This window comes from Klebsiella sp. P1927, from assembly GCF_018204675.1.
GTDB classification, from domain to species: Bacteria; Pseudomonadota; Gammaproteobacteria; order Enterobacterales; family Enterobacteriaceae; genus Klebsiella; species Klebsiella pneumoniae.
In genome coordinates, this window is record NZ_CP073377.1 from 4,414,570 (window position 1) to 4,529,217 (window position 114,648).

Sequence of the window (114,648 nt, forward strand, 5' to 3'; positions counted from 1 at the left end):
AACCGGGAAACGAGCGAAGAACAGTTGCTTAACGACCTCAGCATGGTCGACCTGCTGGTGATCGATGAAATTGGGATGCAGACGGAGTCTCGCTATGAAAAGGTCATTATCAATCAGATAGTTGACCGGCGCTCATCCTCCAAACGACCTACCGGGATGCTCACCAACAGCAATATGGAAGAGATGAACAAACTGCTCGGCGAGCGGGTGATGGACCGTATGCGGCTCGGCAACAGCCTGTGGGTTATCTTCAATTGGGAAAGTTACCGGCACCGCGTTACAGGCAAGGAGTATTAAGAGATTTCCGGGCGACGACGGCGTTATACTAAAGCGATTATTCAGTCACGCTTATGAGTCCGTCTATGAAATCGTTTAAAAATAGCGTTATTGCCGCGCTTGCCGTTAGCGCGTTTACCCTCTCTGGCGCCCACGCCGCCTCCTGGCAGGATTCCCTTAACAGCGCTGCCAGCCAGCTCAGCGGCAGTAACGCCCAGGCCAGCGGCGGCATGTCCGTCTCCTCGCTAACCAGCCTGCTTAACGGCAGCAGCCAATCCCTGACCGCCAGCAGCATGAATAATGCGGCCGGGATCCTGTCATATTGCGCGAAACAGAAGCTGGCCTCCGTGACCAGCGCCGATAACGTCAAAAATCAGGTGCTGGATAAACTGGGGCTTAGCACGCCGGAAAAACAAAAACAGGACACCAGCTATCTGGATGGCCTGCAGGGGCTGCTCAACAGCAAAAACGGCCAGCAGTTGGACCTGAATACGCTCGGCAATAGCTCGCTGGCGAAACAGGTAAAAACCAAAGCCTGCGATCTGGTCTTAAAACAGGGTGTTAATTTCCTCTCCTGATCCTGACTGACAAGGCCGCATTTGTTGCCTTCGCGGCGGCGCCGCGGCCTGAAACGCTTTTTTTTGCAGTTTTCCTGTTCCGTTTTCCCATTTCACCCGATGCGATGCCGATCAAAAAAGGCAACTTCTAAACCAATTCTGAATAACTGCACACTTTCATGACGCTAGAATTGCAGCAAGATGGCGCTGCAATTACAGTGGGGCTTGAAAAGTAATCTGTTCTGCCAGCCGATAACTGGCATTAATGAGGATGAGCTGTGTCAGAGTTGTTATCCATCGCCTTATTTTTAGCTTCGGTGGTGCTGTATGCCTGGAAAGCGGGTCGTAACACCTGGTGGTTTGCCGCCACGCTCACGGTGTTAGGCCTGTTCGTGGTGCTGAATATCACCCTCTACGCCAGTGACTACTTCACCGGCGACGGCATCAACGACGCGGTACTCTACACTCTGACCAACAGCCTGACCGGCGCCGGGATCGGCAAATATATACTGCCGGGGGTCGGCGTGGCCGTCGCACTGGTCGCCGTCTTTGGCGCCCTCGGCTGGGTGCTGCGCCGCCGTCGGCATCATCCTCATCACGTCGGTTACAGCCTGGCGGCGCTACTGCTGGCGCTGGCCTCCGTTGATGCCAGCCCGGCCTTCCATCAGATCAGCGAGCTGGTGAAATCCCAGTCACGCGAGGGCGATCCAGACTTTGCCGCGTACTATAAAGAGCCGTCGAAGCAAATCGACAATCCGCAGCTGAACCTGGTCTATATCTATGGCGAAAGTCTCGAGCGCACCTATTTTGATAACGACGCCTTCCCCAACCTCACCCCTGAGCTTGGCAGAATTAAAGATGAGGCCATTGATTTCAGCAATACCATGCAGCTGCCGGGGACCGATTACACTATCGCCGGCATGGTCGCCTCACAGTGCGGCATTCCGCTGTTCGCGCCGTTCGAAGGTAATGCCTCAGCCTCAGTCTCCAGCTTCTTTCCACAGAATATTTGCCTTGGCGATATTCTGAAGAACTCCGGTTACGAGAATTACTTTGTGCAGGGGGCTAACCTGCGCTTTGCCGGCAAAGACGTGTTTCTTAAATCCCACGGCTTCGATCATCTGTACGGGGCGGAAGAGCTAAAAACTACGGTGGCGGATCCTACCTACCGCAACGACTGGGGCTTCTATGACGACACTGTGCTCGACGAGACCTGGAAAAAATTCGAAGAGCTGTCGCAGTCCGGGAAACGCTTCTCGCTCTTCGCCCTGACGGTGGATACCCACCATCCCGACGGTTTTATCTCACGCACCTGCGAGCGTAAACGCTATGATGTGGACGGCAAGAAAAACCTCTCTTTCAGCGCCGTTAGCTGCAGTCAGGAACATATCGCCGCGCTGATAGAAAAGATTAAAGCCTCACCCTATTTCAAAAACACGGTCATCGTGGTCTCTTCCGATCACCTGGCCATGAAGAACAGCGCCTGGGATTATCTCAACAAGCACGATCGCAGCAATCTGTTCTTCGTCCTGCGCGGCGATAAACCGCAGCAGGAGACCCTGGCGGTGAAACGCAACACCATGGATAACGGCGCGACGGTGCTGGATATTCTCGGCGGCGATAACTATATCGGCCTCGGGCGTAGCAGCCTCTCCGGCCAGTCGCTCTCCGGTATTTTCATGAATATGAAAGAGAAAGTCCTGGCATGGAAGCCTGACGTGATCCGCCTGTGGAATTTCCCCAAAGAAATGAAGAATTTCACCATCGACTCGCAAAAAAATATGATCGCTTTCTCCGGCAGCCATTTCCGCCTGCCGCTGCTGCTGCGGGTATCTGACCAGCGCGTAGAACCGCTGCCGGAGAGTGAATACTCTGCGCCGCTGCGCTTCCAGCTGGCCGATTTCGCGCCACGGGATAATTTCGTGTGGGTCGATCGCTGCTATAAAATGGGCCAGCTGTGGTCGCCTGAGCTGGCGCTCTCCACCGACTGGTGCGTCTCGCAGGGACAGCTGGGGGGTGAGCAGAAGGTCCAGCACGTTGATAAGCCGCAGTGGCACGGCAAGACCGCCTTCAGGGACACCCTTATCGATATGGAGCGCTATAAGGGCAACGTCGATACGCTGAAAATTGTCGACAACGATATTCGCTATAAGGCCGACAGCTTCGTGTTTAACGTCGCTGGCGCCCCGGAAGAGGTTAAACAGTTCAGCGGTATTTCGCGTCCCGAGTCGTGGGGGCGGTGGTCCAATGCTCAGTTGGGCAGCGACGTGAAGATTGAATATAAAGAGCCGCTGCCGGAGAAATTTGATCTGGTGATCACCGCCAAAGCTTATGGCCCAAACGCTAATAAGCCGATTCCGGTGCGAGTTGGAGAAAGTGAGCAAGTGCTCACTCTGGATAATGACGTGACTACCACGACGCTGCATTTTGACAACCCAACGCGCAGCAACACGCTGATCATCACCCCGCCGGACCCGCAAACCACTAACGAGGGCAATATCCTCGGCCACTCCCCGCGTCAGTTGGGGATCGGCATGGTGGAGATCAAAGTGGTGAAAAGCGAAGGCTAACGCAATCCTGCCCGGCGAATTTTCGCGCCGGGCAGCGGTTGTCGTGGCAGGACGTTAACCACACAGCGGCTGTAGTTCATCAGCCGACAGTCCGGTGATCTTCTGTACCATCTCTTTGTCGAGGCCATTCTGTAACATACTGCCGGCAATGCGCAGCGCCTCGCGTCGGCTGCCTTCCTGCAAGCCCTCCAGGTGCCCTTCTTCCCGGCCTTCCAGTCGGCCTTGTTGCCGACCTTCCTGCTTAAGCTTTTGCGCGATAGACATCAATGTCTCCTCATACTGTGGCAGACGGCGGGCCAGCCGGCGGAGAAACACGCCCGGCTCGGCCGTATTACCGTACTGCAGCATATAGTGAAACAGCATTCTCAACTGCCGACGGTTAGTGTATCCCAGCATCACAACGGCCGCCAACGACTCCGTTATGCCGCTGAGATCGCGCTGGCGAATATGTTTTTGCATCAGCTCCAGCAAGGCGACTCGCCGATGTTGCACGATGTCATCGTCCGGCATCACCGTCACGTCGATCAATGGAAACGGACAGCCATACAGCGTCTTCGCCAGCTGCGGGTCGGCAAATTCATCCAGCCAGTTGAGGGAAAAAGGATACGGACTGGTTGCACCGTGATAAAAAAGCATCGGCACCACCAGCGGCAGCGTTTTGTGCCCGGCATCCAGGTGGCGCTGCATTGCGGCAATCGCATAGCGCATCAGGCGAAAGGCCATATGGCTATCCGGTGAGCTCTGGTGCTCTATCACCACGTAAACATACCCCGTGCCGCAGGTGGTCTGCACCGACCAGAGGACATCTGAATACCAGGCGCGCAGATCCTCATCAATAAAGCTCGCCGATTGCAGCCTCAGGGTAGAGAAATCGCACCGCTGAAGGATCGCTTCGGGAAGGTAGAGGGTGAGGAAATCAGTCGCTGTCTCCGGGTGACGAAGAAATCGCTTAAAGACCGCATCGTGCGGCGTCGAGGTCATCCGTTTTTTCATGGCCATCCGCTTGCCTGAAAGAGAAGGTAAGCCGGACTCTATCATCGGTTTTTACCCGGTTGGGTTTGACGACAATTTTCTGGGAAGCGCCTCGGAGAATAGCATGGCGGCCAGCCCGGCTGGCCGCCATCAACACGGCTTAGTAATCAAACTGCCGGTAGTAACGGCGGATATTGAGGTCGTGGCCGGTATGGTGTTCAAAGTGGGCCGCCAGCCGGTCCACCAGCAGGGTGGACACCACGCACGGCGCCATAATCCAGCGGAACGCGTCATCAATGCCGTTCAGCGGATAGTCGCGCGGGTCGATAACCACCAGATGCTCAGTTATTTTTTCGGCAAAACGCTCGACGCGTTCGTCCAGCGCCCGGCATCTCCCCTCGCCTTTCACCAGAAACAGCGGAACCTCTTTTTCCAGCAGCTCCAGGGTGCCGTGGAAAAATTCAGCGGAGCTCACCGACTTCGTCCGCTTCCACTGCATCTCTTCGAGAATACACATTGAGAACAGATAGACCTCGCCCCACATTTCCGCGCCGCCAATCCACATCATATAGTCGCAGTCATGGTATTGCGCGGCAATGCTATCCGCTCGGGGATCGAACTGGCGTTTCGCCTGCAGGAGATTTTCCGGCAGTAACTCGAGCTGGCTGGCAAATCGCGCATAATCAGCAAACTCGCCGTGACGAAAAATGACGCGGAAGAATAACCAGTACAGCAGCATATATTCATATTCCACGCCATTTTTGTGGCACATCGGAATATGCCAGCTGGCGGCGGCAGCCAATGGCGAGTCGGCGTGACGAGTAATAGCTACCACGCGGATCCCCTGTGCCTTGCACCATTCGGCAATGGCGACCGACTCTTTGGTATCGCCGGATTTAGATAACGTAACGACAACCGCATCTTTATTTAATTTTTTATGTCCGCGATGGATTAACTCCGCGGCCTGTTCAAGATATACCGGCACGCTGGTTAATTCCTTGGCAAATTCATTAATTGCCATCATCGGCGCCAGGGAACCACCTACCGAAGCAAAAAATAATGCGCTACAGCCGCTGTCATAAATATCGTCGGCTACGGTTTCAGCCTGTTTACGCGCAGCGATGATCTCGCGAGCACTGGTCAGGTACTCGTCCTGATTAAAACCCAACATAGTTTTCTCCTGAATATTCAGATTTTACTTTTTAAGACGCGGTCAAAATCGTCGAAAATACGTTTAGCCAGATCGATGCCTTTCAGTCCTGCGGTATGCCAGGCGAGCATCTGCACTGGGACAATCAGCAGCAGAGGCGCCAGGTGATGCTCGCACGGACAGTTTAGCGCCAGCGTTTGAGCATCCTCTTCGTCACCCAGCGTCAGGGTAAAGGCCCGGCCAATGGACGGCGCCAGATAGTCGCGCAGCGCCCGGGTTCGCGCGTCCGGCGTATCTTCAATAAACAGCATCACATGGCGGGCATTGGCTTCCAGATAGGGGCCATGCATATAGGCTTCCAGCTCAAAGCCGCTGGAAGGCACGCGCACCGTCTCGGTAAATTTGGTTTCGAACTCCTTCGCCACGCCAACCAGCGCGCCGTAGCCGGTGGCGACAAAGCGCTCGCCGCTGCGCAGCGTTTCGCTATGGCGGTCAATAAAGCGCGAGGTGCGGACGATAACCTCCGGGATCGCCGCTACCAGCCGCTGCAATTCAGCGAGATAGTGCTGCTCCTCGACCTCGCTGGCTTTCTCCTGCTTACGAGCAATGATCAGCGCTATCAGCAACAGGTTGAGCACCGTCGCGCTAAAGCCGCGGGTCACAAACCCTACGCTCTCGATCCCGGTATTAATATCCAGAACGCCATCGCTAGCGCCTCCTATCGGGCTTTGCGGATCTGAGGTCATGGCGAAAACCGACTTGCCGGAAGCCTGTACCTTACGCATCGCCTCCAGCGTCGACGCGCTTTTTCCGCTCTGTGAAATCGCCACCACCAGATCGGCATGCGGGTCGATCGCGTCGTAATGGGTGAAGTTGTACGGCTCTTTAATGTCAAGCAGCACACCGAAGCGTTGCTCAAAGAAATAGCGCGCGCACAGCGCGGCATTCAGCGACGATCCGGTCGCGAGCAATAATATCCGCCGTACCGGGTGCTGGCGGGCGAAGGTTTCAATCGGCGCTAGCTTTTGTCGGTAGTCGCGCAGGATCTGCGCCAGGCAGGCTGGCTCTTCACTGATATATGTCATCATTGTTGGTCGCATAGCTCACTCCCGTTAAAACAATCCGATCCACGAACCCAGAATGCCCACCAGCGCCATGCCGCCTATAATTGAGAGCGGTTTAACTTTCCGTCCCAGTAGCCAGTAGACGATGCCAAAACTCACCAACGGCAGCATGCAGGGCAGAATGTCGTTGATAATGTCCTGTACCTGGGTTTTGGCCTCCCCGGCGCCGAAGGAGAGAGGAATGGTGATATCGATCATTGAAGCGGTCATCGCCCCGACTACCATCAGACCGATAATCGACGCCCCGTAGGTCAGGCTCGCCATCATTCCGCTCTTCTGGATCCGCTGCAGGACCCCGGTGCCCAGTACGTAGCCCCAGCGGGTAAAACACCAGCGCACCAGAATGTGCGGCACGTTAAACACCAGCAGAAACAGGATCGGCCCGAGGATGTTGCCCTTCAGCGCCAGGCTGGTGCCGATCCCGGTGGCGATGAGGCGCAGCGTCCCCCAGAAGAAAGAGTCACCCAGCCCGGCTAACGGTCCCATCAGTGAGGCTTTGACGTTATCAATCGCAGTGGCATCCATGTTTTTCTGCTGACTGTTTTTCTCTTCCATCGCCGTGGTGATCCCCAGCAGCAGGGTGACGATATGCGGCGTGGTATTGAAAAAAACCAGATGCCGCTTCAGCGCTGCGGCCAGCTCCTCTCTGCGCGGATAGAGCTTCTTCAGCACCGGGATCAACGCGTAAACAAAGGCGAGATTCATCTGCCGCTCATAGTTCCACGAGAACTCCATCTGGAAAGAGCGCCAGAACACCCGGCGTAAATCGCGCGGCGTAATCCGGGTTTCTTCCTGCGCCTGCGGCTGCAGGGTCTCTTCAGAAATCATCTTCGTCGTCATCGCTGACTCCTTGTTCTGTCGTGATACGAGGTGAATTCAACGCGGTGACGTTAACCATGACTACCGCCACGATGGCGCCGAGAATGGCGATACCGGTCACCGGGATTTTCAAATAGGCCATCAGCACAAAACCGAGGAAAAAATACGGCGCCACTTTCTTGTTAATCAGCAGCCTGGCGAGCATCGCGAAGCCGAGGGCCGGGATGATGCCGGTGGCGACGCTGAGCCCATGTTTGATAAATTCCGGGATCGTATCGAGCAGGGATTTCACCGCGTTGCTGCCCACCAGGAATGAGACGGTGACCACCGCGGCAAGCATCAGCGACAGGCCGAATCCGGCAATCAAATGCATCCGCTCAATGCCGCGGAGATCTGCCCGTTCCGCATACCCGTCCGCCTTCTGGCTAAGCATTGGAATGAACATCCCCAGATAGATGTTTTTCAGGATCAAAGTCAGCGTGGCGATAGGCAGGCCAAGCAACAACGCCGTTTCTGTGCCTGCGCCAGAGGTAATGGCGAACGCCACGCCGAGAATACCGCCGGTCACGACGTCGGGCGGGATCGAGGCGCCAACGGAGAAAGAGCCGATAAACGCCAGCTCCAGCGTCGCGCCCATAATGACGCCGGTCTGTACATCCCCCAGCACCAGCCCGGTCAGCAGCCCGGTGACGATAGGCCGTGAAATTAGCGACGTCCCTAAGGCATATTCCGATTGCGCGATAAACGCCACCAGACCCAGTAAGAGAGCCTCTACCATAATCTGTCCTCCGGAATTACACGCATTCCGCAAAAAGCTGTTTGCGATCGTTCGGGACCTGGCGAATCTCCACTTCGACGCCCTTGCCCACCAGTTGTTGTAGCTGTTCTATTTCTGTCGGCAGTAAATTAATCGCCTTAGAGATATTTTTACTGCCCTCTTTAGCCTTTATTCCGCCAAGATTTATGCTTTTTATTTCGTCGATGGCGCTGGCAATACGCCAGGCGTCATTAACCGACTCCACAACAATAAATAAATTATATTTATCGGTAACCCCGCTTTTTATTGCCTCAATAGAATCATTTATATTTTTAATCACCAGCTTCACCGAGGGCGGTTTGGCAAGCTTAATGGTGGTTTTCCGCAGCTCATCGCCAGGGACGCTATCGTTGGCGATTAAAATACAATCGGCGCCGACATATTGGGTCCAGGAAAAGGCCACCTGGCCGTGAAGTAATCGATGGTCTACCCTTAATAATGTAATCATCATGCTTCCTCATTTCAGAAGTCTTTATCCATAGTCATCGCGCTGGCAATCGTTTGATTGCAGTACTGAATGCTCTCTTTGGCGTTTGTTAATGCCTCGGTAATTAATTTTTCGGTATTGTCTTCCGCTGCGGAAATCAGCAAGTCAATAATTAACGGCAGATTTAAACCGGATAATAAATGGAAATGTGGGCGAGATAAAAAACGAACAAACTCGTTATTCACGCTACCGGCAAAAATATCCGTAATTACGATCAGCTCATCCTGCGCCGGGAAACGCGCCACTAGCGCTTCCACCTGCTGCGTCAGATCGACCTCTTCTTCCACGTAGGCACACAAGGTATGTATATCGGGTTGTTTACCGAGGATCAGTTCCACGGAGTTCAACAAACCGTTAGCAAAGCTGCCATGGCTGGCAAAAATATAGTGTCGTTTCATCCTTACCTCGAAAGCGCATTCCACTGCTTTCTTAATTGCAACCGACGTGCCAGAAACAGTGGCGCGTCGGCTAACGTAAGGATAAAAAAGAAGAGATGTGTTAAAAGTCTTGATCTTCCTGAATAAATTCCGTTTCCCGCGTCAGGATATCGTGAATGTAGCAGAGCTCTACAACGGGAATTTTGACACTATACCCGCTCTCTATGACACTAAAGGCCTCGCGTAGCGTAGCCAGCTCGCGATCCGGACACTGCCCTCCAGTGTATTGGGCTGGGGAAGCGTGACGAATTAATCGCTCTATCAAACAGCTTATATGCACATACAGCGCGACCTTACGATCGTTAGGTACATCGCGCCCGGCCAGATGCTCATAGCGCAGCAAAAACTGCTCAACCTGGTTGATCACCTTAGCCGTATCGAGGATCGTCACCGACTCGATCACCCGGCGCAGCGAAAAGTTTTTCAGGATCAGGTTGTTGATCTCGCTGACCTGCTCCGCCGTCGCCAGTTCGCCAAAAATGCGCATCAGCGGACGACTCCCTTCGCCAGAGATCAGCGAATCCAGCGAGATCCAGGGTAGATCGGCAAGATGCGGATCCAGGGTGCCGACGATCGCCAGCACCTCATAGCGGCTTAGCATCGGCTCCCGTCGCGCGGGATCGGCAAGGGTCTCCACATCGCAGGCCACAATATCAATGCCAAGCGCTTCAGGAATGCTGGCTTTTAACAGCGCCGACAGATTCGCCGCCGCGCCCAGACCGGTCGCGCAGGTGGTTAAAATCGCCCGCGGCTTATCGGTTTGCGGGTAATAGAGCTGGTGCTCAACCGCAAGGTCATCGCCGATCTCGCGGACGATATCTTCCAGCATAACGCCCTGCAAAATGCGCTCCCCGACGTACATCGCCATACCGGTGGAGACATTGTTGATGATCGCCATCGGCGTACTCAGGCGACGATTAAAATGGCGGTGAATGGCGTTCAGCGATCCCATGTCGACCAGGATTATCAATCCTGATGCCAGAGCATGGCTCTCTATGTAGGCCATCACCTGGTTAGCGATAGCCTCCGGCGTCACGTCCAGCGGCATATCGAATGACTCAAAGAGCTGGCTTTTCAGCAAGCGGTTCGCCACGTTGGCGATGCTGCTGGCGGTAGCGTAACCGTGAGCGAGAATTATCGCCCGGGTCACCTGCTGCTGGCTGATGGCGCCATTCTTGTGGAACCACAGCACTAACAGCAGCAGGTCGATACGCTGGGGTTCAATATCCAGCTTCAGCGTCAACGCACCGAGGATCGCTTCGCAAAAGCGATACAGCAGCGGAAACTTCTGTACCAGGAAGTCCTCCAGCTGGCGGGCTTTTTCATTGTTTATCGTGGACTGCGGCTGTCGGGATCGGTGGATCAGGTAGTGGCTCAGCGCGTAGAGGCAGTTGCCGTTAAACTGGATATTGAAGCGCTTTTCCAGGCGATAATACTCCTCCCGAACCTGATGAGCGATCAGCAGCAGCATCTGCGAGCTACTGGAGTCATGATTATCAAAGATCAGCCGATCGAAGAGGGTTTCAATCTCTTCCCCCATGCTCCTTTGCGCCTCTTCCCAGACCGTTTTTTTATTCAGCACCGCTTCATACTGCGCCAGAACCCGACACTGAACGTCATAGATCAGCCCCTGTACCGGGTCGCGCGCACGCAGCAGCCAGACCAGGCTGGTCTGCGGCTCGATCAGCAGCGGCTCCTGCTGGCCCATCGCTTCGCTGAGCGCTGGCGTCGCGGCCATGACATTCTCCGGCAGATCGTGCAGCGTCACGGTCAACATTTCGCGGCCCGGAGACCTGGCCCAGGCTGACGCCACGGCGTACTTCACCACATTCTTCAGCTCGCCGACGTTGCCCCGATAAACATACTGCGTCAGGACCTGCAACAGTCGCGGCGTTAGTTGCAGCCGGGCGGCAAGCGTGCGCGCCTCCTGCCAGAAAAACTGTAGCGTTAGCGCCTCCTTCTCCTCGCGGCTACGGTGTTGAAGATCGGGCAAGCTAACCAGGATCGGAATTCGGCGCAGGAAGGTGGTGAGAAAAGTGCTGTGAATATCTTCGGTGGTGGCAAACACCAACCGCAGCGAAATCGGCAAGCCTTGCGCGGTCTCCCCCACCCGGTAGATCTCCTTACGATCCAGCCAGGTGAACAGCTTCTCCTGTCCCTGAGCATCCAGGCGATGGACCTCATCGAGAAACAGCATCCCGCCGTTTGCCGCCTCAAACGCCCCCGCTTTATCGCTCTGCGCACCGGTAAACGCGCCTTTGACGTAGCCAAACAGGTTGGCGGCCAGCAGCTCCGGATTACTCGCATACTGCGCGCAGTTAAAGCTCACAAAGGGGGCATCGGGCGCCAGCAGCCCCTGGGCGATGGCGAACTCATGCATCAGCTCAGCCATATAGCTTTTGCCGGTCCCGCTGTCGCCGGTAATAAGCAGCGGTAGCCCGCCGTTAGGATAAAACAGCGCGGTTTTCATCTGCTCAATCGGTTTACGCAGGCTGCCGTCATGCCCGGTCAGCAACGAAAAATGGTCCGCCTGCTCCGGCTGGCGGTCGCTCTCCGCGAGTAACTCCGCCATGCTGGCATACTCACTGCGGGAAAGCGGGTAGAACTGCTGGCAAAAGGCTTTTTTATGCAGAAAATAGACCGGCCGGGTGTTGATTTTCACCAGCACGTCCTGAGCGACCAGCTGATTGAGATAATGGCTGGCGGTATTTCTTTGCATCGCGAAACACCGGGCCAGCCAGCTGGCGGTAAAGACTTCGCTCAGGTTATCCGGATCGAAAAAATCGGTCTGATTTTGCAAAAAAGCCAACAGTTCCGTTTTACGCATCGCATCCCCCTCTTCGCCATTACGAAGGGATATGATGCGGGAAATCCGCCAACCGTTGGCGCTTAATTCATTTTTTGCGGTTCAGAGCACAAAAAAAAACGACGCCCCAATCCGCGGGCGCCGCACAACAAACCGACTACAACCGCGACAGGGCCTCGCGCATCCCCGCGCGCAAAATCATTTCCAGATAGCGCGTGACCTGGTCGGCAAGGCAGGGAATGGCCGTCAGATCCTCACCCCAGTGCGCAGCATCCTGCAGGACTTCTGTGACCAGTTCATGCAGCGGGCTGCCGTTCGCCACCTGAGCCCATCCTTCAGCAAAGCGGGTTAACCAAACTTCGTCATCCTGTAGCGGATACGTCTGTCCGTCACGCTGACCGCGATAGAAGGCGATGAGCGCCGCCAGAGCAAACGTTAGCCGCGGCGGGATCGCGCCGTGTTGGCGGATAGTCGTCAGCAGCTGCGGCAGGATCCGGGTACGAAACTTAGTCATGCCGTTCAGGGCGATGGCGAGCAATTGATGGCGAATATAGGGATTAAGAAAGCGCCCGGTGACCGCATCGGCAAACTGACGAAGCTCCTCGGCCGGTAAATCGAGCGCCGGGATAATCTCTTCATCAATCGTCTGCTGGACATAATGGCGAACGGCTTTGTCCCGCATCGCTTCGCCAACCGTATCCACCCCACACAGCCATGCTACCGGCACCAGCGCGGTATGCGCGCCGTTAAGAATGGCAACCTTGCGCGCTTTATAGGGCCGGATATCCTCTACGATACGAATATTCAGCGGGCAGCGATCCAGCCGCAGCATTTCCGCCAGCCCCTGCGGCCCCTGGATTACAAATAACCAAAAGTATTCGGCAGTATCCAGGAAAGCATCATGGTAGCCGAGCTCCGCCTCCAGCTTTTCCGCTTCCTCGCGCGGATAGCCGGTGACGATGCGGTCAACCAGCGTTGAACAAAATGTATTGGCAGTTTCAACCCAGTCGCTGAATGCCGTTGGCAACTGCCATTCTTTAGCATAGCGCAGCACCAACGCCTTCAGTGCTTCGCCATTATAGTCAATCAGTTCACAAGGGATTATTGTCCAGCCCTTATCCGCTGCGCCGTTGAAATGACGGAACCGCTCAAGAAGCAATTGGGTCAGCTTCGCCGGGAAGCTGACCGGCGGCATATCGTCAGGCCGGTCCCCGGCGTGATAGCTAATCCCCGCTTCGGTGGTGTTTGAAAACACAAATGTAATCTCCGGGTCACGAGCCAGCGCCAGGTAGCCAGCAAAATCCTGCCAGGGATTGATCTCATTATTTACGGAGCGGATAATCCGCGCCTCGCTCACCGCCTCGCCGCGTTCATTCAACCCGCGGATCACCGTGGTATACAGCCCGTCCTGAGTATTTAACGACGGCGGAAAAACGGTGTTGATCGGGCGAACAATGGTGACGCCCGTCGCCAGATCGGTTTTCTCATTCAGCAGATCCAGCTGCCAGTCAATAAATGCCCGCAGGAAATTGCCCTCGCCGAACTGAATCGCACGGGTCGGATACTGAGGTCCTGGAAAGTTTTGTCGGTTTAAGGTTTTCATGAGCTTCCCTGCTAAAAATGAATAACGCCTTTGATCAGCTGACGATTGTTAATCACGTCGCTTTCGTAAATTTCCGCCAGCGATTTGAAGTCGTAACGGTGGGTCAGCATCATCCTGGCGGTCACTTTCCCTTCAGTCATCAGCCGCCCGACCTTGGCAAAATCCTCTTCTGTCGCATTACGACTCCCCATCATCGTCGTCTCTTTCTTATGAAATTCCGGGTCAGAGAACTGCAGCTCCCCCTTAAACAGACCAACAAAAATGATGCTGCCGCCGTGACGGATTAAATTAACGGTGTTGTTCATTGCTTGCTGATTTCCCGTCGCGTCAATCACTTTCTGCGCCAGAGAACCGTCAAACGTGGCCGACAGTTGCTCGGTAAACAGTGGATCGGAGGGATCGAGGGTGGTCAGGCCGAGATGTTGTGCCACATGATCGCGCCGCGCCGGGCTGGTATCCGCCACCACCACCTGTGCGCCGTCAGCCTTAGCGATCGCCGCTGCCCCGAGCCCAATCGGACCCGCGCCGACCACCAGTACCTGATCTCCCGGCTGGATCGCTGCGCGACGCACCGCGTGGGCGCTAATGGCGAATGGCTCAATCAACGCTACAGCTTCAGGGTCGACATCATCCACCACCAGCAGATTGTTTACCGGAACGCAGAGGTATTCGCTAAACCCGCCGTCGCGATGCACCCCGATCACCGAAATGTTCTCACAGCAGTTTGTCCGGCCGCTCAGACAGGCCGGGCAGTGGCGGCAGGCGACATAGGGAATCACAGCAACCTGTTGGCCACTCTTCAAATTAAGAATATTTTTACCCAGCCCAATTATCTCACCGCATATTTCATGACCAAGAACACGCGGATAGCTAAAAAAAGGCTGATTGCCGCCCCATGCATGAATATCTGTCCCGCAAATCCCCACCGCCTTTATTTTAATGAGCACTTCATCATCGCCGGGAATGGGAATCTGGCGTTTTTCCCAGTGTAATTTTTTAGGTTCCTGACATACTAAAGTATTCATCGACGTCATAATTATTGCCTCCGTATTTGTTGGCTTAGATATCGATGAAAAATAGAAGTAGAGTAAAAGTCATTGCAAAATCTGTGAAATATCGCGCACAAAACTGTTTTAAATCCGGTTTTAATGGATAAAAAAGGAAAACGTTATGAGTCGCTCACAAAACCTTCGTCACAATGTTATTAACCAGGTCATCAACGACATGGCGCGCGGCTTTATCCCCTCGCCGCTCCCCTCGCAAAGCGCACTGGCGGAAATGTATAACATCAGCCGCACCACGGTGCGCCATATCCTTTGCCACTTATGCGAGCGCGGCGTCCTGAGCCAGGTCAATCACGACTACCAGATCCTTCGTCAACCGGAAGTACAGGACGGCTTCGATAGTTCCAGCGCCTCGCTGGCCGAACAAAACCGTCTCTTTGAACAAGCGTTTTTCACCATGATTAACCAACGCCAGTTACGCGCCGGAGAGCGATTCTCCGAACTGCAACTGGCGCGTGCCGCGGGCGTCAGCCCGGTCGTGGTCAGAGAGTTTTTACTGAAATTCAGCCGCTACAACCTGATTGAAAGCGAAAAACGCGGCCAGTGGAACATGAAGAAATTTGAGCAATCCTGGGCCGAACAACTGTTCGAATTGCGGGAAATGCTGGAAACTCACGCACTTCAACACTTTCTTAATCTGCCGGACAGCGATGCCCGCTGGCTGCAGGCCAAAACCCTGCTTGAGCGCCACCGCACTCTGCGGGACAGCATTGGCGACAGCTTTAGTATGTTCTCCCAGCTCGATCGTGATTTTCATTCGCTGCTGCTTTCCGCCGCGGATAATATATTTTTTAATCAATCCCTTGAGATTATCTCCGTGATCTTTCACTTCCACTATCAGTGGGATGAAAGCGACCTTAAACAGCGCAATATCATCGCTATTGACGAACATATGACTATCCTGAGCGCACTCATCTGTCGCAGCGATCTGGATGCCAACCTGGCGCTACGTAACCACCTGAACACTGCGAAGCAATCCATGATTAACTCTATCAAGCAAAGTGAATCGCTGGCGCATTAAGTACCGATTAAAAACAGAAAATGATTAGCAACAGCACAAATCCAAAAACGTAATCCGGCGCCCTCAAAAAGGTTATTTATGCTGAAAACAAGTCGACTTACTTTACTGTGAAATATGTGGGTGGTCTTTAAACCATTCGTTGTTACTTGGCGTTCAAACATAATAATCAGGAGTCAGGCGTGGAATCACAAAATATAACCATAGACCCGCAGACCGACTTTAAAGAGGGGAAAGCGGAACCCCTTTCAGTTCCCTTAGAAAATACACTACAACGTAGCTCTCGTATTAAAAAGATTCAAACAACGGCAATGATTCTGTTATTTCTGGCGGCGGTGATTAACTACCTCGACCGAAGTTCATTGTCCGTGGCAAACTTAACGATTCGCCAGGAGTTAGGGCTCAACGCCACTGAAATCGGGGCGCTGTTATCGGTTTTTTCTCTAGCCTATGGCATTGCGCAACTGCCCTGCGGCCCTCTGCTGGACCGCAAAGGTCCACGCATCATGCTAGGGCTGGGTATGTTTTTCTGGTCACTATTTCAGGCGCTCTCCGGGATGGTGCACAGCTTTACCCAGTTCGTCCTGGTGCGCATCGGCATGGGGATCGGCGAAGCGCCAATGAACCCCTGCGGCGTCAAGGTGATCAACGACTGGTTTAATATTAAAGAGCGCGGTCGCCCAATGGGCTTCTTCAACGCCGCCTCGACGATCGGTGTCGCGGTCAGCCCACCAATCCTTGCCGCAATGATGCTGATGATGGGCTGGCGCTGGATGTTTATCACTATCGGCATACTAGGGATCTTTATCGCTATCGGCTGGTATATGCTTTATCGCAACCGGGAGGATCTCCCCCTCACCGCCGATGAACAGGCGTACCTTAACGCCGGAAGCGTCAACGTTCGCCGCGACCCGCTGAGCTTTGCCGAATGGCGCAGCCTGTTTAAAAACAAAACCATGTGGGGAATGATGCTCGGCTTCAGCGGCATCAATTATACCGCGTGGCTGTATCTGGCCTGGCTGCCGGGCTACCTGCAAACAGCGTATAACCTCGATCTGAAAAGTACCGGATTTATGGCCGCAATTCCTTTCCTGTTTGGTGCCGCCGGTATGCTGATCAATGGCTACGTCACCGACTGGCTGGTCAAAGGCGGCATGGCACCGATCAAAAGCCGCAAGATCTGCATCATTGCCGGGATGTTCTGCTCCGCGGCGTTTACACTGATCGTGCCGCATGCCACTACCTCTTTCGCGGCGGTGTTGTTAATCGGTATGGCGTTGTTCTGCATTCATTTTGCCGGAACGTCCTGCTGGGGATTGATCCACGTCGCCGTGGCATCAAGAATGACGGCTTCCGTCGGCAGTATTCAGAATTTCGCCAGCTTTATCTGCGCTTCATTTGCACCGGTGGTGACCGGATTTATTGTCGATACCACCCATTCCTTCCAGCTGGCGCTGGTTATATGCGGCTGTGTGACCGCTCTCGGCGCGCTGGCCTACATTTTCCTGGTTCGGCAGCCAATTAGCGATCCGCGTAACGACTAAATCTTAACGCCCTGCCGACCGCAGGGCATTCATCGTTGCGCTCATCTCATACTGTTGTAGTGTCAAAGCGGCATAGCCGGCCGCGGCAAACAGCGGCGTAAAAGTTTCCGGGACCGTCACCGAAGTACCAATGCCCGGGAACTGCTGCGCCAGCGCCTTCAGCAGCTCACGCGCCAGCCCCTGGCGGCGGGCGGCGGGCTCCACCCACAAAAACGACAGTACAGGGCGCGAGCCCGCCGTCGTTAGAACCGCGAAGGCGCGCTGTTCCAGCGTCACGACCTGACATGGCAGAGTGGCGAAGGTAAGCGGATCCAGCAGCCAGGGAAGCTGGCTGTTACTCTCCTCAATGGCGCGCCGAAGCAGGGACAGGGTGGGATAAAGCTGCAATACGCCCGGCACCGGGGGCAGAAGTTCTGTACTCAGGTAGCCGCAGAGCCCATAGCGTCGCGTAAAGCCCAGCGACTGATACAGCGCGACGGCCGCATGGTTATCGCGGATCACCTCCAGGAATACCGTCTCGATCCCCTGCTGTTGCAAAAGCATCAGCAGCTCCTGCATCAGTTTCCGGCCCAGGCCTTTGCCGCGCCAGGCCGGGCGCAGGGCAAAGGCCGCCAGGCGAGCGGCACTCCCCCGGCGCGCGACGATCGCGATCGCCGCCGGTTCATCTCCGGCCAGCCAGACGCGGGAATCGACCAGGCTCATCCCCTCGGCGCTAAAACGCTGAACAAATCCCTCTACCGACTGGGTAACAGGCACCAGGTAGGCTTCAAAACAGGCGTTGAGAATATCCGTTAACTGCACGCTGCTGAACTGCGTGGCGGGAACGGCGGTCAGCTCCATACTTTTCTCCCGAAGGCTGCTATGCTGAGATGATGAAAACTAACACTATAACTGCCGGTGCCGTATTACGCCTGACTCAGGAGAGCGATATCGCCCTTCTGCCCGCCATTGAACGTTCTGCCGCCCAGGCATTTCGCCAGATCCCTTCTCTCGCCTGGCTGGCGGACAGCGAGGTGATTAGCGTTGCGCGCCATCATGATTATCTGGAAACGGAGCATAGCCTGCTGGCGGTAGCCGCCGGGCAACCCGTTGGCTTTATTCTGACCGAACCGCTCGACGATGCGTTATTTATCGTCGAAGTCGCCGTCCACCAGGCCTGGCAGCAACAGGGCATCGGCCGGATGCTGCTGGAGCGGGTTATTGAGAGCGCACGGCAGATGGGCTACCCGGCGGTAACCCTCACCACCTTCCGCGAGGTGCCGTGGAATGCGCCGTTTTATACCCGTCTGGGATTCGCCATGCTCGATGAGCTGACCCTGCCCGCCGGGCTGGCAGCAAAAAGGGAACAGGAGACCCGGCACGGCCTGCCGCCCGAGTCGCGCTGCGCCATGCGCCTGGCGTTGTAGACTTCAGCACTGATTTCAGCGGCGCAATATGGTACAAAGTACCATTCAAAACTTACCCGTTGTTACCGTATGTCCTGGTCAATCGATATTATTTCCTGCATAACAGATCGCTTTGTGGAACTCACGGCGACCGAAAAACGCATTGCGCAGTTTATTCTCGATGATGTCGCGGCGGCGGCGGAGCTGCCCATCGCCGAGATAGCGCGTCTGACGCAAACCAGCCAGGCTTCGGTCACCCGTTTTGCCCGGGCGCTCGGCTGTAAAGACGTCCGCGAGCTGAAGATGAAGCTTGCGCAATCTCTTGCGGTCGGCCAGCGGTTTATCCTCGATGTTCCGGATCTCGAAGGCGTCCAGGGGATCTATGAGTCAATCATCAGCGTACTGGAGACCAACCGGCGGGCGCTGGATATCGAGGCGCTGAAGCGCGCGGTGAGCTGGCTGAGCGATGCGCGGCAGATCCTCGCCCTGGGGATGGGCGGCGGTTCGACCATCTGCGCTCAGGAAATTCAGTATCGCCTGTTTCGCCTCGGTCTGCCGGTAGTCAGCCAGAGCGATGGTCTGCTGGTACGCATGATGAGCTCGGCGGTGACGCCGCAGGATGTGGTGATCGTGCTTTCTCTGGGCGGCTATACCCGGGAAATCATCGAGAGCGCGGCGATTGCCAGCCAGTACGGCGCGAAGGTTATTGCGATTACCCCCGCCGGAACGCCGCTGGCTGAACAGGCGGATCTGGTGCTACCGCTGCTGGTACGGGAAAACGACTATATCTTTAAGCCCAGCACTTCCCGTTACGCGATGCTGGCGATGGTCGATGTGCTGGCCACCGAACTGGCGATGGCCAACAAACCCCAGGCAAAAGGCAAATTACGCCGTATTAAGCTGGCGCTCGACAGCCACCGCGGCGGCGTCGATCGGCAGCCGCTGGGGGACTAACTTTTACTGGCGGAGATAAACCTCTCCGCCTGCTCGCGGGTACGTTCCACGGCCTGTCCGGCGCGATAAAGATCGCTGCCCAGACCGGCACCGGCGCACCCCGCCTGTATCCAGGTCGCCAGACTTTCCGGCGTCACGCCGCCGACCGCCAGCACCGGAACCTCCGGCGGCAACACCGCTTTCAGCGCGCGAATATAGTCCGCGCCGAATGCTGATGACGGAAAGATTTTCAGCCATTGCGCCCCGGCATCCAGCGCACTAAACGCCTCGGAGGCCGTCGCGCAGCCGGCGCACACCAGCATCCCCTTATCTACCGCGCGGCGGATCACCGCCGGGGCCGTATTGGGCGTCACGATAAGTTTCGCCCCAGCTTCAGCGAGAAAATCAACCTGTTCAACCTTCAGCACCGTTCCCGCGCCAATCATCGCCCGCTCGCCAAACTGACGCACCATCGCCGGAATACTTTGCTGCCAGTCCGGCGAATTGAGCGGGATTTCGATATAGCGAAAGTCTGCATTTATTAGCGTCTCAATATGATCTGCCGCCTCAGCGGGTTGAATGCCGCGTAAAATCGCCACCAGCTTAATCTTGTCCATCAATCATCCTCGCTATACCCGAAAGAAACGCCGCCTCGCCGGAGCAACAGGAAACGGCTAACCCACGCGCCGCCATCGCCTGCTGATAACGGGCGTTGAGCGAGTGCTCACCAACCAGCACCACGCGGCTGGCGCGATAGCGTTCGCTGAATGTCGCCACCTCCGCGCCAATCAACAGCCCGGAGAGATAATCGCTCACCGAAGTCGCCGCCAGCGAGCCTAACACCCGCGCGGCGCGGGCGCTAAAAAGCCCGGACAATAACGCCGGCTGATTTAACCCTTTTTCTATACCGAGGGCGAAAGAGGCTTCATCCGGGAACTGCGCAGGCAGTTGCTGGCCGAGCAGCGAATGGTTAAGCAGCAGGTGATGCAGTTCGCCGGTCATCGCCGTGGCGAACTGGCGCACCACGCCGTTTTGCACCTGCACCCATTTGCAGTGGGTGCCGGGCATCACGTAACACTCCGCGGGCATCAGTTGCCAGGCGCCCAGCAGCTGCGTTTCTTCACCGCGCATTACGTCGTAATCTGCAGCCTGCGCCACTTTCAGCCCCGGCACGATCCACACTTTTTCCGCCACCTCATATAACTGACCGTTGAGTGCCTCCAGCGCCAGCGGGCAGGCCAGATAAGGCACCGGTTGCCAACCGGCATCGCTGCCGATCATGCCCGCCATCACCACCGGCAGCGCGGGGTCGCCGCGCCACGGCGCCAACTGCTGCTGAAATACCGCTTCGGCGCGCTGCCCGTTCAGACGCGTGACGCCGCAGGGCAGTTTCAGCTTGTCGATGCATTCGCCATCACGCATCCGCCATGCCCGCAGCTGGGTGGAGCCCCAATCGACGGCAATATACTCGTTCATGATTGCCCCTTACCCGCGTGAGGTATGACGTTTGCCAATCGGCAGCGGCGGCGGCGTTGGGCGGCTTTCACGCTCGCGGGTAATCATCTCCAGCGCCTGCTCGCGGCTCATGCTGCTGGCCGGGGTCAGTAACGTCACCACAACCGAGGCCACCAGGCTCGTCAGCACCGCCGGAATACACGGGTTGCCCCAGAACGCCAGCCAGTCGCTATCCACCAGCACCGCAACCGATGCCCCGGCGCCGCCGGCCAGCGCGGCGACCGCGCCCTGCCAGTTAAAGCGTGTCCAGAAACGGCCAAGCATGGTGCAGATAAACATCCCGGACATAATCATCGAGATCATTTTGGTGATGTAGCTGATGATGTCGTTGGAGGTCAGGGCAAACAGCAGCGCCAGCGCAATCACCAGAACCAGGAAGATCCGCGACAGGCGAATCGCTTTCTCCGGCGCGGGCATATGGCCGGTCACCAGGGTGTAGAGGTCGCGCAGCATAATGGACACCGCGGCGATGGCATCAGAGCTGCCGGAAGACATATTGGCCGACATGCCGGCAATCAGGATCGCCATCGCCAGCACCGGCGGCAGCACCTGGGTGGCAAACAAGAAAGCGAAGCCGCTGTTCTCCAGCTGCGGGTTCATGGTCCATACCGCCATACCGATGATCGCCGGCAGGAAGGAGAAGCCCAGATACAGCAGGCCGGTAATGGTAAAGGACTGGCGCACCGAGGAGACGGTCTTCGCCGAGTAAATACGCTGGCGATAAGAAGGCGTCGCCAGCACGCCGACGCCGATCACCATCGCCAATGATAGCGCCGGCAACACGCCTAATTTATCGACCGCGAACAGGCTTTGCGCCGCCGGATCGACGGCCTGCTGAATATGGTTCCAGCCGCCAACGTGATGAACCGCCAGTATCGCCATTAAAATAAAGCCCACGAACAGCACGATCGATTGAATGGTATCGATCCACACCACCGCGGAATAGCCGCCAATACCGACATAAACCACAAAAGCCAGCGCGATAATAATTTTCGCGACATTAATATCAATGCCGCTGGCCCACGCCAGGTATAATCCGCCGCCTAATATATGCGCCCCCAGCCAGCCTATAGAGGCAATAAAAATAAGTATTGCGACGAGGTTTTTTATAATTTTACTGCCGCCAGTGTAATACGACATTTCTTCACTCATGGTCATGAAGCGAAGTTTACGTACCGGCGCGAATAACCATGCCACCAGCAGAATCCCCACCGCGCCGCCGAGGCCGTAAAGCATCCCGGCCCAGCCGTTGCTGTAGCCAAAGCCGACGGCGCCGACGCTGGAGCCGGTCCCCACCATGGTGCCGACCGTCGAACCGAGAGTGAGGATCATCGGCAGCGAACGACCGCCAAGTAAAAAGTCTTCGCCGGTTTTCTGTTTGCGCGAAACGTACCAGCCTAAGGTAATCATCGCGCAGGCATAAACGGAAAACCAAATCATAAATGACATATTATTCATGGCTCACATCCAGACGTAATAAATAATATTCGTGCCGCTGAATATTATGAGTTAACAGGAACCATGCCTGAAAAAAGGCATAGCGAACCCAGTGGCACCGATTTATTTATTCACTCTGGTGCCGATATCACACTTTTTTGATGCTCCCTCCCGCAAAGGGAGGGATTTATTTTAGGTTTCGAGCGTTATTGTCGCGCAGCGTTAAAACAGGTCACATCCACTTCGACTTTACAATCCACCACCAGGTCCGCTACGCAGCAGATGCGGGCAGGCGGGTTGTCGCCAAAGAACTCGCGAAATACCTTATTGAACGACTGAAAATAGCGCGCATCGGTGAGGATCACTTTAACATGCACCACGTCGGCCAGGGTGTAGCCCGCTTCGGTCATGATATCTACGCAGTTCTGAATCGCCAGACGCGACTGGTCGACAATCCCGCCTTCCACGACTTCGCCATTTTTCATCGGCGTCTGGCCGGAAACGTACAGCCAGCCTCCCGCTTCCACCGCCCGCGCGAACGGCAGGTGCTGCCCGCCGGTACCGGTACCACCTTCTACGCCATAACGCTTGATACTCATACTCAACTCCTTAGTCCATCCGACGACGCAGGAAACGCCCTGCCCGTCCGGTAATTTTCTTATCACTGCCGTAGCTCATCACGCCGTTGACCATCACCGCCTCAATGCCGTCCGCCGGTCGTTTCGGGTCGGAGAAACTGGCGACATCGCGCACCGTCTGCGGGTCAAACAGCACCAGGTCGGCAAAGTAGCCAATTTTCACCAGCCCGCGATCCGCCAGCTGGAAGCGCGCCGCCGACAGCCCGGTCATCTTGTGTACCGCGGTAGTCAGCGGGAATAGCTGCTCGTCGCGGCTATAGTGGCCGAGCACCCGCGGGAAGGCGCCCCACAGGCGCGGATGCGGCATCGGATCGTTCGGCAGCCCGTCAGAGCCAATCATGGTGACCGGATAGCGCATCACCCGCCGTACGTCCTGCTCATCCATGTTGTGATAAATAGCGCCCGCCGGCATCAGCCGCGCCGCGGCGTCGTGCAGGCTCACCTGCCACTCATCGGCGATCTGCTGCAGCGTTTTCCCCGCCTGCTCCGGCTGCGCTTCAGACCAGGTAATCACGATATCAAACTCGTCGGTCACCTGTTTCATATCCAGCGTCGATGAGCTGGCTGAATAGGGATAACAGTCGCAGGCGATATCCTGCTGCTGGCGCATCTCATCGAAAAACGCCAGCGTCTCTTTGGTACGCCCCCAGTTTTTTGCCCCGGCGCACTTGTGGTGCGAAACCACCACCGGCACGTTGCCGTGACGGCCAATACGGAAGGCTTCGTCCAGCGCCTCGAGAATCGGCTCAAACTCTGAACGTAAATGGGTGGTATAGACGCCCTTCCCGGCCGCCAGCTCTTCCGCCAGCGCCATCACCTCCTCGGTGGTCGACTGGAAGGCGCTGGCGTAGGCCAGCCCGGTACTGAGCCCTAATGCTCCCTGGCGCAGCGCATCGCGTAGCTGTACGCGCATGCCGGCGATTTCCGTCTCGTTCGCCGGACGAAACAGATCGTCCATATGGTTATTGCGCAGCGCGGTGTGACCGATTAACGTACCGACATTCAGCGACGGTCGCGCCGCCTCCACCGCATGGGCATAAGCCTCCACGGTGGGATAGATAAAGTGTTGCTGCTCGCCGAGGAGATTCATCGGGTCCGGCACTTCCCCCCGCATGGTGGCGGTCGCCGCACTGATCCCGCAGTTGCCGACGATCACCGTCGTCACCCCCTGGCTGAGCTTCGGCAAGTACTCCGGCATGCGGATCACGTTGATATCATCATGGGTATGCACATCAATAAAGCCCGGCGCCAGTACCCGCCCCTGGCCATCAATCACCTGCTCCGCCGCAACGTCCAGCGCCGGGGCGATAGCCATAATTCGATCGCCCTTCACCGCCACATCAGCACGGTATTGCGGCCCGCCGCTCCCGTCGATCACCGTGACGTTTTTGAAAAGCCAGTCAACTTTCATAGCAATTACTCCCTTTCGACATGCCGATAAGTTAACCATTTACAAGCGCAAAAAACAGTGGAAAACTACGCAAAAATCAGATCGTTTTGTGATACTTTTATTCAAAACGAATAACATTTTTATATTAAAAATATATTTATCAAATAGTTATAAATGATACCCAGCGACTAACCGATTATAAACCCTGAAAGGATAGTGTTATGAAATACCATTCAGCACCGCTCATCCCGCACAAATCCGCCCTCATGTCCGCGCCGGCTAATCTGCTGGCGGAAGAGGTCTGTCTACCCGCCGCGCTGCTAAAAAAGTCGGCGCTGGAAAATAATATTTCATGGATGCAGCGCTACGCCGACGCCCGCGGCGTATCGCTGGCGCCGCATGGTAAAACGACAATGACGCCATGGATATTTCAGGCGCAGCAGCGAGCGGGGGCGTGGGGGATCGGCGTGGGCAGCGCCTGGCAGGCTAGCGCGGCAATGGCCAGCGGCATCCAACGCGTCCTGATGGTTAATCAGCTGGTCGGCAAAGCCAATATGCAGGTGGTCGCGCAGCTAAAAGCCCACTATCGGGCGGTGGATTTTATCTGCTGCGTCGATAGCGAGGTCAACGTGCGCGCCCTCTCCACATTCTTCGCAGACCAGGGACAAACGCTGGATGTGCTGATTGAACTTGGCGTGCCTGGCGGGCGCTGCGGCTGTCGTAGCGTCAATGACGCGCTGGCGCTGGCGCAGCGGGTAAGCGACCTGCCGGGGTTACGGCTACGCGGACTGGAACTGTATGAAGGGGTGCTGCACGGCGACGATCCGCAGCCGCAGGTGGAAGCGCTGTTACAGCAGGCCGCGGCGCTTGCCTGCCGCATGGAGCCGCTGGTTGACGGCGAATTTATTCTCACCGGCGCGGGCACCGTCTGGTATGACGTGGTATGCAACATCTGGCTGGCGGCGGCAAAACCGCGCCGCTGCCGTATCGTCATCCGCCCTGGCTGTTATATCACCCACGATCGCGGGATCTACGATCTCGCCCAACAAGAGCTGATCGCCCGCGATCCGATTGCCTGCGATCTCGCCGGCGATCTTACATCAGCGCTGGAGCTGATGGCGATGGTGCAATCGGTGCCGGAGGCGGATCGCGCGGTGGTAAACTTCGGCAAGCGCGACTGCGCTTTCGACGCCGGGCTGCCGCAGCCGATCGCCCATTATCGTAATGGCCAGGAGTTAGCGCTGCGCGCGGAGTCGATCGTCAGCACCGGCATCATGGATCAGCATTGTATGCTGCGCCTGGCGCCGGGCAGCGATGTGCAGGTCGGCGATATTCTGCTGTTCGGTACCTCGCACCCGTGTCTGACCTTTGATAAGTGGAAGACGTTGCTGCTGGTCGATGACGACTACAACGTGCTGGACGAGCTCGACACGCTGTTTTGACAGGCATCCGGATAGCGGCGCTTCGCGCCTTACCCGGGCTACACAACCCGCGAAGTTCGGTAGCCCGGCTAAGCGTAGCGCGAGCCGGGGGATGTATCGGGTAGCGGCGCTTCGCGCCTTACCCGCCCCGGCGCAAGGCGCAAATCTCATCATGCAATGAACGACTGATAATGACCCCCTGCCGTTCACTCTGCTGGCGGCAGGCAAAACGCCGCTCGCCCGGCAGCCGCGCCCCTTGTTCCTGCATACCCATGAACAGCGTTTCGGCGCGCGCCAGCTGCTCTGGTGCCTGTGCGCCGAGAAAACGCTGCGGATCCAGCGCCAGAATCAGCTCGCCGCCGTAGGGGAGACCGCCCGCGCCGTTATCCCACGCCAGCGATTCGGCGCTGGTCATATCGCCGATAAGCGGCCCGGCCAACAGCTCAACCATTGCCGCCAGCGCTGAGCCCTTATGGCCGCCGAAAGTCAACATCGCGCCGTTCAGCACCTCTGCGGCATCGGTCGTTGGCTGTCCCTGACTGTCGATTCCCCAGCCTTCCGGTAGCGCTTTGCCGGCGCGCTGATGCAGCTGGATCTCGCCGCGCGCCGCGGCGCTGGTCGCCATATCAACAATAAACGGCGGCTTATCCCGCCGCGGCCAGCCGAAGGCGATGGGGTTGGTGCCGAACAGCGGACGTGTGCCGCCCGCCGGGGCGACCCAGGCGTGGCTTGGCGTACAGGCCAGCCCTACCAGCCCTGCCTCGGTCAACGGCTCAATATCGGCAAACAGCGCGGAAAAATGAACGCAGCGATTAATTGCCAGCGCCGCAATGCCATTGTGGCGCGCCTTCTCCAGCAGCAGCGGCAGCGCGCGCTCGTAGGCCAGCAGTGAAAAAGCGCCCCCGGCGTCCGCCCGCGCAATCCCCGGCGCCTGGTCATGGATCTGCGGCTCGGCATCGGGCGATACCTTACCTTTGCGCAGGGTATCGACAATGCCCAACAGCCGCCACAGGCCGTGGGAAGCGCAGCCGTCGCGCTCCCCGGCGGTCACATTGCGGGCAATCGCCGCCGCGTGGTCGGCGCTAAATCCATTGGCGCTGAGTACCTCCAGCGCCAGGTCATAAGCTTCAGGTAACGATAGAGTTACCGACTCCATACTGTTCTCCTTTACTCTTCTTCGTCTCCGCTAAAGTTAGCCTGCGGCAGGCAGCTGCGCGCGCCCCAGTAGTAAATCCCCAACGACATCGCCGCCATCCGGGAGGTGAACGGCGCGCGGCTGATTGCCCGCCCCTCCGCGCACAGCGTGCTGTTTGAAACCGCCGACGGCGGCGGCGTGGTTTACTGGCAGAAACTGATCCTCTGCTGCAGCGCGGGCGGCCTGCAGGCGGTGGCGGATACGATGAACCAGGCCGGAGGCGACGTGACGAATATCATTGAGCAAGCGCCGCTCCCGGCGCTGGCAGCGCTTCGCCGACGCCATAAACCGCGCCTTCCGGCTGGCGGAATCTTTGAAAAACGCGGCGACGCCGGAGAGCCTGCTGTGCCGTTGCGAAGATGTGCGCTGCGGCGACGTGGCTGCCGCCGACGACTGGCTGCAGGCCAAACTGACCCAGCGCCCGCTGGCTGTATGGCTGGCCGCTGCCGCAGCCGAGAGAGCCGCTGTCCCCCGCCCGCGCGGAAACGCTTATTGCCCTCGCCAGGCTGAGCGCCGAGCCGTAACCGCTACTCTTCTTCATCGCCGCGCCCGGCAGGGACGCCAAGCGCAATAAACTCCTCCAGCAGGGAGGTCAGTTGCTGCAGCTTTTCCGTGGTGAACTGGGCCTCCAGCAGGCGATAGGTTTCTTCCACCTCCGCCTGGGCGCTTTCGTACAGCGCAGTTCCGGCAGGCGTCAGCGAGACGTACAGCTTGCGCTGATCGTTAACTGGCTTTAAGCGCAGCACCAGCCCATCCCGCTCCATGCGCGTCAAAATACCGGTCAGACTGGGGCGCAGGATACAGGCGCGAAAGGCCAGATCGTGAAAGTCCATCGACGGACGTTCGGCGAGAATTCGCACGATCCGCCACTGCTGTTCGGTGAGATTGTGCCGTTTGACGATCGGTCGAAAGTAGGCCATCGCCGCTTCACGCGCCTGCAACAAGGCAATGGTTAATGAATCATGCATAGTATCCCCTCAACAGCCTCACCAAAAACTTATTAATAACTTAATAATTAGCGTTAATCCTGCCATGTACAACCGGTTTCTGCACCTGAAAAGTACCAGTCTTTTCCTGAAAAATATTCAAGTTATTGATTTTCAACAAATAAGTAATTGCTATGTAAATATTGTGTTAATCCGATCACAAAACATTCACTTCCAGTTGCTAAACCTCAGCGCAAAGCATAAAAGATGATCATTAATATATTAACGAAATCCCTTTGAACCGAAATCTGTCCCAGAGGAGTGGTGAATGAAAGGTACCATCTTCGCCGTTGCGCTCAATCATCGCAGCCAGCTCGACGCCTGGCGCGAGGCGTTTCAACAGGCCCCCTACAAGACGCCGCCGAAAACCGCGGTCTGGTTTATCAAGCCGCGCAATACCGTGATTGGCGATGGCGAAGCCATTCCCCATCCGCAGGGCGAGACCGTACAAAGCGGCGCGACGGTGGCGCTGATTGTCGGCAAAACCGCGCGTAAAGTGGCGGCGGAAGAGGCGGCGAACTATATCGCTGGCTACGCGCTGGCTAACGATGTGAGTCTGCCGGAAGAGAGTTTTTATCGTCCGGCGATCAAAGCCAAGTGCCGCGATGGCTTCTGCCCCATCGGCACGCTATCGGCGGTACGCAACGTCGACGATCTGACCATCATCACCGAAATTAACGGCCGCGAGGCGGATAGCTGGCATACCGGCGATCTGCAGCGTAGCGCCGCGCAGCTGCTGAGCGCCTTAAGCGAGTTCGCTACCCTCAATCCCGGCGACGCGATCCTTATCGGCACGCCCCACTCCCGCGTCACGCTGCGCCCCGGCGACCGCGTACGTATTCTCGCCGACGGTTTCCCGGCGCTCGAAAACCCGGTTGTCGCAGAAGGAGAGCTGGCATGAAACAGGCACGCATTGAATGGCAGGGACAGGTACGCGACGTGCTGGTCAATGAACGCGACCAGGTGCGCCTGGACGATGGCACGGTATTAAAAGAAGGGGAATTCCGCTGGCTGCCGCCCGCCAACGGCACGCTGTTCGCGCTGGGGCTGAATTACGCCGACCACGCCAGCGAGCTGGAATTTAAACCGCCAACCGAGCCTTTGGTATTCATCAAAGCGCCGAACACCTTTACTGGCCACCAGCAGCAGTCGGTACGCCCGGATAACGTCGAATACATGCACTACGAAGCCGAACTGGTGGTGGTGATTGGGAAAACCGCGCGCCGCGTCAGCGAAGCCGAGGCTATGGATTATGTCGCCGGCTATACCGTGTGCAATGACTACGCGATCCGCGACTATCTGGAAAACTACTACCGCCCGAACCTGCGGGTGAAAAGCCGCGACACCCTGACGCCGATCGGCCCGTGGATCGTCAGCAAAGAGGCGATCCCGGATCCGCATAATCTGGCCCTGCGCACCTGGGTCAACGGCGAGCTGCGCCAGCAGGGCACCACCGCCGATCTGATCTTCAGCATCCCGTTCCTCATCGCTTATTTAAGCGAATTTATGACCCTGCAACCGGGCGACATGATCGCCACCGGCACGCCGAAAGGGCTATCCGACGTGGTACCGGGCGACGAGGTGATCGTTGAAGTCGAGGGCGTGGGCCGCCTGGTCAACCATATCATCAGCCAGCAAGCGTATGAGGAGACACTGTCATGAAAAAGATTAACCATTGGATCAACGGTAAAAACGTTGCCGGCGCAGACTATTTTCATACCACCAACCCGGCCACCGGCGAGGTACTGGCGGAAGTCGCCTCCGGCGGCGAAGCCGAAATCAACCAGGCGGTAGCGGCGGCGAAAGAGGCCTTCCCGAAGTGGGCTAACCTGCCGATGAAAGAGCGCGCGCGCCTGATGCGCCGCCTGGGGGATCTTATCGATCAGAACGTCCCGGAGATCGCGGCGATGGAAACCGCCGATACCGGCCTGCCGATCCACCAGACCAAAAACGTGTTGATCCCGCGCGCCTCACACAATTTCGAATTTTTCGCCGAAGTATGCCAGCAGATGAACGGCAAGACCTATCCGGTCGACGACAAGATGCTGAACTACACCCTCGTGCAGCCGGTTGGCGTCTGCGCGCTGGTGTCGCCGTGGAACGTGCCGTTTATGACCGCCACCTGGAAGGTGGCGCCGTGCCTGGCGCTGGGGAATACCGCGGTGCTGAAAATGTCCGAGCTGTCGCCGCTGACCGCCGATCGTCTGGGCGAGCTGGCGCTGGAAGCCGGGATCCCGGCTGGCGTACTCAATGTGGTGCAGGGCTACGGCGCCACCGCCGGCGACGCGCTGGTGCGCCATCATGATGTGCGCGCCGTCTCCTTCACCGGCGGCACCGCCACCGGCCGCAACATCATGAAAAACGCCGGTCTGAAAAAGTACTCCATGGAGCTGGGCGGAAAATCGCCGGTGCTGATTTTTGAAGATGCCGATATCGAGCGCGCGCTTGACGCCGCGCTGTTCACCATCTTCTCGATCAACGGCGAACGCTGCACCGCCGGCTCGCGCATCTTTATTCAGCAGAGTATCTACCCCGAGTTCGTTAAACGCTTCGCCGAGCGCGCCAATCGCCTGCGCGTAGGCGATCCGACCGATCCGAACACCCAGGTCGGCGCGCTGATTAGCCAGCAGCACTGGGAGAAAGTGTCCGGCTACATTCGCCTCGGCATCGAAGAGGGGGCCACCCTGCTGGCCGGCGGCGCGGATAAACCGTCCGACCTGCCGGCGCATCTGAAAGCCGGCAACTTCCTGCGCCCGACGGTGCTGGCGGATGTCGACAACCGTATGCGCGTCGCCCAGGAAGAGATTTTTGGCCCGGTCGCCTGCCTGCTGCCGTTCAAAGACGAAGCGGAAGGGCTACGCCTGGCGAACGATGTGGAATACGGCCTGGCGTCGTATATCTGGACCCAGGACGTCAGCAAAGTGCTGCGTCTGGCGCGCGGTATTGAAGCCGGGATGGTGTTCGTCAACACCCAGAACGTGCGCGACCTGCGTCAGCCGTTCGGCGGCGTGAAGGCCTCCGGAACCGGCCGCGAAGGCGGCGAGTACAGCTTTGAAGTGTTCGCCGAAATGAAAAACGTCTGCATCTCGATGGGCGACCATCCGATCCCGAAATGGGGAGTCTGATATGGGTAAGTTAGCGTTAGCAGCAAAAATCACTCACGTGCCGTCGATGTATCTGTCTGAGCTGCCGGGGAAAAACCACGGCTGCCGTCAGGGCGCGATCGACGGGCATAAAGAAATTGGCAAGCGCTGCCGTGAAATGGGCGTCGATACCATTATCGTGTTTGATACCCACTGGCTGGTCAACAGCGCCTACCACATCAACTGCGCCGACCATTTTCAGGGCGTCTACACCAGTAACGAACTGCCGCATTTCATTCGCGACATGACCTACGACTACGACGGCAACCCGGAGCTGGGCCAGCTTATCGCCGACGAGGCGGTGAAGCTCGGGGTGCGTGCCAAAGCGCACAATATTCCCAGCCTGAAGCTGGAGTACGGCACCCTGGTGCCGATGCGCTACATGAACAGCGATAAGCACTTCAAGGTGGTATCTATCTCCGCTTTCTGTACCGTTCACGACTTTGCCGACAGCCGCAGGCTGGGCGAAGCGATCCTCAAAGCCATTGAAAAATACGACGGCACCGTGGCGGTGCTGGCCAGCGGTTCGCTGTCGCACCGCTTTATCGACGACCAGCGCGCCGAAGAGGGGATGAACAGCTACACCCGCGAATTTGACCATCAAATGGATGAGCGGGTGGTGAAGCTATGGCGCGAGGGCAAATTCAAAGAGTTCTGCACCATGCTGCCGGAGTATGCCGACTACTGCTACGGCGAAGGCAACATGCACGACACGGTGATGCTGCTCGGCCTGCTGGGTTGGGATAAATACGACGGCAAGGTGGAGTTTATCACCGAGCTATTCGCCAGCTCCGGTACCGGCCAGGTTAACGCCGTGTTCCCGTTGCCAGCGCAGGCGTAAGGGGGCCCCATGCCGCATTTTATCGCCGAATGTACCGACAACATCCGCGAGCAGGCCGATCTGCCTGGGCTGTTCGCCAAAGTCAACGAGGCGCTGGCCGCCACCGGCATCTTTCCGATCGGCGGGATCCGCAGCCGCGCCCACTGGCTGGATACCTGGCAGATGGCCGACGGCAGGCAGGATTACGCCTTCGTGCATATGACCCTGAAGATCGGCGCCGGGCGCAGCCTGGAGAGCCGTCAGGACGTGGGAGATATGCTGTTCGCGCTGATCAAATCCCACTTCGCGACGCTAATGGAGAGCCGCTATCTGGCGCTGTCGTTCGCCATGGAAGAGCTCGACCCGACGCTGAACTACAAACAAAACAACGTGCACGCGTTATTTAAATAATGTGCAAATTGCCCGGTGGCGCTGAGCTTACCGGGCCTACAACGGCCATGAATTTGTAGGCCGGATAAGCGAAGCGCCATCCGGCAATGCAATGCCACAGGAATCTCTATGCTCGATAAACAGACCCGTACCCTGATTGCCCAGCGGCTGAACCAGGCCGAAAAGCAGCGTGAACAGATCCACGCGATCTCGCTGGATTATCCGTCGATCACCATTGAGGACGCCTACGCCGTCCAGCGCGAGTGGGTCGAGATGAAGATCGCCGAAGGCCGCGTGCTCAAAGGCCACAAGATCGGCCTGACCTCTAAAGCGATGCAGGCCAGTTCGCAGATCAGCGAGCCGGACTACGGCGCGCTGCTCGACGATATGTTCTTTCACGACGGCAGCGATATTCCCACCGACCGCTTTATCGTGCCGCGTATTGAAGTCGAGCTGGCCTTCGTGCTGGCCAAACCGCTGCGCGGCCCGAACTGTACGCTGTTTGATGTCTACAACGCCACCGACTACGTTATCCCGGCGCTGGAGCTTATCGACGCGCGCTGCCACAACATCGACCCGGAAACCCAGCGTCCGCGCAAAGTGTTCGACACCATCTCCGACAACGCCGCCAACGCCGGGGTGATCCTCGGCGGCCGGCCGATTAAACCGGACGAGCTCGACCTGCGCTGGATCTCCGCCCTGCTGTATCGCAACGGCGTAATTGAAGAGACCGGCGTCGCCGCGGGCGTACTCAATCATCCGGCCAACGGCGTGGCCTGGCTGGCCAACAAGCTGGCGCCGTACGATGTCCAGCTCGAAGCCGGGCAGATTATCCTCGGCGGCTCCTTCACCCGCCCGGTCCCGGCGCGCAAGGGCGATACCTTCCACGTCGACTACGGCAACATGGGCGCCATCAGCTGCCGGTTTGTCTAGGAGAAACACCATGAATAACGCCTTTAAAGACGCCTTAAAAGCGGGCCGTCCGCAAATCGGCCTGTGGCTTGGGCTGTGCAGCAGCTACAGCGCCGAACTGCTGGCCGGCGCGGGCTTCGACTGGCTGCTGATCGACGGCGAACACGCGCCCAACAATGTACCAACGGTGCTGACCCAGCTGCAGGCCATTGCGCCCTACCCCAGCCAGCCGGTGGTGCGTCCGTCGTGGAACGATCCGGTGCAGATCAAACAGCTGCTGGACGTCGGCGCGCAAACCCTGCTGGTGCCGATGGTGCAGAATGCCGAAGAAGCGCGGCTGGCGGTCAGAGCCACCCGCTATCCGCCAGCCGGCATCCGCGGCGTCGGCAGCGCGCTGGCCCGCGCCTCACGCTGGAATCGCGTCCCGGATTATATCCACCGGGCCAATGACGCCATGTGCGTGCTGGTACAGATTGAGACTCGCGAAGCGCTGAAAAATCTGCCGCAGATCCTCGATGTCGACGGGGTAGATGGTGTGTTTATCGGCCCGGCGGATCTCAGCGCTGATATGGGCCACGGCGGCAATCCGCAGCACCCGGAAGTGCAGGCCGCCATTGAAGATGCCATCCAGCAAATCCGTCAGGCCGGTAAAGCGCCGGGGATCCTGATGGCTAATGAACAGCTGGCGAAACGCTATCTCGAACTGGGCGCGCTGTTCGTCGCCGTCGGCGTCGATACCACCCTGCTGGCCCGCGGCGCAGAAGCGCTGGCGGCCCGGTTTACCCACAACGCAACCACCACAACCGATAACAATAAATCCGTCTATTGAACGGATAATGTGGAGCGCAACATGACTACCTCTACCCTGCAACACAATGATAATAAAGCCGTTGAAGTAGAAAACCGAGTGATCAAAAAGCTGTTCCGCCGCCTGATTACCTTCCTGTTTGTTCTCTTTGTTTTCTCATTTTTGGATCGAATTAATATCGGCTTCGCCGGTCTGACGATGGGTAAAGATCTCGGCCTGACCTCCACCATGTTCGGCCTGGCGGCGACGCTGTTCTACGTCACCTACGTGCTGTGCGGGATCCCCAGCAATATCATGCTGGCGAAAGTTGGCGCGCGCCGCTGGATCGCCGGGATCATGGTGGTCTGGGGGATCGCCTCGACCTGCACCATGTTCGCCACCAGCCCGCATACGCTGTACATCCTGCGCATGCTGGTCGGCATCGCCGAGGCCGGTTTTCTGCCGGGGATCCTCGTCTATCTGACCTGGTGGTTTCCGGCCTACCATCGCGCCCGCGCCAACGCCCTGTTTATGATCGCCATGCCGGTGACCATGATGCTCGGCTCGATACTTTCCGGCTATATTCTGGCGCTCGACGGCCTGTGGAACCTGAAAGGCTGGCAATGGCTATTTCTGCTGGAAGGCCTGCCGTCGGTGGTGCTCGGCGTCGTCACCTGGTTCTTCCTCAACGACACGCCGGATAAAGCCAACTGGCTGGATAACGAAGAGAAACAGGCGCTGAAGGCGATGATCGATCGCGAACGGGAACATGCGGCGATCGTCCCGGCTTCGCCGCGTTCCACGCTGCGCGAAGTACTGACGCCAGCGGTGCTGATGTATACCCTCGCCTACTTCTGCCTGACCAATACCCTCAGCGCCATTAATATCTGGACGCCGCAGATCCTGCAGAGCTTCAACACCGGCAGCAGCAACATCATGATTGGCCTGCTGGCGGCGATCCCGCAGTTCTGCACTATTTTCGGCATGATCTGGTGGAGCCGCCGATCCGACCGCCGCAAAGAGCGCAAGATGCATACCATCCTGCCCTACCTGTTCGCCGCGGCGGGTTGGCTGCTGGCTTCGGCAACGCACCATAGCCTGATCCAACTGATCGGCATTATTATGGCTTCGGTGGGATCCTTTACCGCGATGGCCATTTTCTGGACCACCCCGGATCGGGTGATCAGCCTGCAGTCACGCGCGGTGGCGCTGGCGGTGATCAACGCTATCGGCAACGTCGGCTCTGCCGTCAGCCCGCTGTTGATCGGCATTTTGCGTGATACCACCGGCAGCTTTAGCTCCGGGCTGTGGTTTGTCGCCGGATTACTGATCGTCGGCGCGCTGGTGCTTACCCGCATTCCAATGAGCCAGCGTGAGGACGCCGCCGCCGCGCCGGGATTAGCGGCGCAAAAAGGCCACTAAGGAGCGGGTATGTGCCAGCATTCAATCGCCAACATCGACATCAATAAAGATTACGACGAGAGTCTGGGTACCGAAGAGGTGCACTACCAGTCGTTCTCCCGCATGGCGGCCTTTTTTGGCCGCGACATGCAGGCGCATCGCCACGACCGCTATTTCCAGATGCACTACCTTGATACCGGACAGATTGAGCTGCAGCTTGATGACCACCGCTATTCGGTGCAGGCGCCGCTGTTTGTGATAACGCCGCCCTCGGTGCCGCACGCCTTTATTACCGAGTCCGATAGCGATGGTCACGTGTTGACGGTCCATGAGGAGCTGATCTGGCCGCTGCTGGAGGTGCTTTATCCCGGCACGCGGGAGACCTTCGGCCTGCCGGGGATCTGCCTGTCGCTGGCGGATAAACCCGACGAGCTGGCGGCGCTGGCGCACTACTGGCAGCTGATTCGCCGGGAGTCCACCGCCCAGCTACCGGGGCGGGAGCATACCCTGGCGCTGCTGGCGCAGGCGGTCTTTACCCTGCTGCTGCGCAACGCCAGGCTCGACGATCATGCCGCCAGCGGGATGCGCGGCGAGCTGAAATTATTCCAGCGCTTTAACCAGATGATCGACAGCCACTACCATCAGCACTGGACGGTACCGGATTACGCCAGGGAGCTGCATCTAACCGAATCGCGGTTGACCGATATCTGTCGCCGCTTTGCCAACCGTTCGCCGAAGCGGCTGATATTTGACCGTCAGCTGCGCGAGGCGAAGCGCCTGCTGCTGTTTTCCGATAGCGCGGTCAATGAGATTGCCTGGCAGCTGGGGTTTAAAGACCCCGCCTATTTTGCGCGCTTTTTTAGCCGCCAGGTCGGCTGCTCGCCCAGCAGCTACCGGGCGCAAAAAGTACCGGTGTCGTAATACCCCGGCGGCGCTGCGCTTGCCTGGGCTACAGACCGTAGGGCGGGTCAGCGCCGCGCCAGCCGGTAAAAGTTGCAGAGATCACAAAATTCACTCCCGCCTGAAAAGTACCCGCCGTTGTCGCAAACGTCCCTTCACGACAAGCGCCATAACCGCTTCAATTAAACAACAAAAACAAAACATATATTTAACATTATTATTCCGATAAATACTGAAGAGGCCCCTATGAAACCTGAAGATTTCCGCGCCGACGCGAAACGCCCGTTAACTGGCGAAGAGTATTTAAAAAGCCTGCAGGATGGCCGCGAAATTTATATCTACGGCGAGCGCGTGAAAGACGTCACCACGCATCCGGCCTTCCGTAATGCCGCGGCCTCCGTCGCTCAGCTGTACGATGCGCTGCACAAACCGGAGATGCAGGATTCCCTGTGCTGGGGCACCGATACCGGCAGCGGCGGCTACACCCATAAATTCTTCCGCGTGGCGAAAAGCGCCGACGATCTGCGCCAGCAGCGCGACGCCATCGCCGAATGGTCGCGCTTAAGCTACGGCTGGATGGGCCGCACCCCAGACTACAAAGCCGCCTTCGGCTGCGCGCTGGGCGCCAACCCGGCGTTTTACGGCCAGTTCGAGCAGAACGCCCGCAACTGGTACACCCGCATTCAGGAAACCGGCCTGTACTTTAACCACGCTATCGTCAACCCGCCGATTGACCGCCACAAGCCAGCTGATGAAGTGAAGGATGTCTACATCAAGCTGGAAAAAGAGACTGATGCCGGGATCATCGTCAGCGGCGCGAAAGTGGTCGCCACCAACTCGGCGCTGACCCACTACAACATGATCGGCTTCGGCTCCGCACAGGTGATGGGCGAGAACCCGGACTTCGCGCTGATGTTCGTCGCGCCGATGGATGCCGAAGGCGTCAAGCTTATCTCCCGCGCCTCCTATGAGATGGTCGCCGGCGCGACCGGATCGCCGTACGACTATCCGCTTTCCAGCCGTTTCGACGAGAACGACGCGATTCTGGTAATGGATAAGGTGCTGATCCCATGGGAGAACGTACTGATTTATCGCGACTTTGACCGCTGCCGCCGCTGGACCATGGAAGGTGGTTTCGCCCGCATGTACCCGCTGCAGGCCTGCGTGCGCCTGGCGGTAAAACTGGACTTTATCACCGCCCTGCTGAAACGCTCTCTGGAATGTACCGGCACCCTCGAATTCCGCGGCGTGCAGGCCGACCTTGGCGAAGTGGTGGCGTGGCGCAATATGTTCTGGGCGTTAAGCGATTCTATGTGCTCGGAAGCGACGCCGTGGGTCAACGGCGCATGGCTGCCGGATCACGCCGCGCTGCAGACCTATCGCGTGATGGCCCCGATGGCCTACGCCAAGATCAAGAACATCATCGAGCGCAACGTCACCAGCGGCCTGATTTATCTGCCGTCCAGCGCCCGCGATCTGAACAACCCGCAGATCGACCAGTATCTGGCGAAGTACGTGCGCGGCTCCAACGGTATGGACCACGTTGAACGTATCAAAATCCTCAAACTGATGTGGGACGCCATCGGCAGCGAATTCGGCGGCCGCCATGAACTGTATGAGATCAACTACTCCGGTAGCCAGGATGAAATTCGCCTGCAGTGTCTGCGCCAGGCGCAGAGCTCCGGCAATATGGACAAAATGATGGCGATGGTCGACCGCTGCCTGTCCGAGTACGACCAGAACGGCTGGACGGTGCCGCATCTGCACAATAATGCTGATATCAACATGTTGGATAAGCTGCTGAAGTAATTCACAGCGGGAGGTCATAATGCAATTAGATGAACAACGCCTGCGTTTTCGCGATGCCATGGCCAGCCTGTCGGCTGCGGTTAACGTTGTCACCACCGCAGGCGAAGCCGGCCGCTGCGGCATTACCGCCACGGCGGTATGCTCGGTGACGGATACGCCGCCATCGGTGATGGTTTGTATCAACGCCAACAGCGCGATGAACCCGGTGTTTCAGGGTAACGGCAAGTTGTGCATCAACGTGCTGAACCACGAACAGGAAATCATGGCCCGTCATTTCGCCGGGATGACCGGGGTGACGATGGAAGAGCGGTTTGCCCTCAGCGGCTGGCAGCAGGGCGCGCTCGGGCAGCCGGTGCTGAAAGGTTCGCTGGCCAGTCTCGAAGGCGAGATTAGCCAGGTGCAAACCATTGGTACCCACCTGGTGTATCTGGTGGAGATCCGCAATATTACCCTGAGCCCGCAAGGGCACGGCCTGATTTACTTTAAACGCCGTTTCCACCCGGTGATGATGGAAATGGAAGTCGCAGTCTAAAATCCGCGCCCAGGTTTACTTATCGCCCGATACGTAAACCTGGCGCTTAATATGCGTCATCTCACCCGCCAGCCTTATTCAACAGCGCGACATGAAGCCCAATCAAAACGTCCACCGCCGCGGAAATTTTGTTCCCGGTAGTCAGCAGGTAATGTTAAGTGCCAGCCTTTTCGCCTGGCGGTACAGGCAATAACCGGAAATTGCGAATAATCTATAGCGTCATGAATAAATTGTTGTTTACCTATATTTGTTAAAAAAGCGTCTCCCCGATTCCAGATGGCTTTTTTTAACTTGATATTCCAGGTCTGATAGCTTTCACCAGCAATTGTATAACCTTCACCTTCAGGCGCTTTTTTGGTCCAGTCAATCTCGCCGCCATCGTATAAATATTGCCATACAGCATAGCGTTCAAGGGTAAACTGGCTGGGTAAAGTACTGACATTTTTAGAATCGATTTTATCGAGTAATTGCGGATTCGCTAACAGTAGCGCCATGGCTTTATGCATGTAACCCAACATAATATCGGGATGTTCGGGCACTCCCTCTTCTGCTTCAAACAAAGAGATATAAGCGAGATAGAGCGCATCATCACGCACTTTTTGACCGTTCGCCGCGGCGTTGGCGACGATTTTCGCCGCCCGATATTGTAAACTTCCCCAGGATTCCTCACCGCTAACAGGCCTGTAGCGATTATTGTATTTTTCTCCCGTCAGGTAGCCCTGAGCTGCATTTAAATCGTTAGCGTTTAACGCCGATTTAGCGCGCTGATGGTCGGATAAGGTCATTATATTGCGCCCCGTATTTCTGGCAATATAATACGACTGACGACAATCAGAAAGGATCATAACCATAATGACCATGGCAATACTTCTAAAAAAAATCTTATATATTCTCACCGTTAAGTCCTTTAATTTATTTATAAATATAATGTTTGGAAACTTGTCTCGGTTCGATGTATAGCAAAACGGTTACCCGACCTTTTTTATAAGTACGTTGCCAGGTTGAACATTTTTTTATTTTATTCAGATCTAATCTTTTATTATACCACTCCTGCTGTTTTGCAATGCAGGCGGAAAGACTTTGATAGAATTTCCCTTTTTCTGCAATGAACTCTTCTTTGATTGTCGCTGGCCCATATTCTCGATCAAGAACCTTAACTTCCTCATTATATAAGGCGAGTGCTTCCCGGCCATCATCAACTTTATAGGCCTGCTGACTGGAATCAACATCAGCGCTAACAAAAACACTTTTCAGCCCTTTATTCTTATCAAAATAAAGCTTCATCTCCTGATATTTCAACGCCCCCACTTCCTGGGGAGTCAGCGTTGAGATAATCAGATCCGGGTCTTTTCCGGCATAATTGATATCTGATACCTCCAGAGAATATAAAGGCGTGTTTCTGGCCTCATCGTAACTCATCCCCCAGCGCAAATTATAAGGGGCTGCCGGCTCATCAACAGCCTGATGTATCTCTCTTGCATGAGCATATGTTAAGTAAAAAGCACTGGCGATGATCATTATCTTTACAAATTTCATAACTCGAATTCCCTTTGTTAAACGCTATCCATACGACATGGCAAAGTCAGCATAATATCAAAATACCTCTACTTGAAATAAAGATAGTGATCTGCGGGTGATAAAAATCGTTATCCTCAGTTTGAAAGCATATCTTTGAGATGCGCAGAATAATATTGTGAGCTTAATCACACATTTACGCGCTCTCGTACTCATATCTAACCGCTTACCCCCGCAAGTAACCGCTTAACCCCCTATACAACCACTCACCGATTTACCCAACTTTACGCGCGCGCTGTTCTGGCAAGATCGAAGGCAGCCTAGCTAATCAATACCTCCATCAACCCTAACTTAAAACCATACGGCTTCGGCCAATTATTCATCTAATTAACGCCAGGTTTTACTATGGATACCAAAAAACTATTCAAGCACATACCCTGGGTGATTCTCGGAATCATCGGGGCATTTTGCCTCTCAGTCGTCGCCCTACGCCGCGGTGAGCACGTCAGCGCCCTGTGGATCGTCGTCGCATCGGTTTCTGTGTACCTCGTCGCCTACCGTTATTACAGCCTGTACATCGCGCAGAAGGTGATGAAGCTTGACCCGACGCGCTCCACGCCGGCGGTCATTAATAACGATGGCCTGAACTATGTGCCAACCAACCGCTACGTGCTGTTTGGCCACCACTTTGCCGCGATCGCCGGCGCTGGCCCGCTGGTTGGCCCGGTACTGGCCGCGCAGATGGGCTATCTGCCGGGCACCCTGTGGCTGCTGGCCGGCGTGGTGCTGGCGGGCGCGGTACAGGACTTCATGGTGCTGTTTATCTCCTCGCGGCGTAACGGCGCCTCGCTGGGCGAGATGATTAAACAGGAGATGGGGCCGGTTCCGGGCTCTATCGCCCTGTTCGGCTGCTTCCTGATTATGATCATCATCCTCGCGGTGCTGGCGCTCATCGTGGTGAAAGCGCTGGCGGAAAGCCCGTGGGGCGTGTTTACCGTCTGCTCGACGGTGCCTATCGCCCTGTTTATGGGGATCTACATGCGCTTCCTGCGCCCAGGCCGCGTCGGTGAAGTGTCGGTTATCGGTATCGTGCTGCTGGTGGCCTCTATCTGGTTCGGCGGCGTGATTGCCCACGACCCGTACTGGGGCCCGGCGTTGACCTTTAAAGATACCACTATCACCTTTACCCTGATTGGCTACGCGTTCATTTCCGCGCTGCTGCCGGTATGGCTGATTCTGGCGCCGCGCGATTATCTGGCCACCTTCCTGAAAATCGGCGTAATCGTCGGCCTGGCGCTGGGGATCGTTATCCTCAACCCGGACCTGAAAATGCCGGCAGTGACCCAGTACATTGATGGTACCGGTCCGCTGTGGAAAGGCGCGCTGTTCCCGTTCCTGTTTATCACCATCGCCTGCGGCGCGGTCTCCGGCTTCCACGCGCTGATCGCCTCCGGCACCACGCCGAAGCTGCTGGCCAACGAAACCGATGCCCGCTTTATTGGCTACGGCGCGATGCTGATGGAATCCTTTGTTGCAGTCATGGCGCTGGTCGCCGCCTCGATTATCGAACCGGGCCTTTATTTCGCGATGAACACCCCGCCGGCAGGCCTGGGCATCGTCATGCCGAACCTGCATGAAATGGGCGGTGAAAACGCGGCGATGATCGCAGCGCAGTTGAAAGAAGTCACCGTCCACGCGGCGGCGACCGTCAGCTCCTGGGGCTTTGTGATTTCACCTGAGCAGATCCTGCAGACGGCGAAAGATATCGGCGAACCTTCGGTACTGAACCGCGCTGGCGGCGCGCCGACGCTGGCCGTCGGTATCGCCCACGTATTCCATAAAATCATCCCGATGGCGGATATGGGCTTCTGGTACCACTTCGGTATCCTGTTTGAAGCGCTGTTTATCCTCACCGCGCTGGATGCGGGTACCCGCGCAGGCCGCTTTATGCTGCAGGATCTGTTGGGTAACTTCGTGCCGTTCCTGAAAAAAACCGACTCGCTGGTCGCCGGGATTATCGGTACCGCCGGCTGCGTCGGGCTGTGGGGCTACCTGCTGTATCAGGGCGTGGTCGACCCGCTGGGCGGCGTGAAGAGCCTGTGGCCGCTGTTCGGGATCTCTAACCAGATGCTGGCCGCCGTGGCGCTGGTGCTTGGCACCGTGGTGCTGGTCAAGATGCAGCGCACCAAATATATCTGGGTCACCGTTATCCCGGCGGCATGGCTGCTGCTGTGCACCACCTGGGCGCTGGGCCTGAAGCTGTTCAGCAGCAACCCGCAGATGGAAGGCTTCTTCTTTATGGCTCAGCAGTATAAAGAGAAGATTGCCGCCGGCGGCGAGCTGACCGCGCAGCAGATCGCCAACATGAACCATATCGTGGTCAACAACTACACCAACGCCGGCCTGAGTATTCTGTTCCTGGTGGTGGTGTATAGCATCATCTTCTACGGCATCAAAACCTGGCTCAATGTCCGCAACAATAAGGTGCGTACCGACAAAGAGACTCCGTATGTGCCGGTACCGGAAGGCGGCGTGAAGACCTCGTCACATCATTAACCCTGATGCCGGATAGCGCTACGCGTATCCGGCCTACCAAAAGCGCATTAACGTAGGCCGGATATGGCGCTAGCCGCCATCCGGCTTTATTCGTTATCTGGAACTTATAATGTTTGGTAACTTAGGTCAGGCAAAAAAATATCTCGGTCAGGCGGCAAAAATGCTGATTGGCATTCCGGATTACGACAACTACGTCACGCATATGCAAACCAACCATCCGGATCAGCCGTACATGACTTATGAAGAATTCTTCCGCGAACGCCAGCAGGCCCGCTACGGCGGCGACGGCAAAGGCGGCGTACGCTGCTGTTAATGGAGGCAATAATGGCACCGATTGCAGTCACCCTACTCACCGGTTTTCTCGGCGCAGGAAAAACCACCCTCCTGCGCCATATCCTCAATGAGCAGCACGGTTTCAAAATCGCCGTGATTGAAAACGAATTCGGCGAAGTCTCCGTCGACGATCAGCTCATCGGCGACCGCGCCACGCAGATTAAAACCCTGACCAACGGCTGTATCTGCTGTACACGCTCCAACGAACTGGAAGACGCCCTGCTCGATCTCCTCGACAGTCGCGATCGCGGCGAAATCGAGTTTGACCGGCTGGTGATTGAATGCACCGGCATGGCCGACCCGGGGCCGATTATCCAGACCTTTTTCTCCCATCAGGTGCTCTGCGAGCGCTATCTGCTGGACGGCGTGATCGCCCTGGTTGACGCCGTCCATGCCGACCAGCAGATGGATCAGTTCACCATCGCCCAGTCGCAGGTCGGCTACGCGGACCGGATCCTGTTAACCAAAACCGACGTCGCCGGCGACACCGAAAAGCTGCGTGAACGGCTGGCGCGCATTAACGCGCGGGCGCCGATTTATACCGTCATTCACGGCGATATCGATTTAAGCCAGTTGTTTAACACCAGCGGTTTTATGCTGGAAGAGAAGGTTGTCAGCGCCACACCGCGCTTTCATTTTGTGGCAGAAAAACAGAATGACGTCTCGTCGATTGTGGTCGAGCTCGACTATCCGGTGGATATCAGTGAAGTTTCACGGGTAATGGAAAATCTGCTGCTCTCCTTCGCCGAGCAATTGATGCGTTATAAAGGCATGCTGTGGATCGACGGCGAGCCAAATCGCCTGCTGTTCCAGGGCGTGCAGCGCCTCTACAGCGCCGACTGGGATCGCCCGTGGGGCGATGAAACGCCGCACAGCACGCTGGTGTTTATCGGCATTCAGTTGCCGGAAGAGGAAATTCGCGCGGCGTTTGCCGGTTTACGACGCTAACCTGCCCGCCTGCGCCCTAAGGCGCAGGCCCCCTTCTCTCTGAGACCTCGTCAAAAACAGGGACCAAACGTCGGCAGCGCGTCGAAAAATGTAAAGCAACGTTTTAATAAGTAACAGTAGAAACATTTTTGGAAATTATAAGAAACTGAATGAATAGGCCCCTTAATAATTAATGACTGCTCTGTTCAGTTTCTGTTTAGCCCACCAATTAAACCACGGCTAAACAGGCTAAATTTGATGATTGACCTCGCCGTAACCCAACGTCATTACAACATTTTCAAAACACCTTCCTGACAAAACCAGCATAAAAAATCGACGCAAGTCACATTTGCAGAGGTAAACATCGCTTGTTAAGGTGCCCTCAGACAACTTTATTGACGAGGAGTAAACCATGAGAAAGCTTAACATCCTTATTCTTGCAGCCCTGACCGCGGTCTCTGGTTCCGCCATGGCGGTGGGGTTTACCGTTGAACAGGGTAAAAACTTCACTAATCTGAATATGGAAATGGGTAAATCCTCTTCTGGCCTGTACGCCGAAAGCCACTGGCTGAAGAATACCGATGATGGTAGCCAGACCGGCGGCGTGGGCGCGGGTTACAACCTGGAAGTGGGCCCGGTGATGCTCAACGCCGGCGCGAAAGCCATCTACCTCGGGCCGAAAAAAGGCGATAACGGCGTCGCGTTTCCGGTCGGCGGCGGGGTGAACGTGACCCTGACCGACAGCATCCACGTGTTTGGCGAAGGGTATGTCGCGCCGGATGGTCTGAACAACAGCGTGAAAAACTATGTTGAAGCGAACGGCGGCGTGAGCTGGTCTCCGATTGGTCCAGTGACGTTGAAAGTGGGTTACCGCCATGTGAGCGTTGACGGTAAAGAGGGTCGCCCGAACCACACCCTGATTGATGGCGCCTATGTGGGCGGCGGGGTCACCTTCTGATTATGATCAACGCCCCGCGATAAAGTTAAGGTGCGCTGAGCATTAGCCATAAAAAAACCTGCCGAATGGCAGGTTTTTTTATGGCCGGGTCATAGGCTTAGCGGCGCACCACCACCAGCTTCTGGTTCACAAACTCTTTGATGCCGAGATCGGAGAGCTCCCGTCCGTAACCGGAACGCTTCACGCCGCCAAACGGCAGCTCCGGCGCGGTATCGGTGAGCCAGTTGATATAAACCATTCCGGTTTCAATGGCGGAGGCCATCCGTTTGGCGCGTTCGATATCCTGACTGAACACCGCACCGCCCAGACCATAGTGGGAATCATTGGCCAGCTGGATTGCCTCCTCATCGTTTTTCACCACGTAGATCTGCGCCACCGGGCCAAAGAACTCTTCGAAGTACGCCGGATTATCACGGGTGATACCGGTCAAAATGGTGGGTTCAAAGAAATTGCCTTCTCGAGCCACCGCTTTGCCGCCCAGATGCAGCTTAGCGCCATTTTTCACCGCCTCGTCCACCTGTTTGCTTAGGGTATCCAGCGCATCTTTGGAAGAGAGCGGCCCCAGCGTGGTGCTTTCATCCAGCGGATCGCCGATTTTCACCTTGCGAAACGCCTCGCTAAATTTTGTCAGGAACGCATCCGCGATATTTTCGTGCAGGATAAAGCGCTTGGCAGCGGTACACACCTGGCCGGCGTTGTTCAGCCGCGCCTGGACGCCGATTTTCACCGCGCGCTCCAGGTCGGCATCGTCCAGCACGACAAACACATCATTGCCGCCCAGTTCCAGCGTTGATTTCTTAATATGCTTCGCCGCCTGCGCCGCCACCACGCTGCCGGCTTTCTCCGACCCGGTGAGCGCCGCGCCCTGCACGCGATCGTCGGCGATAATCTTCGCCACCTGATCCTGGGAGATAAACAGGTTGGTCCACGCCCCCTCCGGAGCGCCGGCCTCACGCACCAGATGGGCAAAGGTCTCCGCGCAGTGCGGCACAATGCTGGCGTGTTTGGCGATAACCGGGTTACCGGCCGCCAGGTTTGGCGCAAGGACGCGAATCAGCTGGTAATAGGGGAAGTTCCACGGCTCCACCGCCAGTAAGACGCCAATGGGATGGTGCTCAACCCAGGCTTCACCCAGTTCGGAGGGATACTTCACCGGCGCCAGGAACGATTTGGCGTTATCGGCGTAATAGCGGGCGATCTGAGCGCAAAGTTTCACTTCGCCGCGGCTCTGCTTAATGAGTTTCCCCATCTCCTGGCTAGCGATTTTTGCCAGCTCCTCCGCCCGGCTATCGATCAGATCCGCCAGCTTATGCAGTACCGCCAGCCGCGGTTCAATATCGCCTTTTGCCCAGGCAGAATGGTAGAGCGCATCCGCCTGCTGCAGCGCCGCCTCCACGTCCGCATCGCTGTGCGCCGGGTACGTTTTAATAAGCTGATTGTTCGCAGGATTCACCGTCTGATAGGCCATATCGCATGTCTCCTTGTTATCGCTACTAAGGCAGTCAAAAATGCCGTTAAGGATATTAAGGGTAGTCGAGATGGCTGGCGATGCGGGTAAAGTTAGGTATATCCGGAATATTCCATAACGAGGCTAACCGGGGCGACCGTCAGGCCGCCCCGGCGTTATCAATGCGCCAGCGCGGCGATCTCGTCGGCGGTCAGGCCGGTGATTTTCACCACCGTCTCGCGGGCAATGCCGTCGGCCAGCATCCTCTGGGCAATGCGCAGCGCCTCGGCATGCTGTCCTTCTTGTCTGCCTTCAAGCCGGCCTTCCCGTTTGCCTTTTCTGCGGCCCACTTCCTGTAATCTTTCAGCAATAGTCATCAATCTCTCCCTGTGCTGAGGAACCCGTTGCGCCACTTCGTGGATAAACCGGCCAAAGCGGCGCGCGTTGCCAGTCTGCAGCAGATAATTAAACAGCGTTTTTAGCTGTCTGTCATTAGCGTCCCCGCTAAGTAAAATCGTCGTCAGTTGCTCAACAATGCCCATTAAATCGCGCTGGCGAATATGCTTCTGTATCAGCTCGAGTAATGCCACGCGCCGGTGGCGAACGATCTCATCGTCGGGGATCACCGTGACATCCACCAGCGGAAAGGGCGAGATATAAAGCTCACTCGCCAGCTGTGGATCGGCAAAACAGTCCAGCCAGTTGAGTGACCACGGGTATGGCGTGGTCGCTCCGTGATAGAAGAGCATCGGCACCACCAGCGGCAGTTTTGTATGACCGCCATCAAGATGGCGCTGCATCGCGGCGATGGCGTAGCGCATCAGGCGGAAGGCCATCTGCGCATCCGGCGAGCTCTGATGTTCGATAACCACATAAATGTAGCCCTCGCCAGAGGCGGTTTTGAGTGACCACAGCACATCGGAGTACCAGGCCCGCAGGCTCTCCTCGATAAAGCTTGCCGATTCCAGCTGTAAGGTATCGAGGTCGCAGCGCTGACGCAGCGCAGGCGGTAGATGGATCGCCAGAAAATCGCGCGCGGTGTCGGCCTGAGTGAGGAACTGTTTAAACACCGCATCATGCGGCGTCGAGGTGGTGCCCTTTGCCATCGGCTCATCCCTGCCTGCTTATCCTGCAGGGACTCTACCTCCCATGAATATCTCTGGCACCCCCGGAAACCGGGATTTTACATTCCGCTACGAAAACATATTTCCCCGGACTGCAAGCGTGACATCCTTTTTCGACGCGGTACGCAAATCCAGGCGGGCGACAGCCTCGGCGCAGCATGCTATAAACGGCTTATCCCCGCAGCAAAGGCCAAAGCAGTGAACCATACCCGAGATATCCCCCAAACCTTCTGGCGAGACGATCGTCTGCCGTGGCTGGAGCTGCGCAGCACCTGGCGCAGCCGCCAGGCCTATAAGCACCACAGCCACCCCCAGCTCTCGGTGGGGGCGATTATCGAGGGGGAAACGCGCTGCCTGTGCGCTGGCCAGGAGTACCTGCTGCAACCCGGGGATCTGATCGTGATCCCGCCGCACGCGCCGCATAGCTGTAATCCGCTGCATGGCAGGCCGCGCAGCTATCACATGCTTTACCTGGACGCGACATGGTGCCACGCGCAGCGCCCGGATATTCCCCCTGGCGCCAGTATCACCTCGCCGCAGCCGCTGCTGCGCGACAGCCCTCTCTTTGCCAGTTTCCAGCAGGTTGTCGCCCTGATGAGCCGCGGGAGCCTTGAACAACTGCCCGCCCGGCTGGCGCAACTCCTGCACGCGCTGCCGCTGTGCGCCGCCGCGCCGCAGGCGCCACATCACGCCAGCGCCCTGCTGTTTCAGCGCCTGGCGATGGATCTGCCGGCGTCGCCGTCGCTGGATAAGCTGGCCCACGACAGCGCGCTTCGTAAAGAGACCGTTATCCGCGCCGTGAAACAAGATACCGGCCTGACGCCCGCTAGTTTGATCAACATGGCGCGCATCGAATATGCGAAAACGCGCTTACGCGCCGGGGATCCTATCGCCGACGTCGGCTATCAGGCTGGCTTTGCCGATCAGAGCCATTTCCATAAAACCTTTGTCAGCTATACCGCCGCCACGCCGCGGCAGTATGCGCAAAGCAGATCAATATCTGACAATAAGTAATACGCCACCTGGCGTAGGGTGGCCTCTGCACCATTATCGAGGCCACTATGCATACCTTATCGACGCTCTTTCCCGCCGTCTTCCCGGCGCTAGCCCTGTCCCACTTTGTCGCTCTGCTCAGTCCGGGCCCTGATTTTTTTCTGCTGGTCGGCTACGCCGTGCGCTACCGGATCCGCGGCAGCATCGGATTGTGTCTCGGCATCGCCGCAGGCAATGCGCTGTATATTGTGCTCGCCATCGTCGGCTGGGGGCTTCTGCGCCAGGCGCCGCTGCTTTTTTTGCTCATCGAGCTGCTGGGGGCGGGCTATTTATTGTGGATTGGCAGCCTGCTGATACGCAGCCGTCCCGCGACGCTGGCGATGGAGAGCGTTCGCGCAGCGCGTCCGGGGTTCGGCAGGCAGCTGCTGCTAGGGCTGGGGTCATCGCTGCTCAACCCCAAAAACGCCCTGTTTTATCTGGCGCTGATGACTTCCCTGCTCGGGGCGGCTGTGACCCTGCTTCAGCAAACGGTGAGCGGGCTGTGGATGGTCAGCGTGGTGTTCTTCTGGGATTTACTGCTGGTGAGCGCGATTGCGCTGCCACAGATACAGCGCCGCCTGGGCGCCATCGTCTGGCGAGTCGAGCGGGCGGCGGGGGCGATCCTGATGCTCTTCGGCCTGGGGATTATCTGGCGATTTTTGCACGACCTCGCCGTCAGGCTATATGCTTAAGCATATGGAAAAACTCGCTGAACTGAAACGCGCCAAACTGCTGGCGCTGTCGCTGCTGCTGATTGCAGCCGCCATTTTTATCACTACCCTCGCGCTACCACCGTCGCCCTGGGTCGGTGCGCTAAAAGCTATTTCCGAAGCGGCGATGGTCGGGGCGCTGGCCGACTGGTTTGCGGTCGTGGCTCTGTTTCGCCGTATTCCGCTGCCCTTTGTCGCCCGCCATACGGCGATTATTCCGCGCAATAAAGACCGCATCGCCGACAACCTCGGCCGCTTTGTCGAGGAAAAGTTCCTTGATACCCCGTCGCTGGTCGCGCTGATCCGCCGCTATCAGCCAGCCCTGATGCTCGGCAACTGGTTCAGCCAGCCGGAGAACGCCCGGCGGGTCGGCCAGCACCTGCTGCAGGTGATGAGCGGTTTTCTCGAACTGACCGATGACGCGCGCATTCAACGTCTGCTGCGACGCGCGGTGCATAAGGCTATCGATAAGGTCGACCTGACGCAGACCAGCGCCATGATGCTGGAGGGGCTGACCCGCGACAATCGCCATCAAAAGCTGCTCGATTCGCTGATAAACCAACTGATTGCCCTGCTGCAGCGCGACAGCTCCCGCGCCTTTATCGCCCGCGGCATCGTACACTGGCTGGAGACCGAACACCCGCTGAAGGCCAAACTCCTACCCACCGAGTGGCTCGGCGAGCACAGCGCTGAGATGGTCACCGACGCGGTGAATACCCTGCTGGACGAGGTGACTCACGACCGTACGCATCAGATCCGTCAGACTTTTGACCGCGCCGTGCAAAAGCTTATCGATAACCTGAAATCCGACCCGGATATGGCGCAGAAGGCCGATAACATCAAAGCCTGGCTAAAAAATGATGAGACCTTTAACCACTATCTTGGCGAAGTATGGGGCGACCTGCGCGGCTGGGTAAAAAACGATATCAGCAGCGACGACTCACGTATTAAGCAGCGTATCGCCGAGGCGGGGCAGTGGTTCGGTGAAACCTTACTCCGCGACGACGCGCTGCGCGAATCGCTTAACGAACACCTGGAGCAGGCGGCGCACCGGGTGGCGCCGGAGTTCGCCGCCTTCCTCACCCGCCATATCAGCGACACAGTGAAGAGCTGGGACGCCCGCGATATGTCGCGGCAGATCGAGCTCAATATCGGTAAAGATCTGCAGTTCATCCGCATCAACGGTACCCTGGTGGGGGGAACCATCGGCCTGTTGTTGTGGCTGCTCTCGCAGATCCCCTCGCTGCTGCATCTGCATATTGGTTAGCAATGATACTATCCGAACAATAGCGCTGATAAATATTCCACAGGGAGGGCGAGATGATGCACAGGATTTCCCACTGGCTGAGCCGACACGCCGCCGCGCTGTTCTTCCCGGCGGCGTTAATTCTATATGATTTTTCCGCTTATCTCACTACCGATCTGATCCAGCCGGGGATCCTGCACGTGGTGCGGGATTTCAATGCTGATGTGGCGCTGGCTCCGGCCTCGGTGAGCCTGTATATGGCCGGCGGCATGGCGCTACAGTGGCTGCTGGGGCCGCTCTCTGACCGGATAGGACGGCGTCCGGTGCTGCTCACCGGCGCGCTGATTTTCACCCTCGCATGCCTGGCGACCCTATTCACCACCTCCATGACGCAGTTCCTGATTGCCCGCTTCGTGCAGGGCACCAGCATCTGCTTTATAGCCACCGTCGGCTACGTCACCGTACAAGAGGCCTTTGAGGAAAAAAGATCGATCAGACTGATGGCTGTGATCACCTCCGTCGTGCTGGTGGCGCCGATCGTCGGTCCGCTCTCCGGCGCGGCGCTGATGCATTTCATTCACTGGAAAGCGCTGTTCGGCATTATCGCCGCCATGGGATTGGTGGCCTGGCTCGGCCTGCTGTTGACCATGCCGGAGACGGTGCGCCGCGGCGATGTGCCGTTCAGCCCCGTGGGCGTGCTGCGCGATTTTCGCAACGTCTTTCGCAACCGCATCTTTTTACTCGGCGCCGCCACGCTGTCGCTGAGCTATATTCCGCTGATGAACTGGGTGGCGGTATCGCCGGTGATTTTAATGGACGCCGGCGGACTGACCACCAGCGAGTTCGCCTGGAGCCAGGTGCCGGTCTTCAGCGCCGTTATCATCGCCAACCTGTCGGTGGCGCGCTGGGTAAAAGACCCCACCCGCCCGCGCTTTGTCCTCAGCGCGGTGCCGGTACAGATGCTCGGCCTGGCCATCCTGATCGTTGGCAATCTGGTATGGCCCCACGTCTGGCTGTGGTCGGTGCTCGGCACCTGCTTCTACGCCTTCGGCATCGGGCTGATTTTCCCGACGCTGTTTCGCTTTACCCTCTTTTCCAACGACCTGCCGAAAGGCACGGTCTCCGCCTCGCTGAATATCGTGATCCTCAGCGTCAGCGCGTTATCAATTGAAGGCGCGCGCTGGCTGTGGTTCCATGGCGGCAGACTCCCCTTCCACCTGTTGGCGGTGGCCGCCGGGATTGTCGCCGCCTGCTGCCTGGCCGGACTGTTACGCCACCAGCGCGGACAAGCGGTGATCGAAGCCCGGCAGTCGTGAGCCCTTTTACGGAGAAAGCCCCATCATGAATGACATTGAACTCAGCCAGGCGCAGCGCGACCTGCTGCGCGACAGGCTCAGCAAGTACTGCGCAGAGACCTTCGACCTCGAACTGGAGCAGTTTGACGCCGAATTTTTCGTCGACTTTATCGCCAAAGAGCTGGGGCCGCTGTTTTACAACGCCGGTATCGAAGAGGCCATCCGCACCCATCAGGCATGGAGCGAGCGTATCCAGGAAGAGATGGATTTGAAAAAGGTCTATTAACACCGCGTACAGACGCAGGAGATCAATAAAACCCTGCATACACCATGGCTATAATGGCGACTCTTTCAGCATCTCCCGTGTACGGGGAAGGAAAACCATGTCGCTTATCACCGATCTACCCGCCATTTTTGACCAGTTCTCAGAAGCTCGCCAGAAGGGCTTTCTCACCGTCATGGATCTTAAAGAGCAGAACGTACCGCTGGTGGGCACTTACTGCACCTTTATGCCCCAGGAGATCGCCATGGCGGCGGGCGCCGTTGTCGTCTCGCTGTGCTCAACCTCCGATGAAACCATCGAGGAAGCGGAAAAAGATCTCCCGCGCAACCTCTGCCCGCTTATCAAAAGCAGCTACGGCTTCGGCAAAACCGATAAATGTCCCTACTTCTATTTCTCTGACCTGGTGGTTGGGGAAACCACCTGCGACGGCAAAAAGAAAATGTATGAGTACATGGCCGAGTTCAAGGCGGTCCACGTCATGCAGTTGCCGAACAGCGCCAGCGATGCCGCCTCGCGCGCACTGTGGAAAACGGAGATCCTGCGCCTGCAGCAGGTGATTGAGGCCCGATTTGGCACGCCGATTAGCGAGGCGGCGCTGCGCGAAGCCATCGTGTTGAAAAATCGCGAGCGCCGGGCGCTGGCCCACTTTTATCGTCTCGGGCAGCTCAATCCGCCGGCGCTCAGCGGCGGCGACATCCTGAAAGTGGTGTACGGCGCCACTTTTCGTTTCGACAAAACCGCCCTGATTGATGAACTGCATGCCATGGCGGAGCGCATCCATCAGGAGTGGCAGCAGGGTAAACGGCTGGAACCTCGTCCGCGGATCCTGATCACCGGCTGCCCGATCGGCGGCGCGGCGGAAAAAGTGGTCCGCGCCATCGAGGAAAACGGAGGCTGGGTGGTCGGCTATGAGAACTGCACCGGCGCGAAAGCGACCGAGCGCTGCGTGGCGGAAGAGGGTGACGTCTACGACGCCTTAACCGATAAATATCTCGCCATCGGCTGCTCCTGTATCTCCCCCAACGACCAGCGTCTGCAGCTGCTGAGCCAGATGGTGGAGGAGTATCAGGCCGACGGGGTGATCGACGTCATTTTGCAGGCCTGCCATACCTATGCCGTGGAATCGCTGGCGATTAAACGCCATCTGCGCCAACAGCACGATCTTCCTTACATGGCGATTGAAACCGACTATTCGACAGCGGACCTCGGCCAGCTCAGCACCCGCGTCGCCGCCTTTATCGAAATGCTGTAAGGAGCTGGCGTGAACTATACGGTTGGCATTGATTCCGGCTCCACCGCCACAAAAGGCATCCTGCTGGCGGACGGCGTCATCGTGCGCCGCTTCCTCTGCCCCACCCCCTTTCGCCCCGCCGACGCCATCCACGAGGCCTGGGAGACACTGCGCGCTGGCCTCACGGAGACGCCTTTTTTAACCCTCACCGGCTATGGCCGCCAGCTGGTGGATTTTGCCGATAAGCAGGTGACGGAGATCTCTTGTCACGGCCTCGGCGCCCGCCTGCTGGCGCCGGACACCCGCACGGTGATTGATATCGGCGGCCAGGACAGCAAAGTTATCCAGCTGGACGCCGGGGGCAACCTCAGCGACTTCCTGATGAATGACAAATGCGCCGCCGGCACCGGCCGCTTTCTGGAAGTCATTTCACGCACCCTCGGCGCCAGCGTCGAACAACTGGACGCCATTACCGACGGCGTGGAACCGCACGCCATTACCAGTATGTGCACGGTGTTTGCCGAATCGGAGGTCATTAGCCTGCGGTCGGCCGGCGTCGCGCCGGAGGCGATTCTGGCCGGGGTGATTAACGCCATGGCCCGGCGCAGCGCGAACTTTATTGGCCGCTTATCGGCGCAGGGGCCGCTGCTGTTTACCGGCGGCGTCAGCCACTGCGCCGCCTTTGCCCGGATGCTGGAAAGCCATGTCGGCATGGCGGTGACAACCCATCCCGACGCCCAGTTTGCCGGGGCGATCGGCGCGGCGCTGATCGGCCAGCGCCAGCGGAGGCGCGGATGACAACGTTTCTGTTTTTATTTCACTCCACGGTGGGGGTGGTTCGGATGCGCAAAGCCATGCAGGCGGCGGGAGTAGCCTTCGAGGTCAAAGATATACCCCGCCAGCTGCGCAGCGGCTGCGGGCTGTGCATCCTGCTGGAGGGGACGGAAGCCGATGCGCGAGGCTGGATCGTCCCGGAACAGACGGCGGCGCTGTATCAGCAGAACGGGGAAGCATGGCGCTGTCTCGCCACCTTCCCACCTGCAGGTTAATCGCTCACCACAAAACGCGTCGCCGCGAAACAGTTCAGCAGGCGGTGCATGAGAAAAACCAGGGTCAGCGTCACCACCAGCGAGACCGTCACCGAGGTGATGCGGTACAGATCGCTGAACACCAGATCCTGATACGGATGTAAATTCTGGCCGAACATAATGCCGATGGTAGTGATGCTGGCGAAGCCCACCCCGGCGCCCACTTTCTCCATCACGTGTAGGCGGGCGCTGAAGGCCAGCCCGAGACCAATCAGCGGCATCATCAGGATCATGTGGTTGCTGAAATCATAGATAATCAGCTGCACCACCAGTATATAGAGACAGGCCAGCACCACCCCGACGACGCGCCAGATCGAGCTGATCACCGCCCCACGATAGTGCATCGGGAACAGGATCAGGATCCCGGCCATCAGCGCCGACAGCGAGTCGCTGAGATCGCAGATCTGAAACACCACAAAGATGATCGTCGCTACCGTACCGGAGAGCAGCGACTCATGACGGATGCGGGCGGCGTCTTTCTCAATCCGCGGCGGCGGCTTGCGCGGTTCGACGTCCGGGATCAGGTAATGCAGCAGCGCGCTCAGCGCCACGGCCATCACGCAGGCTTCCATATTGGAGAACATCAGGGTGTGCCAGTTGCTGGTGGGATAGCTCATAAAGTTGAGCATCGTGCTCTGGCACACCACCCCCATTGATCCCAACAGGAACAGCGGTCCCTGGCTCATAAAGCGGAAACGCATCACGTACAGGGCAAACACCACCAGGGTCATGATCACCGGCCACTGCGACAAATAGCCGACAATTAGCACCATTTCGACACAGTTTACCGCCGCGCTAAATATAAACTGGCGGGCGACGTGCAGGTTGAACATCGGTACCAGCGACATCAGCATCAGCGGATAAACGACGAAAAATACGCCGTACTGTACGTCGTAGAAGGTGGAGATGCTGAGCGCAATGGTCCCGGCCACGGCGATACGCACCGTCTGGCGAAAATCATTCGCCGTGTAGACGATATTGCCGTGCGGGGTAAAGACATGCGCCAGGGTATTAATAGACATAGTGCAACCAGCTCACCAGGTGGATCTGCAGGCCGGCGAAGGTGCGGGCAAAAGGTCCCTCGCTATTGTACAGCTGCACCGTAGCGCGGGCGCCGGTCGGCAGCGGTTTGTCCAGCGGCTGATCCAGCGCGACGTGAATGCGCATCCGCTGGGCGTCGCGCACCCAGCGGGTGGACTGCTCCGGCTGCGACAGCTGGCCGTTCACCGCCTCCTGTCCCGCCAGAATCCCGGCGTCGCTGCTGGTCACGTGCGCCGGGAAGACTTGACCCGGCAGGGCGTCAAAGACCACCGCCGCATCGGTATTCACCGCGGTGTGGCGCAGGCTTTTTTCGCGGAAGTCGGCGACGATGTCAGTGTTGTTGTTAACCAGCGCCAGCACAGCCGTCGCCGCGGTGGCGTAGATCCCCGGGTTCAGCTGCAGGTTGCTGACCATGCCGTCAGTTTCCGCACGCACTTTGGTCCAGGCCAGGTTCAGCTGCGCCTCCTCCAGCGCGTTGCGGTATTTCTGCAGGGTGACGTTGCGCTTATCGTCGCGCTCGCCGCGCTGGATCAGCAGGTTCTGGATCTGCGCGTTCAGCGCCGAGACCGACTGCTCGCTGGTCTGCCAGGTGGTTCGCACCTTATCGAGGTCGGACTGCGAGACGTTCTGCATCGTACTCAAGCGCTGGTAGCGATCGAGCGTGACCTTATCGTTACGCGCGGTGTACTGCGCAGTGCGCAGGTTGGCGCGGGCGGCGGCGATTTGCGCGTCCAGCTGCTGGTTGCTCAGTTTCGCCTGCTCGAGGGCGATCTGCGCCGCTTCAACTTTATTAATGAATGGCGTTGGGTCGAGCTCATACAGCAGGTCGCCCTTTTTCACCTGGCTGTTGTTGTGCACGTAGACGTGCGAGACATAGCCGGAGACCCGCGACGAAACCGGGGTCACCACGCGCATGACGGTGGAGTCCGGCGTCAGCGGGATCCAGATATCGGCAACGATAAACCAGGCGAATATTCCCAGAAAAGCGGCAATACTCACCCGTACCCAGCGGGCAAATTTTTGTTCAGGCGTCATCATAGTGTGTTAGATCTTGTTATCTTCTTCGCGGATATTCCGCAAACGGCAGGCGATTTGATTTAACGTGGCGCTGAAGGTAGCGAGATCGGCCTCCGGGATGGTCTGGGTTACGCGCTCCTGATAGGTCTCGATCACGCAGCTCAGTTTTTCCAGAATAGCCCGCCCCTCAGCGGTCAGCGTCAGCAGGCGAATGCGTTTGTCATATGGCGATGTGGAACGCACCAGATAGCCCTGCTTTTCCAGTAATGAGAGGGTGCGCATTAGCGGCGGCAGTTCAATGCCCTGCACCTCCGCCAGTTCGCTGACCGAGACGTTGTCTCCCAGCTGATGCAGTTGCATCAGCACCGTCCAGCTGGACTGGGTGAGTCCGGTATCGGTGATAGCGGAGTCAATAATGGCGCGCCACTGGCGCACCACCATAGCCATCCGCATCCCCAGCGGGCGGCGGGCAAACAGTTCGTCTTCAGTCACGGGGCTTCCTCTCATTATTGAGAAGAAAATAATACTTATCAGGGTAAGTATCAAGAAACGGAAGGTCGTGCCGCATCAATTGATAAATTTCGTGAATGTATCCCGGCGGCACTTTGCGCTCACCGGGATAATGAAGAAGGTTTGCCTGTAAAAAACCGCACGTTTTAATTGATCTGGTCCCGACGCAGGCCGATATCTTTCAGCTGTTCGTCGCTCATTTGCTGCAAAACTCTGCGCGTTTGCTCCTGAAGCCACCATTTTTTGATAAACCGCACCAGCAGTACGAAACCGATAAATGGCTGTCTTGCCCTGTTCTCGTGAAATTCCATCCTCTACCTCCTCACCTTGCCAGAGGCTTTATCTTCACGGATTTGGGGGTAAGGAATACAGATTCACAAAACGCTTTTCTTTAACATACAGATTAGCTAAAACGTACACCAGAGCCCAATTTTTACGCCCATCTGTACTGGTTATTCCATCTGTATGGCGGCAATTAAGGATACAGCATGACCCGCTACCAACATCTCGCTACGCTGCTGGCCGAACGCATCGAACAGGGCCTGTATCGCCATGGCGAAAAGCTGCCGTCGGTGCGCAGCCTGAGCCAGGAGCACGGCGTCAGCATCAGCACCGTCCAGCAGGCCTATCAGCTGCTTGAGCAGCAGCAGATGATTGTGCCGCAGCCGCGATCGGGCTATTTCGTCGCCCCGCGCAAAGCCCAGCCGCCGGTGCCGCCGATGTCGCGTCCGGTCCAGCGCCCGGTGGAGATAACCCAGTGGGATCAGGTGCTGACCATGCTTGACGCCCGCTACGATAAATCGATCATCCCCTTCGGCGGCGGCTCGCCGGACGTGACGCAGCCAAGCCTGAAGCCCATCTGGCGTGAACTGAGCCGGGCTATCCAGCACAACCTCACTGAGGTGTTGAACTATGACGAACTGGCCGGGCGTCGCGAGCTACGGGAGCAGATCGCCCGCCTGATGCTCGACGGCGGATCGGTGGTAACTGCCGACGATCTGGTGCTCACCAGCGGCTGCCACAGCGCGCTGTCGCTGGCCCTGCTGTCGGTGTGCCAGCCAGGGGACATCATCGCCGTGGAATCCCCCTGCTACTACGGCACCATGCAGATGCTGCGCGGGCTGGGATTAAAGACGATTGAGATCCCCACCGATCCGGAAACCGGGATCAGCATCGAGGCCCTGGAGCTGGCGCTGGATCAGTGGCCGATCAAAGGGGTGATCCTCGTGCCAAACTGCAATAACCCGCTGGGCTTTATCATGCCGGACGCCCGCAAGCGCGCGGTGCTGAACCTTGCCCAACGCTACGATATCGTTATTTTCGAGGATGATATTTACGGCGAGCTGGCCACCGAATACCCGCGCCCGCGCACGATCCACTCCTGGGATATCGACGGCCGGGTGATGCTCTGCAGCTCCTTTACCAAAACCATCGCCCCCGGGCTGCGTATCGGCTGGATCGCCCCCGGGCGCTACTACGACAAGCTGCTACAGATGAAGTACGCCGCCAGCGGGACCAACGTCCCCTCCACTCAGCTGGCGGCCTGCAATTTTATTCGCGAAGGCCACTACCACCGCCACGTGCGGCGGATGCGGCAGATCTATCAGCGCAATATCGAGATCTACACCTGCTGGCTGCGGGAATTTTTCCCCTGCGGGATCTGCGTCACCCGGCCGAAGGGCGGTTTTATGCTGTGGGTTGAGCTCCCGGAGCAGGTAGATATGGTCTGCGTCGCCAAGCAGCTGTGCCGGCTGAAGATCCAGGTCGCGCCGGGCTCGCTGTTTTCGGCAGCGGGCAAGTATCGCAACTGCGTCAGGATCAACTGCGCCCTGCCGCCGACCGAAAAACATAAAGCGGTGATGGTGAAGCTGGGAGAAGCGGTGAAGGTGGCGATGGAGTGAATTTAACCTGTTCTCCCCGGTGGCGCTGCGCTTACCGGGGCTACGGGTGATCTAACGTCTGCGTAGCAGCTTCACTGTTCAAAAAACACCATCCCCTTATACGGCTGCTCGCGGCAGGCGGCCAGCCGCTGGGCGAGACTGCCGACGTGCAGCTCCAGCTTATGGCCATCGGGATCGAGGAAATAGTGCGAGGCACCTTCGCTACGGTTCAGCTTCCAGACCGCCACGCCGGCAGCCTCAAGGCGGGCGGCGAAGCTAGCAAAATCGGCTTCGCTAATACTAAACGCATAATGGGTGTAGTCGCTCTCTTCCGGCGGAGTAACGCGCCGCTGCGGATCCAGCGACAGGCACAGCCACAAATCGCCGCAGGAGAGATAAGCCCCGCTGTCCCAGCGGGCATGCAGCGTCATGCCCAGCAGCTGCTGATAAAACGCCACGCTCGGCGCCAGCTGGCTGACTGCCAGGGTCAGGTGATTCAGTCCACTCAGCATGTCTGTTCCTCCAGTGAATTCACAATGAACTGACGCAGCCATTGATGCGCCGGGTCGCGGTGCCAGCGCTCGTGCCACAGCATCAGCATCTCAAAGCCGGCGACCGCCAGCGGCGGCTCGACGACCACCAGCCCGCTCTGCCCGCGCACCAGCCGCTCCGGCAGGACCGCCACCAGATCGCTATTGCGCAGGGTCTCCAGCATAAACAGGAAATGTGGCACGGAAAGGACAACCCGCCGCATCAGTCCGAGGTTCGCCAGCGCGATATCGGTCGCCGCGCTGAAGCCGCCCCCGTCCGGGGAGACGATCACGTGCTCCAGCTGACAGAACGTTTCCAGGCTAAGCCCAGGCCGCAGCGCCGAATGTTCCGCCCGGCCAGCCAGCACGTAGCGTTCGCGAAACAGCAGGCGCTGATGCAGCCCCGGCGGCGCGCCCTCGCGGGTATGAAAGAAAAGATCTACTGTATCGCTGGCCGCCTGCTGCTCCAGCCGCGCCGGCTGCAGTTCGAATACCGCCAGCCGACTGCCGGGAGAGGCCTGGCGTAACCCAGCCAGCATCGGCAGGAGGATCGCCGAGGCCATATAGTCCGTCGCCGCCACCCGCCAGGTCTCCGCCGCCGTGGCCGGATCAAAAGGGCTGACCGGCGCCACCGCCTGCTCCAGCGCGGCTAATGCGGCGCGCAGCGGCTGGCGAAGCTCATCGGCGCGGGCGGTGGGCTGCATGCCGCGCGGGCCCGGCATCAGCAGCGGATCGGCGAAAATCTCCCGCAGCCTGGCGAGCTGAATACTTACCGAGGGCTGCGACAGATTCAGCCGCTGCGCCGCCCGGGTAACGTTGTTTTCGCTAAGCAGCACATCCAGGGTGCGCAACAGATTGAGATCCAGACGCTGTAAATTAATCACGACTATACCGGGAATTTAAGTAATTAATTTCTACTATAGCGTCAGCTTTCCTACTCTGCAGCTCTCCATACGCCAGAGGTGATATTATGAAAGTACTGCTGATTTACGCCCATCCGGAACCGCGCTCGCTCAATGGCGCGCTGAAAAATTTCGCCGTCCGCCATCTGCAGCAGGCCGGGCATGAAGTGCAAGTCTCCGATCTCTACGCCATGCGCTGGAAGGCCGGGTATGACGCCGACGACAGCGGCGCCCCGCCGGTCGGCGAGTTCTGGCGGCCGACCCTCGATTCCAAACAGGCCTTTGCCCAGGGCACCCAAAGTGCGGATATCGCAGCCGAGCAGGAAAAGCTGCTGTGGGCCGATACGGTGATTTTCCAGTTCCCGCTATGGTGGTTCTCGATGCCCGCCATCATGAAGGGCTGGATCGACAGGGTGTACGCCTGGGGCTTTGCCTATGGCGTCGGCGAGCACAGCGACCGCCACTGGGGGGATCGCTACGGGGAAGGCACTTTCGTCGGCAAGCGGGCGATGCTGATCGTCACCGCCGGCGGCTGGGCGGAACACTATTCACCGCGCGGGATCAATGGCCCCATCGACGACATCCTGTTCCCCATTCAGCACGGTATGCTGTTCTACCCCGGCTTTGAGGTGCTTCCGCCGCTGGTGTTCTACCGCACGGATAAAACCGATGCCGGGCAGTTCGCCGATCAGTGCGCCGCCCTGGCCGAGCGGCTGGACACGCTGTGGCAAACCGAGCCCATTCCATTCCGCCGCCAGAATCATGGCGATTATCTGATCCCGTCGCTGACGCTGCGCCCGGAGCTGGCGCCAGGGCAAAGCGGCCTGGCGGTGCATTTGCGTAGCGAATAACTGGCTATCCCGTCTTCGCCCCCGAGGACGGGTCATTTACCCGGCTCTCTCCAGTCCCAGCATGCCTCGCGCCTGGATAAAGCACAGCAGCAATACGCCCCACAGCGCCATCGTCAGATAGGGGCTGATACCGAGGATATTGAACCCACTCTCAATAATCTGCAGCAGGAACAGCGCGAGCACCATCCCAACGATGCGCCCGCTACCGCCATCCGGATTCACGCCGCCAAGCACCGCCGCGAGGATCGACACCAGCAAATACGATTCCCCATAAGATGCTTTGGCTGAGTTCAGCTTCGACATCATCAGAAACGCAGCCACCGCGCAGAGCAGGGCCGAGATGACATATACCCACATCAACACCCGCCGGGTATTGATCCCGGAATAATGGGTCGCCCGTTCGTTGGATCCGATCAACATGATCGCCCGACCCAGCGGGCTTTTCTCCAGCAGCACCCACAGCCCGGCCGCCACCACCGCAAAAAGCCACATTGGCAGCGGAATACCGAACCACTGGGCGTGATTCAGCCACAGCACCCACTGCGGATAGTTAGCGATGGCGCTGCCGCCGGTGATCAGAATATTTATCCCTTTGAGCAGGGTCATCATGCCAAGGGTAGCCAGGATCGGCGAAACGCGGATCCCGGCGATCAATATCCCGTTGCACAGGCCAATGATCATCGCCGCCCCTCCGCCGGCCAGCAGCGTCGCCAGCGCGGTAGCGCCCCCAGGCGGATAGCTCGTCGCCACCCAGGCCATCACCAGCGAGCAGGCGTTAGCCGTCGCGATAATTGACAAATTAATGCCGCCGCAAAGCATAGTCATGGCCATCGCCAGCGCCAGGATCCCCAGCACCGGCATTTGCGAGGCAATCGACTGGAAATTGCTGACAGACCAGAAGATGTTTGGCATGGCGATGCTAAAGGCGATAACCATCAGCAGCAGCAGGCCGATCAGGTAAAACTCAACGTTGTTGCGCCACGATTTTTTCATAACAAGCTCCGGTTCTGATGCTGGCTCCATGCCGTTACGCTGATGCTGACGACGATGATCGCCCCAGTGATCAGGGTCTGCCAGTAGGAGGAGACCCCTAGCAGGTTCAGGCCGTTCTGCATCACCGCCAGTAAAATCACCCCCAGCAGCGTACCGGTGAGAGTTCCGCGCCCGCCAATCAGGCTGGTGCCGCCCAGCACCACCGCCGCCAGCACCGTCAGCTCATAGCCCAGCAGTGAATCCGGCGCAACGGTCATCACTGTCCACGCCTGCACGACACCTGCGGCCCCCGACATTAGCCCCATATAGCCATAAACGAACAGCTGCAGGCGGAGCACGCTGAAGCCGACGCGGCTGGCGGATTCCCGGTTGCCGCCCATGGCATAGATCTTGCGGCCAACGGTAGTGAAATTCATGATAAACGCGGTCAACAGCACCACGACGATCATCGTCAGCAGCGGCAGCCCCAGGCCGTAATCGTAACCATCGGCATCGGTATATTTGAACAGCATAACCCCCTTTTCAAACCACGGAGGGAAGTCGTAGAGCCAGACACCTTTGCTTAACCACAGCAGCAAACCGTAGAAAATGTTGAGCGTAGAAATGGTGATAATGATCGAGGGGACCCGCAGACGATTAACCAACAGCGCGTTCACCAGCCCCAGCAGCACGCCGATGCCGCCGGCAAGCACAAAAGCCACCGCGAAGTTGCCGCCTACTTTTTGCAGCATCACCACCATGCCGTACTGGGCGATAATGGTCATAGCCGGGAAGGAGATATCAATCCCGCCGGCGATCAGCACCACGAACAGACCACAGGCGAGAATGGTCAGCATCGCATAGTTATTAGCGAGGTCGTAAAGATTGCCGAAAGTGAAAAATTCCTCACTGCGCCAGCCCAGCAGCAGGCACAGCGCAATAATGAACATGCCTAACCAGAATTCATGTCGTTTCAACAGATTAGCCATTGACCACCTCCGCTATCTGCTGCTGGGTACTGCTGTCCGGCAGGAAGCTATGGGTCAACTCGCCCTGCTTCATCACCAGGATGCGATGACTCTGGTACCACGCCTCTTCAATCTCGTCGCAAATCATCAGCACGGCGATACCATGGGCAGCCAAATCGCTGATGATATGATAGATCCCGGCTTTGTTTGCGATATCCACCCCCACGGTTGGGCTATCGAGGATCAGCAGCTTAGGAGAGATCGCCAGCCATTTGGCGATAGAAACGCGCTGGGCATTACCACCGGAGAGGGTATTCACCGGCAGATGCGTATCCGGCGCCTTAATGGTCAACGCGTTGACCATTCTTGCGACCAGCTGCTGAGCTTTACTATCACTCAATAGTCCGCAAGCGCCTTTCACTTTATGAAACACGGTGCTGATAATGTTGTTTTCAATCGACTGACTCATCACCAGGCCGCGCGACATACGGTCCTCGGAGACATAGCCGATACCGTGGCGGATAGCGTCCTGATTGCTACGCAACCGCACCGGCTGGCCATTTATCAGGATCTCGCCGCTGTCAGGGCGGGTCATGCCGAAAAGGCTCAGGCACAGCTCTGTTCGCCCGGCGCCCAACAGGCCGACTATCGACACCACTTCTCCGGCTTCGACCTTCAGGGAGACGTTATGATATTCCCCTTTGCGGCTGAGATTGCGCACCTCCAGCACCGGCGTACTGCCCTGCCCCTGCCACAGATCGCGCACCTGATAGTCAAACTCCTGGCCCGTCATCAGAAAACCGAGCCGGCGGGTGGTTACCTCTGCCGCCGGCAAGGTGCCGACCAGATTGCCATCCTTCAGCACGCTGATGCGGTCCGATACGGCCATGACCTCTTCCAGACGGTGGCTTACGAAGACGATGCAGATCCCCCTCTCACGCAGCTGGCGCACCACATGCAATAGTCCCTCCACTTCCTGATGGGTCAATGAGGCCGTGGGTTCATCCATAATGATAAGCCGGGCATCCTGCGCCAGCGCGCGGCAGATAGCCACCAGCTGACAGCGAGCGATGGAGAGCGATTCCACGGCGGCATCCAGCGGCAGCGAGACGTTAATACTGCGCATCGCCTGCTCCGCACTGCGTCGCAGTTCGCTGCGCCTCACCAGTACGCCGCGATGATAGTGGTTTATAGCAATGTTCTCCCACACGCTGAGATTGGGAAACAGCGACAGATCCTGATAAATCACCTGGATCCCATGGGCGACAGAGGCCGCTGGCGTCAGTTTGGGCCACGTCTTGCCGCCCAGCGTCATCGCTGCGCCCACATCCGGGCGATAGACGCCAGAGATAATTTTGATCAACGTCGACTTCCCGCAACCGTTCTGCCCGGCCAGGCAGTGCACTTCTCCGGGCATAAAGTCGATGCTGATATCATTGAGCGCGCGGTTGGCGTGGAAGGTTTTGCTGACGTGTCGAAGGGAAAGGAAAGGTTCCATAGCATCCCCTGGCTGGTTAAGCCGGGGCGGCAGGCGCCCCGGAAGGTGGATTAGTAGAGCGAATCAATATTGTCTTTATTTACCAGCAGCACTTTATGGAAGCGGATAATATGCTTGTCGCTATCGACTTCCGCTTTACCGAGCTCTTTCAGTTCAAATCCCGGCTCAATGGTTTTGCCGTTCAGCAGGGTGCTGGCGACGGCCGCGAGGGCATAGCCGGCTGTCGCCGGATCGTAGGTGATCCCTTCGGTAATATCGCCGCTCTTAATAAGAGAAGCCGCCTGCGAGGGGATCATCATCCCGTAGACCGCGACTTTATTTTTCGCACGCTTCTCTTTCACCGCGCGCCCCGCGCCAATCGGGCCATTCGAACCAAAAGAGACCACCGCTTTCAGATCCGGGTAAGTTTTCATCAGATCGAGCGTGGTACGGCGGGAATCATCAACACTTTCCGCCACCGGCATTCGGCGGGTGACTTCATGCATGTCCGGGTAATGTTCTTTTTGGTATTTCACCAGCAGATCGGCCCACAGGTTGTGCTGCGGTACCGTAAGGCTACCGACATAGATAACGTAGCCGCCTTTGCCCCCCATCCGCTTGGCCATATGCTCCACGTATTCAGCAGCGAACTTCTCGTTATCGATGATCTCCACATCCCAGTTGGCGCTCGGCTGCCCGGGCGATTCGTTGGTCAGCACCACGATGCCGGCGTCACGGGCTTTTTTGAATACCGGCTCCAGCACGTTGGCATCGTTAGGCACGATAGTGATGGCATCCACTTTACGTGCAATCAGGTCCTCAATAATTTTCACCTGCTGCGGCGCATCGGTGCTGGACGGCCCTACCTGGGAGGCGTTGAGGTTAAACTCTTTCCCGGCCTGGACTACCCCTTCACCCATCCGGTTAAACCATGGCATGCCGTCCACTTTTGAAATATTGACTACGGTTTTTTCCGCCGCATATACCGGCGCGGAAATAAGCGCAGCCCCCAACAGCAATGATGAAAAAATATTAACGACCAGACGTTTATGCATAATAATTAGCCTCAATACGTTGTAGTCAGACAGGGGTATGACGCAAAGCGGAAAAATAGATAGAAATTGTAATAATGTTAATAATTTAGAAGAGAATAAACACAAGCTGTAACAGCAGACAGGTAATATTCAGCTATAAATATGGATAATAATACTATAATCCTGTGGCGTGAGCTTTTTCACAAAAAAAATGCAACATAGTTTGTTGTTCCAGAATAATGATCGGGTCGCAGAGAAAATATATTTTTCCCGCTTCGTTATTTACCGAAAAACAATCACATAAATAACATCAGGAAAAGTATGTGATTTTTGATTGCGCCTCCAGCCCCTTCCGTGGCAGGATACTCCCTATGAACAGAAACGTTATCGTTACCTATCCCCGCCGTTGGTGGCTGCCTGCATAACAGGCGGCACGATACACGTTTCCATTTTCAAAGCCGCCGGAAGGCGGCTTTGGTGTTTTCAGGACGTCTTTCGGCTGAACAGTCTGATAAGGAGTCCCTGATGAACCATCCACAAACCATCCTCACCGGCGACCGCCCGACCGGCCAACTTCATCTTGGCCACTACGTCGGCTCGCTGCGCCAGCGCGTCGCGCTGCAGCATAACCACCAGCAATTTATCCTGATCGCCGACCTGCAAGGGCTCACGGACAACGGCAGCAATCCGCAAAAAATCAGCCACCATATCCTCGAAGTCATGGCCGATTATCTGGCCGTCGGCATCGACCCCAGGCTCACCACTATTTGCCTGCAGTCCGCCCTGCCGGCGCTGGCGGAGCTCAGCGCGCTGTATATGAATATCGTCACCGTCGCCCGCGTAGAACGTAATCCGACGGTCAAAAATGAGATTGCCCAGAAGGGATTCGCCCGCTCGCTACCGGTGGGTTTTCTTGCCTATCCGATTAGCCAGGCGGCCGATATCACCGCGTTCAAGGCCGAACTGGTGCCGGTGGGCGACGATCAGCTACCGATGATTGAGCAGACCAACGAGATCGTCCACAAGATGAATAGCCTCACCGGCGAGCCGGTGCTGCGCCACTGCAAGGCGCTACTCAGCGAAGTGAGTCGCCTGCCGGGCGTCGATGGCAACGCCAAAATGTCGAAATCGCTGGGCAATACGCTGACGTTATCGGCCACAGAGGAGGAGATCCACCACGCGGTCAGCGCGATGTATACCGACCCGACGCACCTGAGAGTCAGCGATCCGGGGCATGTCGAGGGCAACGTGGTGTTTACCTATCTCGATGCATTCCACAGCGATAAGGTGCGGGTGGCAGAGATGAAAGCCCACTATCAGCGCGGCGGGCTGGGCGATCGCCAGTGTAAGAATGAGCTGGAAACCTGCCTGCAGACGCTACTGGCGCCGATCCGCGAACGCAGGGCCACTTTTATTCAGGATAAAGGGATGCTGCTGGAGCTGCTGCGCCAGGGCAGCGAACGCGCCCACCACCTCACACAGCAGACGCTGCATGAGGTGAAGCGTGGGCTGGGTCTGCCTGTGCTGTTCTGAGATGGTGAAATACTCCCTGTGCGGATAATTTTGTTAACACGCCGACAAGACCCTGTCTTTCGTATGGACAATATCGCCCCGGCTGTTACTATCGCGTTAACGGTAGCTCTCACTATGCGTGTTTCATTAAGGCCAGGATCGCTGATGATGACCACATAAGTAGCCCAGCGAGCGGCTGCGCATCGGCGCGGCAGAGCGCGGCGTCAGCGGCCCTCCCTCCACTTTTTCGTCCTTCGCAAGAAGGACGCTCCGCCCGCCGGAGGAAACACGCGCACCACTCAGCACAGGGAATCAAGCGAGTCGCGTATGGACAAAATAAAGAAACGTTGGGCAGGGTATTTTGTCGGCTTACTGGTGGTGCTCGCCGCCGCCGCATGGTGGCTGCTGCGCCCGCCGGGACTCCCGGCGGGGTTTGCCAGCAGCAACGGCCGAATCGAAGCCACCGAAGTTGATATTGCCAGTAAAATCGCCGGGCGTATCGACACCATTCTGGTCAAAGAGGGTCAGTTCGTGCACCAGGGAGAGGTGCTGGCGAGAATGGATACCCGGGTACTGAACGAGCAGCGTCTTGAAGCCGCCGCGCAAATCAAGGAAGCGGAAAGCGCGGTCCTGGCCGCCAGAGCCTTGCTCGATCAGCGACAAAGTGAAATGCGTGCCAGCGAAGCGGTAGTGAAGCAGCGCCAGGCGGAGCTGGATTCCACGGCGAAACGCCATGTTCGCTCCAACACCCTCTCCCAGCGTGGCGCCGTCTCCGCCCAGCAGCTGGATGACGATCGCGCGGCCGCAGAGAGCGCCCGCGCGGCGCTGGAATCGGCGAAAGCCCAGGTCTCCGCCGCCCGCGCCGCCATCGAAGCTGCCCGCACCAGCATTATTCAGGCGCAAACCCGCGTCGAAGCCGCCCAGGCGACCGAGCGGCGGATCCTCGCCGATATTGACGATAGCGAGCTGAAAGCCCCCCGCGATGGCCGCATTCAGTATCGCGTCGCTGAGCCAGGCGAAGTCCTGGCCGCCGGTGGCCGGGTACTGAACATGGTCGATCTCGCCGATGTCTATATGACCTTTTTTCTGCCCACCGAACAGGCAGGTCTGCTGGCGCTCGGCAGCGAAGCGCGCTTGGTCCTTGATGCCGCGCCGGATCTGGTGATCCCGGCCAATATCAGCTTTGTCGCCAGCGTCGCCCAGTTCACGCCGAAAACGGTCGAGACCAGCGACGAGCGCCTGAAGCTAATGTTCCGCGTCAAAGCGCGTATCCCGCCGGAGCTGCTGGCGCAACACCTGGAGTATGTCAAAACCGGCCTGCCCGGTATGGCTTACGTACGGCTGGATAAACAACAACCCTGGCCTGAAGCCCTGGCGGTGAGGTTGCCGCAATGAAACTAACGCCGCAGGATACCTCGCCCCCCGTCGCCCTGCTGGAACATGTTGGTCAGCAGTTTGGCGCCACCATCGCGCTGCGCGATATCAGTCTGGCGATCCCGGCACGGCGTATGGTTGGCCTGATTGGCCCGGACGGCGTCGGCAAATCGAGCCTGCTTTCGCTGATCGCCGGGGCGCGGACCATCGAGCAGGGGAACGTGATGGTGCTTGGCGGCGATATGCGCGATGTGCATCACCGCCGCGAGGTGTGTCCGAAAATCGCGTGGATGCCGCAGGGGCTGGGGAAAAACCTCTATCACACTCTCTCGGTGTATGAAAACGTCGACTTCTTCGCCCGCCTGTTCGGCCACGATAAAGCCGAGCGCGAACTGCGCATCAACGAGCTGCTGCAGAGTACCGGGCTGGCGCCGTTTCGCGATCGCCCCGCCGGAAAACTCTCCGGAGGGATGAAGCAAAAGCTCGGCCTGTGCTGCGCGCTGATCCACGATCCGCAGCTGCTGATCCTTGATGAACCGACCACTGGCGTCGATCCCCTCTCCCGGGCGCAATTCTGGGAGCTTATCGACAGTATTCGCCAGCGCCAGCCGGCGATGAGCGTGCTGGTGGCCACCGCCTACATGGAAGAGGCCGAGCGATTTGACTGGCTGGTGGCGATGAACGCCGGCGAGGTGCTGGCGACCGGCAGCGCCGCAGAGCTCAAAGCCCAGACCGGCAGCCAGACCCTGGAGCAGGCGTTTATCGCCCTGCTGCCAGAAGCACAGCGTCAGGCGCATAGGGCGGTAGTTATCCCACCGCGCGACAGCCGTGAGGAAGAGATCGCCATCGAAGCGCGCGGCCTGACCATGCGCTTTGGCAACTTTGTTGCCGTCGACCACGTTAATTTCCGCATCGCCCGCGGTGAAATCTTCGGCTTCCTCGGCTCCAACGGCTGCGGCAAATCCACCACCATGAAGATGCTCACCGGCCTGCTGCCCGCCAGCGAAGGTGAAGCCTGGCTGTTCGGCCAGCCGGTCGACCCGAAGGATATCGCCACCCGCCAGCGGGTGGGCTATATGTCGCAGGCCTTCTCGCTCTATAGCGAACTGACCGTCCGGCAAAACCTCGAGCTGCACGCCCGCCTGTTCCATATTCCGGACGGCGAAATCCCCGGCCGGGTGGCGGAAATGTGCGAGCGCTTTATGCTGACCGAGGTTGAAGACGCGCTTCCCGCCGATCTGCCGCTGGGGATCCGTCAGCGCCTGTCGTTAGCGGTGGCGGTCATCCATCGCCCGGAGATGCTGATCCTCGACGAGCCGACCTCCGGCGTCGACCCGGTGGCGCGGGATATGTTCTGGCAGCTGATGGTAGACCTCGCGCGGCAGGATCAAGTGACCATTTTTATCTCCACCCACTTTATGAATGAGGCGGAACGCTGCGATCGTATCTCCCTGATGCACGCCGGCAAAGTGCTGGCCAGCGATACGCCGCAGGCGCTGGTCGAGCAGCGCGGTTCAAACAGCCTGGAAGAGGCGTTTATCGCCTGGCTTAAAGAGGCCCAGCCGTCCTCTCCAGTACCAGAAGAACCCACGTCTGCTGTGGCATCGTATTCCCGACACACGACTCCACGGCAGGCCTTCAGTCTTCGCCGGCTGTTTAGCTATAGCCGCCGCGAGGCGCTGGAGCTGCGCCGCGATCCGGTACGATCGACGCTGGCGCTGCTGGGGACGGTGATCCTGATGTTTATCATGGGGTATGGGATCAGCATGGACGTTGAGGATCTGCGCTTTGCCGTCCTCGACCGCGATCAAACCCTCAGCAGCCAGGGCTGGTCGCAGAATCTCGCTGGCTCACGCTACTTTATCGAACAGGCGCCGCTGCACAGCTATGACGAACTGGACCGCCGGATGCGCGACGGCGAGCTGGCGGTGGCGATAGAGATCCCGCCGAACTTTGGCCGCGATATCGCCCGCGGCACGCCGGTGCAAATCGGCGTGTGGGTGGACGGCGCGATGCCCAACCGCGCGGAAACCGTGCGCGGCTACGTACAGGCGATGCATCTGGCCTGGCTGCAGGAGATGGCCGGCCGCCAGAGCAGCCCGCGGCGCGATACCTCGCTCATCTCCATCGAGACCCGCTATCGCTACAATCCAGATGTGAAGAGCCTGCCGGCCATCGTCCCGGCGGTGATCCCGCTGCTGCTGATGATGATCCCGGCGATGCTCAGCGCCCTGAGCGTAGTGCGTGAGAAAGAGCTCGGATCGATTATCAACTTGTACGTGACGCCAACCACCCGCAGCGAATTCCTGCTCGGCAAGCAGCTGCCTTACATCGTACTGGGGATGTTTAACTTCTTCCTGCTGTGCGCGCTGTCGGTCTTTGTCTTTGGCGTCGCGCATAAGGGGAGTTTCCTGACGCTGACCCTGGCGGCGCTGCTGTATGTCACCATCGCCACTGGTCTGGGGCTGCTGATCTCAACCTTTATGAAGAGCCAAATCGCCGCTATTTTCGGTACCGCGATTATTACGCTGATCCCGGCAACCCAGTTTTCCGGAATGATCGATCCGGTGGCCTCGCTGGAAGGTCCCGGGCGCTGGATTGGGCAAATCTACCCGACCAGCCACTTCCTGACTATCGCCCGCGGGACCTTTTCGAAAGCGCTGAATATTAGCGATTTGTGGGGCTCATTCATTCCGCTACTGATTGCGGTGCCGCTGGTGCTCGGGTTGAGCGTGCTGCTGCTGAAGAAACAGGAGGGATGATGCGCGGATTACGCAATATTTATAATCTTGGCGTCAAAGAACTGCGCAGCCTGCTCGGTGATAAAGCTATGCTGGCGCTGATCGTGTTTGCGTTTACCGTGTCGGTGTACTCCTCGGCCACGGTGATGCCCGGTTCGCTGCACCTGGCGCCGATCGCGGTTGCTGATATGGATAAATCCCAGCTCTCCTCACGCATTATTAACGCTTTTTACCGTCCCTGGTTTCTTGAGCCGGAGCTGATCACCGCTGATGAGATGGACGCCGGGCTGGATGCCGGGCGCTACACGTTCGCCATCAACATCCCGCCTAACTTCCAGCGCGATGTACTGGCCGATCGGCAGCCGGAAATCCAGGTCAACGTCGACGCCACGCGCATGAGTCAGGCCTTTACCGGCAACGGTTACATCCAGAATATTATCACCGGCGAAGTAAACAGTTTTATCGCCCGCTATCGGGATAACAGCGTGCTGCCGGTAGAGCTGGCGGTCAGGATGCGTTTTAATCCTAACCTTGAGCAGGAGCGCTTTGGCGCGGTGATGGCGATCATCAACAATATCACCATGCTGGCCATTGTCCTCACCGGTTCGGCGCTGATCCGCGAGCGGGAACATGGCACCATTGAGCATCTGCTGGTGATGCCGATCACGCCGTTTGAAATTATGCTGGCCAAGATCTGGTCGATGGGCCTGGTGGTGCTGGTGGTCTCCGGGTTGTCACTGATACTGATGGTACAGGGGATTTTGCAGGTGCCCATTGAAGGGTCGATTCCCCTGTTTATGCTGGGGGTGGCGCTCAGCCTGTTCGCCACGACCTCGATCGGCATTTTTATGGGCACCCTCGCCCGCTCGATGCCGCAGCTGGGGCTGCTGATGATCCTGGTCTTACTGCCGCTGCAGATGCTCTCCGGCGGATCCACGCCGCGAGAAAGTATGCCGCAGCTGGTACAGGATATTATGTTGACCATGCCGACCACCCACTTCGTCAGCCTGGCGCAGGCGATATTGTATCGAGGCGCCAGCTTCGCCATCGTCTGGCCGCAGTTCTTAACCTTGCTGGCTATCGGCGGAGTGTTCTTTACTATCGCGTTGCTGCGTTTTCGTAAGACTATTGGTGAGATGGCATAAAGGCTTAAGAAGGGCCGTCGACTTACGGCGGCCGAATGGTTTATTTATGGCGATTCATAAAGCGACGTAAACCCCAGGTGAAGGCCATCGCCATACTGAAGAGAATGAACAGCAACACCACCCAGCTGATGGAGATGCGCAGCAGCGTGCCGGGGGTCATAAACGGCTGCAGATACACGGTGAAGGACTGGGCTGGTGATTTTCCCAGCAGTTCATAAACGTTATCGGTGAGCCACACGCCGACCCGGCAGAACAACCAGATAATCGCTGGCCAGCAGAGCAGCACCAGAAAGGTAAAGCGCTCCTGAATGTAAGTGAAGAGCTGGCGCAATGGCGACCAGTTAAGCAGGATTTTCATTTCTATTCTCATTTGCCAGCCGAGAACCAGTCTATGTTTCGCAAGGTATTTCGGGCAGCATCCATACAGGCAATCATCCCCCTTTGTATATCAAATTTGCTGCCATATAAACCAGATCAAGTTAACAAAGTGTTAATGATAAAGCTCATTTAGACAAAAACAGGGAAGAAGCATACCGTTCGCCACAATACATCCGGAAGCGAAGTATCCAGTCACGGAAATATTTTTTCTGAAGCGTAAACGCGTTATTTTGTGGGAGGAAGAGGCCGCATCATTATTTTACCGGAGCACAATATAATGGCGCTGAAATAAAGAAATAATATTAATCGTAGCTGCTGATAATTATTTTCCGACTTGTATCATCCGGTAAATTCACTATCCGGTTGACCATGCCACAAGCATTCGTCACGCTATTTTGCGAAGCAATAAAGGCGGTGCTGCGCACTTTGTCCGGGCTACGCTTTTGTAGCCCCGGTAAGCGCAGCGCCACCGGGGGAGATATACCCCACACAGCAAAAAACCCCGTACCTTTCGGGACGGGGTTCTTTTTAAACGCAAAAACAAAAAGCCCGGTCTTTCGACCGGGCTTTCTGCTTTATTTGATGCCTGGCAGTTCCCTACTCTCACATGGGGAGACCCCACACTACCATCGGCGCTACGGCGTTTCACTTCTGAGTTCGGCATGGGGTCAGGTGGGACCACCGCGCTAGTGCCGCCAGGCAAATTCTGTTTTATCAACACGTTTCACCAACGTATCGATTAATCTGAATCAGAGCTGAAAATTCTCTCAAATCCGCCAAAACATCTTCGGCGTTGTAAGGTTAAGCCTCACGGTTCATTAGTACCGGTTAGCTCAACGCATCGCTGCGCTTACACACCCGGCCTATCAACGTCGTCGTCTTCAACGTTCCTTCAGGAGACTTAAAGTCTCAGGGAGAACTCATCTCGGGGCAAGTTTCGTGCTTAGATGCTTTCAGCACTTATCTCTTCCGCATTTAGCTACCGGGCAGTGCCATTGGCATGACAACCCGAACACCAGTGATGCGTCCACTCCGGTCCTCTCGTACTAGGAGCAGCCCCCCTCAATTCTCCAGCGCCCACGGCAGATAGGGACCGAACTGTCTCACGACGTTCTAAACCCAGCTCGCGTACCACTTTAAATGGCGAACAGCCATACCCTTGGGACCTACTTCAGCCCCAGGATGTGATGAGCCGACATCGAGGTGCCAAACACCGCCGTCGATATGAACTCTTGGGCGGTATCAGCCTGTTATCCCCGGAGTACCTTTTATCCGTTGAGCGATGGCCCTTCCATTCAGAACCACCGGATCACTATGACCTGCTTTCGCACCTGCTCGCGCCGTCACGCTCGCAGTCAAGCTAGCTTATGCCATTGCACTAACCTCCTGATGTCCGACCAGGATTAGCTAACCTTCGTGCTCCTCCGTTACGCTTTGGGAGGAGACCGCCCCAGTCAAACTACCCACCAGACACTGTCCGCAACCCCGGTCAGGGGCCAACGTTAGAACATCAAACATTAAAGGGTGGTATTTCAAGGTTGGCTCCACGCAGACTGGCGTCCACGCTTCAAAGCCTCCCACCTATCCTACACATCAAGGCTCAATGTTCAGTGTCAAGCTATAGTAAAGGTTCACGGGGTCTTTCCGTCTTGCCGCGGGTACACTGCATCTTCACAGCGAGTTCAATTTCACTGAGTCTCGGGTGGAGACAGCCTGGCCATCATTACGCCATTCGTGCAGGTCGGAACTTACCCGACAAGGAATTTCGCTACCTTAGGACCGTTATAGTTACGGCCGCCGTTTACCGGGGCTTCGATCAAGAGCTTCTCCTTACGGATAACCCCATCAATTAACCTTCCGGCACCGGGCAGGCGTCACACCGTATACGTCCACTTTCGTGTTTGCACAGTGCTGTGTTTTTAATAAACAGTTGCAGCCAGCTGGTATCTTCGACTGGTCTCAGCTCCATCCGCAGGGACTTCACCTACACACCAGCGTGCCTTCTCCCGAAGTTACGGCACCATTTTGCCTAGTTCCTTCACCCGAGTTCTCTCAAGCGCCTTGGTATTCTCTACCTGACCACCTGTGTCGGTTTGGGGTACGATTTAATGTTACCTGATGCTTAGAGGCTTTTCCTGGAAGCAGGGCATTTGTTACTTCAGCACCGTAGTGCCTCGTCATCACACCTCAGCCTTGATTATCCGGATTTGCCTGGACAATCAGCCTACATGCTTAAACCGGGACAACCGTCGCCCGGCTAACATAGCCTTCTCCGTCCCCCCTTCGCAGTAACACCAAGTACAGGAATATTAACCTGTTTCCCATCGACTACGCCTTTCGGCCTCGCCTTAGGGGTCGACTCACCCTGCCCCGATTAACGTTGGACAGGAACCCTTGGTCTTCCGGCGAGCGGGCTTTTCACCCGCTTTATCGTTACTTATGTCAGCATTCGCACTTCTGATACCTCCAGCATGCCTCACAGCACACCTTCGCAGGCTTACAGAACGCTCCCCTACCCAACAACACATAGTGTCGCTGCCGCAGCTTCGGTGCATGGTTTAGCCCCGTTACATCTTCCGCGCAGGCCGACTCGACCAGTGAGCTATTACGCTTTCTTTAAATGATGGCTGCTTCTAAGCCAACATCCTGGCTGTCTGTGCCTTCCCACATCGTTTCCCACTTAACCATGACTTTGGGACCTTAGCTGGCGGTCTGGGTTGTTTCCCTCTTCACGACGGACGTTAGCACCCGCCGTGTGTCTCCCGTGATAACATTCTTCGGTATTCGTAGTTTGCATCGGGTTGGTAAGTCGGGATGACCCCCTAGCCGAAACAGTGCTCTACCCCCGAAGATGAGTTCACGAGGCGCTACCTAAATAGCTTTCGGGGAGAACCAGCTATCTCCCGGTTTGATTGGCCTTTCACCCCCAGCCACAAGTCATCCGCTAATTTTTCAACATTAGTCGGTTCGGTCCTCCAGTTAGTGTTACCCAACCTTCAACCTGCCCATGGCTAGATCACCGGGTTTCGGGTCTATACCCTGCAACTTAACGCCCAGTTAAGACTCGGTTTCCCTGCGGCTCCCCTATACGGTTAACCTTGCTACAGAATATAAGTCGCTGACCCATTATACAAAAGGTACGCAGTCACACCCGAAGGTGCTCCCACTGCTTGTACGTACACGGTTTCAGGTTCTTTTTCACTCCCCTCGCCGGGGTTCTTTTCGCCTTTCCCTCACGGTACTGGTTCACTATCGGTCAGTCAGGAGTATTTAGCCTTGGAGGATGGTCCCCCCATATTCAGACAGGATACCACGTGTCCCGCCCTACTCTTCGAGTTCACAACCTGTGCATTTTGGTGTACGGGACTATCACCCTGTACCGTCGGACTTTCCAGACCGTTCCACTAACACACAAGCTGATTCAGACTCTGGGCTGCTCCCCGTTCGCTCGCCGCTACTGGGGGAATCTCGGTTGATTTCTTTTCCTCGGGGTACTTAGATGTTTCAGTTCCCCCGGTTCGCCTCGTTAACCTATGTATTCAGTTAACGATAGTGCAACGAATTGCACTGGGTTTCCCCATTCGGACATCGCCGGTTATAACGGTTCATATCACCTTACCGACGCTTTTCGCAGATTAGCACGTCCTTCATCGCCTCTGACTGCCAGGGCATCCACCGTGTACGCTTAGTCGCTTAACCTCACAACCCGAAGATGTTTCACTTCTGATTGCGAAAATTTGAGAGACTCGAACACACTTAAACAGTGTGTCGTTTCAATTTTCAGCTTGATCCAGATTTTTAAAGAGCAAATATCTCAAACATCACCCGAAGATGAGTTTTGAGATAGTTCGGCACGCGTCTTTCACTCACGAACCAGCAAGTGGCGTCCCCTAGGGGATTCGAACCCCTGTTACCGCCGTGAAAGGGCGGTGTCCTGGGCCTCTAGACGAAGGGGACACTGAAGTCTCAATCGCAAGACGCCTTGCTTCTTTACTTTCATCAGACAATCTGTGTGAGCACTACAAAGGCAGGTTCTTTAAGGTAAGGAGGTGATCCAACCGCAGGTTCCCCTACGGTTACCTTGTTACGACTTCACCCCAGTCATGAATCACAAAGTGGTAAGCGCCCTCCCGAAGGTTAAGCTACCTACTTCTTTTGCAACCCACTCCCATGGTGTGACGGGCGGTGTGTACAAGGCCCGGGAACGTATTCACCGTAGCATTCTGATCTACGATTACTAGCGATTCCGACTTCATGGAGTCGAGTTGCAGACTCCAATCCGGACTACGACATACTTTATGAGGTCCGCTTGCTCTCGCGAGGTCGCTTCTCTTTGTATATGCCATTGTAGCACGTGTGTAGCCCTGGTCGTAAGGGCCATGATGACTTGACGTCATCCCCACCTTCCTCCAGTTTATCACTGGCAGTCTCCTTTGAGTTCCCGGCCGGACCGCTGGCAACAAAGGATAAGGGTTGCGCTCGTTGCGGGACTTAACCCAACATTTCACAACACGAGCTGACGACAGCCATGCAGCACCTGTCTCACAGTTCCCGAAGGCACCAAAGCATCTCTGCTAAGTTCTGTGGATGTCAAGACCAGGTAAGGTTCTTCGCGTTGCATCGAATTAAACCACATGCTCCACCGCTTGTGCGGGCCCCCGTCAATTCATTTGAGTTTTAACCTTGCGGCCGTACTCCCCAGGCGGTCGATTTAACGCGTTAGCTCCGGAAGCCACGCCTCAAGGGCACAACCTCCAAATCGACATCGTTTACGGCGTGGACTACCAGGGTATCTAATCCTGTTTGCTCCCCACGCTTTCGCACCTGAGCGTCAGTCTTTGTCCAGGGGGCCGCCTTCGCCACCGGTATTCCTCCAGATCTCTACGCATTTCACCGCTACACCTGGAATTCTACCCCCCTCTACAAGACTCTAGCCTGCCAGTTTCGAATGCAGTTCCCAGGTTGAGCCCGGGGATTTCACATCCGACTTGACAGACCGCCTGCGTGCGCTTTACGCCCAGTAATTCCGATTAACGCTTGCACCCTCCGTATTACCGCGGCTGCTGGCACGGAGTTAGCCGGTGCTTCTTCTGCGGGTAACGTCAATCGATGAGGTTATTAACCTTAACGCCTTCCTCCCCGCTGAAAGTGCTTTACAACCCGAAGGCCTTCTTCACACACGCGGCATGGCTGCATCAGGCTTGCGCCCATTGTGCAATATTCCCCACTGCTGCCTCCCGTAGGAGTCTGGACCGTGTCTCAGTTCCAGTGTGGCTGGTCATCCTCTCAGACCAGCTAGGGATCGTCGCCTAGGTGAGCCGTTACCCCACCTACTAGCTAATCCCATCTGGGCACATCTGATGGCATGAGGCCCGAAGGTCCCCCACTTTGGTCTTGCGACGTTATGCGGTATTAGCTACCGTTTCCAGTAGTTATCCCCCTCCATCAGGCAGTTTCCCAGACATTACTCACCCGTCCGCCGCTCGTCACCCGAGAGCAAGCTCTCTGTGCTACCGCTCGACTTGCATGTGTTAGGCCTGCCGCCAGCGTTCAATCTGAGCCATGATCAAACTCTTCAATTTAAGTTTGATGCTCAAAGAATTAAACTTCGTAATGAATTACGTGTTCACTCTTGAGACTTGGTATTCATTTTTCGTCCGAGGACGTTAAGAATCCATGTCACTTTGAGTGCCCACACAGATTGTCTGATAAATTGTTAAAGAGCAGTTGCGACGCGTTTTAGCGCCCTGTCGCGAGGTGGCGTATATTACGCTTTCCTCTTTCAGAGTCAACCCGTTTTTCAGGATTTTTCTCTGCAACCGAACCGGCTGTTTGTGTGAAGTGATTCACATCCGCCGTGTCAGTGGGAGCGCATTATAGGGAGTTCGCCGGAAGTAGCAAGCGTTAAAATAGAAAAATCTTATCGACCGCTCATTATTTGAACTTTTCGCTAATTCATCTTCTTACCATTAAAGGCGCAATCCCAGTGCTCATGCGGCCTGCAGCGCAATTTACGCTAAGATCGGTTTTTGGCGAAAATGTGATTTTCTCTCTTACCCAACGCCATTATCGCGCCGATGGTGAATTAAGCACCACTCTTGACCCACGACAATGCGCCCGCCCGGCCCTCATTTCTATAATCAGGCCCGTTTCTTCTTACTGGTAATAATCGATGGCTTATCAACTCAACATTAACTGGCCCGAGTTTTTAGAAAAATACTGGCAGAAACAGCCGGTGGTATTAAAAAACGCGTTTCCGGACTTCGTCGACCCGATTACTCCGGACGAGCTGGCCGGATTAGCCATGGAGCCGGAAGTCGACAGCCGGCTGGTCAGCCTGAAAAACGGCAAATGGCAGGCCAGCAATGGTCCTTTTGAACATTTCGACGGGCTGGGCGAAACCGGTTGGTCCCTGCTGGCCCAGGCGGTAAACCACTGGCATATGCCTGCCGCCGAGCTGGTGCGTCCGTTCCGCGTACTGCCGGACTGGCGCCTGGACGACCTGATGATCTCCTTCTCCGTCCCCGGCGGCGGTGTCGGCCCGCATATCGATCAGTATGACGTCTTTATTATTCAGGGCATGGGCAGCCGCCGCTGGCGCGTGGGTGACAAGCTGCCGATGCGTCAGTTCTGTCCGCATCCGGCACTGCTGCACGTCGATCCGTTCCCACCGATCATTGATGAAGATCTGCAGCCAGGCGACATCCTCTATATTCCACCGGGATTCCCGCACGACGGCATAACCCACGAAACCGCCCTGAACTACTCCGTCGGCTTCCGCGGGCCAAACGGCCGCGACCTGATCAGCAGCTTCGCCGACTATGTGCTGGAGAACGATCTCGGCGGCGAGCACTACAGCGATCCGGACCTCACCTGCCGCGAGCATCCGGGCCGGGTTGAAGAGTATGAACTCGAACGTCTGCGCACCATGATGATCGATATGATTCGCCAGCCGGAAGACTTCAAGCAGTGGTTCGGCAGTTTCGTCACCACCCCGCGTCACGAGCTGGATATTGCGCCGGCGGAACCACCGTATGAAGAAGAGGAAGTGGTCGATGCGCTGCTGGGTGGTGAAAAGCTTTCCCGCCTGAGCGGCCTGCGCGTTCTGCATATCGGCGACAGCTTCTTCGTGCATAGCGAACAACTCGACACCACCGATGCCGAAGCGCTGGATGCGCTGTGTCGCTATACCTCATTAGGCCAGGAAGAGCTCGGCAGCGGCCTGCAGAATCCGGCGTTCGTGAGCGAACTGACGCGGCTGATTAATCAGGGCTACTGGTACTTCGAAGAGTAAGAGAGTCGCGATACTGCGGGCAGCCGCCTGGCGCTGCCCGGTTTCTTTTATGACTCATCGTCAGTAAAGAGCTGTTCAATCGATTTGGTCGGATAAAACAGTAAGTTACTATTTTCATCCACGAGCTGTATAAACCCCAGACGAAGATAGAATGCTTTAGCTTTCTCATTAAGGGCTTCAACAAACAATCCGTAGATGCCAACGGCTTTAGACGCTCCCCACACCACTCGCATCACATGGGCAACCAACATCTCTCCCCAGCCCTGCCCCTGAACAGATTTATCAATGGCCAGCCGCCCGAGGGTTACGCTTGGCGCATTTTGATACGGGATTTTCTTTTGCTGAGTTTTAGACGGCAACATGCCTCGCTCGAAACAACTCCCCGATAAGGTGTAATAACCCAGCAACCTGGGAACGGTATCCCCGGAGACCAGCGCATAACCCCTTAAGATTTGTCCATCGTGCTGCCGCTTGAGGTGCTCTTTTAAAAACGTATTCAGCGCTTCCTCGCCGCAATCAAATCCAGTGATATCGTAGCTGAACGCATCGGCAATCATCTCAATCGTCAGTTGCTGCTCCATTAGCTCTACCTTACCTGGTTTGTAGACGCTTCGCTGCACGTTTCAGTCGATCATTCGGGGCTGGCGGTTGGGTAATCGCCTCCATCACCAGGCTCCATGATTGCTCATTGAGGACCATTCTGCGGTGCTGCTCAATCACTTCCGCAGCACGTTCTGAGGCACTGGCAACCACAAACTGGGTAATCGTCTGATTCGAAATTGCCGCAGCTTCCTCGATGATGCTCTTATCATCATCGGTTAATCTCAAATCTATACGCTGCTTTTTAAGTGCGGGCATACGTTATCTCCGGCCTGTTGCAAACTTCATGTACGGTTATTTTCCGTACATTTAATATAGCGACAGAAAGCCACATACTCAACTATCACTCGCGGATTGCGCCTATTTCGGCAACACCACAATAAACCGCGTCGAGCGCAGATCGGACTGCGCCGCCACGCTGCCGTGGTGGGCTCCGACAATCGATTTCACAATCGCCAGGCCGATGCCGCTGCCCTCCCCTTTGCGCTGGCGCGAGGGGGCGACGCGATAGAATCGGTCAAACAGGCGCGGCAGATGCTCGGCGGCAATCGGCGTACCGGGGTTCTCCACCACCAGGCGTACCGTCTCCGCGCTTTCGCTCAACTGGATGGTCACCGCCTGCCCGGCCGGCGTATAGCGAATCGCGTTCGACAGCAGGTTGCTGATTGCCCGCCGCAGCATCAGCGGATCGCCAATCACCCGGCAATGGCTACCGACAAAACGCAGCGCCACCGCCTTCTCTTCCGCCCACGCTTCGAAAAACTCAAACACCTTATGCACTTCATCGGCCAGATCCAGCGCCTGTTGCTCAGGGATCAGCTGGTTATTATCCGCCTGAGCGAGGAACAGCATATCGCTAACCATCCGCGACATCCGCGAGAACTCTTCGAGATTGGAGTAAAGCACCTCTTCCAGCTCCTGCGGGCTGCGGCTCTGGCTTAAGGCGATTTCGGTTTGCGTGACCAGGTTGGTAATCGGCGTACGGATTTCGTGGGCGATATCGGCGGAGAAATTAGACTGGCGGGTAAAGACATCCTCTATCCGCTCCAGCATATGGTTAAACGACAGCGCCAGCCGCTCCAGCTCGACAGGCACCGCCTGCGGGTCAAGGCGTACATCGAGATCCCGCGAGGTAATATTCTGGATCTGGCGGCTGATCTGGCGGATCGGCTTATGCCCCTGGTAGACCACAAACAGCACGATGGCGATGATCAGCAGGCTGATTATCGACGCCGCGGAGATCAGCTTCGCTTTCAGCTCATTAATATAGTGCAGGTGAAAATCGATGGATAAGGCCATCAGCAGGTGGTACGCCGGTTTACCGTCCGCCTGCTTGCCCAGCGGCAGCATGATCAACCGCCAGGCGCGGGTCTCCAGTGGATGATTATCGTGCGCCATTGCCCGCGGCTGCGGGTCGGTCCATGAAATCACATTCCCGTCGCGGAGCTGCATCGCCAGCCCCGGCGTACTCAGCATATGGCTGAGATCCGGCCCGTTGGGCGACTGGAACAGAATATTGCCCTGGCCATCGTCCAGGCAGATGAAGACGTTGGCGTAGCCCGCAATGATATTCTTCACGATCTCCAGCCGCCGCGCCTGCGGATAGTCAGCGTGGTCGAGGACCGTCTCCAGGGTGGTGCTGAGCTGTCTGAGATCGTGAACGTCGCGCTCTTCAAAGTGGGCCTTCACCGAATGGATCATGATCCAGGTGAAGGCAAAGAAAGCAATGATGGTGGCGAGGCTAATAAAGAAGGTCAGCCGGGTGGCCAGGGAAAAGGGGCGCTTAGCGGCCATCCGGCACCTCAAGCATATAGCCGACGCCGCGCACGGTCTGGATCAGCTTCGGCTCGAAGTCGTTATCAATTTTGGCGCGCAGCCGCTTCACCGCCACGTCAATGGCGTTAGTGTCGCTGTCGAAGTTCATATCCCACACCTGCGAGGCAATTAACGAACGGGGCAGCACCTCGCCCTGATGACGCAGGAAGAACTCCAGCAGCGTGAATTCCTTACTGGTCAGGGTGATGCGGGTGGCACCGCGCGTCACCTTGCGGCTGACCAAATCGACGCTGAGATCGGCCGCCTGAAACTGGCTTTCGACGATGACCGCCGCCCCGCGGCGCAGCAGAGTACGCACCCGCGCCAGCAGCTCCGCAAAGGCGAACGGTTTTACCAGATAGTCGTCAGCGCCCAGCTCCAGCCCCTTCACCCGATGCTCAATGGTGCCCAACGCGGTAAGCAGCAGGATCGGCATGCCTTTCCCGGCGGCGCGCAGCATGCGCACGATATCCCAACCGTTCACATCCGGCAGCATGATGTCGAGGATCAGCAGATCGTAATCGCTGGTCATCGCCAGGTGATAGCCGTTGAGGCCGTTATCGGCCAGGTCGACGACGAAGCCGGCCTCGGTGAGCCCTTTGGTCAGGTACTCTCCGGTTTTCTTCTCATCTTCGACAATCAAAATCTTCACGGCAGGCTCCTTCACGCGCGCTTTGTGCGGGTATTCAATTTTAGAGGAGCGCCTCCGGATAGCAATGAAATATCAGGAAAATGACAGCTTTGTCATTTTCCCGTCACGCCCTGAACAGAGCCCGCTACGTAAAGTAGCCGCCATGGATAAATCGTCGAAACTTCTGCCGCCATGCGCTCAATACAGCTACTTACCCTCAGCGTGATATTTACCTTAACCGGCTGTCTGTCACTTGCTCCGGACTATCAGCGCCCCGCAGCGCCGGTGCCGCAGCAGTTCTCTCTCAGCCAGAACAAGCTGGTTACTGCGACAGCGGGCTACCAGGAGACCGGCTGGCGCACCTTTTTCGTCGACCCGCAGGTGAAAAGCCTGATTAGCACCGCGCTGACCAACAACCGCGATCTGCGGATGGCGACGCTGAAAGTGCAGGAGGCTCGCGCGCAATATCGGGTTACCGACGCCGACCGCTACCCGCAATTGAACGGTGACGGCAGCACCACCTATGGCGGCAAGCTCAAAGGCGACACCACCACCAGCAGCGATTATGCCGCCGGCTTAAACCTCAGCTACGACCTCGACTTCTTTGGCCGGTTGAAAAACCTTAGCGAAGCCGACCGACAGAACTTCTTCGCCAGCGAAGAGGCGCGGCGCGCGGTGCATATCCTGTTGATTGCTAACGTTTCACAAAGCTACTTCAACCAGCGGCTGGCGGCAGCGCAGCTGCAGGTGGCCAACGACACCTTGCAGAACTATCAGCAGTCTTACGCCTTCGTTGAAAAACAGCTGCTGACCGGGAGCACCACCGTCCTGGCGCTGGAGCAGGCGCGCAGCATGATCGAAAGCACCCGCGCCGATATCGCCAAACGTCAGGGCCAGCTGGCGCAGGCCAATAACGCCCTGCAACTGCTGCTCGGCAGCTATCAACATCTGCCGGACGATAGCGCCAGCAGCGCCGTGGACCTGCAAGGCGTAACCCTGCCGCCATCGCTCTCCTCAGCGATCCTGCTGCAGCGGCCGGATATTTTAGAGGCCGAACACAGCCTGCAAGCGGCCAACGCCAACATCGGCGCCGCGCGGGCGGCCTTCTTCCCGTCGATCACCCTGACCAGCTCGCTCTCCGGCAGCAGCAGCGAACTCTCCAGCCTGTTTAACGCTGGCGGCGCGATGTGGAACTTCATTCCCAAAATCGAACTGCCGATTTTCAACGCCGGGCGTAATCAGGCCAGCCTCGATCTGGCGGAGATCCGCCAGCAGCAGCAGGTGGTCAACTATGAACAAAAAATCCAGTCCGCCTTTAAAGAGGTGGCCGACGCGCTGGCCCTGCGCCAGAGCCTGGCCGATCAAATTGCCGCGCAGGAGCGCTATCTCGCCTCGCTGAATATCACCCTGCAGCGCGCCACTGCGCTCTATCGCCACGGCGCGGTCAGCTATATCGAAGTCCTGAGCGCCCAGCGCGATATTTTCACCACCCGACAAACCCTGCTGGAACTCAACTATTCCCGTCAGGCAAATGAAATCACCCTGTTCACCGCTCTCGGCGGCGGCTGGATGGAATAACCCAAGGAGTCCCGAACATGAATTCACTATCTAAAATCGCCCTGTTCACCCTGCTCTCTGGCGCGGTGTTCGCCGCCCAGGCCGCCGCCCCGCACGCCGGTATGGTGATGCACGAGCAGCCCGCCGCCGCGCAGGCGCAAAGCATCCGCGGCAAAGGCGTCATTAAAGCTATTGATATGGATAACAAAAAAATCACCATCGCCCACGAGGCCATCCCGGCGGTGAACTGGCCGCCGATGACCATGCGCTTCACCATCACCCCGCAGACGCAGCTCAACAATGTGAAGGATGGCGACAGCGTGGACTTCACCTTCGTTCAGCAGGGCAATCTGTCGCTGTTACAGGATATCCGCGCCCAATAACGGCCCGGCGACGGTAGGCCCCCTCAACAACTGAATGGACGACACATGGCATCCCTGACACTGAAAAATACGGCGCTGATCCTCGGCAGCATGCTGATTGGCGGCGCGCTTACCGCGGCGCTGTACGCCAGACTAACGCCGGTCGACGCTGCCGCTCCGGCAGCCGAGCAGCAGCGTAAAGTGCTGTTCTGGTACGACCCGATGTACCCGAACACCCGCTTCGATAAACCGGGTAAATCGCCGTTTATGGATATGGATCTGGTGCCGAAATACGCCGATGAGGAGAGTGCTGCCGCCGGTGCGCCGGGGGTGCGTATCGACCCGACGCAGACCCAGAATCTTGGGGTGAAAACCGCCGCCGTTACCCGCGGGCCGCTGCGCTACGCCCAGACCTTCCCGGCCAACATCAGCTATAACGAGTACCAGTATGTGATTATGCAGGCGCGGGCGGCGGGCTTTATCAATAAAGTCTATCCGTTGACCGTCGGCGACAAAGTGAAACAAGGCACGCCGCTGCTCGAGCTGACCATCCCGGACTGGGTGGAAGCGCAGAGCGAATATCTGCTATTGCAGGAGACCGGGGGCACCGCTACGCAGGTCGAGGGGATCCTCGAGCGTCTACGTCTCGCCGGAATGCCGGACGACGATATCCGCCGCCTGAAAGCCACGCGCAAGATCCAGACCCGCTTCACCCTCAAGGCGCCCATCGACGGGGTGATCACCGCCTTCGATCTGCGCGCCGGAATGAACATCGCTAAAGATAACGTGGTGGCGAAAATTCAGGGCATGGACCCGGTGTGGGTCAGCGTGGCGGTCCCGGAATCCATCGCCTGGCTGATTAAAGACGCCTCGCAGTTCAGCATTCAGGTTCCCGCCTGGCCGGGCAAAACCTTCCGCATCAGCAAATGGACCCTTCTCCCCAGCGTCGATAGCGCCACCCGCACCCTGCAGCTGCGCCTGCAGGTCAACAACCCGGATGAAGCGCTGAAGCCGGGGATGAACGCCTACCTGCAGCTGACCAGCGAAAGCGCCCCGATGCTGCTGATCCCCTCCAAAGCGCTGATCGACAGCGGCAGCGAGCAGCGAGTGATTACCGTGGATAACGAGGGCCGCTTCGTGCCGAAAATCGTGCAGGTATTCCATGAGTCCAATGGCGTCACGGCCATTCGCAGCGGGCTGCAGGAGGGTGAGAAAGTCGTCGCCAGCGGCCTGTTCCTGATCGACTCGGAGGCCAATATCGCCGGCGCGCTGGAGCGCATGCGCGCGCAGGCCCCTGATGCCGCGGCCTCTGCCGCCCACGCGCACTAAGGAACGGAACCATGATTGAATGGATTATCCGCCGCTCGGTGGCCAACCGCTTCCTGGTGATGATGGCGGCGCTGTTTCTCAGCATCTGGGGAACCTGGACCATCATCCACACCCCGGTAGACGCCCTGCCGGATCTCTCTGACGTACAGGTGATCGTCAAAACCCGCTATCCGGGGCAGGCGCCGCAGATCGTCGAAAACCAGGTCACCTGGCCGCTGACCACCACCATGCTGTCGGTCCCCGGCGCCAGAACGGTTCGCGGCTTCTCGCAATTCGGCGACTCCTACGTATACGTGATTTTTGAAGACGGCACCGATCCTTACTGGGCGCGCTCGCGGGTGCTGGAGTATCTCAACCAGGTGCAGGGCAAACTTCCCGCCGGGGTCAGCGCCGAAATGGGCCCGGATGCCACCGGCGTCGGTTGGGTCTTCGAGTACGCGCTGGTCGACCGCAGCGGCAAGCACGACCTCGCCGAACTGCGCTCCCTACAGGACTGGTTCTTAAAATATGAGCTGAAAACCATCCCTAACGTCTCGGAAGTGGCGTCGGTGGGCGGCGTGGTCAAGGAGTATCAGATTGTCGTCGACCCGATGAAGCTGACCCAGTACGGCATCAGTCTCGGCGAAGTGAAATCGGCGCTGGACGCCTCTAACCAGGAGGCGGGCGGCTCTTCCGTCGAACTGGCGGAAGCCGAATATATGGTGCGCGCCAGCGGCTACCTGCAGACGCTCGACGACTTCAAAAATATCGTGCTGAAAACCGGGGATAACGGCGTGCCGGTCTATCTTGGCGACGTCGCGCGGGTGCAGATCGGCCCGGAGATGCGCCGCGGAATCGCCGAGCTTAACGGCGAAGGCGAAGTGGCCGGCGGCGTGGTGATCTTGCGCTCCGGCAAGAACGCCCGCGAGGTGATCTCGGCGGTCAAAGAGAAGCTGGCGTCGCTGCAAAGCAGCCTGCCGGAAGGGGTGGAAGTGGTCACCACCTACGACCGCAGCCAGCTTATCGACCGCGCCATCGACAACCTCAGCTACAAGCTGCTGGAAGAGTTTATCGTCGTCGCCCTAGTCTGCGCCCTGTTCCTGTGGCACGTGCGCTCGGCGCTGGTGGCGATTATCTCGCTACCGCTCGGCCTGTGCTTCGCCTTTATCATGATGCATTTCCAGGGGCTCAACGCCAACATCATGTCGCTGGGCGGGATCGCCATTGCGGTGGGGGCGATGGTCGATGCCGCCATCGTGATGATTGAGAACGCCCATAAGCGGCTGGAGGAGTGGGAGCATCAGCACCCGGGAGAGAAGCTCAGCAACGACACACGCTGGAAAATAATTACCGAGGCCTCGGTGGAGGTCGGCCCGGCGCTGTTTATCAGCCTGCTGATCATCACCCTGTCGTTTATCCCGATTTTCACCCTCGAAGGCCAGGAGGGCAAACTGTTCGGCCCGCTGGCCTTCACCAAAACCTGGTCGATGGCCGGGGCGGCGCTGCTGGCGATCGTGGCGATCCCGATCCTGATGGGCTTCTGGATCCGCGGCAGGATCCCGGCGGAGAACAGCAATCCGCTGAATCGCTTTTTGATCCGCATTTATCACCCGCTGCTGCTGAAGGTGCTGCACTGGCCGAAGACTACCCTGCTGATTGCGCTCCTGTCGATCCTGACGGTTGTCTGGCCGCTTAACCGGGTCGGCGGCGAGTTTCTGCCGCAGATCAACGAGGGCGATCTGCTGTATATGCCGTCCACGCTGCCGGGGATCTCCGCTGCGCAGGCGGCGGATATGCTGCAGAAAACCGATAAGCTGATCATGGCGGTGCCGGAAGTGGCCCGGGTGTTCGGCAAAACCGGCAAGGCCGAGACCGCCACCGACTCGGCGCCGCTGGAGATGGTGGAGACCACCATTCAGCTTAAGCCACAGGATCAGTGGCGGCCGGGGATGACCATGGAGAAGATCGTCGACGAGCTGGATAAAACCGTGCGTCTGCCAGGGCTGGCGAACCTGTGGGTGCCGCCGATCCGCAACCGCATCGACATGCTCTCCACCGGCATCAAGAGCCCGATCGGCATTAAGGTTTCCGGCACTAACCTGGCCGATATCGACGCCATCGCCGGGCAAATTGAAGGGGTGGCGCGCAGCGTGCCGGGAGTCACGTCGGCATTAGCCGAGCGGCTGGTCGGCGGGCGCTACCTCGACATTGATATTCAGCGCGAGAAGGCGGCCCGCTACGGGATGACCGTCGGCGATGTGCAGCTGTTTGTATCGTCCGCCATCGGCGGGGCGATGGTTGGCGAAACGGTAGAGGGCGTCGAGCGCTATCCGATCAACATCCGCTACCCGCAGAGCTATCGCGACAGCCCGGAGACCCTGCGCCAGCTGCCGATCCTCACGCCGCTGAAGCAACAGATCGTCCTCGGCGACGTGGCTGAGGTGAAAGTGGTCACCGGACCATCGATGCTGAAGACCGAGAACGCCCGCCCGACCAGTTGGATCTACATCGACGCCCGCGACCGCGACATGGTGTCGGTAGTGCACGATCTGCAGCAGGCCATCGGCAAGGAGGTGAAGCTGAAGCCGGGCATCAGTGTGTCCTACTCCGGGCAGTTTGAGCTGCTGGAGCGCGCCAATCAGAAGCTGAAGCTGATGGTGCCGATGACGCTGATGATTATCTTCGTGCTGCTGTATCTGGCGTTCCGCCGCGTCGGCGAAGCACTGCTGATTATCACCAGCGTGCCGTTCGCCCTTGTGGGCGGGATCTGGTTCCTCTACTGGATGGGGTTCCATCTGTCGGTGGCCACCGGGACCGGCTTTATCGCCCTTGCCGGGGTGGCGGCAGAATTTGGCGTGGTGATGCTGATGTACCTGCGCCATGCCATCGAGGCGGAGCCATCGCTGGAGAATCCGCAGACTTTCAGCGTCGATAAGCTCGACGAGGCGCTATACCAGGGGGCGGTGCTGCGCGTGCGGCCGAAGGCGATGACCGTGGCGGTGATTATCGCCGGCCTGCTGCCGATTTTATGGGGCACCGGCGCCGGTTCGGAAGTCATGAGCCGTATCGCCGCGCCGATGATTGGCGGGATGATCACCGCCCCGCTGCTGTCGCTGTTTATCATTCCGGCGGCGTATAAGCTGATGTGGCTGTATCGGCATCGGGGCAAGCGTAGCCAATAGCCCGCCGCGTTTACGCCGGTCCGGGAAATTGGCTATAGTGGCGCCATTCTTCTGGCCGGCGTGAACGTCCCTATGAATCTGAACCTGGTATGTTATTCCCTGCTGCTGCTCACCGCCGTGGGCAGCGCCCTGCTGCCCTACCCGCTGGCGATGTGGTTTTTACTGAGCAGCCTTCTGACATGGCTTATCTATGGCGCCGACAAGCTGGCGGCGCGCAAAGCCTGGCGCCGGGTGCCGGAAACCACGCTGCTGGTGCTGGGCCTGGCGGGAGGCTGGCCGGGGGCCATCCTCGGCCAGCAGTGCTTTCGCCATAAAACGCAAAAGCAGCCCTTCCGGACGCGGTTTTTCATCAGCGTAGCGCTCAACGTGGCGGCGCTGGCCGGGCTGTACGTGGTTTATACCTATCTGCTCAGCCGCTAAGCGGCGAGGCTAGCGCGGCGTCTGGCGGATCCACACCAGGCGATCGACGTCAAAGCCCAGCTCGCGCGCGGTATTCAGGTAATCCTGCTTCACCGCCGCCGGAATGGTGGGGGTGCGCGACAGGATCCACAGATAGTCACGGTTGGGGCCGCTGACCAGCGCGTACTGGTAGTCGTCGTCCAGGCGGATCACGTTATAGCCGCCGTAGAATGGCCCGAAGAACGACACCTTCAGCGCCGCGGTGGTGGGGGCGCCGGTGAAATAGGCTTTCCCGTCGCTCTCATTCCAGCGTTTTTTGACCGGGTCATAACCGCGGTTGACGACGCTGATCCCCCCATCGCTGCGGGCGCCGTAGGTGGCGGTCACCTGCTCCAGGCCTCGCTCGAAGCGATTCTCCAGGCGAGCGACCTCATACCATTTTCCGAGGTAACGGCTGGCGTCAAACCCGCTAATCGGCTGAACGCCTTTCGGCGGCGTGGGCGATTTACAGGCCACCAGGGTTAACGCGATAGCGACGCCGGTGACAACAGGCCATAGCTTCATGAGAACTCCTTTCATTTACGCGGTTGGGGAAAGTGTAGTGCAAAGCCACTACACTTCACGCCAGCCGTCGTGATTCGTAGTATATTGAGAATATTCTTTGTTAACAGGTGGCCTCCATGCCTTACTCCATCGGCGAATTTGCCCGACTATGCGGGATAAATGCGACCACGCTTCGCGCCTGGCAGCGCCGCTACGGCCTGCTTAAGCCGCTGCGCACCGATGGTGGACACCGTCTGTACAGCGATGACGACGTCCAGCAGGCGCTGAAGATCCTCGACTGGGTGAAAAAAGGGGTGCCGGTCAGCCAGGTGAAACCCCTGCTGTCGCGCCCCGGCGCGCGGCGCACCAATAACTGGTTGACGCTGCAGGAGACCATGCTGCAGCGGCTGAAAGAGGGAAAAATCGAGTCCCTGCGCCAGCTGATCTACGATGCCGGGCGCGAATATCCGCGCCAGGAGCTGGTGACCGAGGTGCTGCGTCCGCTGCGCAGCCAGGTCTCCGCCAACGTACCGGCCATCATGACCCTGCGCGAAATCCTCGACGGCATCATCATCGCCTACACCTCGTTTTGCCTCGAAGGCGACAAGAAGGCGCCCGGGGATAACTTTCTGATCACCGGCTGGCACCTGACCGACGCCTGCGAAATCTGGCTTGAGGCGCTCAAACGTACCGGCCAGGGCCATCGCATCGACGTCCTGCCGGTGCCTCCCGCCGCCCTGGCGCCGGAGATTTTTCCCCAGCGCAACTGGCTGCTGGTCACCAGCGGCAAACTCTCCGCTGCCCGCCAGAGGCAGGTCGAACTCTGGCAGCAGCAGGTCGTCTCCCTCGAGGTGATCCCGCTCTAACCCCCTGTTTTCACTTACCTCCACGCTCTGTTCCGCCAGCACCCGGTGGCGCGGCGGGCTCACGCTTGCCCTTTGCGCCACCCGCGACTTTCACTCCTTAAAACACCAATCATAACAACATGATTTTTAACACAAATAAAATATATTTTTCTACAAACTTGGACAAACAATTTTATTTGTGTAAGTTTTAAGTATGCCATTACGCTACCGTATCTAGCCAGGATGTGATCCATGAGCACCTCGCCGTCCGTGATTCGTCGTTTCGTTGAGTACTACGCCGGGCTGGATGCACAGCCGCCCGCGGCGCTGGCCACGCTGTACCATCCGGACGCGACGCTGAGCGATCCTTTTGGTCAGCATCAGGGGCTGTTCGCCATTCAGCGCTACTTTACCCATCTGCTGGCCAACGTGGAGCAGTGCCGGTTCACCATCGACACGCCGCTTTGCGACGGCCAGCGGTTCGCCGTGACCTGGACCATGCACTGGTCGCATCCGCGCATTGCCGGCGGAGAAACCCTGGCCCTGCCGGGCTGCTCGGTGGTGGACATCGCCGGGGAGCAGGTTCTCCATCAGCGCGACTACTACGACGCCGGGGAGATGATCTACGAGCATCTTCCCCTGCTGGGCTGGGCGGTGCGCGGCGTGAAGCGGAGGGTGCGCTCATGATGACGGTGCTCATCACCGGCGCCAGCTCCGGGATCGGCGCCGGCCTGGCGAAATCCTTCGCGGCGGATGGCCATCTGGTCATCGCCTGCGGGCGCGATGCGTCGCGCCTGGCAGCGCTCCAGCAGCTCAGCCCCAACATCAGCGTACGCCTGTTCGATATGACAGACAGGGACGCCTGTCGCCAGGCGCTGACAGGCTGTTTTGCCGACCTGATCATTCTCTGCGCCGGGACCTGCGAATACCTCGACCACGGACAGGTGGATGCCGCCCTCGTGGAGCGGGTGATGGCCACCAACTTCCTCGGGCCGGTGAACTGCCTGGCGGCGCTGCAGACGCAGCTGGAGGCTGGCGATCGGGTGGTGCTGGTCAGCTCCATGGCGCACTGGCTGCCCTTCCCGCGCGCGGAAGCCTATGGCGCCTCCAAGGCGGCGCTGATCTGGTTTGCCAATAGCCTGCGTCTGGACTGGGAGCCGAAAGGGGTCGCCGTCACGGTGGTCTCTCCGGGCTTCGTCGACACCCCGCTGACGCGCAAAAACGACTTCGCCATGCCCGGCCGGGTGAGCGTGGATCGGGCGGTGGCGGCGATCCGCCACGGTCTGGCGAAGGGCAAAAACCACATCGCCTTCCCCACCGGTTTCAGCCTGGCCCTGCGGCTGCTGGCCAGTCTGCCATCGGGTATCCAGCGCCTGCTGTTGCGCAGGATGGTGCGCTCATGAACATCGCCATCATCGGCAGCGGCATCGCCGGGCTGACCTGCGCCTGGCGACTGGCCGGACACCATCAGGTAACGCTGTTCGAAGCGGGCGCCACGCCGGGCGGCCACACCGCCACCGTGGATGTCGCCACGCCGCAGGGCACCTGGGCCATCGATACCGGATTTATCGTCTACAACGATCGCACCTATCCGCGCTTTATGGGCCTGCTCAGCGAGCTGGGGATCGGCGGGCAAAAAACGCAGATGAGCTTCTCGGTCCACAACCCGACCAGCGGCCTGGAGTACAACGGCCACAGCCTGACCTCGCTCTTCGCCCAGCGGCGCAATCTGCTGAAGCCGGCCTTCTGGGGACTGCTGAGCGAGATCGTCCGCTTCAACCGCCTGGCGAAACTGGCGCTGACCGAGGCGCTGGATCCAGGCGCGACGCTGGAGAGCTTCCTCACCCGCCACCGCTTCAGCCCCTTCTTCGCCCGCCACTATATTCTGCCGATGGGGGCGGCCATCTGGTCGTCGTCGCTGCAGGAGATGCGCCGCTTCCCGCTGCCGCTGTTTTTGCGCTTCTTTGAAAACCACGGTCTGCTGGATATTCGCGATCGTCCGCAATGGTACGTGGTGCCCGGCGGTTCCCGGGAATACGTCCGCGCCCTGCTCGCCAGGCTCGGCGATCGCCTGGACCTGCGGCTCAACGCGCCGGTGCAGCAGGTGGAGCGCCACCCGGCGGGAGTTATCCTGCGGCTGGCGTCCGGGGAGGCGCATTTTGACCAGGTGATCTTCGCCTGCCACTCCGCGCAGGCGCTGGCGATGCTGGCGGCGCCCACCGACGCCGAGCGTGAGGTGCTGGGGGATATCGGCTGGCAGCGCAACGAGGTGGTGCTGCACAGCGATCCGCGCTGGCTGCCGGAGCGCCAGCGCGCCTGGGCCAGCTGGAACTATCGCCTGAGCGACGGGGATTTGGCCCGGGCCTGCGTCACCTACAACATGAATATTCTCCAGGGGCTGCCTGCGGGCGCCCCCCTGTTCTGCGTCACCCTGAACCCGGACGCGCCGGTGGACGATCGCTATGTCTGGCAGCGCTTCGTCTATGAGCATCCGCTGTTTAACCCGCAAAGCTGGTCGGCCCAGCTGCGGCGCGAAGAGATTAACGGCCAGCAGCGGAGCTGGTACTGCGGGGCCTACTGGTACAACGGCTTTCATGAGGACGGGGTGCGCAGCGCGCTCGACGTGGTACAGGGCATCGCCGCGGCGGAGGGCAAGTGATATGAACAGCTGCCTCTATCAGGGCGTCCTGCGCCACCGTCGCCTGCAGCCGAAGGCGCACCACTTCGTCTACCGCCTGTTTATGACCTGGCTCGACCTCGACGAACTGGACAGGCTGCCTGAGGCGGGCATCCGCCGCAACCGCCTGGCCGCCGCCGCCTGGTACGACGCCGATTATCCGCTGGGCGCGCCGCTGAAGGCCCAGGTGCTGAACCGGCTGGAGAGCCTGACCGGCTGCCGCCCGGCGGGACGCGTGATGCTCCTGACCCAGCTGCGCTACTTCGGCTTCCATTTTAATCCGGTCAACTTTTACTACTGCTATGACGAGGCCGACACCCTGCGCTGGGTGCTGGCCGAAGTGCGTAACACGCCGTGGAATGAGCGTCATTACTACGCGGTGGACGGCCAGCCGTCCGCCCGCCCTGCTGTTGGCCGCGGCGGGCTGCGGCCTGGACGCCTGCTGGGCGCTGGCGGGGCTGATCGATTTTCGCGGCGACAGCCTGCTGCCCCTGTGGATGGTGGCCCTGTGGCTGATGTTCGCCGTCGTCTGGACCCGACTGACCCGCACCACGACGCTTCCCGGCTGGGTGCTGGCCGCGGCCGCCACCGTCGGCGGCCCGGTGGCCTACCTGCTCGGCGCGCGCCTCGGAGCCATGACCCTGCTGGTGCCGATGGCGCTTGCCGTGGCCGCCATGGCCTGCGGCTGGCTGGTGCTCATGCTGTTATTCCATCTGGGGATGGGGAGGCGAAAATGAGATTCGCGCTGTTACTGCTGTGGCTGACCACCCTTGCCCCGGCGGCACACGCCGCCGACTGGCTGACGTGGCGCCGCGTCGGCGAGGCGACCCTCACCTGGGGGCCGTTCACCGTCTATCACTCGCAGCTGCGCACACCCAATGGCCGGTATGACGGCCCGCAGCAGGATCGGGCGCTGATCATCACCTACCAGCGCGATATCGATCGCGAGGCGCTGGTGGAGGCCACCCGCGACCAGTGGCAGGCGCAGGGCATTCTGCAACAGGAGCCGCGCAGCGAAGCCTGGCTGCGCATGCTGCAGGGGATCTGGCCGGACGTCGCGCCGGGCAGCCAGCTGGCGTTCGTGGACAGCGGCAGCGAGGGACAGTTCTGGTACCGCGCCAGCGCCGCGCAGACCGCCTTTACCCCGCTCGGCCCGCGCCAGTCGGCGGCATTCAGCACCCGCTTTCTCGCCATCTGGCTCGATCCGCGCACCACTTATCCCGAACTGCGTCAGCAGTTGATCGGAGGTACACCATGAAACGCATTCTGACCCTTGGCCTGGCGCTGCTGATGCTGATCCTCGCCGGCTGCAGCACCGAGGTCACGGAGTACCGGCAGCAGCAGCCCGCCCTCGACATTTTCCACTATTTTCAGGGCCGAACCGAGGCGTGGGGGATGGTGCAGGATCGCAGCGGCAAGCAGCTGCGCCGCTTCCATGTAGCGATCGATGGCGACGTCGTCGGCGACACCCTGACGCTCCATGAGCGCTTTGTCTATGACGATGGCGAGAAGCAGCAGCGGGTGTGGCGCATTCGCCGCACCGGCGATAACCGTTATCAGGGCACCGCCGGGGACATCGAAGGCGTGGCCAGCGGCCAGGCGGCAGGCAATGCCTTTCACTGGCGCTACAGCATGAACGTCGAAGCCAGCGGCAGCCGGTGGCTGCTGCACTTTGACGACTGGATGTTCCTGCAGGATGGCAGCCATTTGTTTAACAAAACCGAGATGAAGAAATTCGGCATTACGGTCGCCACCGTGACCCTTTTCTTTACCCGAACCACAGCAGAAGAGAGGACAGCGCCATGAACACGCAACCTGTCATTGGGATCAGCGGATGTTTAACCGGCTCAGCCGTGCGATTCGACGGCGGGCATAAGCGTATGGGCTTTGTGATGGATGAGCTCGCGCAGTGGGTGGCGTTTAAACCCGTCTGCCCGGAGATGGCGATCGGCCTGCCCGTTCCCCGCCCGGCGCTCCGCCTGGTGCAGACCCCGGTCGGGGAGATCCGCATGCGCTTCAGCCACGCCCCGCACGAGGATGTGACGGAGAAGATGGCTGATTTCGCCAGCGCCCACCTCGCAACCCTGGGCGAGCTGTCGGGCTTTATCGTCTGCGCCAAATCGCCGAGCTGCGGAATGGAGCGCGTGCGGTTGTACGATGAAAAAGGCAATCGCGGGCGTAAGGAAGGCGTGGGGCTGTTTACCGGTGCCCTGATGGCGCGCTACCCGTGGCTGCCGGTGGAAGAGGATGGCCGGCTGCACGATCCGCTGCTGCGGGAGAATTTTGTCGAGCGCGTTTTCGCCCTGCATGAACTCAACGCCCTGCGCGCCCGCGGCCTGACGCGCCACAGCCTGCTGGCCTTTCACAGCCGCTACAAGCTGCAGCTGCTGGCTCACCACCAGGCAGGCTACCGGGAGATCGGCCCGTTCGTCGCCTCGCTGCATGAATGGGAGGATCTGGAGGCGTTCTTCGAGGTTTACCGCGAGAAGCTGATGGCGATCCTCAAGCAGCCCGCCTCGCGGAAAAACCACACCAACGTGCTGATGCATATTCAGGGTTATTTCCGCGACCAGCTAAACAGCCGCCAGCGCGGCGAGCTGCGGGAGGTGATCCTCAACTATCGCGCCGGGCTGCTGCCGATCCTCGCCCCGCTGACGCTGCTTAAGCACTATCTGGCCGAGTATCCGGATCGCTACCTGCAGGCGCAGAACTATTTTGACCCCTACCCGCAGGATCTGGCCCTGCGCCTGACGGTGAACTGAAGGGGGATGGGCCAGCTGCCCGGCGGCGCTGCGCTTGCGCGGGCCTGGGGGTGTGAGCCTGCGGGAAGGAACGTAGGCCGGATAAGGCATTTATGCCGCCATCCGGCACTACCGCAGGTATGGAGCCTGACCGCCCGGCGGCGCTGCGCTTGCCGGTCCTGGGGGGAGCCCGCAGGAAGGAACGTAGGCCGGATAAGGCATGTATGCCGCCATCCGGCATAAATGGAGCGCATCAGTTGTAGCCCGGCTAAGCGTAGCGCCAGCCGGGAACGCTCCTTCGACAACGCTATCGCATCAGAACCACGCCTCAAACATCCCGCCGACGTTCAGCGAATCCAGCTGCTGGTCCTGGGTGCCGTTAACCTTCGCGGTATGCTCGTTGTCCACCTGGCCGCCGGTCACGTAGAAGCGCAGCATCGGACGGAACTCCGGCCCCATGCCGATGGCTATGTTCTGCGACAGCGTCAGCTTCCAGCCGTGGTTATCCCCGCCCTGGTCGTAATCCACGCGCTGGTAGCCCGCTTCCAGCCAGGTGGAGTACACGTCGTTCCAGAAATACATCGGCCGCACGATGGCACCGTAGTTCTTGCGGTTGTCGGTGTTGTCCCTGCCGTTGTCGTAGTCGTGGAAGGCCAGCAGATATTCCACCTGCGCCTGCTGGGTGAACTTATGGCTGCCCTCGAAGCTGGCGTAGACCGTGGTCAGGTCGTCGGTTTTGTTATAGACGCTGTTATCCGAGTTATCGGAGTAGCGCAGGATCACCTTGTTCACCCCGCTGTCGTTGGTGTGGCTCAGCACCAGGCCGCCCTGCCAGGCTTCGAGACGCGCGTCGCTGTCCACCGCCTTTGAGTCAAAGCCGTAGTTGGCGTACACCTCGACGTCGATCGGCCCGGCCTTGATGTTGTGGGTTTTGGTGGTCAGCGCGTAGTGGCCGTTGTCGCCGGTGTCGGAGCTGCCGGTACAGGTGATGCGCGACGGGTTGGTCTCGTCGGCCATCACTTCCGGACTACAGGATTTCACCTGCGACACCGCCGCCACGTCGAACTGCACGCCGCCGATATCAAAGTTCTTTACCCCGGCGCCCTGGCCGTCGTGGTTCATCCAGAAGTAGTCGTTGATCCCCTGTTGCGGACGCTGGTGGAAGTCGCGGCCGGCCCAGATATAGGCGTTGGGGTTGGATTCCAGCACGTTGGTGACCCCGACGTAGGCCTTCTTCAGGTTAACTTCGTCGCTCCAGTGGTCGAACATCACGTTAAGATCCCAGATAGCCCCCTGCGCGCTTTTGAAGGCCTTGCTGATCTGGAATTCGCCGCCGTTGCTTTCGTTGCCCAGACGGCCGATCGCCGAGGCGCCGTTATAGGAGCCGTCGACGCCGACATATTTCTGGTCGCCGGTCTGGAAGTGAGCGCCATAGCGGGCATAGCCGCTGAACTTGAGGCCAAACGGAATGGCCATATCCGGCGAGGCGGCGGTGGTTTCCGGGTTAGTAATCACGTCGACCTTTTTGTTGGCCGCGGCGTCGATTTTTGCCTGGCGGTCGGCCAGCGCTTTATCAACGGCCTTGGCAACGATGGCGTCGATCTGTTCCTGAGTAAATTCTTGCGCCATTACAGAGGTAAGTGGAAAAAACGCGGCGATAACCGCCATGGTTAATGGAAGTTTTTTTATCATTGTCATGAGTTTCTCAATATAGGTTAATTTTATTCAGACAATAACCAGCCTATTCTGAGCTGACAGAATATGTCGCTATCATCAGAACAAGTTATTTTTTATTTTGTACGGTCACAGAGGCGTTACACAATTATCGTTACCCTTCCTCCTTCGCTGATATTAAACAGGTGGTCTTTCGCCACTGACAAAAAAAACACAGCACGAACCAATAAACGCTATTTCCCGGCAGCGGATAGACGGCGGAATACATGCCCCCGCGGGAGCATGTCAGCAAAAATTAACCAAAGATATAGGTATTGACGAGATTTTCGAGTAATTCCTGACGCCCGCTCTGAGGCTGCGGATTCAGATTATGCTGCTCAGCGTATCGGGCAATATTATCCAGCGACATCTGCCCGCTCATAATTTTCTGCCCCAGCTCGCCCTGCCAGCCGGCATAGCGTTTTGCCAGACCCTGATCGAGCTTGCCATCCTCAATCATGCGCGCGGCCAGCTTGAGGGACAGCGCCATCACGTCCATGGCGCCAATATGGCCATAGAACATGTCGTATTTGTCGGTGCTCTGCCGGCGAACTTTGGCGTCAAAGTTCAGGCCGCCGGTGGTGAATCCCCCGGCTTTGAGGATCTCATACATCACCAGGGTATTTTCTTCCACGCTGTTCGGGAACTGATCGGTATCCCAGCCGAGCTGCGCATCGCCGCGGTTGGCATCAACGGAGCCGAAAATGCCCAGCGCGATGGCGCTGGCGATTTCATGGTGGAAAGAGTGCCCCGCCAGGGTGGCGTGGTTGGCTTCAATGTTCACCTTGATCTCATTTTCCAGACCAAACTGCTTCAGGAAACCATACACCGTCGCGACATCGTAATCGTACTGATGCTTGGTGGGCTCCTGCGGTTTCGGCTCGATAAGCAGCGTGCCGCCAAAGCCAATCTTATGCTTGTGCTCCACCACCATCTGCAGGAAGCGGCCAATCTGCTCACGCTCCTGGCGCAGGTCGGTATTCAGCAGGGACTCGTAACCTTCGCGGCCGCCCCACAGAACATAGTTTTCGCCGCCGAGCTGGTGGGTAGCGTTCATGGCGGTCACCACCTGCGTGGCCGCCCAGGCAAACACCTCCGGATCGGGGTTGGTCGCCGCCCCGGCGCCGTAGCGCGGGTGGGTAAAGCAGTTGGCGGTGCCCCACAGCAGTTTCACGCCGGTTTGCTGCTGTTTCTCCGCCAGCACCTCGGTCATGATGGCGAAATTATGCAAATACTCTTTCAGCGACGCGCCTTCTGGCGAGACGTCGACATCGTGGAAGCAGTAATACGGCACGTTGAGCTTGTAGAAAAATTCAAACGCCACGTCCGCTTTGCGTTTGGCCATTTCCAGCGCATCGCCCGCGGCCTGCCAGGGACGCTCAAACGAACCGGCGCCAAACATATCCGCGCCATTCCAGCAGAAGTTATGCCAATAACAGGCGGCAAAACGCAGATGGTCTGCCATGCGTTTTCCCAGCACGATTTCATCCGGATTATAGTGGCGAAATGCCAGCGGATTATCGGTTTTGGGTCCGGCAAAGCGAACGCGTTCGAGCTGGTCGAAATAGGTTTGCATGATGAACTCCGAAATTGAGAAACAGGAAAATTAACAACTGTGACACATCGTGTATTCTCATCGTCGGTTGCTCAATTACGTTATTTCACTCGGCGATTGAGAAAATGCTCAAATGTGAGCCATCTCGCAAATAAAACTATTTTAAATATCTCGCTTCGCGCGCGTATAGCGTACACTCCCTGGGGAATTCAGGTATCCATATCAAATTAAAATGCCGGTTTTGTCACTTTGTCTGTCTGCCCGAAAATTAGCGGCGGAAAACGGTTTAACGCAGGTGATACAGGCCTTTGCTTCGAGGATCACAGAAGTAAAAAAACATAATTACGTAATTTAAAAACGTAATAGATTCTTCCTGGTCAACTGTGTCAGAAAGTGTTTCACCTACACAAAACAAACCGGAGTCTGCTTAGAATGAGTAAAAACATAATGCACAGTCGGCATGATGAATATCATAAATTAACCCGCGGAGAACGAATTGGTTATGGCATGGGCGACTTTGCGCAAAACCTGGTTTTCGGCACAATTGGGGGTTTTCTGGCTTTGCATATGCTGACGGTAAATACCATCAGCACGGCAACGGCAGGCTTTATTTTTCTTTTTGTCCGCATCATTAACGTGTTTTGGGATCCGATGGTCGGAACCTATGTGGATAAACGAACCTCAAAAGCAGGGAAATATCGTCCCTGGCTGTTACGAGCCGGCGTGCCGCTGGTGATCCTGTCGGCATTACTGTTCGCGCCAATCCCCGGAGTGAAAGGTTCGGTGGCTTTCGCCTTTATTATTTATCTGGCGCTGGACCTGGTTTATTCCTTAGTCAATATTCCCTATGGCTCGCTGAATGCCTCGCTGACCCGCGACCCGGAATCGATCGATAAGCTGACCAGTACCCGCATGATGCTGGCCAACAGCGCCAACCTGCTGGTCTATACCCTGTTCCCGATGTTTGTGCAGATGGCGGCGCCGAAAGATCGTAGCCTGAAAGACACCGGCTTTTTCGGCCTTGAGCTGAATCTGGGCAACTATACCGATCCGTCAGCGAACTACGCCTGGTTCGGCGTGTACGCCATCTATATGATCATCGGCGCGGTGGCCCTGTTTATCTGCTACAAATGCACCAAAGAACGCGTTGTCGCGACCGCCGAGCAGACCGCCAACGTCAAAACTACCGACCTTTTCCACGAGCTCAGACATAACCGTCCGCTGGTTATTCTCGGCATGTTCTTTATGCTGGCCTTTACCTTCATGTTCTTCATGAACACCGTTAACGGCTTCTTCAACCAGTTCGTCGTCGGCCATTCCGAATGGATGGGCGCGGTGGGTCTCGTCGCGTCTATTCCCGGCATCGCCTTCCCGGTGTTCTGGCCGAAACTGAAAAAAATCTTTGGTAAAAAAGGCTTCTTCCATCTGTTCCTCGCCATGTTCATCGTCGGCGAACTGCTGACCTACGTCTGGTCCCGCGAAGGGATGCACGACGCCCTGTGGCTGGCCTACATCGCCACCTTTATTAAACAGTGGGGCTTAACCTCCGCCACCGGCTTTATGTGGGCGCTGGTACCGGAAGTTATCGCGTACGGCGAATTAAAATCGGGCAAACGCAATGCCGCCATTATCAATGCCATTATGGGACTCTTCTTCAAGATCGGCTTCACCATCGGCGGCGCTATCCCGCTGTGGCTGCTGGCGGTGTATGGATTTAATGAAAGCGGCGCCGTGCAGAGCGCCAGCGCCATCGACGGGATCATTATGACCGCGGTGTGGATCCCAATTGCGCTGGCCGCTATTTCGATGGTGATCATGCAGGTTTATCCGATCTCCGATAAACATGTTACCGACATCAACCGTCAGCTGGATGAGATCCGCGTGTAGTTAAAAAAATTATAAATCAGACCGATCCTTAACTTTCCATTTTAAAAGGTGTAATGAAATGTCACTTATTCAAAACCCGATATTACGCGGCTTTAATGCCGACCCCAGTATTATTCGCGTCGAGGATACGTACTATATTGCCAACTCGACGTTTGAGTGGTTCCCGGGCGTGCGTTTACATGAGTCCAAAGACCTGAAAAACTGGAACCTGCTGCCTTCGCCGCTCTCCACCACCACCCTGCTGGATATGAAGGGCAACCCCTCCTCCGGCGGCATTTGGGCGCCGGCGCTCTCCTGGGCCGACGGGCAATTCTGGTTGGTGTATACCGATGTGAAGGTCACCGAAGGCGCCTTTAAAGACATGACCAACTACCTGACCACGGCGAAGGATATTCGGGGCCCGTGGAGCGACCCGATCAAGCTGAACGGCGTCGGGTTTGACGCCTCGCTGTTCCATGACGACGATGGCCGGAAATATATCGTCCAGCAAACCTGGGATCACCGGGAGTACCATCACCCCTTCGATGGCATTACCTTAACGGAGCTGGATACCAAGACGCTGAAGTTAATGCCGGAAACCGCGCGCACCATCTACCGCGGCACCGCCGTGGCGCTGGTCGAGGGGCCGCACCTCTATAAACTGAACGGCTACTACTATCTGTTTGCCGCCCAGGGCGGCACCGTGTTTACCCACCAGGAGGTGGTGGCGCGGTCGAAAACCCTCGAGGCCGACAGCTTCGAAACCGAGCCGGGCGACGTGTTCTTAACCAACGTCGATACCCCGGACAGCTACATCCAGAAACAGGGCCATGGCGCGCTGGTCTCCACTCCGGAAGGCGAATGGTATTACGCCTCGCTCTGCGCCCGGCCGTGGAATCGCCCGGGGGAATCCATCTACGACCCGCGCGGCTGGTCAACCCTCGGCCGGGAAACCGCGATCCAGAAAGTGTACTGGGACGACGAGGGCTGGCCGCGTATTGAAGGCGGTCACGGCGGGAAAACCTTCGTCGAAGGGCCAAAAGACGCCATCTTCACCGAAAGCGCCAGCGATAATAGCCAGCAGGATGACTTTACCTCGCCAGCGCTCGACCCGAACTGGAATACCCTGCGGGTGCCGTTTACGGCCAAAATGGGCACCACCGGCGACGGCAAATTAACCTTAATCGGCCAGGGTTCGTTAGCCAATACGCATGACCTGTCGCTGATTGCCCGCCGCTGGCAGGCCTTCTATTTTGACGCCGCGGTGAAGGTGAAATTCGAGCCCTTCAGCTACCAGCAGATGGCCGGGTTAACGAATTACTATAACGACCGCCACTGGAGCTTCGTCTTCCTGACCTGGAATGAAATTAACGGCAAGGTCATCGAAGTCGGCGAAAATAACCGCGGGAAATACACGTCGTACCTGAAAGATAACGCCATCAAGGTGCCGGACGGCGTCGAATACGTCTGGTTCCGGACTAAAGTCCGCAAGCAGACCTACAGCTATGAATACAGCTTCGATGGCGTGACGTTCACCGAGATCCCGGTCCAGCTGGATGCCGCGGTACTGTCCGATGACTATGTGTTGCAGAGCTACGGCGGGTTCTTTACCGGGGCGTTCGTCGGCCTGGCGGCGGTAGACTACGCCGGGTACGGCACCCAGGCTGAGTTTTATCAGTTCGAGTATCAGGAACTGGGCGATAGGTTAGCGGCCGATGGGAGCTATAGCTGGGAGGCTGGCGAGACGCGGGATAAGTAAGAGAAAGCTGGCCCACGCTACCGGTGAGGTAGCGTGGGGTTTGTGCTGTGTGTGATGTAATTAAAGCGAGCGCTGTAGGATGTCAGTCTGCGGGGCGCAGCCGGGCCTTCAGCTCTTCGGGAGTAAACGGCGGATCTCGCCGGTGCAGCATTGCATGGCAATTGGGACATACCGGGATCAGATCGGTTTCAGGGTTCAGACGGTAGTCCTGCTTGATCCCGGCCAGCGGAATGAGATGGTGGATATGGATAAAACCCTGGCCGATTTCGCCATAGCGGCTGGCCATATCCAGACCGCATACCTGACACCGGCAGCCATGCAGGCGAAGCGCCGCCTGACGAGCCTGACGGTCGCGCTCATAGCGATTGACCACCACCTGCATCGCCGCCCCTTCCACGAACTCCATAGTCGTCTGTCCCTCATCGGGGAAAAGCGCAACCTCGTCATCGCCAGCGCCCTGCGACGCGATCGTAAATCCTTGATCCAGTAACAGACGCACGCATTTGGATTTAATCCCTCCGCTGAAATCCGCCGGGGTAAATTCCGTTCCCGTGGCAAGCGTGGCCGCTAACCCGACGATGGCTTTTGAAGGATACCGACGCCCCTCAAACTCGATCTCGTACAGACGCGCGCTTTTAAACTGATGCGCAACGCCTGCATCGTAAGCGCGAATGGCAGCGATGATGCATTCCCTGGATAAATGGTCCGGTAGTTTTTTCATAAGACATAGCTATCTGATGGCGCGAAGCTTGAGTATAAATAGAAAGCTATGGGCTTTTCGAACAAATAACTAGCAGTGATAGTTAAATAGCGATCCACGTAGAATCGCCGCATCTGGTGGGTTGATCGGCAAGGATTTTGCGAGCATCATCGCATTTATTTAGCTGCCAATGTAACGCTATGCCCTCCAGCACGACCCTGCAACACGCGATCGAGAACATCACTATCTGGCGCAAAGGCGAACAGCGTGCGCCGCATAAGCCACTGTTACTGCTGTACGTCCTTTCCCAGTACCAGCGCGGCCATGCGCGGATGTTCGACTACGCCTCGGAGATACGCGATGAGCTGCATAGCCTGCTGGAACGCTTTGGCCCACAGCGCCGCCAGTACCGGCCGGACATGCCGTTCTGGCGCCTGAAAGGCGACGGCTTCTGGGAGCTGCACAACAGCGAGCAGTGCTCAATCCAGGGCAGCCGAAAGCCGCCCGGCAAAGAGCTGGAGCTCTGTCACGTCGCCGGCGGCTTCGATGAGCCGCATTTTGCGTTACTCAACAGAAATAAGAGGCTGATCAATACCCTCGCCCATCAGATCCTCGAGGCGCACTTTCCGGAGAGTATTCAGGAAGAACTGGCAGAAGAGATGGGGTTTGATCTGCTGCAGATCCGCAAAGAGCGCGACCCGCATTTTCGCCAGCAGGTGCTGCGCGCCTATAACTATGAGTGCGCGATCTGCGGCTTCAATATGCGCCATGATAATACCTCCGTCGCCCTGGAAGCGGCCCATATCAAATGGAAGCAGCACGGCGGCCCATGCGAAATCCCTAACGGCCTGGCGCTCTGCGCGATTCACCATAAGGCTTTTGATAAAGGATCCATTGGTCTGGATGAGGATATGCGCATCCAGGTTTCGCCAGCGGTGAACGGCGGAGGCATCGTTGGCAGGCTGTTCTGGGATTTTGATGGTAAGCCGATTACCTTGCCGCAGGGGAAAGAATGTTATCCCCAGGAGGGGTTTGTGGCATGGCACCGGCGGGAGGTGTTCAGGGGGTAAGGGGGGATGGTGATAAGCGGGTTTCGATGCTGCCTTCTCGCTCCTGAACATCAACAGCTCCTTTCGTGTCTGCGCCACCATCGTCTTTAAGACACATATACGGAGGAATTGGCATCTCATTTGCTCCTTATCGTTGAAATTAGCTGCAATGTAATAATGTAGAGTACAGCTGAAAGGAATATTACTATTATCAGTGATATATAAAAGAAAGTGTCATACATCGTATCGGCGTTCACACTCCCGAACAAGAAGTGGCAAATATCCCTTGCGATATCATAATCGAGATAGATTTCCGGCCTTGGAAGTGCACGTCCCAGAACCAAAAACAGCAATATAAAATAAATAATCTTACTGATTTTACGGGCAAGCGTTATTAGAGCCACTGGCAACAACCTCCACCCAACCGCGAGCCATCAGGGAACGGATGCAGGGAACCTGTACTAACGATGTATTCATAAGCGCATTCCGGATCATGGCAAAATCAGAATTATGGGCGATAGTAATACAACCCTCGGAAACCGTACCCGGATGCAAACGGAAGTTACCACGTTTCACACCCTCTACCCACGTCTCATCGTCAATTCCGCGGTCGTCACGCCATAACGCAAACCAATCGCTATTCCCCCGCCGTAGTTCGCGGCAGGACGTAATGAAACGATTGGTATTAGCCCTGCTTTTATTTATTTTCAAAGAATCGGCTGTAGCCCCCGCTCTCACGCCGGAAGCGGATATCACTCTGGTGAATCCGTCAATGTTTGCTCGTGAAGGATATCGACGGCACAACATGATGCTGTCGATGTGTTCACATAAACCGCCTGTTCATGAGTCATAACCCGTTTCTGCCATGAACAAGTCAGAGCAAATACATATAAACCAATAATTTTAACATCCAAATTTTTTGCGTATCCAATCACTTATCGAATACTTATATGCGCTTTATTATTTATTAAATTAATACATCTCACACCAAGATAATTCATCATAATAATCAACCGTAAAGTGATATACTATGCTGTTTTAAGCCTTATTTAAATCAATGGTTCAAAATCATTTTGCAATACAATTTGTAACAATTAGGTTATAGTAACACTTATCAAGTTACTTATTCTCTTGTAAATTACCATCGATTATTTCTTGCAAAAATGATGTACATCCTCAGTCATTTATTTAAACATAGGATAGCTATATGGCAGACATAGAAGGGATAGCGCGGAAGTTATATAACATCATTATCTCTCCTGATACAGTTACAGGGCTTATCAATGGTGGATTATCTGTTCCTTTAGATTATGGTTATCTGATTTACGGTATCTTTGATACGGATACAAGATATGAACGTGAAACAGAAAGAATCCGTATGATGACCGCGATAAGACATGACATTCTTAACTATGAAAATATCGTTAATGCAGTTAAATTAATCTTTCAGTTATTTAATAAATATCTATCCGAATCAGAACAAGATAGAATATACAGAAGTGTAGTTACCTCTATCGTGGGTAGAATCTCTACGAATATTATCGCATCGAACATCGCTAAAGCCGTTATAGAAAAAACGTCATTTACTTATGTAGTATTTAAGGGGAAAGGGAATCCAATAGCCTTTTTAAGTACTATCCTCTTGTTTGGTGGAATGGCAGAGCGATCCATCAGGACGTCTGATAAACTCAGGAATGAAGAGCCCGAGGTATACTCGTTGTTAAGACCCCGCGATTATGATCTGCTTTATTTCTTATTTGCCGATGCGGTACAACCTTTTGTGGATGCCATCCATGCAGGGTACACCGAGGGCAACCCCGTATTCGACAAGATTATGAAAAGAGTGGAAGATCATTTAAATACGAATGCTAAGGCTGGGTGATATGAAAAAAATCATCACGCCACTCGTCGATATAGTTCTCTGCACCTATATTATTACCACATGCTTTATTTGCCTGACTGAGTTTAATAACTGGCAGAATAAAATAATCGCAGTGACGATTATAATCGGTAGCGCTTATATCATCGCCATTGCATTGAATAGATTACTGGGAACAAAGATAGGTGTGTTAAGCGGTATTTTTAATTTACTATCAGGCCCACTATTAATTATTGGCGCTATTGTTTGCATAGCCTTACTTGACCCGTGGCCGGTTAAGGTTATTGGTCTGTTTTTATGGGTCATTATAATGTTTTGTTTACCTTCATTTATAAATAGAGATAAGGAATAATCATGTCAAATCCAGCATATCTTTGGCTAACCGATACAAACGGCTCCCCTATAACGGGTAGTTCTCTCGTTACAGGGCGTATTGGCGCTATTGAATTAAAAGCGGTAACGCACCACCTATCCATTCCTGTGGATGGAAACACCGGGAGATTAACAGGAACCAGAGTACATACGCCTATTACGGTACAGAAAGATTTTGATAAAACAACGCCCCTTTTATACAAAGCGCTGAGTGAGAACCAAACATTAAAGTCGGCAACCATAAAGATGTATCAGATCCTTGATGCAGGTGTTGAAAGCGAATATTTTAATATTACATTAGAGAATGTAAAAGTAACCGGAATTACCCCCAACTTATTTCCTGATTCTGGTACAGGTACGCACAGCGAGACGATTCAGTTAAGGTATGAGGCCATCACCTGGAAACATTGCGATGGGAATATCATTTACAAAGATTCCTGGAACCACAGGGCAACGGCATAAATTCCCCTTAGACTAAAGGCCATTCAAAAAAGTGGCCTTTTCTGAGTTCAACTGATTATTTAAACCACCCTCGCCAAACAAGCCATCCAAATGCAACCGCATGGTTTGGAGGCATAGTATCTTGAAGCTATACCTCCTTGAGTAGCGCTAAATTAATTCAACACATTCGATACCTGCATTGCGATAAGCCCCTATAACTTCCGCTGCTCCAGGCTGGAATAAATCGTTTTAATTTCCGCTTGTAAGCTTTCGCCACGGTATACCATCGACGTATCGTATCGTTTGTACTTCTCATCACGCGTAGCGCTAAACCAGTTGAACGATCCTATGCACAGCAGCCCTTCATCACCAATCACGATTTTACTGTGAACACGGTTGACCAACATAGTCACAATGCCCAGCGCATTTAGTTTTTCCACTGCATCATTAAGGCGCTGCTGTTTTGCTTTGCGCTTTTCATAACTGACGTTTTGGGTATTAAAGCTTTTATCCGTTACGACAGTAATGTCGATACCACTTTAAGCACACCTGTTTTAGTTCCACGCACTTTTTGAGAGTTCCGGTTTTTCAGCCATCAGCCGGTACTCTTCCGGCGTCAGGTTGTTCAGGGACTCATGAGGCCGCTCGTTGTTATATTCTATCAGCCAGCGCTCGGTAATTTCCCGTGCTTCATTCAGTGTTCTGAACAGGTAAAAATCCAGAATTTCTGTCCGGTATGTCCGGTTGAACCGTTCGATAAAAGCATTTTGTGTAGGTTTACCCGGTTTAATAAATTCGAGCTGCACGCCATGTTCTTCGGCCCATTGTGCCAGTGCCCGCGAGACCAGTTCTGGCCCGTTGTCCATCCGCATTTTCAGCGGATAGCCGCGGTTTGCCACGATCCTGTCCAGCACCCGGATGATTCGCTGAGCCGGGATATTCCGGTTGATTTCTATCGCCAGTGCTTCACGGTTAAAATCGTCCACCACATTGAAGGTCCGGAAGCGTCTGCCGCAGACCAACGCGTCGTACATAAAATCGATGGGCCAGCTCTGGTTTAACGCTTGCGGTGTCGCCAGGGGTGCTGAATTACGCACTGGCAGCCGCTGTTTTCCCTTGCGACGAAAATTCAGTTTCAGCAGGCAATAAATCCGGTGAACACATTTATGGTTCCAGGTATTGCCCTGCCTGCGCAGCAGCTGGAACAGCTTCTTAAAACCGTAGCGCGGATAGCGTTCTGCCAGTTCAGTCAGCGCGTGGATCTCGGGTTCATCACGCCGGGTATCGGGCTAATAAAAATACACCGTCCTGCTCAGCGATAACGTCCTGCAGGCCTGGCGTAAACTTATGGCAAATTGCGTCGTCAGATAGCTGACGAGTTCACGCTTTATCGCTGGTTTTAAAGGGAAGGTGCGAACAAGTTCCTGATATGAGATCATCATATTCATCCGGAGCGCATCCCAGAGGGACATCATGAGCCATCAACTCACCTTCGCCGATAGTGAATTCAGCACTAAGCGCCGTCAGACCCGAAAAGAGATTTTCCTCTCCCGCATGGAGCAGATTCTGCCATGGCAGAATATGACCGCTGTCATCGAGCCGTTTTATCCCAAGGCGGGCAATGGCCGACGGCCCTATCCGCTGGAGACCATGCTGCGTATTCACTGCATGCAGCATTGGTACAACCTGAGCGACGGTGCCATGGAAGATGCCCTGTACGAAATCGCCTCCATGCGCCTGTTTGCCCGATTATCCCTGGATAGCGCCCTGCCGGATCGCACCACCATCATGAATTTCCGCCACCTGCTCGAGCAGCATCAACTGGCCCGTCAATTGTTCAAGACCATCAATCGCTGGCTGGCCGAAGCAGGCGTCATGATGACCCAAGGCACTTTGGTGGATGCCACCATCATTGAGGCACCCAGCTCTACCAAGAACAAAGAGCAGCAACGCGATCCGGAGATGCATCAGACCAAGAAAGGCAATCAGTGGCACTTTGGCATGAAGGCCCACATTGGTGTCGATGCCAAGAGTGGCCTGACCCACAGCCTGGTCACCACCGCGGCCAACGAGCATGACCTCAATCAGCTGGGTAATCTGCTGCATGGAGAGGAGCAATTTGTCTCAGCCGATGCCGGCTACCAAGGAGCGCCACAGCGCGAGGAGCTGGCCGAGGTGGATGTGGACTGGCTGATCGCCGAGCGTCCCGGCAAGGTAAAAACCTTGAAGCAGCATCCGCGCAAGAACAAAACGGCCATCAACATCGAATACATGAAAGCCAGCATCCGTGCCAGGGTGGAGCACCCGTTTCGCATCATCAAGCGGCAGTTCGGCTTCGTGAAAGCCAGATACAAGGGGCTGCTGAAAAACGATAACCAACTGGCGATGTTATTCACCCTGGCCAACCTGTTTCGGGTGGACCAAATGATACGTCAGTGGGAGAGATCTCAGTAAAAACCGGAAATAACGCCAGAAATGGTGGAAAAAATAGCCTAAATAGGCTGATTCGATGTGTTTGCGGGAAAAAAATCGGCCCAGATCCGCGAAATTTTAATCAACGAGTCAGCTTGGGAAGAAATGACCTGCTTATTCGCACTTTCCCTAAATGTTCAGAAGTGTGAATATATGCTGCACGTACATTATTACGCTCTGAATGACTCAGTTGGCGTTCTATAGCATCATCACTCCATAAACCCGATTCCCCCAGCGCGCCGCGCGCCATCGTCCTGAATCCATGCCCACAGACCTCTGTTTTCGTATCATAGCCCATAGCACGCAACGCACCGTTTACTGTGTTTTCACTCATGACCTTCGTTGCGTCGTGATCTCCCGGAAAAAGTAGCTCTTTATCACCACTGATTTGCTTAAGCTGCTCTAACAACACTATAGCTTGTCGACTAAGCGGAACTATATGTTCCTCTTTCATCTTCATGCCGCGGTAGGAGTAACGTACGCCTTTAATTTCTTCACGCTTTGCAGGTATACGCCAAAGAGATTTAGCAAAATCGAATTCATCCCAACGTGCAAAACGGAGTTCACTGGAACGTACAAAAGTGAGCAATGAAAGCTCTACGGCGATCCGTGTCATTACACGACCACGATATGCCGCCAGACGAGCAAGAAATTCAGGGAAACGGCTAGAGGGTAAAGCTGGATAGTGTCTTGCTTTGGTTGTTGATAAAGCACCAGCCATATCACTGGCCGGGTTTGAGTCTATGTAATCGTTCTGAACGGCATAGCGCATAATGGCCGTTACACGCTGCTGAAGACGCTGCGCGACGTCATGTTTGCCACTGGCATCAACTTTTTTAATCGGGGCTAACAGGTGGCTGGTTTTGAGCTGGCGAATGTCGGACGAACCGATATGAGGGAAGATATAAAGCTCAAGATAGCGAAGAACGCGCGATCGATGGTCTTCACTCCATCGCTTGTTACTGGCATGCCATTCGCGAGCAATTGTTTCGAAAGTATATGCCCCCGAATTCTCGGCCTGAGCTTCTTTCTGTTCGGCTTTTGGGTCAATGCCCTGTACTAACAGCTTTTTAGCTTCGTCGCGCTTGGTTCTTGCCTGAGCAAGCGTCACAGTTGGCCAAACACCAAAAGCAAGGCGATCCTCTTTTTTGTCAGAGGGGCGTCTGTATTTCATGCGCCAGTATTTAGACCCCTTAGCCGAAACTTCGAGATACAAACCGCCGCCATCAGCCATTTTGTAGGTTTTGTCTTTGGGCTTTGCGGTCTCTACCTGCCTGGCGTTGAGCTTCATTTTGGGGGCACATTTCTAATCGAAGTTAAGATGCCCCCAATTATGCCCCCAATGACATCCGGATTTCAACGGACAACCTCGGACGACTCAGGACGTAAAAATCGCTGCAAGCATTGATTTTTAAGGGATAATTGGACTTTCTCGGATGGTCTTGGAAGTACTAATGGTGCCGAAGGCCGGACTCGAACCGGCACGTATTTCTACGGTTGATTTTGAATCAACTGCGTCTACCGATTTCGCCACTTCGGCACTGAAGGGGATGCGGAAACGTTCTGGATTATACCTGTCGGCGGCGGTCATGCAAGCGACAGCGTGTCGTCATTGCGCTAAGTGTTGAAAAAAACAGCGCTATCCTGCGCGGCGTCAGCTTTTACCGCCGTTCCGGGGCGCGACTGCCATCAGCAACCCTCCTCTCACAACCCCCACAACCCCAGCACCACCTGCCAGCCACTCCCCTTTCCCCTTGCCCCCCAAACTTCACTCAAAGTCATCTCTATTTTTTCTCACACCATTCTCACCCGAATCACTCAACCCACCCATCCCCAATATCCACTCCCCAACTATTCCCCCCACCCCACCCACCCGCATTCCCATATATTCCAGAAAGTTTTAATCAATGCCTTTTTATTACTCACCCACTCCGCAGTCAAATATTAATTTCATCAATATTTTTATAACTTTACATTAATGAAAAGTTTTCTTTTTGCCGTTTAATCCAGGATTTTCCTCAGGCGTGAAGGGTTCCGGTAAACACTATTTTTACTAGTCGCTGTACGAGTCTTGATGGACATATTCACTCGATGAATTAACTCAGGAGAATACTTGTGACGACGTTAAAACCTTTGCTGGCCCGCAACCGCAGCTGGGCGCTGCAGAAGTGTCAGCATGATCCGGACTATTTCGAAAAATGGGTCGACGGGCAGCGGCCCCACTCGCTGTGGATCGGCTGCTCCGACAGCCGCGTGCCCGCCGAGGTGCTCACCGGCAGCCAGCCCGGCGAGCTCTTTGTCCACCGCAATATCGCCAACATGCTCGATCCCGCCGACGACAACGTCATGAGCGTCCTGCAGTATGCCCTCGACTACCTTGAGGTGGAGCGGGTGGTGCTCTGCGGCCACTACGGCTGCGGCGGGGTGCAGGCGGCGCTCTCCCTGCCCACTCTGCCGCTGGCGCAGGAATCCTCGGCGCTGGCTCGCCGCATCGGCCAGCTGCGCCACACCCTGCATCACGAAATTGCGCAGATCGCCGATGACTGTTGTGTTGCGGCCTCCCCCGGCGCCAGCACCAGCGCCAGCGCCAACGCGGAGCGCTCTCGCCATGCGCTGGACGCCCTGGTGGAAGCCAACGTTCGCGCCCAGTTCGCCCCTCTGCTGGAGAGTGAACCGGTGCAGACGGTGCTCGCCAGCGGGCGACCGCTCAGCCTGCACGGCTGCGTCTACGATCTGGCTTCCGGCCATTTAACCACCCTCGTCGAACACCTCTCACCGCAGGAGCACGCCCCATGAACACGCTTCGTCAGGACTCTCTCGCCGGCATCGTCGTCTTCCTTGTCGCCCTGCCGCTGTGCCTCGGCATCGCCCAGGCCAGCGGCTTACCGCCCTTCGTCGGCCTGCTGACCGGCATCATCGGCGGCCTGGTCGTCACTGCCCTCAGCCCCTCCCGCTTCGCCGTCAGCGGCCCCGCCGCCGGACTGGTCACCATCGTCGTCGCCGCTATTGAATCCCTGGGTTCCTTCTCCCTCTTCCTGATGGCGCTGGCGCTGGCCGGCGTGCTGCAGCTGCTGTTCGGCATCCTGCGGGCCGGGCGCTTTATCTCGCTGGTTCCCGCCAGCGTCATCAAAGGCATGCTGGCGGCGATCGGCATCCTGCTGATTATTCAGCAGATCCCCGTCGCGCTCGGCAGCGCAGAAGAGACCGGGCTCGTTGATATCGTGAAGGGTAACGCCACCTTCTCCCTCAGTGCTATCGCCGTCGCCGCGGGCGGTCTGCTGGTGCTCTGGCTGTGGGGCTCGCCGCTTATTCGCCGGGTGAAGAGCCTGCGCTGGATCCCCGGGCCGCTGATCGCCGTCCTGCTCGGCTGCGTGACCACCCTGCTGCTGACCCATTTTGCGCCGCAGCAGCTGGCCGCCCTACCGCGTATTACCCTGCCGGCGTTCGGCAGCCTCGGCGACCTGCTGGGCGAGCTGGAGTCTCCCGCATGGAGCGCGTGGCGCAATCCGTCGGTGTGGGTGGTGGCGGTGACCCTGGCGCTGGTCGCCAGCCTCGAAACCCTGCTCAGCCAGGAGGCGCTGAAAAAGCTGCGCCCGCAAAATCCGCCGCCTTCGCCGAACCGTGAAATGGTCGCCCAGGGCGTGGGCAATCTGCTCTCCGGCGTGCTGGGGGCGATGCCGATCACCGCGGTGATCGTCCGCAGCTCGGTGAACGTCAGCAATGGCGCGCAGAGCAAACTGTCGATCTTTATCCACGGCGTGCTGCTGCTGATCTGCGGCCTGTGGTTCAGCGGCCTGCTAACCTTAATCCCGCTCGCCAGCCTCGCCGCCGTGCTGCTCTATACCGGCTATAAGCTGGCGACCCCGCGGCTGTTCATCGAGCAGTTCCGCCAGGGGGCGGCGCAGTACGTCCCGTTCCTCGCCACCATCGGCGGGATTATCGCCTGCGGCATGCTGGCGGGGATCGGGATTGG

General features: G+C 57.2%; 105 protein-coding genes, 2 tRNA genes, 3 rRNA genes and 7 pseudogenes (2 of these 117 cut by a window edge). 65 read left to right on the forward strand and 52 right to left on the reverse strand.

Going from position 1 to position 114,648, the window contains the following annotated elements; all coding sequences use genetic code 11:
- The 3 genes from dnaC to opgB all read left to right on the forward strand — a co-directional run.
- Window positions 1–297: the 3' portion of a DNA replication protein DnaC gene (gene dnaC / locus KB892_RS22105; protein ID WP_002887623.1), read on the forward strand. The gene continues 441 nt to the left of window position 1, outside the view; the window shows 297 of its 738 coding nt (coding positions 442–738); its start codon lies beyond the left edge, outside the window; its stop codon occupies window positions 295–297.
- Between the two features lie 65 nt (window positions 298–362).
- Complete coding sequence (locus KB892_RS22110) at window positions 363–854, forward strand: YjjA family protein (protein WP_002887620.1); 492 nt, start codon at window positions 363–365, stop codon at window positions 852–854.
- Between the two features lie 257 nt (window positions 855–1,111).
- On the forward strand, window positions 1,112–3,403 hold the full coding sequence (opgB, locus tag KB892_RS22115) for a phosphatidylglycerol--membrane-oligosaccharide glycerophosphotransferase (protein WP_002887618.1): 2,292 nt from the start codon (window positions 1,112–1,114) through the stop codon (window positions 3,401–3,403).
- 54 nt (window positions 3,404–3,457) lie between these two features.
- Here the strand turns inward: opgB and KB892_RS22120 are convergent, their stop codons facing one another.
- The 10 genes from KB892_RS22120 to KB892_RS22165 all read right to left on the reverse strand — a co-directional run bounded on the left by KB892_RS22120 (window position 3,458) and on the right by KB892_RS22165 (window position 14,652).
- Window positions 3,458–4,402 (reverse strand): Rpn family recombination-promoting nuclease/putative transposase, encoded by a 945-nt coding sequence (locus KB892_RS22120; RefSeq protein WP_004221130.1) that lies wholly within the window; start codon window positions 4,400–4,402, stop codon window positions 3,458–3,460.
- Between the two features lie 133 nt (window positions 4,403–4,535).
- Window positions 4,536–5,546, reverse strand: a complete 1,011-nt coding sequence (locus tag KB892_RS22125; protein WP_002887615.1) for an SIS domain-containing protein — start codon at window positions 5,544–5,546, stop codon at window positions 4,536–4,538.
- 17 nt (window positions 5,547–5,563) lie between these two features.
- Window positions 5,564–6,625: an SIS domain-containing protein gene (locus KB892_RS22130; protein WP_002887612.1), complete on the reverse strand. Its 1,062-nt coding sequence runs from the start codon at window positions 6,623–6,625 to the stop codon at window positions 5,564–5,566.
- A 12-nt stretch (window positions 6,626–6,637) separates the two neighbouring features.
- A complete protein-coding gene (locus tag KB892_RS22135) occupies window positions 6,638–7,489 on the reverse strand; it encodes a PTS system mannose/fructose/sorbose family transporter subunit IID (RefSeq protein ID WP_002887609.1) in 852 nt (283 codons plus the stop codon).
- Window positions 7,467–8,246, reverse strand: coding sequence for a PTS mannose/fructose/sorbose/N-acetylgalactosamine transporter subunit IIC (locus KB892_RS22140; RefSeq protein WP_002887608.1), 780 nt, complete (start codon window positions 8,244–8,246; stop codon window positions 7,467–7,469). The genes KB892_RS22135 and KB892_RS22140 overlap by 23 nt, the downstream gene beginning before the upstream one ends.
- A 16-nt stretch (window positions 8,247–8,262) precedes the next feature.
- Entirely contained in the window at window positions 8,263–8,733 is a 471-nt protein-coding gene (locus tag KB892_RS22145) for a PTS sugar transporter subunit IIB (protein WP_002887607.1), read from the reverse strand.
- 14 nt (window positions 8,734–8,747) lie between these two features.
- On the reverse strand, window positions 8,748–9,170 hold the full coding sequence (locus KB892_RS22150; protein WP_002887606.1) for a PTS sugar transporter subunit IIA: 423 nt from the start codon (window positions 9,168–9,170) through the stop codon (window positions 8,748–8,750).
- 100 nt (window positions 9,171–9,270) lie between these two features.
- Window positions 9,271–12,036: a sigma 54-interacting transcriptional regulator gene (locus KB892_RS22155; RefSeq protein ID WP_002887604.1), complete on the reverse strand. Its 2,766-nt coding sequence runs from the start codon at window positions 12,034–12,036 to the stop codon at window positions 9,271–9,273.
- A 136-nt stretch (window positions 12,037–12,172) separates the two neighbouring features.
- On the reverse strand, window positions 12,173–13,618 hold the full coding sequence (locus KB892_RS22160) for a tagaturonate reductase (protein ID WP_002887601.1): 1,446 nt from the start codon (window positions 13,616–13,618) through the stop codon (window positions 12,173–12,175).
- An 11-nt stretch (window positions 13,619–13,629) separates the two neighbouring features.
- Window positions 13,630–14,652, reverse strand: a complete 1,023-nt coding sequence (locus KB892_RS22165; protein WP_004151386.1) for a zinc-binding alcohol dehydrogenase family protein — start codon at window positions 14,650–14,652, stop codon at window positions 13,630–13,632.
- Window positions 14,653–14,788: 136 nt separating this feature from the next.
- On the opposite strand from KB892_RS22165, the gene KB892_RS22170 reads away from it, so the two are divergent.
- Both KB892_RS22170 and KB892_RS22175 read left to right on the forward strand, forming a co-directional pair.
- Window positions 14,789–15,703 (forward strand): GntR family transcriptional regulator, encoded by a 915-nt coding sequence (locus KB892_RS22170; RefSeq protein ID WP_002887599.1) that lies wholly within the window; start codon window positions 14,789–14,791, stop codon window positions 15,701–15,703.
- A gap of 179 nt (window positions 15,704–15,882) precedes the next feature.
- Complete coding sequence (locus KB892_RS22175; RefSeq protein ID WP_002887598.1) at window positions 15,883–17,244, forward strand: MFS transporter; 1,362 nt, start codon at window positions 15,883–15,885, stop codon at window positions 17,242–17,244.
- A 3-nt stretch (window positions 17,245–17,247) separates the two neighbouring features.
- Here KB892_RS22175 and KB892_RS22180 read toward each other — a convergent pair whose 3' ends face one another.
- Window positions 17,248–18,084 carry a GNAT family N-acetyltransferase gene (locus KB892_RS22180; RefSeq protein WP_004151387.1) on the reverse strand — a complete coding sequence of 279 codons (837 nt, stop codon included), beginning with the start codon at window positions 18,082–18,084 and terminating at the stop codon, window positions 17,248–17,250.
- Between the two features lie 32 nt (window positions 18,085–18,116).
- On the opposite strand from KB892_RS22180, the gene KB892_RS22185 reads away from it, so the two are divergent.
- Window positions 18,117–18,650 carry a GNAT family N-acetyltransferase gene (locus KB892_RS22185; RefSeq protein WP_002887560.1) on the forward strand — a complete coding sequence of 178 codons (534 nt, stop codon included), beginning with the start codon at window positions 18,117–18,119 and terminating at the stop codon, window positions 18,648–18,650.
- 69 nt (window positions 18,651–18,719) lie between these two features.
- Window positions 18,720–19,583 (forward strand): MurR/RpiR family transcriptional regulator, encoded by an 864-nt coding sequence (locus tag KB892_RS22190; RefSeq protein ID WP_002887559.1) that lies wholly within the window; start codon window positions 18,720–18,722, stop codon window positions 19,581–19,583.
- Here the strand turns inward: KB892_RS22190 and KB892_RS22195 are convergent.
- From KB892_RS22195 to KB892_RS22215, 5 genes are all read right to left on the reverse strand, one after another.
- Window positions 19,580–20,179: a 2-dehydro-3-deoxy-6-phosphogalactonate aldolase gene (locus tag KB892_RS22195; protein WP_002887558.1), complete on the reverse strand. Its 600-nt coding sequence runs from the start codon at window positions 20,177–20,179 to the stop codon at window positions 19,580–19,582. The two genes, KB892_RS22190 and KB892_RS22195, sit on opposite strands and share 4 nt — an antisense overlap.
- Entirely contained in the window at window positions 20,166–21,038 is an 873-nt protein-coding gene (locus tag KB892_RS22200) for a 2-dehydro-3-deoxygalactonokinase (RefSeq protein WP_002887557.1), read from the reverse strand. Before KB892_RS22200 ends, KB892_RS22195 begins: the two co-directional genes overlap by 14 nt.
- Before the next feature lie 9 nt (window positions 21,039–21,047).
- Window positions 21,048–22,535 carry a sodium:solute symporter family protein gene (locus tag KB892_RS22205; RefSeq protein ID WP_004151389.1) on the reverse strand — a complete coding sequence of 496 codons (1,488 nt, stop codon included), beginning with the start codon at window positions 22,533–22,535 and terminating at the stop codon, window positions 21,048–21,050.
- 185 nt (window positions 22,536–22,720) lie between these two features.
- Entirely contained in the window at window positions 22,721–23,113 is a 393-nt protein-coding gene (locus KB892_RS22210; protein ID WP_002887555.1) for a RidA family protein, read from the reverse strand.
- Window positions 23,114–23,123: 10 nt separating this feature from the next.
- Window positions 23,124–24,563, reverse strand: a complete 1,440-nt coding sequence (locus KB892_RS22215; protein ID WP_002887553.1) for an N-acyl-D-amino-acid deacylase family protein — start codon at window positions 24,561–24,563, stop codon at window positions 23,124–23,126.
- Between KB892_RS22215 and KB892_RS22220 the strand changes: the two genes are divergently transcribed.
- The gene (locus tag KB892_RS22220) at window positions 24,541–24,720 is read left to right on the forward strand and encodes a hypothetical protein (RefSeq protein ID WP_004230613.1); all 180 of its coding nucleotides are present in this window, start codon (window positions 24,541–24,543) and stop codon (window positions 24,718–24,720) included. The two genes, KB892_RS22215 and KB892_RS22220, sit on opposite strands and share 23 nt — an antisense overlap.
- A gap of 43 nt (window positions 24,721–24,763) precedes the next feature.
- Window positions 24,764–25,984 (forward strand): amino acid deaminase, encoded by a 1,221-nt coding sequence (locus KB892_RS22225; protein WP_002887552.1) that lies wholly within the window; start codon window positions 24,764–24,766, stop codon window positions 25,982–25,984.
- 118 nt (window positions 25,985–26,102) lie between these two features.
- On the opposite strand, the gene KB892_RS22230 is transcribed toward KB892_RS22225, so the two are convergent.
- Window positions 26,103–27,119 carry an Ldh family oxidoreductase gene (locus KB892_RS22230; RefSeq protein WP_002887551.1) on the reverse strand — a complete coding sequence of 339 codons (1,017 nt, stop codon included), beginning with the start codon at window positions 27,117–27,119 and terminating at the stop codon, window positions 26,103–26,105.
- A 90-nt stretch (window positions 27,120–27,209) separates the two neighbouring features.
- On the opposite strand from KB892_RS22230, the pseudogene KB892_RS31230 reads away from it, so the two are divergent.
- Window positions 27,210–27,682: pseudogene (locus tag KB892_RS31230) on the forward strand (hypothetical protein); the annotation flags it as partial.
- A 3-nt stretch (window positions 27,683–27,685) separates the two neighbouring features.
- Here KB892_RS31230 and hpaR read toward each other — a convergent pair.
- Window positions 27,686–28,126 carry a homoprotocatechuate degradation operon regulator HpaR gene (gene hpaR / locus KB892_RS22245; protein WP_002887503.1) on the reverse strand — a complete coding sequence of 147 codons (441 nt, stop codon included), beginning with the start codon at window positions 28,124–28,126 and terminating at the stop codon, window positions 27,686–27,688.
- A gap of 64 nt (window positions 28,127–28,190) precedes the next feature.
- Between hpaR and KB892_RS22250 the strand changes: the two genes are divergently transcribed.
- The 12 genes from KB892_RS22250 (at window position 28,191) to KB892_RS22305 (ending at window position 38,838) form a co-directional block, all read left to right on the forward strand.
- Window positions 28,191–28,355, forward strand: a complete 165-nt coding sequence (locus KB892_RS22250) for a hypothetical protein (RefSeq protein ID WP_004230605.1) — start codon at window positions 28,191–28,193, stop codon at window positions 28,353–28,355.
- Between the two features lie 57 nt (window positions 28,356–28,412).
- On the forward strand, window positions 28,413–29,045 hold the full coding sequence (locus KB892_RS22255) for a fumarylacetoacetate hydrolase family protein (protein WP_002887500.1): 633 nt from the start codon (window positions 28,413–28,415) through the stop codon (window positions 29,043–29,045).
- Window positions 29,042–29,806, forward strand: coding sequence for a fumarylacetoacetate hydrolase family protein (locus tag KB892_RS22260; protein ID WP_002887498.1), 765 nt, complete (start codon window positions 29,042–29,044; stop codon window positions 29,804–29,806). Before KB892_RS22255 ends, KB892_RS22260 begins: the two co-directional genes overlap by 4 nt.
- A complete protein-coding gene (hpaE, locus tag KB892_RS22265) occupies window positions 29,803–31,269 on the forward strand; it encodes a 5-carboxymethyl-2-hydroxymuconate semialdehyde dehydrogenase (protein WP_002887494.1) in 1,467 nt (488 codons plus the stop codon). Before KB892_RS22260 ends, hpaE begins: the two co-directional genes overlap by 4 nt.
- A gap of 1 nt (window position 31,270) precedes the next feature.
- On the forward strand, window positions 31,271–32,128 hold the full coding sequence (hpaD, locus tag KB892_RS22270; protein ID WP_002887492.1) for a 3,4-dihydroxyphenylacetate 2,3-dioxygenase: 858 nt from the start codon (window positions 31,271–31,273) through the stop codon (window positions 32,126–32,128).
- 9 nt (window positions 32,129–32,137) lie between these two features.
- A complete protein-coding gene (locus tag KB892_RS22275) occupies window positions 32,138–32,518 on the forward strand; it encodes a 5-carboxymethyl-2-hydroxymuconate Delta-isomerase (protein WP_004151392.1) in 381 nt (126 codons plus the stop codon).
- Between the two features lie 108 nt (window positions 32,519–32,626).
- On the forward strand, window positions 32,627–33,430 hold the full coding sequence (gene hpaH / locus KB892_RS22280) for a 2-oxo-hept-4-ene-1,7-dioate hydratase (protein WP_062954972.1): 804 nt from the start codon (window positions 32,627–32,629) through the stop codon (window positions 33,428–33,430).
- Between the two features lie 10 nt (window positions 33,431–33,440).
- The gene (gene hpaI, locus KB892_RS22285; RefSeq protein ID WP_002887479.1) at window positions 33,441–34,238 is read left to right on the forward strand and encodes a 4-hydroxy-2-oxoheptanedioate aldolase; all 798 of its coding nucleotides are present in this window, start codon (window positions 33,441–33,443) and stop codon (window positions 34,236–34,238) included.
- A gap of 21 nt (window positions 34,239–34,259) precedes the next feature.
- Window positions 34,260–35,618: a 4-hydroxyphenylacetate permease gene (hpaX, locus tag KB892_RS22290; RefSeq protein ID WP_002887477.1), complete on the forward strand. Its 1,359-nt coding sequence runs from the start codon at window positions 34,260–34,262 to the stop codon at window positions 35,616–35,618.
- Between the two features lie 9 nt (window positions 35,619–35,627).
- The gene (gene hpaA / locus KB892_RS22295) at window positions 35,628–36,518 is read left to right on the forward strand and encodes a 4-hydroxyphenylacetate catabolism regulatory protein HpaA (RefSeq protein WP_002887475.1); all 891 of its coding nucleotides are present in this window, start codon (window positions 35,628–35,630) and stop codon (window positions 36,516–36,518) included.
- Window positions 36,519–36,743: 225 nt separating this feature from the next.
- Entirely contained in the window at window positions 36,744–38,306 is a 1,563-nt protein-coding gene (gene hpaB / locus KB892_RS22300) for a 4-hydroxyphenylacetate 3-monooxygenase, oxygenase component (RefSeq protein WP_002887473.1), read from the forward strand.
- A gap of 19 nt (window positions 38,307–38,325) precedes the next feature.
- A complete protein-coding gene (locus KB892_RS22305; protein WP_002887467.1) occupies window positions 38,326–38,838 on the forward strand; it encodes a 4-hydroxyphenylacetate 3-monooxygenase reductase subunit in 513 nt (170 codons plus the stop codon).
- 74 nt (window positions 38,839–38,912) lie between these two features.
- Here the strand turns inward: KB892_RS22305 and KB892_RS22310 are convergent, their stop codons facing one another.
- Window positions 38,913–39,623 carry an ascBF operon repressor gene (locus KB892_RS22310; protein WP_002887465.1) on the reverse strand — a complete coding sequence of 237 codons (711 nt, stop codon included), beginning with the start codon at window positions 39,621–39,623 and terminating at the stop codon, window positions 38,913–38,915.
- Between the two features lie 127 nt (window positions 39,624–39,750).
- Complete coding sequence (locus tag KB892_RS22315) at window positions 39,751–40,374, reverse strand: hypothetical protein (RefSeq protein ID WP_004151394.1); 624 nt, start codon at window positions 40,372–40,374, stop codon at window positions 39,751–39,753.
- A gap of 384 nt (window positions 40,375–40,758) precedes the next feature.
- Here KB892_RS22315 and KB892_RS22320 point away from each other — a divergent pair, with 384 nt between their 5' ends.
- The 4 genes from KB892_RS22320 to KB892_RS22335 all read left to right on the forward strand — a co-directional run bounded on the left by KB892_RS22320 (window position 40,759) and on the right by KB892_RS22335 (window position 45,127).
- A complete protein-coding gene (locus tag KB892_RS22320) occupies window positions 40,759–42,909 on the forward strand; it encodes a carbon starvation protein (protein ID WP_002887454.1) in 2,151 nt (716 codons plus the stop codon).
- 109 nt (window positions 42,910–43,018) lie between these two features.
- Window positions 43,019–43,222: a YbdD/YjiX family protein gene (locus KB892_RS22325; protein ID WP_002887451.1), complete on the forward strand. Its 204-nt coding sequence runs from the start codon at window positions 43,019–43,021 to the stop codon at window positions 43,220–43,222.
- 11 nt (window positions 43,223–43,233) lie between these two features.
- The gene (gene yjiA, locus KB892_RS22330; protein ID WP_002887442.1) at window positions 43,234–44,190 is read left to right on the forward strand and encodes a GTPase; all 957 of its coding nucleotides are present in this window, start codon (window positions 43,234–43,236) and stop codon (window positions 44,188–44,190) included.
- 391 nt (window positions 44,191–44,581) lie between these two features.
- A complete protein-coding gene (locus tag KB892_RS22335) occupies window positions 44,582–45,127 on the forward strand; it encodes a YfaZ family outer membrane protein (RefSeq protein ID WP_002887439.1) in 546 nt (181 codons plus the stop codon).
- 97 nt (window positions 45,128–45,224) lie between these two features.
- Here KB892_RS22335 and KB892_RS22340 read toward each other — a convergent pair whose 3' ends face one another.
- Window positions 45,225–46,595, reverse strand: a complete 1,371-nt coding sequence (locus tag KB892_RS22340) for an NAD-dependent succinate-semialdehyde dehydrogenase (protein ID WP_211778018.1) — start codon at window positions 46,593–46,595, stop codon at window positions 45,225–45,227.
- 158 nt (window positions 46,596–46,753) lie between these two features.
- A complete protein-coding gene (locus KB892_RS22345; RefSeq protein ID WP_002887421.1) occupies window positions 46,754–47,680 on the reverse strand; it encodes an Rpn family recombination-promoting nuclease/putative transposase in 927 nt (308 codons plus the stop codon).
- Between the two features lie 216 nt (window positions 47,681–47,896).
- On the opposite strand from KB892_RS22345, the gene KB892_RS22350 reads away from it, so the two are divergent.
- The 8 genes from KB892_RS22350 (at window position 47,897) to KB892_RS22385 (ending at window position 54,544) form a co-directional block, all read left to right on the forward strand.
- Window positions 47,897–48,712 (forward strand): AraC family transcriptional regulator, encoded by an 816-nt coding sequence (locus tag KB892_RS22350; protein WP_002887420.1) that lies wholly within the window; start codon window positions 47,897–47,899, stop codon window positions 48,710–48,712.
- Window positions 48,713–48,759: 47 nt separating this feature from the next.
- Entirely contained in the window at window positions 48,760–49,422 is a 663-nt protein-coding gene (locus KB892_RS22355; RefSeq protein ID WP_002887419.1) for a LysE family translocator, read from the forward strand.
- On the forward strand, window positions 49,415–50,707 hold the full coding sequence (locus KB892_RS22360) for a DUF445 domain-containing protein (protein WP_004146918.1): 1,293 nt from the start codon (window positions 49,415–49,417) through the stop codon (window positions 50,705–50,707). The genes KB892_RS22355 and KB892_RS22360 overlap by 8 nt, the downstream gene beginning before the upstream one ends.
- 53 nt (window positions 50,708–50,760) lie before the next feature.
- Complete coding sequence (gene mdtM, locus KB892_RS22365; protein ID WP_002887417.1) at window positions 50,761–52,002, forward strand: multidrug efflux MFS transporter MdtM; 1,242 nt, start codon at window positions 50,761–50,763, stop codon at window positions 52,000–52,002.
- 25 nt (window positions 52,003–52,027) lie between these two features.
- Complete coding sequence (locus KB892_RS22370; protein ID WP_002887416.1) at window positions 52,028–52,267, forward strand: DUF2164 domain-containing protein; 240 nt, start codon at window positions 52,028–52,030, stop codon at window positions 52,265–52,267.
- 97 nt (window positions 52,268–52,364) lie between these two features.
- The gene (locus KB892_RS22375; protein WP_002887414.1) at window positions 52,365–53,516 is read left to right on the forward strand and encodes a double-cubane-cluster-containing anaerobic reductase; all 1,152 of its coding nucleotides are present in this window, start codon (window positions 52,365–52,367) and stop codon (window positions 53,514–53,516) included.
- A 9-nt stretch (window positions 53,517–53,525) separates the two neighbouring features.
- Entirely contained in the window at window positions 53,526–54,293 is a 768-nt protein-coding gene (yjiL, locus tag KB892_RS22380; RefSeq protein ID WP_002887413.1) for a putative 2-hydroxyacyl-CoA dehydratase activator YjiL, read from the forward strand.
- A complete protein-coding gene (locus tag KB892_RS22385; protein WP_002887412.1) occupies window positions 54,290–54,544 on the forward strand; it encodes a putative Se/S carrier protein in 255 nt (84 codons plus the stop codon). The genes yjiL and KB892_RS22385 overlap by 4 nt, the downstream gene beginning before the upstream one ends.
- On the opposite strand, the gene KB892_RS22390 is transcribed toward KB892_RS22385, so the two are convergent.
- From KB892_RS22390 to KB892_RS22405, 4 genes are all read right to left on the reverse strand, one after another.
- A complete protein-coding gene (locus tag KB892_RS22390) occupies window positions 54,541–55,605 on the reverse strand; it encodes a DUF2955 domain-containing protein (protein ID WP_002887411.1) in 1,065 nt (354 codons plus the stop codon). The two genes, KB892_RS22385 and KB892_RS22390, sit on opposite strands and share 4 nt — an antisense overlap.
- Window positions 55,595–56,662 carry an HlyD family secretion protein gene (locus KB892_RS22395; RefSeq protein ID WP_002887394.1) on the reverse strand — a complete coding sequence of 356 codons (1,068 nt, stop codon included), beginning with the start codon at window positions 56,660–56,662 and terminating at the stop codon, window positions 55,595–55,597. Before KB892_RS22395 ends, KB892_RS22390 begins: the two co-directional genes overlap by 11 nt.
- A 6-nt stretch (window positions 56,663–56,668) precedes the next feature.
- Window positions 56,669–57,133: a MarR family winged helix-turn-helix transcriptional regulator gene (locus KB892_RS22400; RefSeq protein WP_004177547.1), complete on the reverse strand. Its 465-nt coding sequence runs from the start codon at window positions 57,131–57,133 to the stop codon at window positions 56,669–56,671.
- 164 nt (window positions 57,134–57,297) lie between these two features.
- Entirely contained in the window at window positions 57,298–57,462 is a 165-nt protein-coding gene (locus KB892_RS22405; protein WP_002887388.1) for a DUF1127 domain-containing protein, read from the reverse strand.
- Window positions 57,463–57,639: 177 nt separating this feature from the next.
- On the opposite strand from KB892_RS22405, the gene KB892_RS22410 reads away from it, so the two are divergent.
- A complete protein-coding gene (locus KB892_RS22410; protein WP_002887384.1) occupies window positions 57,640–59,052 on the forward strand; it encodes an aminotransferase-like domain-containing protein in 1,413 nt (470 codons plus the stop codon).
- Window positions 59,053–59,123: 71 nt separating this feature from the next.
- Here the strand turns inward: KB892_RS22410 and fosA are convergent, their stop codons facing one another.
- On the reverse strand, window positions 59,124–59,543 hold the full coding sequence (fosA, locus tag KB892_RS22415; protein ID WP_002887377.1) for a FosA5 family fosfomycin resistance glutathione transferase: 420 nt from the start codon (window positions 59,541–59,543) through the stop codon (window positions 59,124–59,126).
- Window positions 59,537–60,445, reverse strand: a complete 909-nt coding sequence (locus KB892_RS22420; RefSeq protein WP_004178483.1) for a LysR family transcriptional regulator — start codon at window positions 60,443–60,445, stop codon at window positions 59,537–59,539. The genes fosA and KB892_RS22420 overlap by 7 nt, the downstream gene beginning before the upstream one ends.
- Before the next feature lie 86 nt (window positions 60,446–60,531).
- Here KB892_RS22420 and KB892_RS22425 point away from each other — a divergent pair, with 86 nt between their 5' ends.
- Window positions 60,532–61,314: an NAD(P)H-dependent oxidoreductase gene (locus tag KB892_RS22425; RefSeq protein ID WP_002887354.1), complete on the forward strand. Its 783-nt coding sequence runs from the start codon at window positions 60,532–60,534 to the stop codon at window positions 61,312–61,314.
- A gap of 36 nt (window positions 61,315–61,350) precedes the next feature.
- Here KB892_RS22425 and KB892_RS22430 read toward each other — a convergent pair whose 3' ends face one another.
- The 4 genes from KB892_RS22430 to KB892_RS22445 are packed head-to-tail and all read right to left on the reverse strand — an operon-like array spanning window position 61,351 to window position 65,786.
- Window positions 61,351–62,307, reverse strand: coding sequence for an ABC transporter permease (locus tag KB892_RS22430; RefSeq protein ID WP_002887352.1), 957 nt, complete (start codon window positions 62,305–62,307; stop codon window positions 61,351–61,353).
- Window positions 62,304–63,275 (reverse strand): ABC transporter permease, encoded by a 972-nt coding sequence (locus KB892_RS22435; RefSeq protein ID WP_002887351.1) that lies wholly within the window; start codon window positions 63,273–63,275, stop codon window positions 62,304–62,306. The genes KB892_RS22430 and KB892_RS22435 overlap by 4 nt, the downstream gene beginning before the upstream one ends.
- A complete protein-coding gene (locus tag KB892_RS22440) occupies window positions 63,268–64,752 on the reverse strand; it encodes a sugar ABC transporter ATP-binding protein (protein ID WP_002887350.1) in 1,485 nt (494 codons plus the stop codon). Before KB892_RS22440 ends, KB892_RS22435 begins: the two co-directional genes overlap by 8 nt.
- 50 nt (window positions 64,753–64,802) lie before the next feature.
- Window positions 64,803–65,786 (reverse strand): autoinducer 2 ABC transporter substrate-binding protein, encoded by a 984-nt coding sequence (locus tag KB892_RS22445; RefSeq protein ID WP_002887349.1) that lies wholly within the window; start codon window positions 65,784–65,786, stop codon window positions 64,803–64,805.
- Between the two features lie 504 nt (window positions 65,787–66,290).
- On the opposite strand from KB892_RS22445, the gene trpS reads away from it, so the two are divergent.
- The 4 genes from trpS to KB892_RS22465 all read left to right on the forward strand — a co-directional run bounded on the left by trpS (window position 66,291) and on the right by KB892_RS22465 (window position 72,537).
- Window positions 66,291–67,298: a tryptophan--tRNA ligase gene (gene trpS, locus KB892_RS22450; RefSeq protein WP_002887348.1), complete on the forward strand. Its 1,008-nt coding sequence runs from the start codon at window positions 66,291–66,293 to the stop codon at window positions 67,296–67,298.
- Between the two features lie 306 nt (window positions 67,299–67,604).
- A complete protein-coding gene (locus tag KB892_RS22455; protein WP_004152412.1) occupies window positions 67,605–68,672 on the forward strand; it encodes an HlyD family secretion protein in 1,068 nt (355 codons plus the stop codon).
- On the forward strand, window positions 68,669–71,413 hold the full coding sequence (rbbA, locus tag KB892_RS22460; RefSeq protein WP_004152413.1) for a ribosome-associated ATPase/putative transporter RbbA: 2,745 nt from the start codon (window positions 68,669–68,671) through the stop codon (window positions 71,411–71,413). Before KB892_RS22455 ends, rbbA begins: the two co-directional genes overlap by 4 nt.
- A complete protein-coding gene (locus KB892_RS22465; protein WP_002887327.1) occupies window positions 71,413–72,537 on the forward strand; it encodes an ABC transporter permease in 1,125 nt (374 codons plus the stop codon). The genes rbbA and KB892_RS22465 overlap by 1 nt, the downstream gene beginning before the upstream one ends.
- A 40-nt stretch (window positions 72,538–72,577) precedes the next feature.
- On the opposite strand, the gene KB892_RS22470 is transcribed toward KB892_RS22465, so the two are convergent.
- The 5 genes from KB892_RS22470 to KB892_RS22490 all read right to left on the reverse strand — a co-directional run bounded on the left by KB892_RS22470 (window position 72,578) and on the right by KB892_RS22490 (window position 78,497).
- Entirely contained in the window at window positions 72,578–72,895 is a 318-nt protein-coding gene (locus KB892_RS22470; protein ID WP_002887322.1) for a hypothetical protein, read from the reverse strand.
- Window positions 72,896–73,499: 604 nt separating this feature from the next.
- A 5S ribosomal RNA gene (rrf, locus tag KB892_RS22475) occupies window positions 73,500–73,615 on the reverse strand.
- A gap of 97 nt (window positions 73,616–73,712) precedes the next feature.
- Window positions 73,713–76,614, reverse strand: a 23S ribosomal RNA gene (locus KB892_RS22480).
- A 182-nt stretch (window positions 76,615–76,796) separates the two neighbouring features.
- A tRNA-Glu gene (locus KB892_RS22485) sits at window positions 76,797–76,872 on the reverse strand.
- 85 nt (window positions 76,873–76,957) lie between these two features.
- A 16S ribosomal RNA gene (locus tag KB892_RS22490) occupies window positions 76,958–78,497 on the reverse strand.
- Together the 16S, 23S and 5S rRNA genes with 1 tRNA gene alongside form the textbook arrangement of a ribosomal RNA operon.
- Window positions 78,498–79,087: 590 nt before the next feature.
- On the opposite strand from KB892_RS22490, the gene KB892_RS22495 reads away from it, so the two are divergent.
- Window positions 79,088–80,209, forward strand: coding sequence for a ribosomal protein uL16 3-hydroxylase (locus KB892_RS22495; RefSeq protein ID WP_002887282.1), 1,122 nt, complete (start codon window positions 79,088–79,090; stop codon window positions 80,207–80,209).
- Between the two features lie 47 nt (window positions 80,210–80,256).
- Here the strand turns inward: KB892_RS22495 and kacT are convergent, their stop codons facing one another.
- The 4 genes from kacT to cusR form a co-directional block, all read right to left on the reverse strand.
- A complete protein-coding gene (gene kacT, locus KB892_RS22500; RefSeq protein WP_002887280.1) occupies window positions 80,257–80,790 on the reverse strand; it encodes a type II toxin-antitoxin system toxin KacT in 534 nt (177 codons plus the stop codon).
- A 10-nt stretch (window positions 80,791–80,800) separates the two neighbouring features.
- Entirely contained in the window at window positions 80,801–81,067 is a 267-nt protein-coding gene (gene kacA / locus KB892_RS22505) for a type II toxin-antitoxin system antitoxin KacA (protein ID WP_002887278.1), read from the reverse strand.
- A gap of 102 nt (window positions 81,068–81,169) precedes the next feature.
- Window positions 81,170–82,603: a Cu(+)/Ag(+) sensor histidine kinase gene (locus KB892_RS22510; protein ID WP_206659713.1), complete on the reverse strand. Its 1,434-nt coding sequence runs from the start codon at window positions 82,601–82,603 to the stop codon at window positions 81,170–81,172.
- Window positions 82,593–83,276, reverse strand: coding sequence for a copper response regulator transcription factor CusR (gene cusR / locus KB892_RS22515; protein ID WP_002887273.1), 684 nt, complete (start codon window positions 83,274–83,276; stop codon window positions 82,593–82,595). The genes KB892_RS22510 and cusR overlap by 11 nt, the downstream gene beginning before the upstream one ends.
- Window positions 83,277–83,447: 171 nt before the next feature.
- Here cusR and KB892_RS22520 point away from each other — a divergent pair, with 171 nt between their 5' ends.
- The 5 genes from KB892_RS22520 (at window position 83,448) to KB892_RS22540 (ending at window position 90,084) form a co-directional block, all read left to right on the forward strand.
- Entirely contained in the window at window positions 83,448–84,833 is a 1,386-nt protein-coding gene (locus KB892_RS22520; protein ID WP_002887267.1) for an efflux transporter outer membrane subunit, read from the forward strand.
- A gap of 17 nt (window positions 84,834–84,850) precedes the next feature.
- Window positions 84,851–85,195 (forward strand): cation efflux system protein CusF, encoded by a 345-nt coding sequence (gene cusF / locus KB892_RS22525; protein WP_002887266.1) that lies wholly within the window; start codon window positions 84,851–84,853, stop codon window positions 85,193–85,195.
- A 45-nt stretch (window positions 85,196–85,240) separates the two neighbouring features.
- A complete protein-coding gene (locus tag KB892_RS22530) occupies window positions 85,241–86,503 on the forward strand; it encodes an efflux RND transporter periplasmic adaptor subunit (protein ID WP_002887265.1) in 1,263 nt (420 codons plus the stop codon).
- 11 nt (window positions 86,504–86,514) lie between these two features.
- The gene (locus KB892_RS22535; RefSeq protein WP_002887262.1) at window positions 86,515–89,664 is read left to right on the forward strand and encodes a CusA/CzcA family heavy metal efflux RND transporter; all 3,150 of its coding nucleotides are present in this window, start codon (window positions 86,515–86,517) and stop codon (window positions 89,662–89,664) included.
- A 72-nt stretch (window positions 89,665–89,736) separates the two neighbouring features.
- The gene (locus KB892_RS22540) at window positions 89,737–90,084 is read left to right on the forward strand and encodes a DUF1294 domain-containing protein (protein WP_002887261.1); all 348 of its coding nucleotides are present in this window, start codon (window positions 89,737–89,739) and stop codon (window positions 90,082–90,084) included.
- Between the two features lie 9 nt (window positions 90,085–90,093).
- Here KB892_RS22540 and KB892_RS22545 read toward each other — a convergent pair whose 3' ends face one another.
- Window positions 90,094–90,627 (reverse strand): lipocalin family protein, encoded by a 534-nt coding sequence (locus tag KB892_RS22545; protein ID WP_002887259.1) that lies wholly within the window; start codon window positions 90,625–90,627, stop codon window positions 90,094–90,096.
- Between the two features lie 116 nt (window positions 90,628–90,743).
- Between KB892_RS22545 and KB892_RS22550 the strand changes: the two genes are divergently transcribed.
- From KB892_RS22550 to KB892_RS22590, 9 genes and pseudogenes are all read left to right on the forward strand, one after another.
- The gene (locus KB892_RS22550) at window positions 90,744–91,472 is read left to right on the forward strand and encodes a MerR family transcriptional regulator (RefSeq protein WP_002887258.1); all 729 of its coding nucleotides are present in this window, start codon (window positions 90,744–90,746) and stop codon (window positions 91,470–91,472) included.
- Between the two features lie 231 nt (window positions 91,473–91,703).
- Window positions 91,704–92,138, forward strand: coding sequence for a nuclear transport factor 2 family protein (locus KB892_RS22555; protein WP_002887256.1), 435 nt, complete (start codon window positions 91,704–91,706; stop codon window positions 92,136–92,138).
- A complete protein-coding gene (locus tag KB892_RS22560; protein WP_062955121.1) occupies window positions 92,135–92,854 on the forward strand; it encodes an SDR family NAD(P)-dependent oxidoreductase in 720 nt (239 codons plus the stop codon). The genes KB892_RS22555 and KB892_RS22560 overlap by 4 nt, the downstream gene beginning before the upstream one ends.
- A complete protein-coding gene (locus KB892_RS22565) occupies window positions 92,851–94,110 on the forward strand; it encodes an NAD(P)/FAD-dependent oxidoreductase (protein ID WP_004152217.1) in 1,260 nt (419 codons plus the stop codon). Before KB892_RS22560 ends, KB892_RS22565 begins: the two co-directional genes overlap by 4 nt.
- Window position 94,111: 1 nt before the next feature.
- Window positions 94,112–94,534 (forward strand): annotated as a pseudogene (locus tag KB892_RS22570) (DUF1365 family protein); the annotation flags it as partial.
- A pseudogene (locus KB892_RS22575) lies at window positions 94,515–94,865 on the forward strand (DUF2878 domain-containing protein); the annotation flags it as partial. The pseudogenes KB892_RS22570 and KB892_RS22575, both read left to right, overlap by 20 nt.
- Window positions 94,862–95,386: a hypothetical protein gene (locus tag KB892_RS22580; RefSeq protein ID WP_004152214.1), complete on the forward strand. Its 525-nt coding sequence runs from the start codon at window positions 94,862–94,864 to the stop codon at window positions 95,384–95,386. The pseudogene KB892_RS22575 and the gene KB892_RS22580, both read left to right, overlap by 4 nt.
- Window positions 95,383–95,934, forward strand: a complete 552-nt coding sequence (locus KB892_RS22585) for a DUF3833 domain-containing protein (RefSeq protein ID WP_002887163.1) — start codon at window positions 95,383–95,385, stop codon at window positions 95,932–95,934. Before KB892_RS22580 ends, KB892_RS22585 begins: the two co-directional genes overlap by 4 nt.
- Window positions 95,931–96,890, forward strand: coding sequence for a YbgA family protein (locus tag KB892_RS22590; protein WP_004152213.1), 960 nt, complete (start codon window positions 95,931–95,933; stop codon window positions 96,888–96,890). Before KB892_RS22585 ends, KB892_RS22590 begins: the two co-directional genes overlap by 4 nt.
- A gap of 294 nt (window positions 96,891–97,184) precedes the next feature.
- On the opposite strand, the gene KB892_RS22595 is transcribed toward KB892_RS22590, so the two are convergent.
- Window positions 97,185–98,567 carry a carbohydrate porin gene (locus KB892_RS22595; RefSeq protein WP_004152212.1) on the reverse strand — a complete coding sequence of 461 codons (1,383 nt, stop codon included), beginning with the start codon at window positions 98,565–98,567 and terminating at the stop codon, window positions 97,185–97,187.
- A gap of 271 nt (window positions 98,568–98,838) precedes the next feature.
- Complete coding sequence (gene xylA / locus KB892_RS22600; RefSeq protein WP_002923185.1) at window positions 98,839–100,158, reverse strand: xylose isomerase; 1,320 nt, start codon at window positions 100,156–100,158, stop codon at window positions 98,839–98,841.
- Between the two features lie 426 nt (window positions 100,159–100,584).
- Here xylA and KB892_RS22605 point away from each other — a divergent pair, with 426 nt between their 5' ends.
- A complete protein-coding gene (locus KB892_RS22605) occupies window positions 100,585–102,024 on the forward strand; it encodes an MFS transporter (RefSeq protein ID WP_004153321.1) in 1,440 nt (479 codons plus the stop codon).
- A 58-nt stretch (window positions 102,025–102,082) separates the two neighbouring features.
- A complete protein-coding gene (locus KB892_RS22610) occupies window positions 102,083–103,762 on the forward strand; it encodes a glycoside hydrolase family 43 protein (RefSeq protein WP_002887062.1) in 1,680 nt (559 codons plus the stop codon).
- A gap of 82 nt (window positions 103,763–103,844) precedes the next feature.
- On the opposite strand, the gene KB892_RS22615 is transcribed toward KB892_RS22610, so the two are convergent.
- Complete coding sequence (locus tag KB892_RS22615) at window positions 103,845–104,483, reverse strand: HNH endonuclease (RefSeq protein ID WP_002887060.1); 639 nt, start codon at window positions 104,481–104,483, stop codon at window positions 103,845–103,847.
- Window positions 104,484–104,662: 179 nt separating this feature from the next.
- Here KB892_RS22615 and KB892_RS22620 point away from each other — a divergent pair, with 179 nt between their 5' ends.
- Window positions 104,663–105,532 carry a phosphorothioated DNA-binding restriction endonuclease gene (locus KB892_RS22620; RefSeq protein WP_002887059.1) on the forward strand — a complete coding sequence of 290 codons (870 nt, stop codon included), beginning with the start codon at window positions 104,663–104,665 and terminating at the stop codon, window positions 105,530–105,532.
- Between the two features lie 22 nt (window positions 105,533–105,554).
- Here the strand turns inward: KB892_RS22620 and KB892_RS22625 are convergent.
- The 3 genes and pseudogenes from KB892_RS22625 to KB892_RS22630 form a co-directional block, all read right to left on the reverse strand.
- Window positions 105,555–105,647 (reverse strand): annotated as a pseudogene (locus tag KB892_RS22625) (type VI secretion system tube protein Hcp); the annotation flags it as partial.
- A 1-nt stretch (window position 105,648) separates the two neighbouring features.
- Entirely contained in the window at window positions 105,649–105,915 is a 267-nt protein-coding gene (locus KB892_RS31235) for a hypothetical protein (protein ID WP_002887057.1), read from the reverse strand.
- Window positions 105,890–106,267 carry a DUF2778 domain-containing protein gene (locus tag KB892_RS22630; RefSeq protein WP_016197693.1) on the reverse strand — a complete coding sequence of 126 codons (378 nt, stop codon included), beginning with the start codon at window positions 106,265–106,267 and terminating at the stop codon, window positions 105,890–105,892. The genes KB892_RS31235 and KB892_RS22630 overlap by 26 nt, the downstream gene beginning before the upstream one ends.
- 451 nt (window positions 106,268–106,718) lie before the next feature.
- Here KB892_RS22630 and KB892_RS22635 point away from each other — a divergent pair, with 451 nt between their 5' ends.
- From KB892_RS22635 to KB892_RS22645, 3 genes are read left to right on the forward strand one after another with little or no spacing between them, the layout of a single operon-like run.
- The gene (locus KB892_RS22635; RefSeq protein ID WP_004152211.1) at window positions 106,719–107,393 is read left to right on the forward strand and encodes a hypothetical protein; all 675 of its coding nucleotides are present in this window, start codon (window positions 106,719–106,721) and stop codon (window positions 107,391–107,393) included.
- A gap of 1 nt (window position 107,394) precedes the next feature.
- Window positions 107,395–107,742: a hypothetical protein gene (locus KB892_RS22640; protein ID WP_004199257.1), complete on the forward strand. Its 348-nt coding sequence runs from the start codon at window positions 107,395–107,397 to the stop codon at window positions 107,740–107,742.
- 2 nt (window positions 107,743–107,744) lie between these two features.
- Window positions 107,745–108,224 carry an Hcp family type VI secretion system effector gene (locus tag KB892_RS22645; RefSeq protein WP_002887049.1) on the forward strand — a complete coding sequence of 160 codons (480 nt, stop codon included), beginning with the start codon at window positions 107,745–107,747 and terminating at the stop codon, window positions 108,222–108,224.
- 191 nt (window positions 108,225–108,415) lie between these two features.
- On the opposite strand, the pseudogene KB892_RS22650 reads toward KB892_RS22645, so the two are convergent.
- Both KB892_RS22650 and KB892_RS22655 read right to left on the reverse strand, forming a co-directional pair.
- Window positions 108,416–108,739 (reverse strand): annotated as a pseudogene (locus KB892_RS22650) (phospholipase D-like domain-containing protein); the annotation flags it as partial.
- A gap of 18 nt (window positions 108,740–108,757) precedes the next feature.
- A pseudogene (locus KB892_RS22655) lies at window positions 108,758–109,609 on the reverse strand (IS3 family transposase); the annotation flags it as partial.
- A 67-nt stretch (window positions 109,610–109,676) separates the two neighbouring features.
- Here KB892_RS22655 and KB892_RS22660 point away from each other — a divergent pair.
- Window positions 109,677–110,657 (forward strand): IS5-like element ISKpn26 family transposase, encoded by a 981-nt coding sequence (locus KB892_RS22660; RefSeq protein WP_000019445.1) that lies wholly within the window; start codon window positions 109,677–109,679, stop codon window positions 110,655–110,657.
- Window positions 110,639–110,824: a hypothetical protein gene (locus KB892_RS31550; protein WP_141243603.1), complete on the forward strand. Its 186-nt coding sequence runs from the start codon at window positions 110,639–110,641 to the stop codon at window positions 110,822–110,824. Before KB892_RS22660 ends, KB892_RS31550 begins: the two co-directional genes overlap by 19 nt.
- On the opposite strand, the pseudogene KB892_RS22665 reads toward KB892_RS31550, so the two are convergent.
- A pseudogene (locus KB892_RS22665) lies at window positions 110,791–111,966 on the reverse strand (tyrosine-type recombinase/integrase); the annotation flags it as partial. The gene KB892_RS31550 and the pseudogene KB892_RS22665 sit on opposite strands and share 34 nt — an antisense overlap.
- Before the next feature lie 164 nt (window positions 111,967–112,130).
- Window positions 112,131–112,215, reverse strand: a tRNA-Leu gene (locus KB892_RS22670).
- Window positions 112,216–112,790: 575 nt separating this feature from the next.
- On the opposite strand from KB892_RS22670, the gene KB892_RS22675 reads away from it, so the two are divergent.
- Together KB892_RS22675 and KB892_RS22680 are read left to right on the forward strand one after the other, a co-directional pair.
- Window positions 112,791–113,471 (forward strand): carbonic anhydrase, encoded by a 681-nt coding sequence (locus KB892_RS22675; protein ID WP_004152196.1) that lies wholly within the window; start codon window positions 112,791–112,793, stop codon window positions 113,469–113,471.
- On the forward strand, window positions 113,468–114,648 hold the 5' portion of the coding sequence (locus tag KB892_RS22680; RefSeq protein ID WP_004152195.1) for a SulP family inorganic anion transporter. The gene runs 289 nt beyond the window's last position; only the first 1,181 of its 1,470 coding nucleotides appear in the window; the start codon lies at window positions 113,468–113,470; its stop codon lies beyond the right edge, outside the window. The genes KB892_RS22675 and KB892_RS22680 overlap by 4 nt, the downstream gene beginning before the upstream one ends.

Excerpts from the sequence above, each read along its gene's own strand:
- KB892_RS22110 (WP_002887620.1), top strand. The coding sequence starts at position 363 with ATGAAATCGTTTAAAAATAGCGTTATTGCCGCGCTTGCCGTTAGCGCG.
- KB892_RS22120 (WP_004221130.1), bottom strand. The coding sequence starts at position 4,402 with ATGGCCATGAAAAAACGGATGACCTCGACGCCGCACGATGCGGTCTTT.
- KB892_RS22125 (WP_002887615.1), bottom strand. The coding sequence starts at position 5,546 with ATGTTGGGTTTTAATCAGGACGAGTACCTGACCAGTGCTCGCGAGATC.
- KB892_RS22130 (WP_002887612.1), bottom strand. The coding sequence starts at position 6,625 with ATGCGACCAACAATGATGACATATATCAGTGAAGAGCCAGCCTGCCTG.
- KB892_RS22135 (WP_002887609.1), bottom strand. The coding sequence starts at position 7,489 with ATGACGACGAAGATGATTTCTGAAGAGACCCTGCAGCCGCAGGCGCAG.
- KB892_RS22140 (WP_002887608.1), bottom strand. The coding sequence starts at position 8,246 with ATGGTAGAGGCTCTCTTACTGGGTCTGGTGGCGTTTATCGCGCAATCG.
- KB892_RS22145 (WP_002887607.1), bottom strand. The coding sequence starts at position 8,733 with ATGATTACATTATTAAGGGTAGACCATCGATTACTTCACGGCCAGGTG.
- KB892_RS22150 (WP_002887606.1), bottom strand. The coding sequence starts at position 9,170 with ATGAAACGACACTATATTTTTGCCAGCCATGGCAGCTTTGCTAACGGT.
- KB892_RS22155 (WP_002887604.1), bottom strand. The coding sequence starts at position 12,036 with ATGCGTAAAACGGAACTGTTGGCTTTTTTGCAAAATCAGACCGATTTT.
- KB892_RS22160 (WP_002887601.1), bottom strand. The coding sequence starts at position 13,618 with ATGAAAACCTTAAACCGACAAAACTTTCCAGGACCTCAGTATCCGACC.
- KB892_RS22165 (WP_004151386.1), bottom strand. The coding sequence starts at position 14,652 with ATGACGTCGATGAATACTTTAGTATGTCAGGAACCTAAAAAATTACAC.
- KB892_RS22170 (WP_002887599.1), top strand. The coding sequence starts at position 14,789 with ATGAGTCGCTCACAAAACCTTCGTCACAATGTTATTAACCAGGTCATC.
- KB892_RS22180 (WP_004151387.1), bottom strand. The coding sequence starts at position 18,084 with ATGGAGCTGACCGCCGTTCCCGCCACGCAGTTCAGCAGCGTGCAGTTA.
- KB892_RS22185 (WP_002887560.1), top strand. The coding sequence starts at position 18,117 with ATGAAAACTAACACTATAACTGCCGGTGCCGTATTACGCCTGACTCAG.
- KB892_RS22190 (WP_002887559.1), top strand. The coding sequence starts at position 18,720 with ATGTCCTGGTCAATCGATATTATTTCCTGCATAACAGATCGCTTTGTG.
- KB892_RS22195 (WP_002887558.1), bottom strand. The coding sequence starts at position 20,179 with ATGGACAAGATTAAGCTGGTGGCGATTTTACGCGGCATTCAACCCGCT.
- KB892_RS22200 (WP_002887557.1), bottom strand. The coding sequence starts at position 21,038 with ATGAACGAGTATATTGCCGTCGATTGGGGCTCCACCCAGCTGCGGGCA.
- KB892_RS22205 (WP_004151389.1), bottom strand. The coding sequence starts at position 22,535 with ATGAATAATATGTCATTTATGATTTGGTTTTCCGTTTATGCCTGCGCG.
- KB892_RS22210 (WP_002887555.1), bottom strand. The coding sequence starts at position 23,113 with ATGAGTATCAAGCGTTATGGCGTAGAAGGTGGTACCGGTACCGGCGGG.
- KB892_RS22215 (WP_002887553.1), bottom strand. The coding sequence starts at position 24,563 with ATGAAAGTTGACTGGCTTTTCAAAAACGTCACGGTGATCGACGGGAGC.
- KB892_RS22225 (WP_002887552.1), top strand. The coding sequence starts at position 24,764 with ATGAAATACCATTCAGCACCGCTCATCCCGCACAAATCCGCCCTCATG.
- KB892_RS22230 (WP_002887551.1), bottom strand. The coding sequence starts at position 27,119 with ATGGAGTCGGTAACTCTATCGTTACCTGAAGCTTATGACCTGGCGCTG.
- hpaR (WP_002887503.1), bottom strand. The coding sequence starts at position 28,126 with ATGCATGATTCATTAACCATTGCCTTGTTGCAGGCGCGTGAAGCGGCG.
- KB892_RS22250 (WP_004230605.1), top strand. The coding sequence starts at position 28,191 with ATGTACAACCGGTTTCTGCACCTGAAAAGTACCAGTCTTTTCCTGAAA.
- KB892_RS22255 (WP_002887500.1), top strand. The coding sequence starts at position 28,413 with ATGAAAGGTACCATCTTCGCCGTTGCGCTCAATCATCGCAGCCAGCTC.
- KB892_RS22260 (WP_002887498.1), top strand. The coding sequence starts at position 29,042 with ATGAAACAGGCACGCATTGAATGGCAGGGACAGGTACGCGACGTGCTG.
- hpaE (WP_002887494.1), top strand. The coding sequence starts at position 29,803 with ATGAAAAAGATTAACCATTGGATCAACGGTAAAAACGTTGCCGGCGCA.
- hpaD (WP_002887492.1), top strand. The coding sequence starts at position 31,271 with ATGGGTAAGTTAGCGTTAGCAGCAAAAATCACTCACGTGCCGTCGATG.
- KB892_RS22275 (WP_004151392.1), top strand. The coding sequence starts at position 32,138 with ATGCCGCATTTTATCGCCGAATGTACCGACAACATCCGCGAGCAGGCC.
- hpaH (WP_062954972.1), top strand. The coding sequence starts at position 32,627 with ATGCTCGATAAACAGACCCGTACCCTGATTGCCCAGCGGCTGAACCAG.
- hpaI (WP_002887479.1), top strand. The coding sequence starts at position 33,441 with ATGAATAACGCCTTTAAAGACGCCTTAAAAGCGGGCCGTCCGCAAATC.
- hpaX (WP_002887477.1), top strand. The coding sequence starts at position 34,260 with ATGACTACCTCTACCCTGCAACACAATGATAATAAAGCCGTTGAAGTA.
- hpaA (WP_002887475.1), top strand. The coding sequence starts at position 35,628 with ATGTGCCAGCATTCAATCGCCAACATCGACATCAATAAAGATTACGAC.
- hpaB (WP_002887473.1), top strand. The coding sequence starts at position 36,744 with ATGAAACCTGAAGATTTCCGCGCCGACGCGAAACGCCCGTTAACTGGC.
- KB892_RS22305 (WP_002887467.1), top strand. The coding sequence starts at position 38,326 with ATGCAATTAGATGAACAACGCCTGCGTTTTCGCGATGCCATGGCCAGC.
- KB892_RS22310 (WP_002887465.1), bottom strand. The coding sequence starts at position 39,623 with ATGACCTTATCCGACCATCAGCGCGCTAAATCGGCGTTAAACGCTAAC.
- KB892_RS22315 (WP_004151394.1), bottom strand. The coding sequence starts at position 40,374 with ATGAAATTTGTAAAGATAATGATCATCGCCAGTGCTTTTTACTTAACA.
- KB892_RS22320 (WP_002887454.1), top strand. The coding sequence starts at position 40,759 with ATGGATACCAAAAAACTATTCAAGCACATACCCTGGGTGATTCTCGGA.
- KB892_RS22325 (WP_002887451.1), top strand. The coding sequence starts at position 43,019 with ATGTTTGGTAACTTAGGTCAGGCAAAAAAATATCTCGGTCAGGCGGCA.
- yjiA (WP_002887442.1), top strand. The coding sequence starts at position 43,234 with ATGGCACCGATTGCAGTCACCCTACTCACCGGTTTTCTCGGCGCAGGA.
- KB892_RS22335 (WP_002887439.1), top strand. The coding sequence starts at position 44,582 with ATGAGAAAGCTTAACATCCTTATTCTTGCAGCCCTGACCGCGGTCTCT.
- KB892_RS22340 (WP_211778018.1), bottom strand. The coding sequence starts at position 46,595 with ATGGCCTATCAGACGGTGAATCCTGCGAACAATCAGCTTATTAAAACG.
- KB892_RS22345 (WP_002887421.1), bottom strand. The coding sequence starts at position 47,680 with ATGGCAAAGGGCACCACCTCGACGCCGCATGATGCGGTGTTTAAACAG.
- KB892_RS22355 (WP_002887419.1), top strand. The coding sequence starts at position 48,760 with ATGCATACCTTATCGACGCTCTTTCCCGCCGTCTTCCCGGCGCTAGCC.
- KB892_RS22360 (WP_004146918.1), top strand. The coding sequence starts at position 49,415 with ATGCTTAAGCATATGGAAAAACTCGCTGAACTGAAACGCGCCAAACTG.
- mdtM (WP_002887417.1), top strand. The coding sequence starts at position 50,761 with ATGATGCACAGGATTTCCCACTGGCTGAGCCGACACGCCGCCGCGCTG.
- KB892_RS22370 (WP_002887416.1), top strand. The coding sequence starts at position 52,028 with ATGAATGACATTGAACTCAGCCAGGCGCAGCGCGACCTGCTGCGCGAC.
- KB892_RS22375 (WP_002887414.1), top strand. The coding sequence starts at position 52,365 with ATGTCGCTTATCACCGATCTACCCGCCATTTTTGACCAGTTCTCAGAA.
- KB892_RS22385 (WP_002887412.1), top strand. The coding sequence starts at position 54,290 with ATGACAACGTTTCTGTTTTTATTTCACTCCACGGTGGGGGTGGTTCGG.
- KB892_RS22390 (WP_002887411.1), bottom strand. The coding sequence starts at position 55,605 with ATGTCTATTAATACCCTGGCGCATGTCTTTACCCCGCACGGCAATATC.
- KB892_RS22395 (WP_002887394.1), bottom strand. The coding sequence starts at position 56,662 with ATGATGACGCCTGAACAAAAATTTGCCCGCTGGGTACGGGTGAGTATT.
- KB892_RS22405 (WP_002887388.1), bottom strand. The coding sequence starts at position 57,462 with ATGGAATTTCACGAGAACAGGGCAAGACAGCCATTTATCGGTTTCGTA.
- KB892_RS22410 (WP_002887384.1), top strand. The coding sequence starts at position 57,640 with ATGACCCGCTACCAACATCTCGCTACGCTGCTGGCCGAACGCATCGAA.
- fosA (WP_002887377.1), bottom strand. The coding sequence starts at position 59,543 with ATGCTGAGTGGACTGAATCACCTGACCCTGGCAGTCAGCCAGCTGGCG.
- KB892_RS22425 (WP_002887354.1), top strand. The coding sequence starts at position 60,532 with ATGAAAGTACTGCTGATTTACGCCCATCCGGAACCGCGCTCGCTCAAT.
- KB892_RS22430 (WP_002887352.1), bottom strand. The coding sequence starts at position 62,307 with ATGAAAAAATCGTGGCGCAACAACGTTGAGTTTTACCTGATCGGCCTG.
- KB892_RS22435 (WP_002887351.1), bottom strand. The coding sequence starts at position 63,275 with ATGGCTAATCTGTTGAAACGACATGAATTCTGGTTAGGCATGTTCATT.
- KB892_RS22440 (WP_002887350.1), bottom strand. The coding sequence starts at position 64,752 with ATGGAACCTTTCCTTTCCCTTCGACACGTCAGCAAAACCTTCCACGCC.
- KB892_RS22445 (WP_002887349.1), bottom strand. The coding sequence starts at position 65,786 with ATGCATAAACGTCTGGTCGTTAATATTTTTTCATCATTGCTGTTGGGG.
- trpS (WP_002887348.1), top strand. The coding sequence starts at position 66,291 with ATGAACCATCCACAAACCATCCTCACCGGCGACCGCCCGACCGGCCAA.
- KB892_RS22455 (WP_004152412.1), top strand. The coding sequence starts at position 67,605 with ATGGACAAAATAAAGAAACGTTGGGCAGGGTATTTTGTCGGCTTACTG.
- rbbA (WP_004152413.1), top strand. The coding sequence starts at position 68,669 with ATGAAACTAACGCCGCAGGATACCTCGCCCCCCGTCGCCCTGCTGGAA.
- KB892_RS22465 (WP_002887327.1), top strand. The coding sequence starts at position 71,413 with ATGCGCGGATTACGCAATATTTATAATCTTGGCGTCAAAGAACTGCGC.
- KB892_RS22470 (WP_002887322.1), bottom strand. The coding sequence starts at position 72,895 with ATGAAAATCCTGCTTAACTGGTCGCCATTGCGCCAGCTCTTCACTTAC.
- KB892_RS22495 (WP_002887282.1), top strand. The coding sequence starts at position 79,088 with ATGGCTTATCAACTCAACATTAACTGGCCCGAGTTTTTAGAAAAATAC.
- kacT (WP_002887280.1), bottom strand. The coding sequence starts at position 80,790 with ATGGAGCAGCAACTGACGATTGAGATGATTGCCGATGCGTTCAGCTAC.
- kacA (WP_002887278.1), bottom strand. The coding sequence starts at position 81,067 with ATGCCCGCACTTAAAAAGCAGCGTATAGATTTGAGATTAACCGATGAT.
- KB892_RS22510 (WP_206659713.1), bottom strand. The coding sequence starts at position 82,603 with ATGGCCGCTAAGCGCCCCTTTTCCCTGGCCACCCGGCTGACCTTCTTT.
- KB892_RS22520 (WP_002887267.1), top strand. The coding sequence starts at position 83,448 with ATGCGCTCAATACAGCTACTTACCCTCAGCGTGATATTTACCTTAACC.
- cusF (WP_002887266.1), top strand. The coding sequence starts at position 84,851 with ATGAATTCACTATCTAAAATCGCCCTGTTCACCCTGCTCTCTGGCGCG.
- KB892_RS22530 (WP_002887265.1), top strand. The coding sequence starts at position 85,241 with ATGGCATCCCTGACACTGAAAAATACGGCGCTGATCCTCGGCAGCATG.
- KB892_RS22535 (WP_002887262.1), top strand. The coding sequence starts at position 86,515 with ATGATTGAATGGATTATCCGCCGCTCGGTGGCCAACCGCTTCCTGGTG.
- KB892_RS22540 (WP_002887261.1), top strand. The coding sequence starts at position 89,737 with ATGAATCTGAACCTGGTATGTTATTCCCTGCTGCTGCTCACCGCCGTG.
- KB892_RS22545 (WP_002887259.1), bottom strand. The coding sequence starts at position 90,627 with ATGAAGCTATGGCCTGTTGTCACCGGCGTCGCTATCGCGTTAACCCTG.
- KB892_RS22550 (WP_002887258.1), top strand. The coding sequence starts at position 90,744 with ATGCCTTACTCCATCGGCGAATTTGCCCGACTATGCGGGATAAATGCG.
- KB892_RS22555 (WP_002887256.1), top strand. The coding sequence starts at position 91,704 with ATGAGCACCTCGCCGTCCGTGATTCGTCGTTTCGTTGAGTACTACGCC.
- KB892_RS22560 (WP_062955121.1), top strand. The coding sequence starts at position 92,135 with ATGATGACGGTGCTCATCACCGGCGCCAGCTCCGGGATCGGCGCCGGC.
- KB892_RS22565 (WP_004152217.1), top strand. The coding sequence starts at position 92,851 with ATGAACATCGCCATCATCGGCAGCGGCATCGCCGGGCTGACCTGCGCC.
- KB892_RS22580 (WP_004152214.1), top strand. The coding sequence starts at position 94,862 with ATGAGATTCGCGCTGTTACTGCTGTGGCTGACCACCCTTGCCCCGGCG.
- KB892_RS22585 (WP_002887163.1), top strand. The coding sequence starts at position 95,383 with ATGAAACGCATTCTGACCCTTGGCCTGGCGCTGCTGATGCTGATCCTC.
- KB892_RS22590 (WP_004152213.1), top strand. The coding sequence starts at position 95,931 with ATGAACACGCAACCTGTCATTGGGATCAGCGGATGTTTAACCGGCTCA.
- KB892_RS22595 (WP_004152212.1), bottom strand. The coding sequence starts at position 98,567 with ATGACAATGATAAAAAAACTTCCATTAACCATGGCGGTTATCGCCGCG.
- xylA (WP_002923185.1), bottom strand. The coding sequence starts at position 100,158 with ATGCAAACCTATTTCGACCAGCTCGAACGCGTTCGCTTTGCCGGACCC.
- KB892_RS22605 (WP_004153321.1), top strand. The coding sequence starts at position 100,585 with ATGCACAGTCGGCATGATGAATATCATAAATTAACCCGCGGAGAACGA.
- KB892_RS22610 (WP_002887062.1), top strand. The coding sequence starts at position 102,083 with ATGTCACTTATTCAAAACCCGATATTACGCGGCTTTAATGCCGACCCC.
- KB892_RS22615 (WP_002887060.1), bottom strand. The coding sequence starts at position 104,483 with ATGAAAAAACTACCGGACCATTTATCCAGGGAATGCATCATCGCTGCC.
- KB892_RS22620 (WP_002887059.1), top strand. The coding sequence starts at position 104,663 with ATGCCCTCCAGCACGACCCTGCAACACGCGATCGAGAACATCACTATC.
- KB892_RS22635 (WP_004152211.1), top strand. The coding sequence starts at position 106,719 with ATGGCAGACATAGAAGGGATAGCGCGGAAGTTATATAACATCATTATC.
- KB892_RS22640 (WP_004199257.1), top strand. The coding sequence starts at position 107,395 with ATGAAAAAAATCATCACGCCACTCGTCGATATAGTTCTCTGCACCTAT.
- KB892_RS22645 (WP_002887049.1), top strand. The coding sequence starts at position 107,745 with ATGTCAAATCCAGCATATCTTTGGCTAACCGATACAAACGGCTCCCCT.
- KB892_RS22660 (WP_000019445.1), top strand. The coding sequence starts at position 109,677 with ATGAGCCATCAACTCACCTTCGCCGATAGTGAATTCAGCACTAAGCGC.